This window comes from Mesorhizobium sp. M0938 (assembly GCF_040319125.1).
GTDB lineage: Bacteria > Pseudomonadota > Alphaproteobacteria > Rhizobiales > Rhizobiaceae > Mesorhizobium > Mesorhizobium robiniae.
In genome coordinates this window covers 57672-170689 of sequence record NZ_JAMYNS010000004.1, presented here as the reverse complement: position 1 = coordinate 170689, position 113018 = coordinate 57672, and the positions used below count along the sequence as shown (strand labels likewise).

Genomic DNA, 113018 nt, shown 5'->3' with positions numbered 1-113018 from the left:
CACTGGCGGAGGATCCCGACATGCTTTCTTTCGCCCGCCAGCGGGTTCCGCTGCAACGCTGGGGACGGCCGGAGGAAATCGCCGGCGCCGCGCTTTTCCTGGCCAGCGATGCGGCATCCTTCGTCAACGGGCATGTTCTGACCGTCGATGGCGGAATGTCTGTGCAGATGTGACGGCGAAAATTCGCCTCGGTGTCAAACCACGTTCATTTTGACACAGTCCTTACCTCTACGCTGCAGAGCAAGATCCTCAAGCAGATGGTCATTGAGGTAACTGAGTGGCGCGAGTTCAGGCGATGTGTCGGGATTTGACCTTGGCTGCCTCCCGAAACACGCCGCGAGCTTGCGGCAGAGGGAACTTGACCATCTTGACATAGCCGTTTCCAACGACCGAAGGGTGAGACTTCGGCCTCGCTTTGCGTTGATCGGAATAATGGGATTCAAAGCCGCGAACGAACGGCGCAGCCCTAACGGGTCTCAGCCCCAGTTTTTGTCGTGCTCCGCGTGCGTGCTAAGGTAGGCGCCCGGCGCGAAATGCGTGTCGTAGAACTCTGTGTCGAGCCGATGCGCCTGGAGATACATCAGGTTGAAGATCGCCGGCACTGTGGCCGGAAATCTGCCGAAGGTATCGTATATGTACCGGGCCATCACGGACACGCAGTCGACGAACTCCGCTCCCATCGGCGCGGCGCTGCTGCGGATTATCTCCGAGCGCTTGTAGGGGCCTTTCGTCTCGCCATGGAACGGCCCGCCCTTGCCGAACTTACGCTCGACCACCGCTTCCACAGCGGCGCGCATGTCCGGAAAATGTGGTGGGCAGTGCGCCTCGAAGACGCCCGGCAGTCCGGTCACATGGGGCAGTGGTTTCCCGGGGATCATGTCAAACCGGAATCCGAGACCGGGAACGGCGGGATCACCGCTGGCGCCCTGAACCGTGAATGGGTTGAGGCCATCGTACATCCAGCCACCGAGACCAAGTGCTTGCAGCATGAGGGCGCCGGCGTAGCAGGCCGTCGAGGTTTCAACAGTGACTTCGGTGAGGGCCAGCTGCTCTATGAACGTCAATGGATATGGATTTTGCAGATCCACCAGTCCGGCGAAGTTCTCCATCCCCGGGATCGGCCGGCCATTAACGTCGTCATAGACGCAAGCCCCGTTCTGAACGAGATAGCAAAGCGTGAGCACCATGTGCTGAGCGAGATCCGCCACAGGAATGATCAGCGTGCTACCGGGAACATTGCCACACCACTCGTTGTGCATCTCCATGTGCTCGGGAGAGCGCGGAACGTTTAGCCGCTGATCCGCCAGCTTGACGATGCGCGACCGGTGCGCCCCGAGATACGCATCCAAGTCGGTCTCTGCGCCGACCGAAATAATCGACGCCATGTCCCGCGTCGGCAGGAAATAGACTCCGGTGTCGTCGGTGAAGAATATCTCCGACGTGTGAAACCCTGCCGACGACGGAAATGTGCGGCCACCGGCGGCGCCCGCATAATTTGGTATTTTGGGAGCATAGTTCTTGTTGTGCGGGATGAGATTTGCCCACCCCGTATTGCCTGCCACCGTGGTCAGGAGCAGCATCTTTTCCATCTCGGTGATCGGCGCCGCAGGACTTTTTGAGGTATAGGCAAGAGGACCATCCGGAATGGATGCGCCCTTCGCAAAACGTCGCGAGCGGCGCCCGTGAATCGCTTGGATCAGCGGAAAGCTGGAGACCTGTGCAAGGCCGCGCTCCGGGGCTGCTGTGGTGACATCATTTTTCTGCGTCGCCGGAGTGGCGCCGGACGCGATGCCGCTCAGCAGGCCACTTGCACCGATTACGGATGCACCCAATACGTTTCTGCGGGTTTGGTCGAACATTGCTCTTGTCTCCTGCGGCGCATCGGCGGATTGAGTCCAGCCAGCGGATGCGCCGTCTAGTTCGTGTTTCGGATGCCCAGAACATCCACGGACCAGCGTTCCAAAACCAGTTGGCTTACGGTATACTGATCGCGAATTGAAAATTGCTTTTTAGAAACAACGCCTTGCAGAGCCACAGCCGGCATGCCTGCTCGCCGGTATCGCTAGATTTTGTACCGACGGTCCAGAAAGCGGGTATGCCTTGAGCACAAATGTACGCGGAAGTTCGACGCGACAGCGGATTATGGACGTCGCCCAGGACGCTGTCCTGCTGAAGGGTTTCGAAGCGACGTCGATCGAGGAAATCGTCGCGGCCGTAGAGATATCCAAGGGCGGATTTTTCTATCATTTTGCCGACAAGAACGCGTTGGCGCAGGCGTTGATCCGGCGTTACATCGAGGAAGAGGATCGCATTTTCGACGACTTGTTCGGCAGGGCGCGCGAACTCAATGACGATCCACTGCATGCCATGCTGGTCGGCCTGAAAATGCTTGCGGAGCTGTTCGAGAATTTGCCGCAGGCGCACCCTGGCTGCCTGGTCGCCACGACCGCCTATCAGGACAGAATGTTCGACGCCGAGGTTCGCGAGCTGAACCGTTCCGCAATCCTGGGCTGGCGTGCCAGGTTCCTCGCAATGCTCGAGGATATCCGGGCGTTATACCCCCCCAACGAGCCTGTAGACATCGGCGCGCTCGCCGACATGGTCATGGGCGTGGCCGAAGGAGGTATCATTCTGTCCAAGGCATTGAACGAGCCGAGTGCACTACCGGCTCAAATCATGCTGTTCCGGACTTATTTGAAACTGCTCTTCAGCCATCGTTTGAAGCCTGCACTGTGAGCATGCGTCGTGATGACCGGGGTCTCGTCCAGTTGATTTCTCCGCCCAAATATGATGCTCCTCGCGCCCATGAAGAAGCTCTGTCTTACGGTTCTGGCGTCGGTGACGCTGTCGTGGCCGGCTAGCGCGATGGATAGCGCGTTGCGCGCCGGCTTGTTGAAACTCGATCCGCAAACCCGGCTCGAACAGCGATGTGATGCCGAAGTGCTCGACCGGATCACCCATGACGACCGCAAATACAAAGCCGATCGCGTGGTCGCCTACGCTTTTGCGACGCCCGAGATGGGCACAGACGCAATCACAAGCCCAGGGGCAGCCTTCCGCAGCAAGGGGCAATGGTACCGGCTGAAATACAAGTGTCAGACGGCACCGGACCATATGCAGGTTCTGGATTTTCGCTATCGGATCGGCGAGGAGATTCCCGAAGCCGACTGGTCGAAATACAACCTCTACGACTAGCCCGTCCCGATCATGGCAGTTTTCGCCTGCTGGCGATTGCCGCCGCGATCAGGCAGTTTGCCGTCTTTGTCGCCGAGCAGTCTTGACGCGCGGGAACCATACACGTTACGGCGTCCGGACACTCCGCGCGAACGATTGGCGACCAAGCAAGGAAATTCCAGCTGATGGAAATTTTTACCGCCGCAGGCCTGTCGGCCCTGCTTCAGGTCATTGCCATCGACCTTGTGCTTGCCGGCGACAATGCCATCGTCATCGGCCTTGCCGCGGCAGGCCTGCCATCGGACCAGCGCAAGAAGGCGATTCTCGTCGGCATTGCGGCGGCCACCGTGCTTCGCATCTTCTTTGCCCTGATCACCCAGTGGCTGCTCACAATCGGCCCCATTCTTCTCATAGCCGGCGGCCTGCTGCTGCTTTGGGTGTGCTGGAAGATGTGGCGCGAACTCCGTGTCAGCCACGAGCAGGAACATGACGCGACGGAATCGTTGTCGAATGTCGATTACGACAAAAGCGGGACGATTGGCGGCAAGGGACCGCGCAAGACCTTCGCTCAGGCAGCCTGGCAGATCGTCATCGCCGACGTTTCGATGTCGCTCGACAACGTCCTCGCAGTCGCAGGCGCGGCGATGGATCATCCGACGGTCCTGATCATTGGTTTGGCGCTGTCGATTGCGCTGATGGGTTTCGCCGCTTCGTTTGTCGCACGCCTCCTGCATAAGTACCGCTGGATTGCTTATATCGGTCTCGTGATCATTCTCTACGTCGCCGTAAAGATGCTTCTGGATGGTGCCGTGCAGCAGTTCCCCGACCAGTTTGCATTCCTGGCGCCCTGGTTCGGGCCAGGCGGTCATTGAACCTGATCCTTGGCAGTGCAGGCCCGCCCGAGCGGCCCCAGCCACTCCTCGGTTTGCTTGACTGCCGAACTATGCTATTGCGCCGTGCAAATTGAGCTTTTGCGAAAGTTCAAAAGATCAACATGTATCGAGACTTCCGGGCCGGGCCTCAGGGTTTCCGGCCCGCGTCCATTGGAAACCGCATATGTCCGCCCCTCGCGTCAGCTTCGTCAGCCTTGGATGCCCGAAAGCGCTCGTTGATTCAGAGCGCATCATCACGCGCCTTCGCGCCGAAGGCTACGAAATCGCGCGCAAGCATGACGGCGCCGATCTGGTCGTCGTCAACACCTGCGGCTTTCTCGACTCGGCTCGCGACGAATCGCTCAATGCCATCGGCTCCGCCCTTTCGGAGAACGGCAGGGTCATCGTCACCGGTTGTCTCGGCGCCGAACCGGACGTCATCCGCGAAAGACACCCAAACGTTCTCGCCATCACCGGTCCGCAGGCCTACGAGAGCGTGATGGCTGCCGTGCATGAGGCCGCGCCCCCGAGCCACGATCCCTATGTCGACCTGTTGCCGCCGCAAGGCGTCAAACTTACGCCGCGCCACTATGCCTATCTCAAGATTTCGGAAGGCTGCAACAACCGCTGCACCTTCTGCATCATCCCGGCGCTGCGCGGCGATCTCGTCTCGCGGCCGGCCGCCGACGTGCTGCGCGAAGCCGAGAAACTGGCCAAGGCCGGGGTCAAGGAAATCCTGGTCATTTCGCAGGATACCAGCGCCTACGGCATCGACATCAAATATCAGACCAGCATGTTTGGCGACCGCGAAGTGCGGGCAAAATTCCTCGATCTGTCGGAGGAATTGGGTAAGCTCGGCGTCTGGGTGCGCATGCACTATGTCTATCCCTACCCGCATGTCGCCGATGTCATTCCGCTGATGGCCGAGGGAAAGATCCTTCCCTATCTGGACATCCCATTCCAGCACGCCTCACCGCAGGTGCTGAAGAATATGCGCCGGCCCGCCCATGGCGAAAAGACGCTCGAGCGCATTCGGGGCTGGCGCGAAATCTGTCCGGATCTGGCCATCCGCTCCACCTTCATCGTCGGCTTTCCCGGCGAGACGGACGACGATTTTGAAATGCTGCTCGACTGGCTGGACGAAGCCAGGATCGATCGCGCCGGCTGTTTCAAATACGAGCCGGTCAGGGGCGCCCGTTCCAACGACCTCGGTCTCGAACAGGTACCGCAGGAGATCAAGGAGGCGCGCTGGCACCGCTTCATGCAGCGCCAGCAGAAGATCTCGGCGACGCAGCTCGCCAGGAAGGTCGGCAAGCGCCTGGCTGTCCTGATCGACGAGGCGCATGGCACCTCGGCGAAGGGCCGCACCAAATACGACGCGCCCGAAATCGATGGTTCGGTTCATATCCAGTCGCGGCGCCCGTTGCGCGCCGGCGACATCGTCACCGTCAAGATCGACCGCGCCGACGCCTACGATCTCTACGGCTCAGCTGTCTGACGCAACTCGCTGTGAACGAAAGGGCGCCGCGCGGCGCCCTTCCCTGTCAAATTTTGGCGTGTCAGGATCTTGGGCTCCGCTTGCGCTTACTTCGGCAGCTTGTCGTCGACGCCCTTGATGTAGAAATTCATGCCGAGCAGCGTGGCGTCCGTGGCGACCTCGCCCTCTTTCAGCCATGGCGTTCCGTCCTGCTTGGCAATCGGCCCGGTGAAGGGGTTCCATCCCTCGACGATCTTCTTCTCGGTGGCTTGCGCCATCGCCTTCACGTCATCGGGCATGTTGGTGTAAGCGGCCATTTTAACAGCGCCGTCCTTGATGCCCAGCCAGACATTGCCCGGCTTCCAGGTGCCATCGAGCACGGCCTTCACCCGGCCGATGTAATACGGACCCCAATCGTCGACGATCGAGGTCAACTGCGCCTTGGGAGCGAACTTGATCATGTCCGAAGACTGACCGAACCCTTGCAGCCCACGCTCTTCGGCGACTTGCAGGGCGGCGGTCGAGTCGGTGTGCTGGACGATGATGTCGGCACCCTGGTCGAACAGAGCCTTGGCGGCGTCGGCTTCCTTGCCCGGATCGAACCATGAATTGACCCAGACGATCTTCGCTTTGAAGTTCGGGTTGACCGACTGGGCGCCGAGCATGAAGGAATTGATGCCCATCACCACTTCGGGGATCGGAAACGAAACGATGTAGCCGGCGACGCCCGACTTCGATTGCTTGGCTGCGATCTGGCCGAGGATGTAGCGGCCCTCGTAGAAGCGCGCATTGTAGATGCCGAGATTGTCCGACGTCTTGTAGCCGGTCGCGTGCTCGAATTTGACGTCGGGGAATTTCTTGGCGACCTTCACTTCGGGATCCATGAAGCCGAAGGAAGTGCCGAAGATAATCTTGCATCCTTCGCGTGCCAAGCGCTCGAAAGCACGAGCGGCATCGGGACCCTCGGAGACGTTCTCCAGGTATGCGGTTTCGACCTTGTCGCCGAGTGCCTTCTCTACGTCCAGGCGGCCTTGGTCATGCTGGTACGAATAGCCAAAATCGCCGATCGGGCCAGTATAGACCCAACAGGCTTTTAGCTTTTCCTGCGCTTCGGCGGTCGCCGCCAGCGACAATGCTGCCGCGGCGGCCATCAGCGCAATAAGCAGTTTTTTCATCGTGTTACCTCTCTGAGTTAAGCCTTGGAGCTTCCCGTCTGTTTTTATTGTCAACGATCCGGAACGAATGGCTGCCCCAAGGAAGCCGGTGTGTTCATCATCGTCAAACGCTTGTTGCGCGAGATTAGAACGAGAACCACGATGGTTGCCAGATAGGGCAACGAAGAAAGCAGTTGCGAGGGAACCGGAATGCCAAAAGCCTGTGCATGAAGCTGGCCGATCCATACCGCGCCGAAGATATAGGCGCCAGCCAGCACCCGCCATGGCCGCCATGACGCGAACACGACCAGCGCCAGCGCGATCCAGCCGCGTCCAGCGGTCATGTTCTCTACCCATTGCGGCGTATAGACGAGCGACAGGTGGCCCCCGGCAAGGCCTGCACAGGCGCCGCCGAAGATCACTGAGAGATAACGGTAGCGGATGACCTGGATGCCAAGCGCATGGGCCGATGTGTGGCTGTCACCGATCGAGCGCAGCGTGAGTCCGGTGCGGGTCTTGAACAGGAACCACATGACGGCGGCGGTCAACGCGATCGAGATGTAGAAGATCGGGTCCTGGCCGAACAACAACCTGCCGATGACGGGAATCTGCGTCAGGCCTGGAATGTCGAGATTTGGCAGCCTCGCGCCGGGCAGACCGACAAAGCCGGTTCCCATCATGCCGGAAAGGCCGAGGCCGAGCAATGTCAGCGATAGCCCCGTCGCCACCTGGTTGGTGGCCAGCGACAATGTCATGACGGCGAACAGCAGCGAAAACACTGCACCCAGGGCGATCGCCGCCAACAATCCGATCCACGGCGATCCGGTGAGATAGCCGGCGCCGAAACCGCCGACGGCTCCCATGATCATCATGCCTTCGACCCCGAGATTGAGCACGCCGGAACGTTCGACCACCAGTTCGCCGATCGCCGCGATCAGCAAGGGCGTCGCCGCCGTTGCGATGGTCAAAAGAATGTTGACGGTGATGTCCATCAGCGGGCCTCCTCTAGCTTCGGCGAGGTTTCAAGCTTCGGCGTGGCAAAGCCGATCAGGCGAATGCGGTAGTGAATGAGCGTATCGCAGCCGAGCACGAAGAACAGGAGCATGCCCTGGAATACACGCGCCACCTTGTCGGAGATGCCGAGCGCGCTTTGCACCGCCTCGCCGCCGAGATAGGTCAGCGCCAGCACAAGGCCCGCCGCGACGATGCCGAGTGGATTGAGACGGCCGAGGAACGCCACAATGATGGCGGTGAAGCCGTAGCCGGGCGAAATCACCGGCTGCAGCTGGCCGATCGCGCCGGAGACTTCGGAGATGCCGGCAAGTCCGGCCAGTGCACCCGACAGCATGAAGGCGAAGAACACCATCCGGTTGAGGCCGAAGCCTGCGAAGCGCCCTGCCCTGGGACTTGAGCCGAGCACGCGCACCTCAAAGCCTTTCAGCATGCGGCTCATCAGGATCCAGACCAGCACCGCCGCGACCAGCGCGAAGACGAAACCCCAATTGGCGCGGCCGGAGGCCGGCATCAGTTCTGGCAAGATAGCGGAGTCGTTGAACTGTATCGTCTGCGGGAAGTTGAAACCCTGCGGATCGCGCCAGGGACCGCGCACCAGCCAGTCGAGGAAGAGCTGCGCGACATAAACCAGCATCAGGCTGGTCAGGATCTCGTTGGTGTTGAAGCGCGCCTTGAGCAAGGCGGGAATGGCGGCGTAGGCGGCACCGCCAACCATGCCGAACAGCAGCATCAGCGGCAGCACCAGCGGGCCTTCAAACTGCGGAAGCAGCACCGGAATGATCGAGCCGGCGATGCCGCCCAGGATGAATTGGCCTTCCGCACCGATATTCCAGATGTTGGCCCTGTAGCAAACCGACAGGCCGACCCCGATCAGGATGAGCGGTGCCGCCTTGATCGCCAGCTCATGCAGCTGCCAGACCTGGCTGACCGGCTCGATGAAATAGATTTGAAACGCCTTCAAAGGATTGACGCCAAGCAGTGCGAACAGGACGGCGCCGGCAATGATCGTCAACACGAATGCAATGAAGGGCGACAGTGCCGAGAACAGCATCGAGCGCTGTGGGCGTTTGACGAGTTCGAGGCGCATCATGACGTCTCCAAAGCGTGTTCGGCGTGGCCGGGCTCGGCGCCGCCCATCAGCAGTCCGATCTTTTCGAACGAGGCCTCAGCAATCGGCAAAGGCTTCGACAATTCGCCATTGTGCATCACCGCGATCGCGTCGGATATTTCGAACAGTTCGTCGAGATCCTGGCTGATGACCAGCACCGCCGAGCCGCTGCGTGCCAATTCGATCAGCGCCTGGCGAATGTGGGCGGCGGCACCGGCGTCGACGCCCCATGTCGGCTGATTGACGACCATGACGCCAGGCCTCCGGTCGAGTTCGCGGCCGACGATGAATTTCTGCAGATTGCCGCCCGAAAGCGCCGCCGCCTCCGGGTCGGGAGCACTCTTGCGCACATCCATCGCCTTGATGATGCGCTGGGCAGCGACATAGATCGCATCGCTTCTGACTATTCCGCCGGCGCCGACAAACATCTTGCCGTCGGTGGCATGGCGCGACAGAAGCAGGTTTTCCGAAAGCTTCATGCGGGGTGCTGCACCGTGGCCGAGCCGCTCTTCCGGCACGAAGGCCGCGCCCATCAGCCGCCTGCCGGTGATGCTGAGGCCGCCGGCATCCTTACCGCGGATGCGCACCGAGGCGGCATCCTGCTGCCGCACCTCGCCGGAAACGGATTCGAAGAACTCGCCCTGGCCGTTGCCGGCGACGCCGGCAATGCCGATCACTTCGCCGGCGCGTACCGTCAGGTTGATGTTCCTGAGCGGGATCGAGAACGGCGTTGCCGGCTTGCGGCTGAGCGCGCGGATTTCAAGCAGCGGCTGCGCGGTCTCGATACCCTCGGCCGGCGCGCGCACCACGGCCTGCACGTCGTTGCCGACCATCATGCGCGCCAGCGATGCCGCGGTTTCCTTGCGCGGGTTGCAGTGGCCAACCACCTTGCCGTGGCGCAGCACCGTGGCGCGGTCGCAGATGCGCTTGACCTCTTCCAGCCGGTGCGAAATGTAGAGGATGGACTTTCCTTCTGAGCGCAGCCGCTCGAGTGTCTCGAACAGCTTGTCGGCTTCCTGCGGCGTCAGCACTGAGGTCGGCTCGTCGAGGATGATGAGCTGCGGCGTCTGCAGGAGACAGCGGATGATCTCGATACGCTGGCGCTCACCGACCGACAGGTCGCCGACCAGCGATTGCGGGTCGAGCGGCAGGCCGTAGCTGTAGGACAGCGCCCTCGCCTTCGCTGCAATCGTGCTGATCGGCGAACCGTCGTCCAACGATAGCGCGATGTTCTCGGCCGCCGTCAGCGCCTCGAACAGCGAGAAATGCTGGAACACCATGCCGATGCCGAGCTTTTTCGCAAAGCCGGGATTGGTAATCGTGACCGCTTGGCCGTTCCAGAAAATCTCGCCCGAATTGGGCTCCAGTGTTCCGAACAGCATTTTGACGAGTGTCGACTTGCCGGCGCCGTTCTCGCCGAGCAACGCGTGGATTTCGCCCTTTGCAACATTGAGGTCGACACGGTCGCACGCCGTCAGCGTGCCGAATGTCTTGGTGAGGCCACGAACCTCAAGCAGGTTTTCGCCGTCCTGATTTGCACTCACAGTGCCTCCCATCTGGTTTGCCAGACATGTTCTGTGTTCCCGCAGGCATGGTATGCGCGGCCTGCTGTCATCGCAAAGCGGCACCCGTCTTGAAAGAGCTTCAAGAATTTCAGCGGAAACTCAAGGGGTAAAGAGCGCGCGCCTGAAAAGTCGACGTCAAGGGACGAGAATGGTTGTCCCGGTCGTTCTGCGCCCTTCAAGATCGGCATGCGCCTTGCCCGCGTCCTTCAGCGCATAGCGCTGGTTGATCCTTATCTTGACCGCGCCACTGAGCACGACGTCAAACAGCGCGGCTGCGGACGCCTCTAGGTCCTCGCGCCTGGCATTGTAGACGAACAAAGTCGGCCGCGTCGCGAACAGCGAACCTTTCTGCGCCAGCAATGACATGCTGAACGGTGGGATCGGCCCTGACGATTGTCCGAAGCTGGCGAACATGCCGAGCGGCTTCAAGCAGTCGAGCGAGGCGGGAAAGGTGTCGTTGCCGACCGAATCATAGACGACGTCGCACTTCTTGCCGCCGGTGATTGCGATGACGCCGGCCACGAAATCCTGCTCTCGGTAGTTGATGACATGGTCGAAGCCATGCGCCTTGGCGAGCTCGATCTTGTCGGTAGAGCTGGCGGTGCCGATCACGGTCGCGCCAAGATGCTTGGCCCATTGGCCGAGGATTAGCCCGACACCGCCGGCCGCTGCGTGAAACAGGATAGTGTCGCCCGCTTTCACCTTGAAGGTGCGGCGCAGCAGATATTCCGCCGTCATCCCTTTAAGCATCATGGCAGCCGCCTGTTCGTCGCTGATGCCGTCGGGCACCTTTACGACGCGGTCGGCGGCGATCACGCGCTGCTCGGCATAGGCGCCAGTCGTCACGGCGTAGGCGACGCGATCGCCCGGCTTCAGCCAATCGATATCCGCACCGACTTCCACGACCACCCCGGCCGCCTCGCTGCCGGGTATCAGCGGGAAACCGCCCGGCGGCGGATAGAGGCCGGAGCGATGATAGACGTCGATGAAATTGAGGCCGATGGCTGTATGCCTGACCAGGACTTGTCCCGATCCGGGTTGGCCCGGTTCGGCGTCCTCATAGGTCAGAACCTCCGGACCTCCATTGGCGTGGATGCGGATCGCTTTGGACATTTTCTGGCTCTCTTGGAATTTAGGCGCTCTTTGGGATCAGACGCTCTTTGGGATCAGATGCTCTTGGGGATCAGGCTTTCCTGTCATCCGGCTTGGCGCCGAGATTTGGAAAGAGCTGCATGATACCGCCGATGCAAGCGAGGTAAAGCCCGGTGACCGTGATGCCGATCTTGGTGAAGACGCTCACCTGCTCGCCCAAGACGCCAATCTGATCGTAGAAGGCGGCGAGCGCTGCCTGCGCCAGGGCCAGCGCTCCGAAAGCGCACCATAGCAGCGTCATGCCAAGGTTGATCGGCCGCAGCCGCACCACCCGCACCGGATGGATGAAATTGATTGGCACAAACGTCAGGATGCCGGCCACCACGACCACGGCGAAGGAAACCCATTGTCCCGGCTCGATGACGAACAGCGTGAACACCACCATGTTCCAGACTACCGGAAACCCTTTAAAGAAATTCTCCTTCGTCTTCATGCCGGTGTCGGCATAGTAGATCGCGCTGGACACGACGATGATCGCCGCTGACAGGAACGACAGGCCCTCACCCATGAAGCCGCGCTGGTAAAGGGCGAAGGCCGGTATCAGCACGTAAGTCACGTAGTCGATGATGTTATCGAGGAGTTCGCCCGACCATGTCGGCAGGATTTCCTTGACATCGAGCTTCCTGGCGATCGGCCCGTCGATGCCGTCGACGAACAGCGCCAGCCCCAGCCACCAGAACATCGCCGTCCAGCGCTGCTCGCTCGCAGCCACCAGCGACAGGAACGCCAGGAACGAACCCGACGCGGTCAGCAGATGGACCGAAAACGCGCGCGCCTGCGGCCACGTGACTTTCTTCTTTGGCCTCGGAATCCTGTCCGTGATTTTCCTGGCCGTTGTTTTTTTGCTCACGGGCCCCGCCAGTCCAGCTTGCAGATTTCGGCCGAGCGGCCGGCAAAATTCCAGTTGCGGCCGAAAGCCCGCATCTTGCTCTTGTCGGATCTGGCCACGATGATTTCCGGTGCGATCCAGTACTCCGAATTGCTGATCACCGTATCCTTGTCGCGGTCCTTGCCTGAGATCGGCGTCACCGCTCCGTCGATGATCTTCGGGATCTGGAAGATACGCGTCCTGTCACGCGTCTCATAGGTGATCGGCGCTTGCTCGACGCCGAGGAATTTTCCGACCAGGATGGAAAGCAGCGAGGTGGTTCCGCCGGCCTTGCCGGTGAAAATCCTGGTCAGCGCCTTGACCGCGTAGACTGAGGCGCGCTTGTCGATGAACAGTCCGGCGGTCCAGTTGCCACGGCTCATATAGCCGGGGATTTCCATGACCAGCCCAAGATTGAGGCCGGACAGGTCGACCTCGCCGAAATGGCCGGCATCGATGCGGAATCCGGCCCACGTCTGGCAATATCCCTCGGTCGGCGGATGACTGCCGAGAGACAGCACGCAAGGGCAAAAAACTGTGCAATTGCAGGAGAGCACCAGCTCTCCTTTCATTGCCCAGCTTTGATCTGCCATTGAATTCTCTCCCCTCATGCCGAGACTACTAGCAGGGCGGTTGCCCAGACAAGCAGTATCGCACCGGCGATCCGGGTTGGCAGCCTGCTCGCCCCCTGTTTTTCAATCAGCGTGAACAGGCCGATCAGCGCCATCCAGAACACGTTCATCACACCGACGGCGAACATCACCAGCATCAGCGCCCAGCAGCAGCCGAGGCACCAGACACCCTGCTCCATGCCGAGCCGGAAAATGCGGCCTGGCTTCGCGCTCCAATTCGAAAACAGGACCGCGAACGGGTTTCTGCACTTTGTCAGGCAGGCTTCCTTCAGGCCGCTGAACTGGTAGAGGCCGGCAATCGAAAGCGCGGCGGCTCCGGTCGCTCCAACCACCGGATCGAGCATCTGCACAAGTGTGGCGAAGGCGTTAACGATGAGCGTCAGCACCGCGAAGGCTGCCGACGCAACAAGCCACACGCTAACGTATCGGGCGATCAGGATCAGCGGATGGACGACCGGTTCGCCTTTGATCCGCGCCGTATCGGCGATCTCGCAATAAGTGCGGATCATCGGCGCCGCTGAGGGCAGCATGGTGGCAATCGCCATCAGGAACCACATGATGACAAGCGCGCTGCCCTGTGCGCCGACGCCCCCGTCGAGCGGCGCGGGTGCAAGACAAAGAGTGAAGAAGCGTTCGAGAAAATCCGGCAGTGGCAGCCGCGGCAGATTTCTGAGCATCGTGTCGCCGGGTGCATCGATACCAGGAATCCGGCTTTCCGCGCCACGTATCGCCATGGCGCCAAGAAGCAGCCACGCCAGGAGGACGCCCGCGCCCAAAACGAGGGTCACCGCCAGTCGAGGATTGCGCGAGATGCTCGCCGTGACACGGCCGACACGGTCGAGATGGCTGAAATCATGGTTTTGGCCGGTCATGGCAAATCGAATGGGCCGAATCGCCGCGTTGATCAAGCCGCATGATCTGACCTATATGCTCGTCAGGTCGGAGCGACCGCCTCGCCTCGCAACCGGGAAGCCGAATTTGGACCATCGGGAGACAGCACGGATACTGGTTGCCGGCAGTGGCCCGGCAGGGCTGATTGCAGCGCTTGGCTTCGCAGATGCTGGCTTTCCCGTGACGCTCGTCGGACCTGAGGCAAATGGCCAAGACGGCCGCACGACGGCCTTGATGGACCCGGCCCTGAAGATGCTTGAAAGGTTGGGCGTCGTCGACCAGGTGAGATCCCGGGCCGCACCGCTGAAGGTGATGCGCATCGTCGACGCAACCAGCCGGCTGATTCGCAGCCCGGTGGTCACTTTTCGCGCCAGCGAAATCGGCGAGGAGCAGTTCGGGCTGAACCTACCCAACAGCGCACTCAACCCCGCGCTTGCCGGGGCCGTTGCCGCGCATTCGGGTATCGAATGGCGAAAATCGATGGTGGAGACCTGGCGCCTCGACGCCGAGCATGCCCATGCGATCCTGCCTGACGGCAGTGAGATCGCAGCATCGCTGGCGATCGCTGCCGACGGGCGCCTGTCGCCGGCCCGCGAGGCCGCCGGCATCTCGACATCCGCCCGGTCCTATCCGCAGGCGGCATTGGTTCTCAATTTCAGCCACCGCAGCGACCATGCTTTCACCTCGACCGAATTCCACACCGAGACCGGCCCGTTCACCCAGGTTCCCCTACCCGGCAACCGCTCCAGCCTTGTCTGGGTTGTAGAACCGGAGACGGCCAAAGAACTCGCCGCCCTGGACGACGCGACGCTTTCGACCCGGGTCGAACTGCGGATGCAATCGATGCTCGGCCGGGTGTCTGTCGAACCAGGCCGGCAGATCTACCCGCTTTCGAGCGTGACGCCGCGATGCTTCGCGCGCAACCGAGTGGCGCTTGTCGGCGAAGCCGCCCATGTGTTCCCGCCGATTGGCGCGCAAGGTCTCAACCTTGGCATCAGGGATATTGACGATCTGATTGAGATTTCTTGCGAAAACAGGGCTGACCCAGGCGCCGTCAAAGCACTCGCTGCTTATGATTTCAGGCGTCGACCCGACATTCTGGCACGCAGCAGTGCGGTCAATCTGCTCAACAAGTCGCTGCTCTCTGACATGCTGCCGGCCCAGATGGCGCGCAGTGCAGGCCTCGGCGTGCTCGGCGGCTTCGCGCCGCTTCGCGCCTTTTTCATGCGCGAGGGCTTGCGGCCCGGCAGTGGTTTTGCAGCGCTCACCGGCGGCTTAAGGAAACAAGTCCGGCGGTAGTACGCCATGGCGGATCATGTAGAGCAGCCCGGTCACCGTCACGACCGAGAGGCAAGTGGTGATCAGCACGCTGGCCGAGGCCCGCTGCACCCAGACGCCATATTGTTGGGCTATGACGAAGACATTGGTTGCGGTCGGTAATGCCGCCAGCAGTACCGCCGAAAAGATCCAGGTCTCGGAAAAATTGCCGATCCAGCTCAGAACGACATAGCAGAGCAACGGGTGAAGGATCAGCTTCAGCGCAGCGATCAACGCCAGTTCGTGCGGGATGCGATTGGGTGGTCTGAGCGCCAGGGTGACGCCCATCGCGAACAGCGCGCAAGGTGCCGCAGCCCTCGAAAGATATTCGAGGAAGCGCTCTGCCGGCACAGGCGGGCGAAAACCGATATAGGCGGCGCCTACGCCCAAGGCGGTCGCGATGATGAACGGATGCAGGACGATCTTTCGCAAAACGCCCAGGATGAGCCGCGATGGCGACGTCTTGTCGTCGCCGGCCAACGCCATCATCATCGGCGCGACGGCGAAATGCAGGATGTTCTCGAAACAGAAGATCAGGGCTACCGGCACCGCCACCTCCTCGCCGAAGGCCAGCAATGCAAGCCCCGGCCCCATATAGCCGATATTGCCGTAGGCGGCGGCCAACGCCTTGATGGTCGATTGCGCTATCTCGCCTCTCGATGTCAGCGCCGACCATGCGAACATCAGCGAAAAAACCGTGTAGGTGGAGAAGACCGAGCCGAAGATGAAGCTCCATTCGGTCAGCCGCTCGAACGGCGTCTTGGCAAGCAGTTGGAAGAACAGCGCCGGGAGCGCGACATAGACGATGAAGGTGTTCATCCAACCGAGCGCTTCCAGCGGCTGCCCGGTGATACGCGCCACCAGGAAACCTATGAAAATCAACCCGAAGAATGGAAGAACAAGACCGATGACGTCTGACATTTTGCGCTGACACTAACCCTCGGGCGGGGCTAGCCCGTAGCTTGACGGCGCGTCAAGCGCTTCGGCATTGAATTGATGCAGCGTTTGCGTCAAATAGAGGTAGGTATCGGCCCTAAAGTCGGGCTCGATTTTTTGTTGCGTAACGGGTAAATTTCAAGGTCCTAGAGAGTCATTGGCGCATTCCAAGGACGCGCGGCACTCTTAGGACTTAGTGGTGAGTACGATGAAAACAGCCAAATTCTCGATCGGACAGGTGGTTCGCCACCGGCTGTTTCCGTTCCGCGGCATCATTTTCGATGTCGATCCGCAATTCGCCAACACCGACGAATGGTACGAGGCGATCCCCGCGGATGCGCGGCCGTGTAAGGATCAGCCCTTCTACCACTTGCTCGCCGAGAATTCGGAAACGGAATACATTGCCTACGTGTCTGAGCAGAACCTGCTCGAGGATCAGTCTGGCGAACCTGTGCGGCATCCGCAGATCGGTGAGATGTTCGACAAGAGGCCCGATGGGCGCTACGAGCCGAGACGCCAGTCAAGACATTGACGTGACGGGATTACGGGCCTGGCTTGGGTCAAGAACGGTCGGCCAGAACAAAAAAGCGGGGCATGACCCCGCTTTTTCTGAGTTATTTGGCCCTGAGGCGATCAGTTGGCGGTTTTCGCCTTGTCCTGCTCTTCCTTGAGCTTCTTGGCGAAGTCCTGATTGTTCTTGGCCACGAAGTCCTGAAGTTTCTTTTGCCGATCCTCGATGTCTGACTGCTGCAGCGGCGGCCCGTCAAAGGCGCCGCTGAAGCCGGTCAGCGCGATCTTGATCGGGTTCGGCTGGTTCTGGAAATTGACCGAGGTCAACGTCAGGTTGGAACCCTTCTTGAAGGAGGCGACGAGCTGGTCGGTCAACGGTACTTCCGCCACGCAGCGGTCGGGGAAGCAGATCACGTAATCGAGCTTCTGCGCCTTCCCGGTATCGATCTGAAGGCCAATGCCGGGAGGAACCAGGCGGCCGGTCGGAACCGTTACCTGGAACACCTTGCGGTTCACCTTGCCCTTCAATTCGATCAGGCTAACGCCGGTGACGAGCTGGCCGTTACCGGCGGTGGTGATGTTTTGAACGTTGCAGATATCGACATCTTCCTGCTTGGTGCAGGCTTTGAACCAGCCCTGCGGAATCTGCTGTTGTTGCTGCGCAAACGCAGCGGGAAGTTGTGCGCCCAGAAAGCCGACCACGCCAGCGGCCAGGACCGACAGGCGGTACGCGTTGCTGTTCAGGCTCGTCATATCGTGCACTTCCTCTCAAATGATCCCGGGACCGGCTTCTTCGCGCCGTGTGGTCCAGCTACCTGTTGCCAAAATGAGGCAACAGAATGACTCGGACGGCGTGTTACACTGCAAGCGGTGCCGAATCCAGCCCGCTACCCGCAATTCTTGAACTGGCGATTGGCCGTAAGGCGACCGGCTCATGTTAGGGTGCGCTCCGAATCATCAAGCCGACCCAGTAAGGAGACGGTCATGGGCCGCGTTCTTGTTTGGCTGATCGCCGCGATCTCGTTTGCCAGCCTTTCGCCCCCGGCAGCGCTGTCGGAGCCGAAACACGCGATCGCCATGCAGGGCGAGCCGGCGCTGCCGGCCGACTATGCGCATTTCAACTACGTCAATCCCGATGCGCCCAAGCGCGGCAGCATCACCTATTGCGGCGTCGGCAGCTTCGACAATCTCAACCCGTTCATCCTGAAAAGCCTGCGCACGACCGCCCGCGGCGTGATCGATAGGATCTTCGGGAATCTCGTCTTCGAACCGTTAATGCAGCGCAATGACGACGAAGCCTTTAGTCTTTATGGCTTGCTTGCCGACACTGCCGACATGGACCCAGAGCGCAAGAGCATCGAATTCCACCTCGATCCGCGGGCCAAATGGTCGGATGGCCAACCGGTGACTGCGGAAGACGTTCTGTTCACTTACGACGTGTTTACCGAAAAAGGGCGGCCACCTTACAGCGCCCGTATGAGCATGGTCGCCAAACTCGAAAAGACCGGCGACCGCAGCGTGCGCTTTACATTCAATGACAAGGCCAACCGTGAGACTCCGTTGATTATCGCGATGACGCCAATCGTACCGAGGCATGCTTTCGACAAAGAGACCTTCGACAGGACCACGCTGAAACCTGTGATCGGCAGTGGCCCATACACCGTGGCGCAGGTGGCGCCCGGCCAACGCATCGTGTTCAAGCGCAACCCAAATTATTGGGGCAAAGACATCCCTGCCAAGCGCGGTTTCGACAATTACGACCAGATCACCATCGAGTATTTCCTCAACGCCAACGCCAAGCTGGAAGCTTTCAAGAAAGGCATCTGCGCCATCGATGATGACAGCGATCCCGTCAAGCGTGAGCGCGATCTCGACTTCCCGGCCTTCCACAAGGGCGATGTGATCGCCGAAACATTCGACACCGGCATCCCACCAGTGGTGACGGGATTCCTGTTCAACACACGGCTGCCGAAATTTTCCAATCCGGTCGTTCGACGCGCGCTCGGCATGCTCTACGACTTCGAATGGGCCAATAAGAGCTTGTTTGGCGGCAAGTACATGCGCACCATGAGCTATTGGCAGAACTCCGAGCTTTCCGCGCTCGGTCATCCGGCCGACGACAAGGAAAAGGCACTTCTGGCGCCCTACCCGGATCGTGTGCCGGCCGATGTCATGGACGGAACCTGGCGGCCACCCGTCACCGACGGCTCGGGCCAGGACCGCAAGGTGCTAAAGGCCGCGTACGACATATTGAAGGGCGCGGGCTATACTTTGCAAAATGGAGCGATGCTCGATCCAGAGGGCAAACCCTTCGGCTTCGAGATCCTGACTGCCTCGCAGAACGAGGAGCGCCTTGCCACCATCTACCAGCGCACGCTGGCGAAGATCGGTATCGATGTCGCCATCCGTAGCCTTGACGGCGACCAGATCCAGTCGCGCAAGCAACGTTTCGATTTCGAGGTGCTGATCGGCACCAGCGGCTTCGAGAACTCGTTATCGCCCGGCATCGAGCAGCTCGGGCGCTGGGGATCCGCTGCCGCCAACGCCGAAGGGTCATTCAACCTCGCCGGCGTCGCCGATCCGGCGGTGGATGCCGCACTTGAGGCGATGCTCGACGCCCGCAGCCGCGAAGACTACGTTGCCGCCGTCCGGGTCCTCGACAGGTTGCTGATCTCCGGCAACTACATGGTTCCGATGCAGCACAACACGCAGCAATGGCTTGCCTACTGGAACTACCTGGAACATCCTGAGAAGACGCCCATATCAGGCTATCGGCTGCCAACGTGGTGGCGCAAGGCGAACTGAACACGATCCGAACCGAAGGTCCGCGTCAGCAGAAACTGGAACCTCGGTTTGCATGCCGACCTCCAGATGAGGTCATGCTCAAAAGAAATGTCTCCCCTCCTGACAGGAGATCGCGATGAGCGAATTGAACTCCATTACTGTCGACGTCGTGTCCGACATTGTCTGCCCGTGGTGTTTCATCGGCCAGAAGCGGCTCGACAAGGCGATTGCCGCGGCAAGCGATATCGACGTGCACATACGCTGGCGGCCGTTCCAACTCGACCCGACCATCCCGCCCGAAGGCAAGGATCGCCGCGAATACATGGTGGCCAAGTTCGGCAGCGACGAACGCATCCGCGAGATCCATGCCCGGATCGAGCCGCTGGGCGAGGCCGAGGGGATCAATTTCGCCTTCGCCGCCATCAAGGTCGCGCCCAACACGCTGGACGCGCACCGTGTCATCCGCTGGGCTGGAGCTGCCGGCGAGGCCGTGCAGAACCGGCTGGTGCGACGTCTGTTCCAGTTGAATTTCGAGGAAGGCGCCAACCTGGGCGATCATGTCGTGCTGATCAAAGCCGCCCGCGAGGCGGGCATGGACGCATCCGTGGTCGAGACGCTTTTACCGACGGACGCCGATGTCGTGGCGGTCCGCACCGAAATCGCCACCGCTTCGCGCATGGGCATCACTGGCGTGCCGTGCTTCTTGCTGGAGGGCAAGTATGCGGTGATGGGTGCGCAGGATGCCGATACGCTCACGGACGCCATTCGCCAGGTTGCGGCGGCCAAGGCGCGGGGTGAGCTGGAGAAAGCGGACTGAATAGACGCTACCCCACCGCCACCTTGGCGCTGCTGCCAACGCACGTTTCCGGTCACTTTTCCGACCGTCGCCAAGTCAACGTGGCAACAGAGATGTGTCGAAGACGGCACGTTTTTGCGCGCTTGCGTCCTCCCCAACATAAAATCAGCTGATCGACTTTGCACAAAGTTGTGCAAAAAAGCTTCCCCTAGGGAAGGTAAAGGCGCTCGCCTATGCGAGCCGTACAAGCTACTGAAATTATTTAGATAATATGCCTTTTGGAACGTCACCGCATGACGTTGCGATGCTGAATTCTGTTGCCTGACGGCAACGGCAAGAGGTTCAATCCCCCGGCAGGCCAAGAAAAGATAATGGAAAATGATCAATTGGTGTTACTGTCTGTAACAAAACTAAAAGAGGTTTGGGCGGATAGTGATTCGGGTCGGCAGACCAGAGCGACATTCAATATCGGAAAAATGGCTCCGCGGCGCCGCAAGGTCTCCGCTCCTGACACCGGTTTCCTCGATGCGCAGCTTCTGGGGACTGATGCGGGCCTACTGGTTCTCGGACCGCTGGGTGGAGGCCTGGACACTGACGCTGGTCATCGCGCTGTTCACCGCGCTCTCCAGCAAGGCCGGGGTCTGGTTCGCCGAAGCGTCCGGTGAACTGGTCAACTCGATTGCCTTCTACCATGATGCCGCGAACACCACGCCGCTCGCGTCGCTGCTCACCAACGCCGGCATACTTATCCTTCTGGTCGTGCTCAAGGATGCGGGCTTTACCGGCATCCGCACCTTTGTGTCCGCGACGCTGCATCGCAAATGGCGCGGCTGGCTGGACAGCCGTTTCAACGAAGCGCTTCTCGACACCAACCATACGCATTTCCACGCCCAGCACGGGTCCTCCGGCACGGCTGCTCCCGACAATATCGACCAGCGCGTCCAGGAATCGATCAAGGACATGACCGGCGGAGCCATCGGCCTCGCCATGGGGGTCATGGCTGTCGCCACATCGCTCTATTTCGTCGGCCAGAAACTGCTTGAAACCTCGGTAGAGGTGAAAGGGTTGGAATTCCTCGGCAGCTATGGCAGTGCAGTCCTGGCTTTCCTGGCGGTCGCCATATACGTGCCGCTGAATACATGGATCGCGGTCAAGCTCGGCAGACTGCTGGAACGGCTCAATATCATGATGCAGCAGTCCGAAGGCAGTTATCGCGGCGAGCTGACGACGTTCCTGCGCCGCAGTTTCCACGTCGCCGCCTCACAGGGCGAGAACGTGCAAAAGACGATGCATAACCGGCTTTATGTAGACATCGATCGCACCTGGGCGCGGCTGAACATCGTCAACACCAGCTACCGTTCTTTCGAGCTGGTCTACAATTTCATCGGTGCCCGCATTGTCGCCTATGCGCCGGGCCTCGTGCCCTACATCCACAACCGTTTCGATCTCAAGGGCTACATAACCGGCTCCGAGATGGTCAACTCGCTGATCAGTCAATGCTCGTGGTTCATCCACGTCATGCCTTCTATCGCGGCGCTGCGGGCCAACAGCCAACGCGTGACCGAGCTCGCCAACGCGATCGAAAATGTCCAGCATCCGCAGGAATTCTACAGTCTCACCGGCTGCTCCGATTTCCGTTACGATCGCCAGAACCCGGTTTTCGGCCTGACTATCCAGAAGCTGGAGCTGACCCATCAGGGCGAGGACGCCACGCCGTTCCTGAGCGCTGCGAATTTGCGCTTCCGACGCGGCGAGTGGACGTTCCTGAAGGGCGAATCGGGCTGCGGCAAGACATCGCTGATCAAGGCTATCAACGGTTTGTGGCCCTATGGCCGCGGTACCATCGTCTTCCCGGAAGGGGTCGAAAGTTTCTATGCTGCCCAGGAGGTCAAGCTGCAGCAGGTCTCGCTGAAGCAACTGGTCTGCCTGCCCGGCTCAGAGCACGATCACACCGACACGCAGGTTGCGTCGGCTCTGCACAGAGCGGGCCTTGGCGATTTCATCGAACATATGGCCGATGAAACCCGTGAGGGTATGAACTGGGACCAGGTGCTTTCAGGCGGGCAGAAACAGAAGCTGGTTGTCGCCCGCATCGTGTTGCAGCAGCCAGGGCTGCTGTTCCTCGACGAAGCGACCGGCGCCCTCGATCCCGAAGGGAAGATCGCTTTCCATCAGGCGATCAAGGACCATTGTCCAGACGTCACGGTGATCTCGATCATGCACGAGGCCGTGCCGCCAAGATCGCTTTCAGGCGCCGAATTCTACCACAGCATCGTTACCATTGCGGACGGTGTCGCGACCAAGAAGCCGCTGGCGCCGAGCCTGCCGGTCGAGCTCACCACCATCCTCGCGCATCCAAGGCCGGTCGAGGAAAAATGGCTGCGCTTCCCTCGCCGCATGAGGCAGAAATAGCGGCGACAAGATCGCTGCTCGCCGTTGCGCTTCACCCGGGTCGGTGATCCAATTTTCAATGCCGCCGGTGATCCCGCCTTGCCGGCTGCAGAATGCCCGTTGGCGACGTTGCGGGTAAAACGTCAGACGCGCTCGCCGTTCTTCACCCGGTAGGTCGGCTTGTACATGGTGACGAGTTCTTCCGCCGCGGTCGGGTGCACGGCCATCGTGCGGTCGAAATCATCCTTGGTCAGGCCCGCCTTCAGCGGAATGCCGAGAAGCTGCGCCATCTCGCCGGCATCCGGCCCGAGGATATGAGCGCCGAGCACTCTCTTCGAGGCGCCGTCTACCACCAGCTTCATCAGCATCTTTTCGTCGCGGCCCGACAGCGTGTTCCGCATCGGCCGGAATGTCGCACGGTAGATATCGATGTCGGGAAAGCGCTTTATTGCCTCGTCTTCCGAAAGGCCGACCGTGCCGATTTCGGGCTGGGAGAAGACCGCGGTGGCGATCGTATCATGGTCGGGCGCGGTCGGATTGTTCTTGAACGCGGTCTCGACGAAACACATCGCCTCGTGGATCGCCACCGGCGTCAATTGCACGCGGTTGGTGACGTCGCCGATCGCCCAGATGTTATCGATATTGGTGCGGGAATATTTGTCGACATGGATCGCGCCGGTCTTCGACAACTCGATGCCGACACCTTCCAGGCCCATATTCTCGGTGTTGGGCAGACGCCCGATGGCGAGCATGACCTGATCGATCGTCATCACCTCGCCCCCAGTGATGACGGCGTCTAGCCGTCCGTCCGGGCGCTTCCTCACCCATTCGGATACGGCATGGCAGAGGATCCTTATCCCCTTCTTTTCCATTGTCTCATGCAGCATGCGCCGCAGATCCATGTCGAAGCGAGAGAGGATCTCCTTGCCGCGATAGACAAGCGTGGTGTCGACACCGAGGCCGTGGAAGATGTTGGCGAATTCGACGGCAATATAGCCGCCGCCTTCGATCATGATCGCCTTCGGCAATTCCTTGAGGTCGAAGGCTTCATTGGAAAAGATGCAGTGTTCATGGCCGGGCAGAGCGGGGTGCGGTGCCGGGCGACCGCCGGTGGCGATAAGAATCTGATCGGCGGTGACGGTGCGATCCTCGCCGAGAAGATGCACCGCATGAGCATCGACCAGCATGGCGCGCGACTGAAACGTCTCGCCGCCGGCGCCTTGCACATTCTTCCTGTAGATAGCCTCCAGCCGGCTGATCTCGCGATCCTTGTTGGCAACCAGTGTCGGCCAGTCGAAACTCGCCTGCGGCACCGTCCAGCCATAACCGGCGGCGTCGGCAAAGTGTTCGGGAAACTGCGAGGCATAGACATAGAGCTTCTTTGGCACGCAGCCGCGTATGACGCAGGTGCCGCCATAGCGGTATTCCTCGGCAATGCCGACGCGCCTGCCGAGTGCCGCCGCCACGCGCGCCGCCCTCACCCCGCCGGAGCCGCCGCCGATAACGAAAAGGTCGTAGTCGTAACCGGCCATGGTGCGGCTCCTTGCCCTTCAAATTTCTGAGACAGGTAGGCTGCAAACCATCAAAAGAAAAGCCCGGACCACTACGTCACGCATGCTGTCGGATGCGCAATAGAGACCGGGCTTCCGGTCCAGCAGCGATAACGCCGCCGGAAATATGCTCAGTTCTTCGGTGCTTCCGGCTGCGCACCATCGGCAGGAGCCGCGGCATTTGCCGGTGCTGCGGCCTTTGCTGCCGCGGCCAGCGTTTCGCCGACCTGCTGGGCGAGATCGCGAGCGACGCCGTTCTGCCAGATATCGGCGGCCTTGAGCAGTTCACGCGTCACGGCCGGGCCGCTGTCGAGCAGCTTCTTGCCGGTATCGGAATTGTAGAAAGCGGCGATTTCGGTAAGCTCTTTTTCGGAAAACACCTTGGCATAGGCCATGGCTGCTTCCTTCTCGAGATCGGCACGGCGCGAGGCCAGCGCCAGCGCCTTTTCGCTGATCGTCCTGCCGATCAGCTCCTGCATATCCGGGTTCTTCTGGATAAGCTGCTGCTGAAGCGCGGCGGCTGCCTGCGGCAGGATGTTGTCGAACGGGTCCGTCGCGTGGATCGCCGTGACCGCGGCGCGCGCCGCCTTCAGATGCCCGTCGGTGACGTCCTGCGAGAACGCCGGCGATGAAAGCGCAAAGACGGCTGAAGCTGCCAGAACGGCAGAAAAACGGCGAACCCGGTTATGCAACATCATGGTCGATAGAACTCCCTGGTTTTCGGGCGGCAAGGACGGTTTGGATGCCGTCGCCGGCGATGATGGCCGCGGATGCAAGCCCGATGAAAAGACCATGCTCGACCACGCCTGGAATGGCATGGAGAGCATTCGAAAGCGCTCTTGTATCCGGAATGCGGCCAAAAGATGCATCGAGGATAAAATGGCCGCCGTCTGTAACAAAAGGCTGGCTCCCCGTCATCCTCAATGTGACCGGACCGGAAAGGCCGAGCCTTCCGGCTGCCGCGGCGATCGCGATTTCCGTGGCGCGCAGGCCAAACGGGTTGACTTCGATGGGCAGTGGAAAACGGCCGAGCGTCTCGACCATCTTGGAACGGTCGGCAATGACGATCATACGGGCTGAAGCCGCCGCCACGATCTTCTCGCGCAGCAGCGCACCGCCGCCGCCCTTGATCAATGTCAGCGCCGGATCGATCTCGTCGGCGCCGTCGATGGTAAGGTCGAGTACGGGTGTTTCCTCCAGCGTCGACAGCGGCACGCCGAGCTCGCCGCAAAGGATGGCGGTGCGCTCCGAGGTTGGCACGCCGATAATGGTGAGGCCCGTGGCGACTTTTCCGGCGAGCAGCCGCACGAACTCTTCGGCCGTCGAGCCGGTGCCGATGCCAAGCCGCATCCCGTCGCTCACATGGGCAAGCGCTGCACGTGCGGCTTCGACCTTCAGTTGCCTCGCATCCATGCCGTGTGTCGCGCCCCAAGATTTGTTTGGGCGCTCCTACCATTTTTGCCAGTCCGATCAAAGACCTTGACTGTGGATTGACTGAGCCGGCTTGCCTGAATGGATCGCAGCGGCTATCGCCTGCCAACGACGCAATCGCCACAGGATAGGCCATGACCCGACCGATCATCGTGTTCGACCTCGACGGGACGCTGATCGATACAGCGCCGGATCTGCTCGACAGCCTCAACCACAGCCTTGCCGCCAGCGAACTCGCAGCCGTCGACGACGTCGGCTTCAGGCGCTTCGTCGGCCATGGCGGGCGAGTGATGATCGAGCGCGCGCATGCCGCGCAGCAGAGATCGCTGGAAAGCGCGGAGCAAGACCGGTTGCTGAAGCTGTTTCTCGATCATTACACCCATAACATCCCCGGCAAATCACGCCCCTATCCCGGCGTCGTCGAGACGATCGCGCGATTCGAGGCAGCCGGTTATCTCTTGGCCGTCTGCACGAACAAATACGAAGCCAACTCGGTGGCACTGATCGAGGCGCTCGGCCTGGCGAAGCATTTCGCTGCGATTTGCGGTCAGGACACGTTCGCGTTCCGCAAGCCCGACCCGCGCCATCTGACCGAAACAATCGCGCTGGCCGGCGGCGATCCGCACCGCGCGCTGATGGTGGGTGATTCGCAGACCGACATCGATACGGCGAAAGCCGCCGGCATTCCCGTGGTGGCGGTCGATTTCGGCTACACCGACCGCCATGTGCGCGAATTCGAACCTTCGGCGGTGATCTCGCATTTCGATGCGCTGACACTTGGTCTGGCTGAACGCCTGATTGCCGCTGCGGGGCACTGAGCGACGGCGACCAGGTCTTCGGCAGGACGGCAGGACATCGCCTTGACTTCCCTGGCCTGCCCCCCTTATATCGCGGCGCGCTTGGCCTTCGGGCAACGAGCGGGCGATTAGCTCAGCGGGAGAGCACACCCTTCACACGGGTGGGGTCGCAGGTTCAATCCCTGCATCGCCCACCATCTTTTCAAGCACTTAGCCATACCGCTTATCCTTCGCGTACAGAAACCGTACAGAAACGGGCGTCAGTTGAATCCTTCGATCCAGCGGCGCACAGCGTCGGGGTCGCGGGCGATATTCATCATGCCGAGGAAGAGCTCCGGCGGAACCTTCGTCTAGGGTGCTTCCCCATGTCAGAGCCATTGAGGCAACAGCAGTCTGCATATTGAACGCAGCCCGGGAGAAAGTTGACGGACGACGAAATCGTCCTAGGTGAGCTGCTATCTCAGTGATTGTACCGGGAATTGACGAGAGGAAATCGCCGTCGACCTCCTGCTCCGACCAAGGTGAAACAGCGCAATTGCAAATGCTCCCGGCTTCCGCAAACATTGCTGAACCCCATCAAGGGCCAGTAGCGGCCGACCCGAAACTAGGACGCTGGCTTCCGGCCCCGTGTCCTGGCGGCCCTTGAGGATGACCTTGAGTGCAGAAGCGTCCTTAAGTCAAAAGGGAGGAACGGCCAATGAATCTGACAAAACACCTCGCCGGCGTGGTGATCGCGTCTACCTGCCTGTGTATGCCCGCGCTGGCGCAGACGAAGTTGACCATGTGGTATCACGGCGCCGGCAACCAGGTGGAGTCGCGAATCCTCAACCAGATCGTCTTGGATTTCAACACCAGCCAGTCCGACTGGACGCTGGCCATCGAGAGCTTTCCAGAGAAGAGTTATAACGATTCAGTCGCGGCCGCTGCCCTAGCAGGCAACCTGCCCGACATCCTGGATGTGGATGGCCCCATCATGCCCAATTGGGCCTGGGCAGGCTATCTGCAACCGCTGCCGATCGACGAGAGCGAGTTCGCCGACTTCCTGCCCGGCACCAAAGGTGTTTGGAACGGCAAGCTCTATTCGGTCGGTCTGTGGGACGCGGCGGTGGCGCTTTTTGCTCGCCGATCGACGCTGGACGAGCTGGGCCTGCGCACCCCGACCCTCGACAAGCCTTGGTCGAACCAGGAATTCATGGCCGCGCTCGATGCCGCCAAGGCCTCCGGCAAGTATGAATTTGCCCTTGATCTCGGCATGAACGATCAAGCCGAATGGTACTCCTATGCCTTCTCGCCATTCCTGCAGAGCTTCGGCGGCGACATTGTCGACCGCTCGACCTACCGGACCGCGGAAGGCGCGCTGAACGGCGAGGCTGCACAGGCGTTTGGCAAGTGGTGGCAATCGCTGTTCACCGGAGGCTATGCGCCTGGCACCAGCGAGGATCCCGCCGATCAGCAGACCGGCTTCATCGAGGGGAAGTTCGCCTTCCAGTGGAATGGCAACTGGCGCGCGGTGGAGACGATGGAAGCCGTGGATGACGTTGTCTTCCTTCCAGCACCCGACTTCGGCCAAGGCAACAAGATCGGCGCGGGCTCATGGCAGTTCGGCATCTCGGCCAAGTCAAAGTATCCCGAAGGTGCTGCCGAGTTCATCAAGTTCGCCGCGCAGGACAAATATCTAGCCGCCTTCTCCGACGGCATCGGCCTGATCCCGCCCACGCCCTCGGCGGCACAGATGACAAAGAACTACAGGGATGGCGGCCCGCTCGCCATGTTCTTCGATCTCTCCAAGGCACAGGCGCTGGTGCGCCCGGTCACGCCGGGCTACGTGGTCCAGGCCAAGGTCTTCACCAAGGCGCTGGCCGACATCGCCAATGGTGCCGATGTGGCCGACACGCTTGATGCGGCGGTCGACGAGATCGACGCCGACATCGAAAGCAACCGCGGCTACGGCCATCGGTAGTTCTGTCGCGCCGGGGTCCTCGCCAGCCGCGGACTCCACGCTTTCTGGCTTGCTGGGCGGATATCGCAAATGGCGTCGAAACTAACCCTGTCGAACCGGACGGGCTGGACATTCGCCCTGCCGGGCTTCGCACTTATCCTCACATTCATCGTCCTGCCGTTTTTCTTCGCGATCGGTCTCTCATTGACAAATCAGCGACTGCTGTCGCCGAACCCCACCCAGTTCGTCGGGGTGGAAAACTATCGTCAGCTCCTGGGCTTTGCAGTGGTGACCCTCGAGCCAGAGCGCGACGATGCTGGCGAAGTGGTCCGAGACGAGGCCGGCGAAGTCCAGTATCCCCGCCTGCGTGCGATCACCCGTAGCGACGACTATCCCCAGTATCGTGGCATGCGTGAATGGTTTCGCTGGCAGTCCGGCGAGAACGCCATGGTCGTCATCGCCCGCGACGTTGTGTTCATGAAGGCGCTGGTAAACACCTTCCTTTTCGTCCTGGTCGTGGCGCCGATGCAGGGCGGCCTCGCGCTGACGCTTGCTTTGCTCGTCAACCAGAAGCTCAGGGGCATCAGCGTATTCCGGACCATCTACTTCATGCCGGTGGTGGTCTCCATCGTCGTGGTCTCGCTCCTCTGGCGGTTCATCTATGACGGCCAGAACGGGCTGTTGAATAGCATTCTCCACGGCCTCAGCTTCGGCCTTTTCCAACCCGTCGACTGGCTGGGTAAAGCCTCGACTGCGCTGCCTGCGATCATGGCCATGTCGATCTGGCAGGCGGTCGGCTTCCATATGGTCATCTGGCTGGCTGGGTTGCAGACGATCAGCCCCACGCTTTACGAAGCCGCTGCGATCGAGGGCGCTTCGAAATGGCAGACCTTCCGCTATGTCACCTGGCCGGGCCTGCGCTACACCGCCGTGCTTGTCCTTGTCGTGATCACCATGCAGGGCTTCGCGCTCTTCGCCCAGATCGACGTGATGACCAATGGCGGTCCGCGAGACAGCACCCAGACCCTCGTCTTCCAGGCGGTCGAGCGCGGTTATGGCAAGCAGGACATTTCGGGCGGCTCGACCATCTCGGTCATCCTGTTCGCGATCGTGCTAGCGATCTCACTCATCCAGCGCTGGCTGACTCGGGAGCGTTAAGATGGCTTTTAATCCCGACAATTACGGCCTGAGGCTCTTCGTCCGCTATCTGGTGCTGTGCCTGATCGCGCTGATCTTCCTCTTTCCGCTCGTGTTCATGATCAACTCGAGCTTCAAGCCCGACAATCAGCTCCTCGCGGACACCTCCAGCCTGCGCGCCTTCCTGCCCGTGGGGGACATTAGCCTCGACAACTATTTCGGAGCGTTCCGGCGGGCCCCGGTCGGCCTGTTCGTCTTGAACTCGGTTCTGGTCACCGGAGCGACCGTGCTTCTGTCCTTGCTGATCTGTTCGCTGGCCGCATTCTCCTTCGCTTTCCTGCGGTGGAAGGGACGCGATGTGGTGCTCTCGATCGTCATCGCCACGCTGATCATCCCTTTCGAGACCATCGCTATCCCGCTCCTGCTCCTGGTCTCGAAACTGCCCTGGATCGGGCTCGAGGGGCTGCAATGGGGCTGGCTGAACACCTACCGGGTGCAGATCATCCCGTGGATCGCGGACGGGCTGACGATCTTCCTGTTCGTGCAATATTTCAAAGGGCTGCCGGGCGAGCTGGTCGAGGCGGGCCGGGTGGAGGGCGCGAGCTGGTGGCAGATTTATTATCGTATTGTCATGCCGCTTTCAGGGCCGGTTCTGGCGACCGCCGCCATCCTGAAGTTCCTCGTCATGTACAACCAATATCTATGGCCGCTCATCGTGGTGCAGCAGGAAAACCGCCGCCCGGTCATGGTCGGTCTCGGCTACTTCTTTCAACTCAACGTGGCCTGGGGCGAAGTCATGGCGTATCTCACCCTTATCACTGTCCCGGTGCTGATCTTCTACCTCCTCCTGCAGCGCGCCTTCATCGCATCGATCGCCTCGACCGGTGTGAAGGGGTGAATATGGCCCTCGTGCTCAAGGACCAGCGGATCTGGGTCAGTGGCCCATGACGGCATGTGCTGGCAGCCCCGAAGAATCAGGAACAGGAGCCATCGCTCATGGCTGAGGTCTCGCTCAAGGGCATCAAGAAATCCTATGGCCGCGTCGACGTCATCAAAGGCGTCGATATCCACATCAACGAGGGCGAATTCGTCGTCTTTGTCGGACCGTCAGGCTGCGGGAAGTCCACCTTGCTGCGCGTGATCGCCGGACTCGAGGACGTAACCGAAGGTACCCTCGAGATCGGAGGCCGGGTGGTCAACGAGCTTCAACCTAGGGAACGCGGTGTTGCGATGGTGTTCCAGAGCTACGCCATCTTTCCGCACATGACCGTGCGCGAGAACATCGCGTTCGGTCTTACGATCGCGGGTGCTTCCAAGCAGGAAAAGCAGCAGAAGGTCGCCGAGGCCGCACGCATCCTGCAAATGGAACATTTGCTCGACCGCCGCCCAAGTCAGCTTTCGGGCGGCCAGCGCCAGCGAGTGGCTATCGGGCGCGCAATCACCCGGAAACCGGCCGTATTCCTGTTCGACGAGCCGCTCTCCAATCTCGACGCCGCGCTGCGCATGGATATGCGGATGGAAATCGGCCGGCTGCGCAGGCAACTGGGCACAACGATGATCTATGTCACCCACGACCAGGTCGAGGCGATGACGCTGGCCGACAGGATCGTCGTCCTGAAGGACGGTCAAGTGATGCAGATCGGAGCGCCGATGGAGCTCTATCACGAGCCGGCCAACAGGTTTGTAGCCGGCTTTCTGGGAGCCCCGTCGATGAATTTCCTGAATGTCGACGTCCTCGACCTCGATGGAGAAGCGGCAACGGTTGGCAACCAATCCCTGGAGCCGATCACGGTAGCGACCAAAAGACGCCCTTTCCGGAAGGGCGGTAAGGCCATACTGGGCATCCGTCCGCAGTATCTCCGGGCGGTGCAATCTGGAAAAGGCATGCTGCATGGTGTCGTGGCACATGCCGAGCGGTTGGGCAACGAGACGGTTGTGGACCTGACACTTCGCGACGATCGCGAGCTCATTGCAGCCTTCAATGAAGACAAGATCTTTCAACCTGGTGACGTTCTGGAGCTCGCGTTCGACCCGGCCCTGGCCCATCTCTTCCCCGAGGAGGAGTGATCTGCGATAGTTGCTCCGTAAACGTGGGCAGCGACAATGCGATGCATCGGGCGTGATTCGCGCGGTTGGATGAGTGTGCATTCCGGAAATCCGGAACAAACCTGCAAGGCCGCGAGTTTCTGCTCCTCCAACAGTGAGGGAAGCCATGTCCAGATTTGTTTTGGCGACAGGTGTCGTAGTTCTCTTTTTGGGTGAACCGGCACTTGCCGCGGACGAAAGCCCGTTGCCGCCGCCGAATGCCAGGAAACTGTCTGAAATCATCGCCAAGGTCGAGCAGCGCAACGACTTTCGCTACGTCGACGAGGTCGACTGGGACAGCGGCGCCTACACCGTCACCTACTACACAACCGACAAGGCGAAAGTCGAAATCACCTATGATCCCGTGACTGCCGAGCCGAAATAGATCGGGGCCTCCGGGCGATACATGCGGCCGACTTCCCTTGAAGCGTCCGGAACAAACCAAGCTGGAGCGCAGCTTGGTTTGGCGAAAGTTCTATCTGTTTCGGGCCTCCCTCGCAGCCGTTTTCCGCAGGTTGGGTTCCTCAGCTTGCCGGCGAGCGCACCGCTTCGGTGCTGTCCAGCGCCTGCTGCAGCCGCGTGTCGCGGTCATAGACGTCATGGAAGTATTCGACATTGCCGGACATATCAGGCCAGGCGGTGAAGTAGGCGACATAGACCGGGATCGTGCGCGCAACCTTCTCGGTGGAATGTCCATGCTTCAGCTTCTCCGCGATATAGTCGACCGAGGTGCCGAGCACGGCCGCCGCCATGCCGCGCGGATCCTGCAGGCGAACGCAGCCATGGCTGAGTGCGCGCATGTCACGCTGGAAAAACGACTTTTGCGGCGTGTCGTGCATGTAGATTGCGTGCTTGTTGGGGAACAGGATCTTCAGCTCGCCCAGCGCATTGGCCTCGCTCGGCAGCTGGCGCACACCATAAGGTATCTTCGCCCCATAGGCGCCCCAGTTGACCGAGGAGGAGGGAATGCGCTTGCCACGCGCGTTGACCACTTCGTAGCCGGCACGGTCGAGATAGCCGGGATCCCGGCGCAGCCGGGGCAGCATCTCGTTGACGAGGATCGACTGCGGCACGCCCCAATAGGGATGGAAGTCGACCTGCTCGAGTTGATCGTAGAAGAATGACGTCTGGTTGGCGGCCTTGCCGATGACGGCGCGGGTCTTCAGCTTCTCTTCGCCATTTTCGATGTAGCTTGCCGTGAACGCCGGCTGGTTGATGAAGACGCGCGGACTGCCTAGATCGGATGGCAGCCAGCGCAACTCTTCCAGCGCGACCTTTACTTTCTGGATCTTGTCGACCTTGGACGTTCCGGCCAGCGCCGCCACGGTTCGCGGACCGATGACGCCGTCGCCCTTCATGCCGGCCTTCTTCTGCACCGCCTTGATAACCGGCACCAGTTCCAAGTCATAGACTTCGCTCGTGGCGAGCCGGGCTAATATCTCGCCATAGGCGCCACCCATCTCGTCGTCGAGGTTGCGCGCGATCTTCGCCAAAAGCTTCGGCAGTTCGGGGCTGGTCTCGCTTGGCTTCAGCAACAGCTTGGGATCGACGACTATCTCGTCTTCGGCGCTGGCCTGAAGCGATTCCAGTTCGACGCGCAGCGCCTGATATTCCACGTTCTGCGGATGCCGTGATTCGAGATAGGTGCGCGCTTGTTGGGTGCGTGCCAGCGTTTTCAGCACGCCTTCCATGTCGATCGGCTTAGCCGGAAAATCATAATATCCGGTCATGCGATTGGGGTCGACGCGGCCGCTTTGCGCATCATGCACATAGCGCAGGACGCGCGCCGACAGTGCCATCTCGAAGCGGACGAGCCCCTTCAGCCGCGCATCGGCGTCGCTGGTCGATGCGCTGGCGGCGGGCACTTCCACCGTGTAGTCGGCAGGTGTGAGGCCATAGCTCGCCGCCTCGCCAAGCACCCGCACCGCATCTTGCGCGCGGCTGTTGGCACTGGTTCCCGCTACCCAGATAAAATCAGGATTGGCCGAGTAATAGGCAACAAGCGCCTTGGCGATGTCTTTTTCGGCATAGAGTTCGAAGTCACCAAGGCCGGCGATCGCTTCGCGGAAGGCGGCGCCAGTGACTGAAGGTGGAGTGGCGGAAGACGGCTGAAAGGCGGCATCTTGTGGCACTGCCGGCTCCGGCGTTACCGCCAGCGTCGAGAAGTCGACACGCACCAGTGGATCGCTCTTGTAGGTGTAATAGGACGGGCTGCTGATTTGGACGGCACCGCCCCCTCCTCCGCTGCGCTTGTTGCCTGCGCCTCGGGAAACGGCCGGCGCCTTTGCGTTTGGCTTAAATCGTGACTTCTGCCTTGACGGCGGCGGGGGAAAATCACCTTGCGGCGTGTGCCGGATGCCGCCGCCGAAAAGCCTCTCGAAAAGCCCTTGCGCGTCTGCCTGCGGCATGCCGAAGGCCAGCATAGCCGCGATCACCGCAAGCGGCATCACGGTTGCTTTGTTTCCGAGGAATTTCATCGATCACCCGCTCCGGCTGCAACCGGTTCCCGTTCCGCACCGCCCATTTTCGAGCCGCTTGACGGTCTCGCCCACCGTATGACGGGTGTAAGACGCGACTATACTGATTCATACCGATTTCGTTAAGCTTCCATAAATTTTGGAAAGTCTGTTGCAGAACAGTTTCACAACACCGTGACGTCAGTAGCGACTTGATTCCGCTCCGGTTCCGGGAATTAGTGCACGGTTCAGGCGTTGGCGCCACCGTCGATAGTCAGTGCGGCGCCTGTCACGAAGCGCCCTTCGGGACCTGCCAGCCAGGCGACCATGCCGGCGATCTCTTCAGCTTTGCCGAAACGAGGCGTTGCCATCTTCTGCCGCTGGTGCTCAGCGTGCGGGCCACTGGCCGGGTTCATATCGGTATCGGTCGAGCCCGGATGAACGACGTTGGCGGTGATGCCGCGCGAACCGAGGTCACGCGCCAGTGCCTTGGTCAAGCCGACCAATGCCGCTTTGCTGGCCGAGTAGGCGCTAAGGCTGGTGTCGGTGACGCGCTCGGCCAGATTGCTGCCGATAGAGATGATCCTACCGCCCTCGCCCATATGCACTGCTGCTGCCTTCGACGCCACGAAAGGGGCTCTCACATTGACCTCCATGGTTTCGTCGAAGTCGGCGAGCGGCAATTCATCGATCGGCGCGGCGCGCCAGATGCCGGCGCTGTTGACGAGGATGTCGAGCCGCCCGAAGGCCTTCACCGTCTCGCTCACCGACGCTTGGATTGCGGTGGCGTCGCGATTGTCGGCTTTGATGGCAATGGCGCGACCGCCGGTCGCCTGGATATCCTCGACGACAGCGCGGGCCTGCTCCCCGCCATTCACGTAAGTGAGCGCGACGCTGGCGCCGTCGGCCGCGAGCCTTCGCGCAATCGCTGCGCCGATGCCGCGGCTGCCGCCGGTGACGAGCGCGACCTTGCCGTTCAAGCCTTGCGATGACATTTATTTCTCCATTTTTGTAATGATCGGTACATAAATTTCTGGCAGCCTTGCCGGAGTGTGTCAACTGATTTATGTATCAATCGATACAGAAAGGGTGCCATGCCAGTACGAGGTCGCCCCCGCACCTTCGACCGAACCGCTGCCCTGCGGCGCGCGATGGAGGTGTTTTGGGCCAAGGGCTATGAGGGCGCGTCGATCAGCGACCTGACCTCGGCGATGGGCATCAACTCGCCCAGCCTCTACGCCGCCTTCGGCAGCAAGGAAGCGCTCTTTCTCGAAGCGGTCGAGCTCTACACGCAGGTCGAAGGCACCGATATCTGGTGCGCACTGGAAAAGGCACCGACGGCGCGCCAGGCGGTCGAGCGTTTCCTGCGCCAGACGGCCAAGGCATATTCGCAGACCGATCGTCCGCAAGGCTGCCTGATCGCGCTCGGCGCGCTGCACCAGGACTCAAGCCGCGGCGCCATCTGCGATGACCTGCGCCGCCGCCGCGCCGAAAGCCGCGCCGCCTTGCTCAGGCGGCTGAAACGTGGCGTGGCGGAAGGCGAATTGCCCAAAGATTTCGACAGCAGCACTGCCGCCACCTTCTACGCGACCGTGCAGCACGGCATGTCTATCCAGGCGCGAGACGGCGCATCGCGCGCCGCCCTTCTGGCGACGGTGGCCGGAGCTATGGCGGCGTGGAAGGTGATGGCGGCACGGACGCGGCGTGACAAATGCCGACCGTGATGAGGACCGAATTCCCTATCCGGTACGGAGAAACGAGATATTCCTGATCAATGCAGCAGCGACGGTGCTCGGCGTTCGGCAATGAAGCCGATCGCACGCTCGACCACGCCCTTATCGGCGAGAATGCGGCGATGGCCGAGTCCGTCGGCCCAGTAAAGGCTGACATGGTCTCCGGCGCCGGCATAGAGCCTTGCGTGGTCGGGGGACACTTCGCGGTCGTCCGGCGCATGGATGACCAGCGTTGGCACTGGCGTATGGGCAAGCTGGCGGTCGCCGACGAATTCGTGCAGAGGCCGGCCTGCGATGCGTTCGACCCGGTCGGCCATGGCGGCCTGCGAGCGTGGGCCGACACTGAGCATGCGGCTGAAATCGTTGAAGATTGCCGGCAGGGAACTTGGCGCCGCGATCAGCACCAGCCGCTCGGCCGCCAGGGGCGGAATGTTCTTGACCGAACCGACGACGGCATTGGCGGCGACGGCGCCGCCGAAGGAATGTCCCACGACCGCCACGAACGGGCCGAACCATTCGCCGGTCAGCCGTGCGGCTTCGACGGCGCTGACCAATGTAAGCCGACGGCCCCGCGATTGGCCGTGGCCCGGCAGGTCGAGCGAGACAACCTTGTAACCGGCGTCACGATAGCCTTCGATCAGCGTGCGCATATATTCGGTGCGCGAACGCCAACCATGGATGACGAGCACCGTGCCAGCAGCCCGCCTGCCCGGCTCGGGCCGGAATTCATGCACCATGACGCAGCCGGTGCCGGTCCTCAGCCAATGATGGCGCGCTTCGGCCATGAAGCCGGCGGCGCGGTCGACGGCGCGTCGCTCGCCGTCGCTGAGGATCTTGGCGTTCGGCGTGCGGCAGAACAGTTCGAACGCCGCGCGCCCGGTAAGCCGCGGAGCTACGTGCTCGGCGGCAGCAAACACGCCCCGGATGACCTTCATTCCAAATGATGCCATAGTGGCGATCCATCCATTCGTTCAAGCATGAACATAATAGTTCAAACATGAACATTAAACAAGAGCTACCTTGGGACAACCCGCGTTTTCGCAACTGGGTCGCGGTGGCGCGTGCTTGCCATGTGCTGGAGCGCACGCTGGCGGTGAAACTCGCGCCACTGGACCTGAAGCCGGCGCAGCTCGACGTGCTGATGAACCTTTATCGCCATCCCGGCATGTCGCAGCACGATCTCGCCCGTCGGCTGCTGGTCGGCCGCTCCAACATCACCATGCTTTTGCCGCAACTCGAGACACGCGGCCTGCTGCGCCGCGAAGGCGACCAGAAGGACAAGCGGGTCCTGCGGCTGACCTTGACCGAAGCCGGCACGGAACTGCTGATGCAGGCGCTGAAGGTCCATATGGCGCTGATCGAGAAAGCGATGAGCCAGTCGACGCCGGAGCAATGCGACATGATCGGCGAACAGATGCGTAAGATTGCCGACGTTCTCAAAGAAGCGTGACCGGAGCATCGGACCCAAAAACCTGCCTTGGGCCTGACCCGAGGGTGGAAATCGGTTTGGAGCTCGCGGAGCGATCCGCTCACCACATCGACTTTTTCGCGCGCTCCGGCCATTCCTTGTCGTAGGCCTCGCCGTCGATGCCTTTCCGGCTGGTAATTTCCAGGATCTTTCCGGGTGTCGGCAGCGACTTCGGATCGACATGCCTTGCCAGGTTCCAGAGTTCCGACCGGACGATGGCGCGGGCGCACTGGAAATAGACCGAATCGACGTCGATGATCGTGACCGAGCGCGCCGGCTTGCCGTCGACGCTGAACGAGGCGCAGAGCTCGGCGTCGGTGGTGATATGGGCGCGGCCGTTGACGCGCAGCGTCGTGCCGGAGCCTGGCACCAGGAACAACAGGCCGACGCGCGGATCGCGAATGATGTTCTTCAGCGAATCGGCGCGGTTGTTGCCGCGTCGGTCCGGCATCATCAGAGTTTTCGGATCGGGAATGCGAACGAAGCCGGCGAGATCCCCGCGCGGCGAGCAATCCAGCCCTCCCGGCCCGCTGGTCGCGAGCGCGACAAAGGGCGAGGCTTCGATAAAGGCGGCATATTCGGGGATGACGTGGTCGAGTTCCTTGACCAGCGATGTCTCGCCGGGCAGGCCATAGAGCGCTTCGAGCTGTTCGACCGTGGTGATGACGGACATTTTTCTTCTCCGGACCTTTGCCGGCGCTACTCTATGTCGGTGACGTTTTGACGACAGGGCCCGGCGGAAGCTAACGGTCGCGGCTTAGCCCCTTCTCCTCCAGTTCGGCGAGATAGGCGGCCCAGCGTGCGTCCTTCTCATGGCCGAGCGTATGCAGGTAGTTCCAGGTGAAGATGCCGGTATCGTGGAAATCGTCGAAGGTGATGCGGACGGCATAGTTGCCAACCGGTTCGATCTTCAGGATCGCAACGTTGCGCTTGTCGGGAACGGTCACGCGCTGTTCGGGCGAATGGCCTTGCACTTCGGCCGATGGCGAGACAACACGCAGGAACTCCGCCGGCAGTTCGAACGGCTGATGACCTGGGAACGTCACGGTAAGCAGCTTGCGGTCCTTCGAGACCCTGAGTTCCTTCGGCGCCGTCATGGTGGTAGATTCCGCATTATCTGTCCTTTCCCTACGCCGCTTCGCGCAGCGGGAAAAGGCCGCTTCGAGACTTCCGACACAATCTGTCGGCGGCGCGATGTTACCAAAGATCGAGATCTCTTATCTTGAATGGCAGGTTGGATCGTATCACATAGCCATATATAACGATGCCGTTCGCAGCCACGGGAAACGTACCAGCATGGACATGATCGATCCTTTTGGTCGCACGATCAGCTATCTCAGGGTGTCGGTCACCGACCGCTGCGATTTCCGCTGCACCTATTGCATGGCCGAGGACATGGCGTTTCTTCCCAAGAAGGATCTGCTGTCGCTGGAGGAGCTCGACCGGCTCTGCACGGTCTTCATCGAAAAGGGTGTCAGGAAACTGCGCCTTACCGGCGGCGAGCCGCTGGTGCGCAAGAACATCATGCATCTGGTGCGCCAGATTGCGCGTCATCTCGAAAGCGGCGCGCTGGAAGAACTGACGCTGACCACCAATGGCTCGCAGCTTTCGCGCTTTGCCGCTGAGCTCGCCGATTGCGGGGTCAAGCGGATCAACGTTTCGCTGGACACGCTGGACCCGGAAAAATTCCGCCAGATCACGCGCTGGGGCAATCTCGACAAGGTGATGGACGGCATCGACGCGGCGCAGGCGGCGGGGCTGAAGGTAAAGCTCAATGCGGTGGCGCTGAAGGATTTCAACGACGCCGAGCTGCCGGAAATGCTGCGCTGGGCGCACGGCCGCGGCATGGAGTTGACGGTCATCGAAACCATGCCGATGGGCGAGATCGATGCCGACCGCACCGACCAATACCTACCGCTGTCGCTACTGCGCGCAGCACTGGAGCGGCAATTCACGCTGAGCGACATCCCCTACAAGACCGGTGGCCCGGCCCGCTACGTCCAAGTCGACGAGACAGGTGGCCGGCTCGGTTTCATCACGCCGATGACGCATAATTTTTGCGAAAGCTGCAACCGCGTCCGGCTGACCTGCACCGGCACGCTCTATATGTGCCTCGGCCAGGAGGATGCCGCCGACCTGCGCGCGCCGTTGCGTGCATCCGAAGGCAACGAACTGGTCGCCGACGCCATCGATGAAGCCATTGGCCGTAAACCTAAGGGTCATGATTTCATCATCGACCGCCGTACCAACCGTCCGTCGGTGTCGCGGCACATGAGCGTCACCGGCGGCTGATATTTCGCCGATTGATGGAAGGATTGCCGTCAGGCCCCTGCTTTGCACGGCCTGTAGACGATCGCGGGCCGCAGATAAGGCTGTGGCCTAGCCCTTTTGACATTTCTGTCTTGCGACCGGCTGCTAGACGCTTGATGCAGAACCACAACCGGTAATCGCCTTGCCTCTTTCGCCAAACCTGCGCGGCGCGTTGTTCATGATGGTGGCCATGAGTGGCTTCACCCTCAACGACGCGATCGCCAAAGTCCTGTCGGAATCCATGAACATGGCGCAGGTCATGCTGGTCCGAGGTGCGTTCGCTTCGCTCCTGATAGGTCTGCTCGCCTGGCAACGCGGGGCGCTTGCCCTGCCCGCCTCGATGCTGCAGCCGATGGTTGCGGTGCGCATCGCCAGCGAAGCCGGTGCTACGGTGTCGTTCCTGGTTGCTTTGGCGCATCTGCCGATCGCCAACGTCTCGGCCGTGCTGCAGGCGCTGCCGCTGGCGGTGACGATGGGCGCGGCACTTGTGTTCAATGAAGGCGTCGGCTGGCGGCGTTGGCTGGCCATCGCCATCGGTTTTGCCGGCGTGCTGATCATTGTTCGGCCCGGCTTCGAGGGGTTCAGCATCTATTCGCTGCTGGCGCTGGCTTGCGTTGCCTGTTGCGCGGTGCGCGACCTCGCCACCACTCGGATACCGCAGGTCATTCCGACATTACTGGTGTCGACTGCTACAGCGCTTGCCATGACGCTGCTCGGCGCGGCACTGCTTTCACCAATGGGCGGGTGGACGCCGATGGCCGGAGAAAGCACGGCATTGCTGGCACTGGCGGCAGTGCTTGTTGTTATCGGCTACCAGTTCATCATCATGGCGATGCGGGTTGGCGACATCTCCTTCATCGCGCCGTTCCGCTACACAGCCCTGCTCTGGTCGATCCTGCTTGGCCTGGTCATCTTCGGCGATATCCCCGACCTGCCGATGACACTCGGCGCTACCGTCATCGTCGGCTCCGGCCTCTATGCACTTTACCGCGAGCGGCTCGTCGGCCGGCGAAAGACCGCCGCCGAAAGCGCTGGACCTGATATGGCGCCGGACGGCATATAGGCTGGCCGTTCACGACGAGCGGGACCGCATGGACGACAGACGATGACCAGAGAGATTGCCGGCGTCATTCTGGCCGGTGGCCAGTCGCGGCGAATGGGTGGCGGCGACAAGGGCCTGCTTGCGCTGGGTTGCGGCAGGCTTCTGGACCATGTCGTTGCCCGCTTTGCGCCGCAGGTCGGTCCGTTGGTGCTCAGCGCCAATGGGGACCCGGTACGATTTGCCGGGGTTGGGCTTCCGGTGCTTGCCGACACCGTGAAGGGTTTTGCGGGGCCGCTTGCCGGGATCTTGACCGGCCTCGAATGGGCTGCTGCCAGCACGGCTTGCAAGGCGGTTGTCACGGCTGCGGGCGACACGCCGTTTTTGCCGACGGACCTGGTTGAGCGGTTGGCGGCGGCGGTCGAAGAACGTCCCGACGCGATCGCTGTCGCCTGTTCTGGCGGCAAACGGCATCCGACATTCGCGCTCTGGCCGCTGAAGGTCCGCGATGCCTTGCGGCGCTGCCTGGTCGACGAGGACATCAGGCGGGTTACCGCTTTCATCGACGGGCGTGACCATGTCGATGTGGAATTCCCGATCCTGACGTCGGGGGACCACGCGCACGACGCCTTCTTCAACATCAATAAGCCTGACGACCTTGCCCAAGCCGAACGTCTGTTGCAGAGCATGAAGCCATGATGAGACGCGTCTTCGGTATCACCGGCTGGAAGAATTCCGGCAAGACGACACTGACCGAAAAGCTGGTCGCCGAACTCGTCCAGCGCGGCTGGAGGGTGTCGACGGTGAAACATGCTCATCATGATTTCGACATCGACAGACCGGGAGCGGACAGCTTTCGCCATAGGCAGGCCGGGGCCACGGAAGTCGCCATCGTGTCGGACAGGCGCTGGGCCTTGATGCACGAATTGCGTGGTGAGGACGAGCCGACGCTGGACGCGATCCTGTCGCGGCTAGGCACCTCCGATATCGTGCTGGTCGAAGGCTACAAGCGTGAGGCGCACAGCAAGATCGAAACGCGGCGGCTGGAGGCCAAGGACAAAGCACCGCTTTCGGCAAATGATCCGCATATCATCGCCATCGCCGCCGACTTCGCCATAGCGGGCGAGAGCCTGCCTGTGTTCGATCTCGACGACACGACATCGATAGCCGACTTCATTGAGCGCACGACAGGTTTGAGGCGCTGAGTCACTGCCGAAGCCGCATTCGGACGCCCCTATTTCCTCTTTAGCATCCCTGCCCCAGCGTCATCATTATCCGGGAACGCAAAACCCGTGGGCGGCAGTTTTGCAGTTGCTTTTTCTTGAGAAAGAGTGGGAGTATCGAGCCAGCGGGCGGTCAAAAGCACCGCCCACAGAGCCGTTTGGAACGACGGCCGGGATCATAAAGAGAGGACCATCATGCGAATTGCATTGCGTATAGCGCTCGCCGCGTCGGCTGCGCTGCTGACGCTTGGCGTTGCCCAGGCTCAGGAGAAAACCCTGAGGATCGGCACGGAAGGCGCCTACCCCCCATTCAACAACCTGACTGCCGATGGCCAGCTCGAAGGCTTCGACATCGACATTGCCAAGGCGCTTTGCGAGGAGATGAAGGTGAAGTGCACTTTCGTCGCGCAGGATTGGGACGGCATCATCCCGGCGCTCCAGGCCGGCAAGTTCGACGCCATCGTCGCATCGATGTCGATCACGCCGGAGCGTGCCGAGAAGGTCGACTTCACCCACAAATACTATAACACACCGCCGGCGATCGTCGTGCCCAAGGATAGCGACATCAAGGGCGTAACCAAGGAAGATCTCGCCGGTAAGACCATTGGTGTGCAGGGTTCGACCACGCATTTCAACTATTCGACCGCAACCTACACCGACAGCACGATCAAGCCTTACCCGACCGCGCAGGAATACCAGCTCGATCTCGCCAATGGCCGCGTTGATGCGGTCAACGACGATATCACTGTCCTCGAAGGCTGGCTTGCCACGCCGGACGGTGCCTGCTGCAAGGTGATCGGTGCGATCACGCCCGACATCAAGATCCATGGCCCGGGCGCCGGCATCGCGGTGCGCAAGGGCGAGACCGAGCTGACCAACCAGTTCAATGCGGCGATCGACGCCATCCGCGCCAACGGAAAGTACAAGGAAATCAACGACAAGTACTTCAAGTTCGACGTCTACGGCGGCGAATCCTGATCCTTCTGGATCTGACAGCGAACGGCGGGACGTTCCCCGCTGTTCGCGCAAGGAGCGGCGCACGAGGGGCGACGCGGCGCTGCTCTCAAAGAGCCCATGAAGGAGAACAGGCAGGCGGATGCAAAGCGTTTGGACGCTGCTCAGTTGGGGCCCTGAAGGCTGGCTCGACGACATAGCCTATGGCGTTTTCATCACCGTCTCGCTTGCAGCCGCGACCTTGCCTGTCGGTCTGGTGATCGGCTTTCTGGTCGCACTGGCCAAGCAATCCAGTGAGCCTTCGTTGCGGCTGGCCGGCAATATCTATACCACGATCTTTCGTGGGTTGCCCGAGCTGCTGACCCTGTTCATCATCTTTTACGGCGCGCAAATCGGTATCCAGCAAGTGATGCGCCTGTTTGACCCGACTGCCTCGGTCGAAGTGAACGCTTTTGTTTCCGGCATGATCGCGCTCGGCGTCGTCTTCTCATCCTACGCCAGCGAGGTCTTCCTCTCCGCGTTCAGCGCCATTCCGAAGGGACAGTACGAGGGAGGCTACTCGGTTGGCCTGTCGGGCTGGCAGACGATGCGGCTTGTGGTGCTGCCGCAGCTTATCCGTATCGCGCTGCCAGGTCTCGCCAACCTGTGGCTCATCCTGCTCAAGGACACTGCCCTGGTCTCCGCTATCGGGCTAACCGATATCTTGCGGCAAGCGGGCGTCGCCGCCCGCGTCACCAAGCACGCCTTCCTGTTTTTCGGTGTCGCCGCTCTTATCTATCTGCTCCTCGCCATCATATCATCCTTCGGCATCAACGCGATCGAACGTGCGGTCAGCCGCCAGCAGGTGCAGCGATGAGCGTAGTCGCCACCGACCGACCGCCGGCTCTGCCACGCGGCTGGCCCCGGCAACGTATTCTCGGCTATGGGCTGGTCTGTCTGTGGATCGCTTTTCTCGCTGGGGTCACCGCCTATCTCGTCCTCGCCTGGAACGGCGAGCTTTTCGAGAAATACGCGCCGTCCTACGTGACGGGCCTTGGCGTGACGCTTTTGCTGGTCGCCATCTCGATCGTGCTCGGCGCGATCCTGTCGGTGCCGATCGCTTACGCCCGCATGTCGAAGAACCGATTTCTTTCAGGTCTTGCCTATGCCTACGTCTATTTCTTCCGCGGCACGCCGCTGCTGGCGCAGACCTTCCTTATCTATTACGGCGTAGGCTCCTTCCGGCCGCAACTTGAGATGGTAGGCCTCTGGGGTTTTTTCCGCGAGGCGTTCAACTGCGCAATCTTCGCCTTCTCGCTCAACACCGCCGCCTATCAGGCAGAAATCCTGCGCGGCGCGATACAGAGCGTGCCCAGGGGCCAGTGGGAGGGCGCCGCCTCGCTCGGCCTGCATAAATTGCAGACGATGTGGAAGATCATCCTGCCGCAAGCACTGATCGTGGCGCTGCGACCCTATGGCAACGAGATCATCCTGATGATCAAGGGCTCGGCGATCGTCGCCATCATAACAGTTTACGATCTGATGGGCGTCACGCGGCTCACCTATTCGCGCACTTTCGACTTCCAGTCGTATGTCTGGGCGGCGATCATCTATCTGGTCATTGTCGAGATATTGCGCCACGGGGTCGAATGGATCGAACGGCGCATCACGATCCATCTGCACCGCTGACTCCCATAGCTTTGCCTGATCCGCTAAGAAGGCCGGAAAACAGGCTCGAAGGGATTCGAAAACATGGCATCGGTGGCATTTCTCGGTCTTGGCGTCATGGGCTATCCAATGGCCGGACATCTCAGGAACAAGGGCGGCCACGATGTCACCGTCTACAACCGCACCAAGGCAAAGGCCGAACAATGGGTTGGTCAGCACGGCGGCGGCCTTGCTACGACGCCGGCCGAGGCGGCCGATGGCAAGGATTTCGTCTTTTCCTGCGTCGGTAACGATGATGATCTGCGTTCGGTGACGATTGGAGCCGGCGGTGCGTTCCAGACGATGAAGAACGGAGCGATCTTCATCGACAACACCACGGCGTCGGCTGAAGTCGCGCGCGAGCTGGCGGAGAAGGCGCAAATGGGCGGTTTTTCGTTCCTCGACGCACCGGTCTCCGGCGGTCAGGCCGGCGCCGAAAACGGCGTTCTGACCGTCATGGTCGGCGGCGAACAAAAGGCCTTTGACAAAGCAAAGCCGGTCATCGATGCCTATGCCCGCATGGTCGGGCTGATGGGGCCGGCCGGCTCGGGCCAGCTCACCAAGATGATCAACCAGATCTGCATTGCCGGTCTTGTCCAAGGTCTGGCCGAAGGCATCCATTTCGGCAAGAAGGCCGGACTCGACATCGAAAAGGTCATCGAGGTGATCTCCAAGGGCGCTGCCGGCTCGTGGCAGATGGAGAACCGCCACAAGACAATGAATGCCGGCAAATACGACTTCGGTTTCGCCGTCGACTGGATGCGCAAGGATCTCGGCATCTGCCTGGCGGAGGCCGATCGCAACGGCGCCAAGCTGCCTGTGACGGCGCTTGTCGATCAGTTCTACAAGGATGTGCAGGGGATGGGCGGCAAGCGCTGGGATACGTCATCTTTGCTGGCGCGATTGGAAAAATAGGCTTTCGTCGTGCCCGAGCTTTCGCCGCAATCCAGCGCCGAAGAGATTGTCGTCCATTTGCGCTCGATCGGCTCGGACGAAAATCGCCGCGGAATGCTGCGATATGGCATCAAGATCGAACGTGCGCTCGGCATCCCGCATGGTGTGCAGCGGCAGATTGCCAAGAAGATCAAGCGCAATCATGAGCGCGCCTTCGAGCTATGGCAGACCGGCATCATGGAGGCGCAGTTCATCGCTTCCGTCACCGCCGACCCGGAGCGGTTTTCTGCTGCAGACGCAAGACGATGGGCGGCGACTTTCGACTCATGGGATATTGTCGACGGCGTCTCCGATCTCTTTGTCGATACGGATTGCTGGAAGGAACTGATAGTGGAGTTCGCGGCCGACGAACGGGAATTCGTTCGACGCACGGCTTTTGCCATGATGGCCTGGTCGGTGGTCCACCGGAAGAACGAACCAGAGGCGACCTTCCTCGACTTCCTGTCGATCATCGAAGCGCATGCCACCGACGGTCGCAATTTTGTGAAGAAGGCGGTGAACTGGGCGCTTCGTTCGATCGGCAAGCGATCGATGGGTCTGCACGGCCCTGCCCTTGCCCTGGCACAAAAGCTGGCTGCCTCAACCGACAAGACGGCACGCGGGATCGGCAAGGATGCCGCAAGGGAACTTTCCGATGCCAAAACGCTCGAGCGGCTCGCCAGGAAAGGCTGACCGGGCGAAATCCGCGCCGATTTGTAATGCGGCTCGAACGTTGACGCCATGGCGGGCGACGGCTTTATTGGGCGAAAAGGTGAGCGGATGACGAAGTGGTTGGGATTGCCTGCGGCCGCCGCGGCGTTGTTGCTTTGTTTCGACGCAGCGAGCGCTTCCGCCGAAACCGCGCGCATATTCTGGAAGGATCTGCGCCCGTCGACCCAGCCCGCCGCCGAAAGTGTCGGATTGCCGATGATAGCGGCAAGAATGCCTGATCATGGCGAGACGCTGTCCCTCAATCTGCGGGACAAGACCATCCAACTGGCAGGATACGCGCTACCGGTGGATCGCGAGGGCGATCTCGTCTACCAGTTCCTGCTGGTGCCATGGACGGGTGCTTGCAGTCACATGCCAACGCCGCCGCCCAATCAGATCGTGCTCGTCACGCCCGCCAGCCCCTACCGGATGTCGCAGGCCTACCAGGCGGTTTCCGTGACCGGCGCCCTTAAGCCGGGCATGGAGAAAAGCCAGCTCTTCATCCTCGACGGAGCCAGTGTCATACAGTCGGGCTACGCGGTGCGCAAAGCGGAGGTGGTGAACGTCGATGTGGTGCCGGACACAATCACGCAGCCGGCAAACTCACCGTGGCGTTTCCTCAACAAAAAGAATAACTAAGTAAGGACACCTCAGGCGGCGTTCGCGCCCGATTCCTTGTCCAGCATCATGTAGTCCAGCGGCATCTCGGTCGTGTATTTGATCTGCTCCATGGCAAAGGACGACGAGACGTCGCGGATCTCGATCTTGGCGATCAGCCGTTTGTAGAAAGCATCATAGGCAGCGATGTCGGGCACCACCACGCGCAAGAGGTAGTCGACGTCGCCGCTCATGCGGTAAAACTCGACCACCTCAGGAAATTCCTGGATGACCTCCGAAAAGCGCCGCAGCCATTCATGGCTGTGCGAATTGGTGCGGATCGACACGAATACGGTGACGCGCACATTGACCTTTTCATGATCGAGGATGGCGACGCGCCGCTTGATGACGCCTTCCTCCTCGAGCTTCTGGATCCGACGCCAGCACGGCGTCGTCGACAGCCCGACTTTCTTGGCGACGTCGGCGACCGCGAGCGTCGCGTCCTCCTGCAAGAGGCGGAGGATTTTTCTGTCAAGCCGGTCCATTGGGTGCTCCCACGGGGATAGAATAGGAATAGATTGGCTATAATCCCTCTTATTTAGGCCATTCACAAGAAAGAAATTCTGCCAAGTGACGCAAAAGCGAGTGATTTCTTGCTCACGCTTCAGCCGAGGCGATATCGGATTTCCGATCTCAGAAACGGCAGCAAATCCATTTCAAACCACGGATTGCGCTTCAGCCATCCGGTGTTGCGCCACGACGGATGCGGCAGCGGCAGCACTTTCGGGTTTGTGGGCGCATCCCAGATGGTGCGCCAATCCATCACCGTCTCCGTCAGCGAGGCCCGGCGCGCGGCGCCCATGTGCCAGGATTGCGCATAGAGGCCGATCGTCAGCACTAAGTCGACCTGCGGCATCAGCGCCATCAGCGGCGCACGCCAGGCCGGCGCACATTCGCGGCGCGGCGGCAGGTCGCCACCCTTGGCATCCTGACCGGGAAAGCAAAAGCCCATCGGCACGATGGCGAATTTTGTCGTGTCGTAGAATTCTTCCGCGCTAACGCCCAGCCAGCTTCGCAACCGATCGCCGGAGGCGTCGGTGAACGGCATGCCCGACACATGCACCTTAGTGCCCGGTGCCTGGCTGGCAATCAGGATGCGGGCGCTCGACGAGGGTCTCAGCACCGGGCGCGGCTCGTGCGGCAACGGCCGGCCGACTGGGTTTTCGACGCAGATACGGCAGGAGCGTACCCTCGCGGCGAAGTTTTCCAGCTCTTCGCTCATTCTCGGGGACTTATTCTCAAGCCGCGGCGCTCGGCCGGCTGGAGATCGCCTGATGCCAGCGCAATACGTTGGCGCAATCCTCCGGCACCTTGATACGCGCCGGCTTCATGAAGTCGATGGCGATCAGCCCGGTGATGTCGGCGATCGAATAGTCGTCACCGGCGACGAATTCCTGGTTCGCCAACTCGTCGTCGAGGAGTTTCAGGAATTCGATGGCTTTCGGCTTGTTGGCCTCGCCCCATTCGGGAATTTGCGGAACCTCCCATTCCTTCATTGCCGGATGGATGTGCCGGAACGCGGCGGCGACGCAGCTGAGCAGGTTGAACTCCATGCGCCTTTGCCACATCTCGACCAACGCCTTGCCGAGCGCGCCGCGTCCGAACAAAGCCGGCTCCGGATGCAGCTCCTCGAAATAGCGGCAGATGGCGACGGATTCGGTGATGACTGTGCCGTCGTCGAGCTCGAGCACCGGCAGGCGCTGCAGCGGGTTGCGCGAACTGACTGTCTGCTGCCTGTGCTCCAGCGCGCCCATATCGACAGGCACCAGCGGAACCTGAATGCCCTTTTCGGCAAGGAAGACGCGTACCCGTCGTGGATTGGGAGCGCGGCCGCCATCGAAGAGTTTCATTCCATCCTCCTGTTTGATCCGACAAATTATAGGTTGCTGCTCACCACAAGCGAAAAATTTCTCGTAAGGCGTCGCCGATCGAAGCCAAAGTGCCGTGCTTTCTTTCGACCACGTCGTGATCGTGGCTCTCGCGCCAATCGTGCGGCTCGTCGAAAGTGCCGGCCCAGATGCCGGCTTTGCCGGAGCGGGCAGCGGCTTGCTCGGTTTCGAAATCGCTATAGGCCACCGCCCAACCAGCCTCGACCTGGGCGCGGTTGAGATCCTTGTCGCCGGCTTTGCAGTCGCCGAGCAGCCGGCCGTAGCGATCGCGCTGCCAGCCGGTGCAGGAGACGGGTTTGCCTGATATCAGACGCACCAGCGACTGCCGCGCCAGCTTGCCGCAGGCATAGTCGGCACCGTCCTTGCGGCAGATTTGCGAATATTCGGGCGCGTCGATGCCACGCATTCGAATGCGCTCAGTGCCGAGTGTGATCGTGTCGCCGTCATTGACGACGGCGGCGCCCTCCGTCTTACGCGTCTCGATCCGGTCAAGACGTGCGGCCAGCAGGATCAGCAGACCGAGGACGATGAGGGTCAGCGCGTAGTCCACCAGCCGGCGCGACAGGCTTCGCGGCCGCGGCGGCATGTATCGCTGTCGCGGTCGCCACGACCACGAACGGTTCATATGGCAAACCGTTGGTTAATCATTCGAACGTAGCTTAACAATTTGAACCCGCTGCCCGTATAAATTGAAGTCTCCATGCCCTTGCAACGCTCGACCACAGCGGACAAGTTTATTGTGGACCGCAGGAAACCCCATCGCAACAGCGATGTGGCGCGCGCGGTGCGCAAGACGCGCGACCGTCTTTCGCAGCAGGCCGGAAGTCTTGATTTCGACCGCGAGCTTTTGAAACTCCACGCCCGTGCGATGATAGGTAGCGCGACCGTCATTCCGCTTCTCGTCCTGGCGACCGCCGCAATGGGTCTGTTTGCTGGAGCGAGTAACGAAAGCGGCGTCTGGGCGCTTTTCACACTCATCTGCTACACCATCGTCGTGTTCATGGCGAGGCGCGTCGACCGGACGGAAGCTGCCGAACTCAACCCGCTGCAAACGCACAGTGATTTCCTGATCGGTCATTTTCTTTGCGGCCTGGGCTGGGCCTGGTTCGCTTGGCTCCGTTGCGACGCTTGCCAGGTTTATGAGTTCCAACTGCTCAAGGCGGCGGTGCTGCTGCTTGCCATGGCAGCGACTGCGATCACGGCGTCATCGCTACGCGGAGCGCTGCTGTCGACCTTTGCCGTTCCGGTGGCGGTCTATGCCTATGCCGGCGCGAGACATTGGATTCCGGCCGAGCTTGTCATGGCCGGGTTGCTGATCGTGTCGCTGCCCTTCTTCGCCTATGTGGCGCGCCAGCTCAATCGCTCGTCCTTGATGTTGCTCTCGTTCCGCTCCGAAAAGGACGCGCTTATCGCTGAGTTGGACACGGCGAAATCGATGTCGGACGAAGCGCGGCGACGGGCGGAAGACGCCAATCTGGCAAAGTCGCGCTTCTTGGCCTCGATGAGCCATGAGCTGCGGACGCCGCTCAACGCCATTCTCGGTTTCTCCGAAGTGATGGCGAACGAGGTGCTCGGACCGATGAGCAACCCGACCTATCGCGACTATGCTCGTGACGTCCACGACTCTGGCCAGCATCTGCTCGATCTGATCAACGAAATCCTCGATCTCTCGCGCATCGAAGCGGGCCGCTACCAGCTGAACGAGGAGCCGATGATGCTGCTCTCGGTGGTCGAGGATTGCTGTCATATGATGGAGCTGAAAGCGCGCAACAAGGACATCCGTATCGTCCAGGATTTCGAAAACGCCTTGCCGCGCCTGTTCGCCGACGAACGCGCGGTTCGTCAGATCGCGCTCAACCTTTTGTCTAACGCCATCAAGTTCACCGGGACCGGCGGCGAAATCCGCGTGCGCGTCGGCTGGACGGCGGGCGGCGGACAATATCTCTCCATCAAGGACAATGGGCCTGGCATACCGGAAGACGAGATTCCGATCGTGCTGTCCGCCTTCGGCCAGGGCTCGATCGCCATTAAGAGCGCAGAACAAGGCACCGGCCTCGGCCTGCCGATCGTCCAGGGCCTGCTCGCCATGCATGGCGGCGAGTTCGAACTTCGCTCCAAACTGCGCGAAGGCACCGAGGCGATCGCCATCTTCCCGTTGAGCCGGGTGATGGAGGAATTGCCGGCCCTGCCGACAAAGACGGTTGCCGCGCGCCGGCGCTAGTCGCCTAACGAACCGCCGCCGCCATGCCCGAGCTGGTGAGCGCGGCCGCCTTGACAAGGCCGGCGGCAAGCGCCGCCCCTGCCCCCTCGCCGTGGCTCACGCCGAGGTCAAGCAGCGGGCGCAAGCCGAGACGCTCGACGGTCCGACCATGCGCAGGCTCCGGCGACAGACTGGCAAGAAGGCAATGGTCGAGTGCAGCGGGATTGGCTGCATGCAGCGTCGCGGCGGCGGCTGTGGCCACCAATCCATCGAGCAGCACCGGGATCTTCTGTATCCGGGCGGCGAGGATGGCGCCGGCGATCGCTGCGAATTCACGGCCGCCAACCCGGCGCAGTGCTTCGAGCGGGTCCCTGAGACTTGTTCCGTGGAAGGCTAGCGCGGCATCCACCACTTCTGCCTTCCGTGCCTGCATCGCCGCATTGGCGCCTGATCCGGATCCTATCCAATCGGCGCCCTTGCCGCCGAACAGTGCCGCAAACAAAGTCGCTGCTACAGTGGAATTGCCGACACCGAGGTCGCCAAGGCAAAGCAGATCGGTGCCGCCGGCAATCGCCTCCATGCCGAAGGCCATGGTGGCGGCGCAGCCGCGCTCGTCAAGCGCTGCGCCCTCGGTGAGGTCGGCGGTCGGAATATCCAGCGCAAGATCGAACACTTTCAGCCCGAGATCGTTGGCGATGCAGATCTGGTTGACCGCCGCGCCGCCCGCCGCGCAAAGCTCGACCGCGTTCGCCGTGGCAGCAACAGGCCGCGGCGAAATGCCGTGCCGGGCGACGCCATGATTTCCGGCGAAGATCGCCACCAGGGGCCGGTTCACCGCCGGTGGCGCCCGGCCACTCCAGGCAGCGAGCCACGCGGCGACGTCCTCGATGCGGCCAAGCGAACCTTTGGGTTTGTCGGCTTTGGCAAACAGCGCATGGACGCGGGCTTCGGCCGCCGTGTCGGCCGACGGCAGGGTCGCCAGAAGATTGCGAAAATCGTCGAAGGGCAGCACGCTGGTCATGTCGTTGGTGATCATTCCCTAGGGTTGGTGAGCGGCATAGCCGCCTTGCTCGGCCGGCACAACTGCTTGCATTGACGCAAAAGCGGTTGCCAGCGGCGCATTCCGGAGGGCTTGCATTGGCTTTGCCGTTACACCATGTGGAGGCGAGACAAGGGATTCCTTGGGAATCCTGAGAGAACATTATGACGGCCATCGAATCCCCATGCATCCTGGTCTGTTCGATCGATATGAAAACCGGCTTCTGCTTCGGTTGCGGCCGTACGCGCGAGGAAATCGGCGCCTGGATTGAGATGACCCCTGAAATCCGCCGCAACGTCATGGCCGAGCTGCCGGCCCGGCTGGAGATGGTTGAACGCAGACCGCGTCGGGAAACGCGCCGAACCCGCCTCGCGCGCGAACGCGACGCCCTCTCGTGAGCTCTATATGAACCGGTTTTTCTGGGTTGTGATGATCGCGATCGGGGCAGGCGTGGCTCTGCTCATGCTCAACGATTCCGCCGGCAGCACATTCGGCGTCGAGAATTACGATTTCAGCCGGTTGATCTGGCTTGGCGCATTGGTCGCCCTCATCGGCGCCGGCCTGCTCAGATCCGGCAGGCCCTTGGGCATGATGGCCCACAATCTCGGCACCTGGGCCGTCATCGTGCTCGCACTGATCGCCGGCTATCAGTACCGTTATGAATTGCAGGATTTCGCCAGCCGGGTAACGGCCGGCCTCGTTCCCGGCAGCCCGCTGGCATTGGGCCTGGACGACGGCCACGCCACGGTGACCCTGGACAAGGCCGGCAATGGCCATTTCGAAGCGCGCATCATGATCAACGGCACGCCGGTCCGGGCCGTGGTCGATACCGGCGCGACCAGCACGGTGCTGACGGCGCAGGATGCGCAAGCGGCAGGGTTCAATCCAGCCGTTCTCAATTTCAACATACCGGTTTCTACCGCCAACGGCATGGCACGCGCTGCAGCCGTGAGAACCGACGAATTGGCGATCGGCGGGATCGTGCGCAAGGACATGCCGGTCATGATTGCTGCGCCCGGCATGCTCGGCCAGAGCCTGCTCGGCATGAATTTCATCAGCTCGCTGTCCGGTTTCGACGTGCGCGGCGACCGCATGATCTTGCGCGATTGAACAGTTAGGCGGCTTCGGCGTCCGTCCTGCTGAAATCGATTGCAGCGAAAGCCGCCTTCAGCACATCCGGCCCGGCGCCGGTCCTTGTCGCGTCCGTGGAAAGGATCTGCCGGTAGCGGCGCGCGCCCGGCAGGCCGTGGAACAACCCGACCATATGACGGGTGACGTGGCCAAGCCGCCCGCCCAGCTCGATATGGCGCGCCGCGTAATCCGCCATGGCATCGATCAGCGCGGCAAAATCGAGCGCGTCGGGTTTGTCGCCGTAAAACGCGGCGTCGACACCCGTCAGAATGCCCGGCGTGTGGTAGGCGGCGCGGCCGAGCATGGCGCCGTCGACGTGATCAATGTGGTCGAGCGCTTCTTCAAGAGATTGAATGCCACCATTGATGCCAATGAATTTGTTTGGATTTTTGGCCTTCAGTCGATAGACGCGGTCATAGTCAAGCGGCGGGATGTCGCGGTTTTCTTTCGGACTCAACCCTTCCAGCCACGCCTTGCGGGCATGCACCCACAGCGCGTCGGCGCCGGCCGCGAAAACGCCGTCCGCCAGCGCGTCGAGCGCCGGCTCAGGATTCTGCTCGTCGACGCCGATCCGGCATTTGACGGTGACGGGGATGCTGACAGAAGCCTTCATCGCCATGACGCAATCGGCGACAAGGACCGGGGTTTTCATCAGGCAGGCGCCGAACGTACCCGACTGGACGCGATCGGACGGGCAGCCGACATTGAGATTGATCTCGTCATAGCCGAAGGCCTCGCCGATGCGCGCCGCTTCGGCAAGTTTCTGCGGATCGGAGCCGCCGAGCTGCAACGCGACCGGATGTTCCGTATCGTCGAAGCCGAGCAAACGCTCGCGCGCGCCCTGGATGACCGCGTCAGCCACCACCATCTCGGTGTAGAGCAACGCCCGACGCGTCAATTGGCGATGGAGGAACCGGCAATGCCGGTCAGTCCAATCCATCATAGGTGCGATAGCTACCCTATGTATTTGATATGTCATCGTTTTGTTTAACTTTAAATCGTTAGCCCATGTCAAGTACACACGAGCGTGCGCCACGACACTGCGCGTTTCGCCACGTTTCGACGACTGAGTGCAAGCGCCTCAAAACCCTTCGGTGAAACTCGTTAAGCACATATCGATGACATGTGCGAGGTTGGCAAGGCCTGCCAGGCCCGCGCGCGCCGCATTGCGATCAACTGTCCGTTGGCGACAGGTGAAGACCGGCCCGCAGGCCGGCATCACGGCCGGACGGCCGGCGTCTCGACAAGCAGGCCGCGGGCTCGCTCCGTCAGATGGAGCTCCAGGTCAACGAGTTCCGGCGCGCCGAAGGCGAAGGGCTCGGCCCTCACCCCGATCATGCAGTTGCGCAAGCGCCGCTGCAACGAACCGACCGCCTGCCACTCCAATCGGTAGAGCGGATAGCCGGTCGGATGCGCCTGCGGAATGACACTCCCGCCAAGCCGTTTGCCCCAATTATCGTCGTGGCAGGAGGCGCAGGAGAGGTCGAGCTGGCCGATACGGCTCTGGAACAGACGCCGGCCGTTGTCGCGAAACGGCGCCAGCCGGGCGTCGGTCGCCGGTGTGATTGGTATGCCGCGCGACTGATGCGTCACATAGGCTGTCAGGGCGAGCAACGCGTCAGATTCCGGCACTAGCGGCTCGGCCTGCTGGCGCTCCTCGCGGCAGGAATTGATGCGCCCGGCAAGGTCGATCGGCCGTCCTGTCGCCTCGTCAAAAGCGGGGTAGCGCGTGGCAACGCCGCGCATCGTCTGACTGGCATCGCCATGGCAGCCGGCGCAGGCGACATCCGCCCTACCCTCCGGCTGCTGCCAGAGCTGCTCGCCCTGCAGCACCCACAGCATACCGGGGTTGCTCATGTCGTCGGCTTGCAGCGCCTGCGTCTCCGGCGTCATGAAGTCGAATCCGGAGCGCTTCGCGCTGTCTTCGATGCTGGCAGCGATGGCCATGCTGCAGACGACCGCCGCGATGATCCCCACCAGGCCCCAGAGGGCACGCATCAGCCCACCGTGATTTCGGCCGATGCCGTTTGAGTCTTTCCGGCATCGTCCGTCCAGGTGAAGTCGATCGTGCCGCTCGTCGTGGCAACAAGGGTGAAGGCAATGAACGGATTGGCCGACACCGCTGGAAAGAGATCGGCCGAAAACACCTCCTCCCCATTGTAGGTGCAAGCGAAGCGGCGGATGATGTGGCGGGGGATGTTGGAGCCGTTCGGGCCGATACGGTAGCCGGTTTCCATCGGGTGGGCGATCATCGCTCGGACCTCGACGACCTCGCCCTGCCTGGCCGCTTTCGGCACGTTGACCAGCGCACGCGCCATTATGAAAGATCCTCGATACAGGCGGCCAGCGTGACGATCGCGCTTGCACGGCTCGACCAGAAGCTGCCGTCACTCATCTCAGCGACCGCGACCACCACCTGGGAGGTCGCGAGCCGGATCCGCGTCGAGACGGTGGCGCGGCCCGAGCGCGGCCCGAGACGGAAAACCGCGACATTTGCCTCCGGGTTCTTCTCGTTGAAGACCGCGATGCGCCGGACATGATCGTCCGCGGTCATCGGGCTCTCGGCGGCGACCGTGATCCCGACCGCGTTGCCGTTTTCGACCAGAGACGGCAGGTCGAGCCGGACGCGGCCGTCGAGAACGTCGGCTCCCCCGGTGAAGGTACGGATCGCTTCATCGAGGCTCGGACGGGCAACGGCCCAGCGCGGCAGGCTGATCACCAGTAGGCCGGTCATGCCGGCCCGAAGAAACTGCCGCCGTCCGACCAAGCCTCCATGAATTCGAAGCGGGTCTTCGCGCATAATCATCCCTTTAGCGTCGTGAGATAGGCGACGATATCCTCGATGTCCTCGCCGGTCAGGATCGGCTTGCTACGCCAGGCGGTGGCGACGCGCCGGCCTTCCTCTTCCGCGACCCGGTAGTAGGAAGGCATGATCGTATTCGGCGCGAGCCGCTTCATGTCGACCACGCGCAACCGGATCTGGCCTTCCGAAAGCCTTGCCCCGACGCCGGTCAGGTCGGGCGCCAGCGTGCCATGCAGATGCGCATCGGGGAACGGCCCGCTGTGGCAGAGCGTGCAGAGGCTGCGCTGCCGGTCCGAGATCAGCGCGGCGCCGCGCGCCGGATCACCCCTGCCGCCGACCAGAGGCTGCATGATCGCATCGCCGGTCACGACGTAAGATCCCGCCTCCTCGCCGGCACCGGGCGAGGCCGCAAGCAGCAATCCCGCAACAGCGACGCAAGCCGTCCTCATCATCCGAACACTTCGCTGGTGATCGTCCGGAACCAGTCCTCCGCATAGGCCGCTTCCAGTTCGCGGACAGAGGACGGTGCTTCGAGCGGGCTGGTGCCGCCCGCACCCTCCACCTCGGCAAGCAGGCCGTCGCGCGGCTGGTAGACGCCTGCGATCGAAATACCGTAGCCGGGCGCGACCAGGCTGTAGCAGGTGTTGATGAGCTTCGGCTGCACCGGCTGCCGCTCCCTGACCAGCGCGGCGACCGCCGCAGCGCAGGCTTTTGCCTGGGCGTTGGCGCTGAAGGCGGATTTCGGCATCGCCCCGCCGATCGCCGCGTCGCCGACGACGTGGATCGCCGGCTGCAGACGGGACTCGAAGGTGACCGGGTCGATCGGGCACCAGCCCGTCTGATCGGCGACACCGGCCGACTGAGCGATCCTGCCCGCGCGCTGCGGCGGGATCACGTTGGCGACATTGGCCTTATGGCTGCCGAACTCGGTGACCAGCGTCCTTGTCGTCTGGTCGACTTCCGTCACCCTGCCGCCCGAGGACAGCGGCACCCATTCGATCAGGCCGGGATAGAGCTCTCGCCACGCCGCTTCGAACAGGCGCTGCTTCGAAAAGGCGTCCTTGGCGTCGAGGATGATCAGCTTGGAGCGTGGCTTACTGGTCTTGAGGTAATGCGCGATCAGGCTTGCCCGCTCGTAGGGGCCGGGCGGGCAGCGGAATGGATTGGCAGGCGCGGAGAGGATGACCACCCCACCGTCCGGCATCGCCGCGAGCTGGTCGCGCAGCAGCAGCGTCTGCGGACCCGCCTTCCAGGCATGCGGCATGATCTCTGCTGCCGTCTCGTCGTAGCCCGGCAATGCGTCGAAGCGCAGGTCGACGCCAGGTGCCAGCACCAGCCTGACGTAGCCGATGTCAGTACCGTCCTCCAGCCGAACACGCCGGCGCTCGGCATCGACGGAGACAGCGCGCTTGCGGATGAGGCCGATGTCGTCGAACCGGTCATAACCGAAGGTCTGCGCCTCGATGCCGCGCAGCCCTGCAAGCACGGCATTGCTGAACGGGCAGGCCAGATAGGCTGTCTCCGGCTCGATCAGCGTCACCGCAAGGTCGCGATCCAGCTGCTTCAGTGCGCGGGCGCAGCTTGCCCCGGCAAAGCCGCCGCCGACCACGACCACTTGGGGCTGCGCCTGTGCGCGTACCTGCGGCGCGGCAAGGACGGCCGCGGCGACGCTGGCTGCCGCGCCGCCGATCAAGGCTCTACGGCTGGGCATGGCGAGCCGCCTCCGGTCTGGCGAGCCATTGGGCGATGGCACGCGTCTCTTCCTCGGTAAACCCCCTGGCTATTCGGTCCATGACTGTCGCCTTGCGCTCACCGGAACGGAAGGCTTGCATCTGGGCGACGATGTCTTCCGCCGCGTGGCCGTCGAGCGAGGGGATGGCTGAGCCGAGCGCCGCCGGCCCGTGACAGCCGGTGCACGCGGTCGCACCGGGCGCCGCGTCGGCCCATGCCGGCGCGCTGGCCGCAAGCGCCGCAAGCAGGATGGGCACCGCAAACAGAACGGGCGCAAACAATCGTCCGCCGCGCCTGTTCTTCGCGCGCCTCATGTCATGCGAGGTCATGGTTCTTCAGCGGCAGCGTGCGGATGCGCTTTCCGGTGGCGGCGAAGATCGCATTGAGGACGGCCGGCGCGGCGACCGCGATGGTCGGCTCGCCGACGCCGCCCCAGAAGCCGCCGGACGGCAGGATGATCGTCTCCACATCAGGCATTTCGGCCATGCGCATGACCTCGTAGCTGTCGAAGTTCTCCTGCTCCATGCGGCCGCCATTGACGGTGCATTCGCCGTAGATGCAGGCGGAAAGGCCATAGACGAAGGAGCCCTCGACCTGCCGCTCAACTTGTGCGGGGTTGACGACATGGCCCGGATCGGTGGCCGCCACGATACGATGGATCCTGAGCTGCCCATCGGCGACCGAAACCTCCGCTGCCGCCGCCACATAACTGCCGAAGCCCATGATCTGCGCCAGTCCGCGGTGAATGCCGGCCGCGGGCGGGGTGTGCCAGCCGATCCGTTCGGCAACCGCCTCCAGCACTGCGAGGTGTTTCGGATGCTTGGCCATAAGCTTGCGGCGGAAGGCGAGCGGGTCGACGCCGGCCGCATGGGCGAGTTCGTCCATGAAACACTCGACGTAGAGCGCATTCTGGTTGAGGTTCACGCCACGCCAGAAGCCTGGCGGGATCGGCGGGTTGCGCATGGCATGGTCGATCCGCAGATTGTCGACCGTGTAGCCCAATGTGCCTTCCGTGCCACTGAGGACGAGGCCCTGGAAGACGACCGGGTCCATGCCGTTCTGCATGCCTTCCGGCCGCACCGCCGCAAGGATCGACTGGCCGGATATACGCATGTGCAGAGCGGTCAGGTTGCCGTCCGCGTCGAGCGCGCCCGTCAGTCGGCACCGCGTGGTCGGGTGATAGGCACCGTGCAGCATGTCCTCTTCACGCGACCAGATGAGCTTTACGGGTGCTCCCGGCACCTGCTTGGCGATGCTGACCGCTTGGCGCACATAGTCCTGGAAGTTGCCGCGCCGGCCGAAGCCGCCGCCGAGATGGATCTTGTGTACCTCGCATTGCTGCACCGGCAGGCCGGCGGCTTCGGCCGCTGCGGCAAGGCTCGCTTCGCCATTCTGGGTCGGCACCCAAACCTCGCAGCGCTCCGGCGTATAGAGCGCCGTGGCGTTCATCGGCTCCATGGTTGCGTGGTTCTGATAGGGATAGGCATAAGTCGCCGTGACCGTCCGGTTGGCCGCGGACAGGGTGGCACCCGCGTCACCTTGCTCGGCACCGATGAAGGCGTCATTTGCGCCGAGACCTTCGTCGAGCATCGCCGCGATCGAGGCGCTGGTGACCTGCCTGTTGGGACCTTCGTCCCAGACGACCGGCAAGGCATCGAGAGCGGTCTTCGCCCGCCACCACGTGTCGGCGACAACCGCAACAGCGGTTTCGTCGACCTGAACGACGGTGCGCACGCCGGGCATTTCAGCCACCGCCGCCGCGTCGAAGCTCTGCACCTTGCCACCGAAATACGGGCAGGCCCGGATCGCCGCGTTGAGCATGTTCGGCAGCTTGAGATCGGCGCCGTAAATCTGGCTGCCGTTGAGCTTGTCGGCCGTATCGAGCCGCGGCAGCGGCTTGCCGGCTATGGTCCAATCCTTCGGGTCCTTCAGCGTGACGTTGGCGGGCGGCGTCATCCGCGCGGCGGCGGCGGCCAACTGTCCATAAAAGGTGGCGCGATCCGATGCTGCATGCGTGACAATGCCCATCCTTGCGGTGCATTCGCTGGCCGGCACTCCCCATTCGGCGGCCGCAGCGGCAATCAGCATCTCACGCGCAATGGCGCCACCAATACGCACATATTCGTGCGATTCGCGGATGCCGCGGCTGCCACCAGTCGAGAAATTGCCCCACACGCGGTCGCGCGCGAGGTTTTGGGCCGGCGACGGATATTCGGTCGTGACCTTCGACCAGTCGCAATTCAGCTCCTCGGCGACGAGTTGCGCCAGACCTGTCAGCGTCCCCTGCCCCATCTCGGAGCGGGCGATGCGGATGACCACCGTGTCGTCGGGCCTGATCACCACCCAGGCATTGATCTCCGGCGCGGTCTCGGCGCCCTCGGCAAGTGCAGGCTTGATGAACGGCACGTTGAACCCGAGGGACATGCCGCCAGCCGTGGAGGCCACGCCGATGATGAAGCTGCGGCGGGAGATGGAAATTATGGCGTTCATGACTGTTCTCCTCAACCGCGTTGCGTGGCTTCGCCGCCATTGGCGGCCAGCTTGATGGCGGCACGGACCCGGTTGTAGGTGCCGCAGCGGCAGATGTTGGTGATCTCGGTATTGATGTCCTCGTCCGTGGGGTTCGGGTTCTGCATGAGCAGACCAGCCACAGCCATGATCATGCCGGCCTGGCAATAACCGCACTGCGGCACATCGAGCGCCAGCCACGCCTGCTGGACTGGATGCGAACTGTCCGGCGAAAGCCCCTCGATAGTGGTGATCTGCTGATCCGGCCCGACCGCGCTCACCGGAAGCACGCAGGAGCGCGTGGCGGCGCCGTCAATATGGACGGTGCAGGCTCCGCAGGCGGCAACCCCGCAACCGTACTTCGTCCCGGTAAGTCCGACTTGTTCGCGGATCACCCATAGCAGCGGCGTGTCTGGGTCGACCTCGACGTCACGTGGCGTGCCGTTGACGATCAATGTGGCCATTGTGCAATCCTTTCGATCAAAGGCTGGCGAGGACCACCGTCCGGATGCCGCCTGGCGTGGCCCGGCGGCAGAGACCGGAAATCCCGGCTAGCGACGAGGCCAAGTTAGCCAGGACCTGTCGCAGAACCTTGTCCCGGTGACCGGCAGTTCATCGCAAGCTGTCGCAGGCGAAGCGTTCTGATACACTTCGTTACACTTCTCACGGTTTGTTGATGCCGTGCGAGATTGCCGCCATAGTGCGGAAGGTGATCATCCGTGTAGACGCAAACTAGATATCGTCGATACTGGCCGACTATTTGGCGGCGGCTTTGGAGCATTGCATGGAAGTGGCGCAGCACATCGCGGTCGTCGACGACCACAGGGACATCCGCGACCTCGTCGGGAAATACCTCACCCAGCAGGGTTATCGCGTCAGCGTCGCCGACAGCACCGCCGCGCTCAAGCGGCTGCTCGACCGCAGCCTGCCCGATCTCATCGTTCTCGACGTCATGATGCCCGGAGAGGACGGCATCGCCGCCTGCCGGCACGTGCGCGGGACGGTCGACGTTCCGATCATCTTCCTCACCGCCATGGCCGAGGAGATCGACCGGATCGTGGGCCTCGAGATCGGGGCCGACGACTACCTGACCAAGCCGTTCAATCCGCGGGAACTGCTGGCGCGGATCAAGGCTGTGCTCAGGCGCGTCCACAGTCTGCCGCCGCAGCGCGGCCGTCTCAAGTCGAACGCACTTCGGTTCGACCGCTGGACGCTGAATGTCGGCCGCCGCGAGCTGGTCGGTCTCGACGGCGTGGCCGTCGCGCTCAGCACGGCTGAATTCCGCCTTCTCACCGCCTTCATCGAGCATGTCGGGATCGTGCTTAGCCGGGATCAGCTGCTCGACCTCACGGTCGGGCGCACCGCCGACGGTTTCGACCGAGCCGTCGATAACCAGGTGAGCCGGCTGCGTAAGAAGATCGAGGCGGATCCGAAGAGTCCGATGCTGATCAAGACGCACTGGGGCGGCGGCTACTGCTTCACAGCCGAGGTGGCCCAGGCATGATGCTGTTGTGGAGACGCAGCCTGGCGGCCCGCTTCCTCATGCTGGTGCTTCTGGCGCTCGCCCTGTCGCAGGCGATCACGTTCCTGATTTCGTGGGACGAGCGCGGCCAGGCCCTGCACGCGGCGGCCAAGGGCGAGTTCGTCAGCCGCACGTCCTCGCTGGCACTTCTGCTGGACACGACACCGCCCTCGCTTCGGCCCGACATCCTCAACGTCAGCGGCACGGCCTATACGCGTTTCTGGACCTCGGATGACGGACCGAGCAATCCCCTCGCCTGGCAACAGGAGGCATTTACCCAGCTCGCCAAGCCGCTGCCCGGGATTGCCGGCAAATATGCCGCCTACATGAACGGACAGGCTTCGAACGCAGTCGATGCCGCCGATCCTTCCGTGCCGCCGCGCATGTTGGATTTGTCCGGCAGTGGCAGGCCCTTCTCGCGGCCGGCCAAGTTTCTTTATATGGACGCCGCCCCAAACGGCATGGGCCTTTCGGTTCGCCTCGACGACAGCACCTGGCTGAATGCCGCCTATGCCAAGGCAATGCCGAACGCCTTCTGGACAACGCAATCGGCGATATCGCTGGCGCTCACCGCGCTCATCCTGTCCGCCATCGCGATTTTCGGGGCGCAGGCAATCGCGCGTCCGCTGCGACGGCTCGCCAATGCCGCCGAACTGTTCGGCCGTGGCGAGGCCGTGCCGCGGCTGCCGGAATCAGGACCCGACGACATCCGCCAGACCGCCGAGGCTTTCAACCGCATGCAGGAGCGCCTGCAGCGCTTCGTCGAGGACCGCACGCGGATGCTTGCGGCGATCAGCCATGATTTGCGCACGCCGCTGACCTCGCTTCGGCTGCGCGCGGAGTTTGTCCAGGATCACGAACTCCAGGAAAAGATGCTGAAGACCATCGAGGAAATCCAGACGATGACGGAAGCGGCGTTGGCCTTCGCGCGCGAGGACGCCGCGGTAGAGGCGACGCGCACCGTCGACCTTTCAGCACTGGTCGGCAGCCTCTGCGACGATCTCGCGGAGCTGGGCCAAAACGTCACCGTCAATGACGGGCCCAAGGTGCTGTATCGCTGCCGGCCGGACTCGCTGCGCCGGGCAATCCGCAACCTCGTCGAAAATGCCGTCCGCTACGGTGAGCAGGCCAAGGTGAGCCTGGTCAGGAGTGCCGATAGCCTGGACATCGTAGTCGAGGATGCCGGACCCGGCATTCCGCAAGGCGATATGGAACAGGTGTTCGCCCCTTTCTTCCGCCTGGAGCAGTCGCGCAACCGGGAGACCGGCGGCGTCGGGCTCGGTCTGTCAATCGCCCGCGCCATCGCCCGCCACCACGGCGGCGACATCGTGCTGGAGAACCGGAGCGAGGGCCTTCGCGCGATTATCAGGCTGCCGCTGATCGACATGGCCAAGCAGCTTGCCCCGGCGCCCACGCCTGAGGCGAAACCTCCGACTGGACTGCGATCCCGAAACCGTCCCGCGATCGGAACTCCCGCGCTGCCGCGCCACAATTAGATCATCGCCGTCGCAGCGAAGGACAAGTCACGACCTACATCCACCCCGCACCTTCTCGACCCAGCCGCCGCTCTCGCAGGTGAGCGGTTGGTCTCCTGCCGGAAGCCTCCGGCCACCAGCGAAGCCTCCCGAACGCAAAGGTCATCCGATGAACCATTCACAAGCCACGACACGCACCCACGTTTCCGCCGGAGTTGCGGCCGCGTCCCTGCGGACGTCTGTCACCCGAGCGCGTAGGTCGCTGGCTGCGCTCTTGGCTGCCGCCGGCTTGCTGTTGCCGGGCGCCGCTTCCGCGCAGCAGGCCGACGGCGAGCGGCTGTTCCGGCAGCGCTGCGGGACCTGCCACAGCTTGGAGCCCGGCCAGAACAGAACCGGTCCGCATCTGTCGGGCGTCATCGGCCGCAAGGCCGGCAGCGTCGATGGCGCCCGCTATTCGGCCGCGCTGCGGGAGTCTGATATCGTCTGGGAAGGCGGTACCCTTGATACCTTCCTCGCAGCGCCACGCCGGAGGGTTCCGGGCACGTCGATGACAGTGGGCGTTCCCAACGCCGCCCAGCGCGCCGCGATCATCGGCTATCTGGAAGGTGCGGTCGCGCAATAGTGTCCGCTGATGAAGCCAAAGTTGCGTGCCTAGCTCTGTTCAATCGACCCCGCCCGGAGGCGTTTTGTCGGGAGCTTGCCCGTCGACGATGAAGTCACCGCGAGCACGGTGCGTCTCCACATGTCGCCAAGAAAATATCCTAGGCGCTCACATTTTCGTCAGGTGATGTCGTCTGAACGATCGCCCTCGGCGGCGACCCGCTTCTCGACCATCGCTCGTAAAGCATCATTAATACGGTCCTGCCAGCCCGGTCCGTCCCCCTGGAAATAATCCAGGACGGCTCGATCAATCCTGATCGAAACAAGCTCTCTGACACTTGGAGCAGCTGCGGCTTCGCGAACCGGTCGGGCCGGCTTCTTGACTGGCTTGAAGGCGGCTTCGGCGGCAGCCATTGGATTTGTCGGTCGGCGCGGAGGATTTGCCATTGATGGTCCTGACTGGAGATAACGGCTGGGAGGAGACATGCAACGCAATGCGCATCGGAATGCCTCCGCCCACTGCCCGGAACAGTAATTAGAATATCGACGCGAGAGGTGATAGTCTCACCCTGGATCCTCGGGAGGAGGAAATGCGCGCCATTGCATTGTTTGCCGGCGTGTTGGTGGCTACGCCCTCGATGGCGGCGGAGCAACTGATCTTTTACACCGCCAGTTTTCCAGATGCCACCTCGGTTCAGCTCAGCGTCATGGACAACAGTGTCTCGCCATATGGGGATTATGACTTTGATGTCGCTATTGGCCTGGTCGAGACGGACGCGAACGGCGTCATCAGGTATGAAGATACCGGCAGGCATCATGCACGCGTTCGCTGTAATTATCCCGCCTATGTGGGTGTGGGCGCGCGGAAGTATCCCATGGCTCTTCCTCTCAACCGCTCCGCACACGATGACTGGAAAGAAAGCCTCTGGATGACATTTTGTGCGGTCCCCTCGTCTTGATACCCGCGATGTGAGGTCACCGGATCGTCCGATCTCCAACCAACGACAGCGGCTTATCCCCTTGATGTGGCCGACCAGGTCTTGGCCTGATCGCCGTTGTGACGGGTCGCTGCGCCTGGGTTTGGCCGTAAAGCGTTCCGATCCGGATCCCGTTGTAGATAACTTTGTATCCCTAACCCCTGCATCGGCAGGAGATGGACGTCGACGGTTTCAGATCGGCCCGGAACGGTTGCAGCCCTCAGCGTTTGCCACTCAGGCGTCCTCCAATGCCGCGGCAGTTTGCAGGCGAGTTCGTCCGAAATGACGATGCGGGCGTCCGTAAGCTTGCACATCGCCTGAAGCCTGGCGGCGAGGTTCACCGAATCGCCGATAACGGTGTATTCGCTATGATGTTCTCTAGGTATGACGCCTCCGATCACGTGGCCGTAGTGAACGCCGATCGCGAAACTGAGGGGTTCCTCGCCGTGGCGCATCCTGATCTCGCTCCACACATCGAGAAAGTTGGACAGCTCGACCGCGCATTCAAAAGCTCGGAGAGCGGCGGTCGAGAGCGGCAAGGGAAAGCCGAATACAGCCATGACGCCATCGCCGATGAATTTGTCCACGACCCCATCACATCCCGATACGGCCTGCGTCACCCGCCGCCTGTATTCGGTGAGCAGGGATGCTATCTCCTCCAGCGGCATCGTCTCGGACAGGCTCGTGAAGCCTCGGATATCGACGAACAGTATCGCCGCCTCCTGGCGGCGAAGACCGAGATTCGCACCCTCGGTTGCCAAGCGCTCAGCCGTCTCGGGAGCAAAGAAGCGGGCCAAGTTCGCCCGCTCGCTCGAACTTGCGACCGCTTCCTGCACCAGCCGCCGGATGTCCAATACCAGAACGAGCTGGATCGCCGCGACGACGGTGAAAGCCGCAAGCCGAACGCCCGATGCCTGAATTTCTTCCGAAGAGAGGCGAAAGACCGCCCCAAAGCCGTCCTCCCAAACCGGCATCAGGACAACTGCCGAGGAGCCGAGAATGACGATCAGCGCAAAGGCGGCAACCGGCCCCGCACGCATGCGCATGCTCGCGTGCGAAAGAAACACGAACGCGATCACGAGGCTTGGTGTTGCCAGCGCATCGACCAAGGAAGAAGCGGGGTCAAGGAGGTGTTCGGCGGTCAAGTAAATGACGAGCGACGCGTCTACTGCAACATAAACCCAATTCAGCCATGGGCGGAACAATTGGGATATCACCAGGCCTACAGCTACAAAGGTGATCGCGGCATAGGCGCTCAGCAGAATAAGGTGGATCTCGTGATTAACGATATCCGGTTCAAGCGCAACAGAGAGCGCGAACACGAACAACGCCACGAACCGCCAAAGCGCGGTGCGCAGCTCATTGCGCTGCTCGACCTCCGAAATGAGAATATCGATCTCGGTAAGAGCCCTATTGCTGAATGTCATCAGTGCTCAACTCGGTTCGCTAGGCGAAGCAATCGGCGGGACCGCGTCATTGGTTTCGAGGACAACAAGGGTCATCGATCGTCCCTACGGAACGATCGTGTCGCAGTCGACAGTGCGGCATCGGATATTAGCGGCCACTCGCGAGGGCGGGCCGACGTTTTCCGACGGCCCGCTATCCACGCAACTGGCCTATTTGATTTCCGTGACCGTGATGCGCCCGTTCACGCGATCAGCCGTGAACTCGATCGCTTGACCCGCCTTGACCTTCTCTAGCATGCCTTGATCCGCGACGACGAACACCATCGTCATCGCGGGCATGTCGAGATTGGTCAGCGGCTCATGCTTGATCGTCAGCTTCTTCTGTTTGGCGTCGACCTTGATGACTTCGCCCTTCACGTATTCCTGCGCAAGCGCGCTCCCGCCGATGGCGAGCACGAGCGCGAGTGCCGAGAATGTCTTTATCAATAGTGTCATGATCAGCTTCCTTTGCGGTTAGCAGTCAGTTGGCGACGGTGATGTCGCCCTTCATGCCGGAATCGTAGTGGCCAGGGACCAGGCAGGCGAAGCCGAATTCGCCGGCATTGGCGAACGTCCAGATGATCTCGCCTCTAGCGCCGGGCGCCAGCCGGATCGCGTTGGGATCGGCGTGCTCCATCTCGGGGAATTTCTCCATCAGCGCCTTGTGCTCCATGATCCCGTCGTGGACATCCATGACGAACTCGTGATCGATTTGGCCCTTGTTGATGAATTTCAGGCGAACGGTCTCGCCCTTCTTCACCTTGAGGACGGCCGGCTGGAACAACATTTTTCCGTCGTCTTTCTCCGACATCGAAATGTTGATGGTCCGCTTTGCCTTGCCAGCCTCGCCAGGGCTGCCGATCGGCATTTTGGCGGCTTTGTCGCCATGGCCTCCGGAATGGGTTCCACCGGCAAGAGCTGCTCCCGAACTGACCGCCATCAAAACGGCCGCTGCGATTATACGTTTCATGCTGCACTTTCTCTCATTGTTGTGGTTGAGGGGTTTCCGTTTCTCATCCCTGTTTGCCGTGACCGCCGTGCGCTGCCGGGGCCATCGTTTTTGCGTCGCCTGATTTCGTCGGAGCGGGGACATCCCCCTTCCATTCGTAAGCCACGGTTCCCTCCGGATGCTGGTACCATCCCGGATCGGCGTAATCGTTCGAGGCCAGGCCCTCGCGAACCTTCACGACCGAGAACATCCCGCCCATCTCGATGGCGCCGAACTGGCCCCAGCCGCTCATCATTGGTATCGTGTTGTCGGGAAGCGGCATCTCCATCTCGCCCATGTCGGCCATGCCGCGGTCACCCATGGCCATGTATTCGGGCTGGACACGGCGGATTTTGTCGGTGACTTTCGAGTTGTCGACGCCGATGAACGTGGGCACGTCGTGGCCCATAGCGTTCATTGTGTGGTGCGACTTATGGCAATGGATTGCCCAGTCGCCCTCGTATTTTGCTTCGAACTCATAGGCCCGCATGGCGCCGACGGGAATGTCGATCGACACTTCCGGCCACCGCGCCTCCGGCCGGACCCAGCCGCCATCGGTGCAGGTCACCTCGAAGTCGTAGCCATGCATGTGGATCGGATGATTGGTCATGGTCAGGTTGCCCACGCGAACCCTGACGCGGTCGTTTTTCGCCACTGGAAGATGACTGATCCCCGGAAAGACGCGGCTATTCCAACCCCAGAGATTGAAATCCGTCATCTCCATGATGCGCGGGACGTATGACCCCGGTTCGATATCGAAGGCGTTCAGCAGGAACACGAAATCGCGGTCCACGCGCATGAATTTCGGGTCTTTGGGATGAATGACGAAAAAGCCCATCATGCCCATCGCCATCTGGACCATTTCGTCGGCGTGCGGGTGGTACATGAATGTACCGCTCTTCACGAGGTCGAACTCGTAGACGAAAGTCTTGCCGGGCGGGATTCCGGGCTGGGTAAGACCGGTCACGCCGTCCATGCCGTTGGGCAGGATCATGCCGTGCCAATGGATCGTCGTGTGCTCCGGCAGCTTGTTTGTTACAAAGATGCGGACTCGATCGCCCTCAACCGCCTCTATGGTCGGGCCGGGAGATTGACCGTTGTAGCCCCAGAGATAGGCAGTCATGCCGGGCGACATCTCGCGCTCGACCGGCTCGGCCACGAGGTGGAATTCCTTCACGCCGTTGTTCATGCGATGCGGAAGTGTCCAGCCGTTGAGCGTCACGACCGGCTGGTAGTCCGGTCCGCTCGTCGGGAAGATCGGAGGCTGCATATCAGGGGACTCCATGATTGGAGCGTCGGGCAGCCCCATCGCGGACGTTTTGGTCCATGCAGTGGCGCCGGCGAGCAGGGCTCCCGCGCCTAACAACTGACGTCTTGAAAGCATTTTCTTCTCCTTGAGATCAGTGGCCTTCGGCGCCTGCTTCGGCGGCGGCCGGTGCGTCGCCGCCCCCGGACGAACTCGCGCCACCGCCGTGGATGGCGGTTCCGAGATTGACGTCGGCCAGCCAGAAATTGCGCTTGGCGTTGAGGGAAAGCATGATCGAGCTGATTTTCGCGCGTGTGTCCGCCAGCAACTCGAACGTGTTGGTGATCATGCCGTTGTAGGTGAGGACCGACTCCGCCTCGATCTTTGTTCGCAGCGGCACAACATTGTTCCGATAGTGCCGGGCAATGTCGTAGGTCGAACGGTAGGCGTCATAGGCGGATCTGGCCTCCGACCGGATGTTGACCGCCTTTTCCGCGAGCCGGTTTGCGGCTTGCATGTAGGCAAGTTCGGCCTTGCGCATGCGTGCCTTGCCGGTATCGAAGATCGGAATGACGAACTCGAGCTCCAGGGTGGGCGAGACACTCGTCTCCGTTCCGCCCTCCTCCGACTCCTCGCGTTCCACCTCCACGCCGGAAAGTAGCTCCAGGTCGCTGACGTAGCGCGTCGCCTCTGTCAGACCATAGGACTTCGCCAGCGCTTCCAGCTCAAGTTTCGCGATCTCGAGGTCGACGCGATTTTTTAGCGCCTCGGCCTCGATCGCGCGTTTGGTCTTGGCCCCCTTGGGCAGGGCTGGAAGCACGTTGGGGACCGAGTAATCGACGTCCGGTCCCCATAGACCCATCAGCCGGGTGAGCTCTTCCTTGGCAGCCCGCGCAGCGAGCCGCGCTTCCGCCGCCTGACCGGTGATCTCGGCATAAAAGACGTGTTCGCGGGCTTGGCCGGTCTTTGTGAAAGCGCCCGTATCGCCAAGTTTTTGAGCGAGTTCGGAGGCAGCGTCGGCTGCGGCCTGCGCCTTGTTCAGATAGGAAACGCTCTCCCAAGCCGAGACAACGTTGATCCAGGCCCGCCGCGTGTCCGCGGCCAGCCGTAGCGTTTCTTCGGCGGCGCGGAGCTGGGCCTGACGGAAACGTGCATCCGCGACTGCGACGCGCCGCTTGTGGGTCGCCATCGCAAGGATGTTGCTGACCACCGCTCCTTCGATCGTCCGCACGGGATCGACGCCGATCATGCCGACGGAGATCGTTGGATTGACGAGCATCGTCTCCTGCCACATGTCGGCCGCCGACAGGCCGATCTCGGCATAGGCGGCCTGTAGGCCCTTGTTGTTGAGCAAGGCGACCTGCACCGCGATGTCCGGGCCGATTGTCCTCTTCTGGACAAGGCGCTTCACGCGCTCTGAGACCGTTCGTGCTTCCTCGCTGGATTGCACCCACACCGTTTGATTGCCGGTCACGGATTCGGCACGCGCCGCGACTGTCGTGAAGCCGGCCATCGGGGCTGACATGCCATCAAGATCGCCGCTGGTCGTGCATCCGGCTGCGATCAGCGGGATGGTCACCATCGCAGCTATGGTCATGAACCGGCGCGTCATGATCCGGCTCCCGGGTTCGCGGGAGAACGTTCTTGATTGAGACGCCGCCAATCCTGCGGATCGACTGGCTCCCGGTGGCGATAGTCGGCGACGACCGGGTGGTAGTGCACATCACGGACGCCCATTGCGGGATCGGCCGGGTTGAAGGCAGGTAGGATGTCCGGTGGCGTGGTTGCCGTACATCCGGCAACTAACAGCGATGCGAGCAGCATCGCGGAGCTTGCGATTTTCATTGTAGACCTGAAGCTTGACGTATGCGTTTGGCCGCGCGGGAACGGATTCCCGACGCAGCGCGCGAATGCCCGACGAGGGCGCGTCAGTTCAGATGTGTTTGGGAGGCCTTATGAGCGCTGTGTATTCGCCAAGCGGTAAAGCGACGTCAACGACGGGCGCAAAGCAGCGAGAGACGACATGCTCCAAGTCAGGGCAGTCGACCGGCACCGCATTTGCCGGTGCGCAATGGACTTCACAGCTCTTGTCAGCGGATTGCTTGGTGCCGTGATGATGCTCAGACGTGTCCGTGTCATCCGTCGCCGTGGCGTCGTGATGGCCCATGTCGTGTGCGGATGTCTCGGCTTGGAGATCTATTCCGGCCTGGAGATCCGCCCCGGCATGAAAACCCGTCGCATTGGCTGTGGCGAACAGGCCAGGCTGAAGAGCCGACATGACCAGGAACACGACCGCCAGCATTGCTCGGAGCGGTATGTTTCCTAGGATCGTGAATCGACCATGAGTCCTCATCACACCCTTCCGACAATTGTTCGTCTGATTTGTCAAGGTCGTGGCGGCCACTTTGCTGCGGTGCAACCAAAAGTGAACACAACTGCCTGCCAATTCGGTTTTACATCAGGCCCAGCACCGCTGCGGCGACGACCAGATAACGCGCGATCTTCGCGACGGCGACAATTGCGACAAAGCTCCATAGCGGCTCACGCAAAACCCCAGCGACCACGGTCAGCGGATCGCCGATGATCGGCATCCAGCTTAACAGGAGCGACCATTTTCCATAACGGCGATACCAGCTCATGGCGCGGTTGAGCGTCGTGGGACGCAGCGGAAACCAGGACTTGTCCCGGAAGCGTTCGATCCCTCGACCAAGGGTCCAGTTCACCACCGAGCCCAGGACATTGCCTATGCTGGCGACAAGGACCAGCATTGCGGGCGAGAAGGAATTTGTGGCGAGGAGCCCTGCAAGGGCGGCCTCCGACTGCGCCGGAAGGATGGTGGCCGCGGCGAAGGCAGCAAGAAACAGGCCGCCGTATACGGCAAACACATCCATCTATGTTTTCGCCTTGCGGAAAGATTTCAGGGCTGCACATCGATCACGACCATCAGTCCGCCACCGCCCTTCTCTTCGACATTGTTGTTGGTCGTATGATGCCCGATATGGCAGTGGATCAGCCATTTTCCAGGACGACGTGCCTGCCAGACGACATCGTAGCGTTGCCCTGGCCCGACGTTGACCGTGTCGGCAAGGAAACGGGCCGACACCGGAATCGTCTCGCCGTCGCGGGCGACAACTTCGAATGGACCGCCATGGATGTGCATCGGGTGGATAAACCCATTGTTGGTGCCGATGAAGCGCACTTTCAGAGTTTCGCCGACCTTCATCCTGATTGTGTCCGTTGACGGATAGGCGCGGCCGTTGATGGTAAAATAGTTCGGCTGCCCGCCATCCATCGGCATCGAGGGAAAAGTCAGGCCCTCTCGCATCAGCCATTCCTGAAGCTGGATAACATACTCGTGGTCGGCCGCAATCTCGTCCTGAGGATTGGCGGGATCGATGATAAGCGCGCCGTAGAGCCCGAGCGCCTGTTGGCGATCGACATGGTCATGAGAGTGATAGAAATAGGTTCCCGATTGGCCCGCCGTGAATTCGTATCGGTAGCTGCCGCCGGGCGGGATCGGCTCCTGCGTGATCTCGGCCGGGCCATCCATTTCGTTCGGGAGGATCAACCCGTGCCAGTGCAGGGTCGTGCTCTCCGGCAGGCGGTTCGTGACGTTGATGCGCACCCGGTCGCCTTGCCGGATATGCAGCCGCGGGCCCGGAACCTGACCGTTGATCGCATAGGCATCGACTTTCACGTCCGGCAGGATCGCCCAGCGGATGACCGACGTTTCCAGATCGAACAACTTCACCCCGTTTTCCATCCTGGCTTCCAGTTCCCGGTCGCCGCGAACCTCCAGACCATGACTGGCCGTAACCAGGCGAGGATGCACAGCGGCCATGTCAAGCATTGCTGCAGCCGGCGTGTCGCGGTCCATGATCATGCCGGGCGGCATGATGGCGCCGCCGACATCTCGCGCACTGAGGGTGAGGTTCACCCAATTGGCCGGAGCGATCATGCCGAGCGCCAGCGCCAGCACGGACACGCCCCCGAAGGCCGCGAGTTGCGGGACGGTTGCATCCGGCTCCATCCCGTGACCGCCATGCCGACCACCCGACCCGCCTCCCCCATTGCCATGGGAGGAGTCGTGGCCGGATCGAGGGACCCTGTGCCCAGCTCCATGCTGATGCGGCTGCATGCCGATGCCGTGGCCAAAGACCATCTCGCCTCCATGCCATCCCGTGAATGCCAACAGCGCAACGACTGCAGCGGACATTGAGAGGCCCCAGGGCAGCACGGCATCGGCCTCACCCACCGAACCTCGCAACCACAGGCTGGCCGCTCCTATCGCCAGAACCGCGATGCTTCCGGCGAGATGATAGCGTGCGTGGTAGAGCGCGCGAATCTCGGCGTTTGCCAAAAAGTCGGCCAGACCCGCGGCAGCGGCGACGGCGCCGGTCACGACGCCCCCGGCAATCAACCATGTGGCTGCGCTCGCCGTTGTCGGCGAAGCCGTAAGCCAATAGGCGAGGTCGGCAAGCAGTGCCGCCACGAAAAACCCGATCGGAAGCGGCACGAGCATAGGATGAAGCGGATGACGGCCGATCCTCGCAAAGGCCGCGATGCCCGCTTCCCCATGCGTCGATCCGTGGCCGGAACCATGATGGCTCACCCCGGGATTGCCGCTCGCGCCGCCATGTCCAGGGTTGGCGTGTTCATCGACGCGCGCGTGAGCGCTGTGGCTTGAGCGATCTCCCGTCGGTTCAGGCTTGTGCTTTTCCTCGTCGTGACTGTGCCCCGCTATCCCGGCTTCCGCGCCGCCATGTGCGTGCTCGCGCCCGCCTTCCCTAGCCTTCTCGAATTCCGGTTCGCGTTCGGTCATCAGCCCATGCTTCAGACCACGGGCCACCATCCATACGTTGGCAGGATATGCAGTGATGAACCCGACGATGACGCCAAGCGACATCACGCCCCAGAACAGGAGCTCGGTCGGTTCCATGGCCCGCATGTCGCTGCCCATCATCAGGAAACTCATGACCGGCGCCATGCCCGCCATCATGAAATTCATGCTGATGAATTCCGGCATGAAGCTCTTGCGGACATTCTCCCAATAGGTGCCGCCCATCATCGATTTCATGAACAGCGACTGGAAGATGAACAGGCCGAAGGCGAATCCGGCAACATACTCAACGATGAGATCGATCCACATCGGCAATCCAAGCGCGGCGGTGATTGCCGCCGCGAGGATGATGCCTGTGGCGTCCCCGGCGACGCAGTGGATCGTCGAGCCGACGCCTTGCTTCCAGAGCGGCTTGGTGAACGCCTCGTGTTCGCCCGGCCGCGGCTCCTTGTCGGCCAGCACGTAAATCAACAGCCCCAGCGGCCCCATATAGAGCGTGACTAGGATGAAGCCCCATTTCATCACCACAGGTTCGGGATTGTTGCGGAACTGATCCCACGCCACATAAGCCGTACTGAGGCCCGCTAGAACGAACCAGACTGCAAGAAAGTAGTCGACGGGTTGTACGAACACTGCAGAACTCCTGTCGGTTTTCTCTCCACTGACCTAGAGCGACGGACTGTTTCGGCCGCCTCCCTGAAACGCGCCGCGTCATTGGCTGCTCCCCTTGGAAACTCCCGGAGATTCTGGCGGCGAAACCACGCGATAAGTCTTCCAGTTGCTGGAAGGTCAAGAGGCGCCGTCCAGCCTTGGTCGATCCGTCGTTTCCAAGAAGGTCACGCAGAATGAGTTCCATGAGTGTCCCCGCGCCTTGACTCTCCGTTTTATTCGCGGCACTTTTCGATCGAATAGGTCAGACCAATTTACCGATCCGAGTTCAGTTCGATGATGCTGTTGAAGTAGAGCTAGGTAAGAATGCCGATCCAGGCCGTTGAACCGCGCCGACTTTACCGACAGATCGCCGATCAGCTTAGGCAGTTGATCGACGCGGGCGAGTTCGCAGTCGGCGATCGCCTGCCGACGGAGCGCGAACTGGCCGACCAGCTGGGCATCTCCCGGCCGACCGTCCGTGAAGCGCTGATTGCGCTCGAGGTCGAGGGGCGCATACGCATTCGCGTCGGCTCCGGCATCTATGTCACCGACCGGCCGCGTGCTGACGTCTTGACGGCAGAGATGGATGAAGGCCCGTTCGAGCTGTTGCGCGCACGCGAGTTCATTGAAGGGGCGATCGCCGCCGAAGCCGCCCTCCACGTTCGGCCGATCGACATCGAACATATGGACGACGTGCTGCGCCGGATGGAGGACATACCTCACCCGACCAAAACGACGATCGCGCTCGATCGCGAGTTCCATACGATGGTGGCGGGTATCCTCGGAAACGCCGTCCTGGTGCGCTGCATCGGCGAGCTTTTCGACCAGCGCATGAACCCTTATTTCGAACTCCTGTCGAGCTATTTCGAGAACAGGGAATCCTGGCGGGCCGCCGCGGAGGAGCATCGCGCGGTGCGCGACGCGATCGCGGCGCGCCAGCCCGAACGGGCGAAGGCCGCCATGCAGGAACATCTGCGGCAGTCGCAGCTGAGATTCTCACGCAATTTCGGTGAGAAATCCGTGGCCAGGGAGGTCGCGGAATAGGAAGCGGCCGACCGGGAGGATCCTGTCGGCAATGGTCCAAATTCAATCACGGGCAAATCCAATCACAGGGAGGAATATGATGTTGAGAAAATACGCCGTTCTGCTTGGCACGATCGCCGCAATCGCTCTGCCCATGGCTTCGGCCTCTGCACAAACCGCGCTGAAATGGGCCCACGTATACGAAACGTCCGAACCCTTCCACACGGAGTCCGTCTGGGCGGCGGAAGAGATCAAGAAGCGCACCGACGGCCGCTATACGATCGACGTCTTTCCGGCCTCGCAACTCGGCAAGGAAGCCGACATCAACCAGGGGCTGACCCTCGGCACGGTCGACATCATCATCTCCGGATCGAGCTTCGCCGCCCGCGAATATCCGCCGATCGGCGTGACCTACTTCCCGTTCATCTTCCGCGATGCGGATCATCTGCTCGCTTACACCAAGAGCGACAAATACAAGGAATTGACCGGCGGCTACGAAGAGGCGTCCGGCCATCACATCACAGCGACCACCTACTACGGCACGCGTCACACGACCTCCAACCGGCCGATCGAGAAATGCGCCGACATGCAGGGTCTGAAGATCCGCGTGCCTGATGTGCCGGCCTATCTCGCCATGCCGCGCGCCTGCGGCGCGAACACCGCGCCGATCGCCTTCGCCGAGGTCTATCTCGCCTTGCAGCAAGGCACGGTGGAAGCGCAGGAAAACCCGCTGACGACCATCGACGCCAAGAAATTCTACGAAGTGCAAAAGCACATAATCCTGACCGGGCACATCGTCGATCATCTCAACACGATCGTGTCGCAATCGCGCTGGTCGCAATTGTCGGACGAGGACAAGGCGATCTTCACCGAAGTAATGCAGGAAGCGGCCGCGCGAGCGACGAAGGTCATCGTCGATCGCGAGAAGGCCCTGGTTGAAACCTTCAAGGAGCGCGGCCTCACCGTCACCGAAGTCGATCGCGCCGATTTCGAAAAGAACGTGATGGAGAAGGTGACGTTCGAGGAGTTCGGCTACCGCAAGGAAGACTGGGAGGCGATCCGCGCCGTCAAGTAACCTGCATCAATCCAGGCCCGGCGCGACAAGCGCGTCGGGTCTGTTGAGCCCGCTGTCCCAACAGTGTCCGGAGCTTGCCGATGACCCAAGAAGTCCACACCCAGGTCACCCCCGAAGAACTGGCGCATGCATTCGAGGAAGAAACCCAGCCCGTCGATCTATCGCGATACGCGGTGGAGGACTGGGTCACGCTCGCCGTGTTCTGGGGCATGTCGTTCTGCGTCTTCCTGCAGTTCTTCACGCGCTACGTCATGAACAACAGTTTTGCCTGGACCGAGGAGATCGCCATCAACTGCCTCGTCGTCGTGGTCTTCCTGGGCTCGGTCATGTGCACGCGCACCACGCGCCATATCCATGTCGACGTGCTCTATCATTATCTCCCCGCAGGCGTGGGGCGCTACCTGGCGCTTGCGGTCAATCTGATCACCATTTGCTTCTTCGCCTATATGTCCTGGCTTCTCTGGCGCTATGTCGGCATCGTCCACCGGGAACGGATGGTCACCATCAACCTGCCGCGCAACGTCGTCTTCTACGCCGTATTCGCCGGTTTCGTGCTGATGATGCTGCGCGCTATCCAGGTATTCATCGGCAACATCCGCCGTGGCTACTCGGCGCTGGAGCGCCCCGCCGCGTTCGACGGACTGGGGGAATAGGCCATGCTGCTTCTGATCGGAGCCTTTCTCGTCCTGATGCTGGTCGGCGTGCCTGTCGCAGTGTCGATGGCGGTGTCGTCGCTGCTCTACCTCGTCTTCTATGGCGTGGCGCCCGACATCATTGCCGCGCAGCGTATGATCGCCGGGGTCGAGAGCTTTCCGCTGCTTGCCGTGCCGTTCTTCATCTTCGCCGGCAACCTCATGAACATCGCCGGCGTGACGGGGCGGATCTATTCCTTCGCGCTGGCGCTTGTCGGCTGGATGAAGGGCGGTCTCGCGCAGGTGAACATCATCGGATCGGTGGTCTTCGCCGGCATGTCGGGCGCTGCCCTTGCCGACGCCGCCGGCATCGGCACCATCGAGATCAAGGCGATGCGCGACCATGGCTATCCCGTGGAGGCGGCAGTCGGCGTCACCGCGGCCTCCTCGACGCTCGGCCCGATCTTCCCGCCGTCGCTGCCCTTCGTCATCTACGGAATGATGGCCAACGTCTCGATCGGCGCGCTGTTCATGGCCGGCATCCTGCCGGGCGTTGTCATGACGGCGCTGATGATGGTGACAGTCGCGATCTTCGCCTACCGCCGGGGCTGGGGCTCGGACACGCCGTTCAAATTGAGCCGGCTCGCCGCCGCCTCGATCGAGGTGGCCGTCGTGTGCTGCTTTCCGTTGGCCGTTTATGTCCTTGTCCAGATGGGACTGTCGCTCAATGTTGCCGTCGGCATCGCGCTCGTCGTCCTGATCGCCTGCGACTGGTATTTCGACTTCTCGGCCGTTATGGCGCTGATGACACCGATCATCCTGATCGGCGGCATGACCATGGGCTGGTTCACGCCGACCGAAGCGGCCATGGCCGCTGTTATCTGGTCGTTGTTTCTGGGGCTCGTGCGCTATCGCACGATGACATTCGCAGCCTTGGCGAAGGCCAGTTTCGACACGATCGAGACGACCGCGTCGGTGCTCTTCATCGTCACCGCAGCATCGATCTTCGCCTGGTTGCTCACGGTCAGTCAGGCGGCGCAGCTGTTCTCGGTCTTCATCACATCGCTGACCGAAAACAAATGGGTGTTCCTGATCCTGGTGAACATCCTGATGCTGGTAGTCGGCTGCTTCCTCGACACGATCGCCGCGATCACGATCCTTGTTCCGATCCTCCTGCCGATCGTGGTTCTCTACGGGATCGATCCGGTGCATTTCGGCCTGATCATGACGCTCAATCTGATGATTGGTCTCCTCCATCCGCCGCTCGGCATGGTGCTGTTCGTCCTCTCGCGGGTCGCCAAGCTGTCGGTCGAGCGCACGACCATGGCAATTCTGCCGTGGCTCGTCCCGTTGATCGTCGCGCTGATCCTGATCACCTTCATCCCCGCCATCACGCTGTGGCTGCCGACGCAAATGGGGCTGATCCGTTGATCGACAACGCAATCGCCGTGACGCTGTTCGGCCCTGAGGATCTGCGCGTCGTCGAGCGCCTGCTCGGCTCCCTCGCGCCGGGAATGGTGCGCGTGCGCTTCGGCGCAGGCGGCATCTGCGGTTCCGATCTGCACTATTTCCGCCATGCGCGGACCGGCGATTTTGTCGTTACATCGCCGCTGGTGCTCGGCCACGAGGTCGCCGGAGAGATCGTCGAAATCAACGCGGTCGCGCCTGGACTTGCCGTTGGCGATCGCGTGGCGGTCAATCCGTCGCGCTGGTGCGGACGATGCGCGCGATGCGCGGAGGGCCGCGCCAACCTCTGCGAGAACATCTATTTCATGGGCTCGGCGTCGAAAACGCCGCACATGCAAGGTGGTTTTGCCAGCGTGTTCGACGCCACGCCCGCGCAATGCGTCAAGGTTCCGCCGGATATCGCCTACCAGGCGGCGGCACTCGCCGAACCGCTCGCCGTCAGCCTGCACGCTGTGGCACGGGCCGGCGATATCGCCGGCCGCAACGTCATCCTGTTCGGCGCCGGTCCCATCGGGCTTTTGACCATGCTCGCGGCCAGGCTCAAGGGATGTGGCGAGCTCACCGTCGTCGACATAGCAGCGGCGCCGCTCGCCTTCGCCAGCAAACTTGGAGCAAACAGGACGATCGACCTGTTTGGCGGCGACGAGGAGCTCAAGGCGTTCGCGTCCGACAAGGCGATCGATATCGCGTTCGAGATTTCAGGCACCGCGGCGGGTCTCGCGGCGGCGATCGCCAGCGTCCGGCGCGGCGGCACGGTCGTTCAGGTCGGCAATCTTCCGGGCGGTCAGATCCCCGTGGCGGCCAATGCGGTGATGGCCAAGGAAATCAACCTGAACGGCACGTTCCGTTTCGGCGCGGAATTCAACCAGGCGGTCGATCTCATTGTCGGCGGGGACATAGACGTCCTGAAGCTGGTTACCGCCGAGCGACCCCTTTCCTCGGCCCGCGATGCGTTTGCCCTGGCCGCCGACCGCTCGCAGAGCGTCAAGGTAGTGCTGACCGCCGACTGAGGTTTTCCCGGCGCCTGCTGTTATCAACCTTTCCAGACTCAGCGCGCCGGCCCGCCTTCCTCCGCCTGCTTGCGCGCCCGCGCAAACTGCAGAGCCGCAACGCCGGCGGTCGCAGCAAGCGCCAGGCCGATCGGAATGAGGCTCGAAGGCTGATCGGCCTTTCTGAGCACGGCCACAACGTCATATCCGACATCCAGCCCGATGCGCTTGGCGTAGGAGCCGAAGTCGACATTGCTGATCATCAGCGCGTCGCCCGCTTGCGTGATGGTGAGACCGATGTCGCGCAGCCGCTTCAGCGGATCGCCCGGCTCGCCGAGCGGTATGTTGACCGTCTTGCGCACATCTTCGCCCATGAGGTCGACGCCCTCGACGACGAAATTGATGCGGCCGTCGGCCGGCGCCTGCCCGACCGCCGACAGGAACTCGCTCGCCGGCAATTCCTCGTAAGGCGGCGAGACCTGGTTGAGCCACCAGTCCGGCCGAAACAGCGTGAAGCAGATGAGCAGCAGGGCGGCACTTTCCCAGAGGCGGCTTTTCGTCACGAACCAGTTCATGGTCGCTGCCGAAAACAGCAGGATGGCGATCAACGAGACCGTCGCCACCCAGATCGTCTGAGGCCAGGTGTCGACCCCGATCAGCAGGATCGCCGGATTGAAGATGAAGACGAACGGCAGGATCGCGGTACGCAGCGAATAGAGCGCGCCCTGGAAACCGGTGGCGATCGGATCCTCCTTGGAAATCGCTGCCGCCGCGAAGGCCGCCAGCCCGACGGGCGGGGTGATGTCGGCCATGATGCCAAAGTAAAAGACGAAGAGGTGGACCGCGATCAGCGGGATCGGCAATCCTGCCTGCGCACCGAGATCGACCACAACCGGCGCCATCAGCGTCGCCACCAGGATGTAATTTGCGGTGGTCGGAATACCCATGCCGAGCACAAGACTGATCGCGGCGATCAGGATCAGCATCAGGATGACGTTGCCGCCGGAGATGAACTCGACGAGTTCCGTCATCATCAGACCGAGGCCGGTCAGCGTGATCGTGCCGACGACGATGCCGGCGGTGGCCGTGGCGATACCGATGCCGATCATGTTGCGGGCGCCGAGTGCCAGCCCGTCGATCACGTCGTCCCAGGCGGCACGGACTGAGGCGGCGAGGTTTTCGTTACGGAATACCGCCATCAGCGGCTTGCGGGTGGCGACGATGCCGAGGATTGAAACGGTCGCCCAGAACGCCGAGAGGCCGGGCGACATCTGCTCGACCATCAGGCACCACAGAAGTACGGCGATCGGGATGAGGAAGTCGAGCCCGGTCCGCGTGACGTCCCAGGCGCGCGGCAGTTCCAGGATCGGCGCGTTCGGATCGTCGAGTGCGAGGTCCGGATAGCGGGAGGAATACCAGACGGAGGCGACGTAGAGAGCCACGCCTGCGATTGCGAGCACCGGCGGTGCCGCCCCACCGAAGACAGCCTGGATGGCAACGATACCATAATAGACGATACAGACGGCGAGAATGCTGCCTGACAGTCCCAGACCCATCCGCAACATCCGTTCTCTTGCTGGCGTCGGACGCTGCGGGATCGTCTTTAGGCCCATCTTTATCGCTTCGAGGTGAACCATGTAGAGCAGTGCTATGTAGGAAAAAACCGCCGGCAACAGCGCGTGCTTGACGATTTCCGAATAGGGAATGCCAACATATTCGACCATCAGGAAGGCGGCCGCGCCCATGACGGGCGGCATGATCTGACCGTTGATCGAGGCCGAAGCCTCGATGGCGCCCGCCTTGACCCCGGAAAGGCCGGTGCGCTTCATCAACGGGATGGTGAAGATGCCGCCTGAAACCACGTTGGAGACGGACGAGCCGGATACGACGCCATTAAGAGCCGACGAGACCACCGCGACTTTTGCCGGGCCGCCGCGCAGATGGCCGAGCAGCGCGATGGAGATCTGCATCATCCAGTTGCCGGCGCCTGCCTTTTCCAGAAGCGTGCCGAACAAGACGAAAAGAAAGACGAAGCTCGTCGATACGCCAAGTGCAATCCCGAAGACGCCTTCGGTGGTCAGCCATTGATGGTTGAGAAACTTGGTGAGTGATGCACCGCGATGCTGGATCACGTCCGGCATGTACTGGCCGGCAAAGGTGTAGAAGATGAAGACACATGCCACGACCACCATCGGAAGGCCGAGCGCGCGGCGCGTCGCCTCGAGGAGCAACAAAATACCAACAGTGCCGGTAACGAGATCGAGCGTGGTCGGCTGACCCGGCCGTCCGGAAAGCTGGACGTAAAAGAGAAAGAGATAAGCGCCGGCAAATCCGCCGACTACGGCCAGCACCCAGTCGAGCAGCGGCACACGATCGCGGGGCGAGGATCTCAGCGCCGGATAGGCGAGGAAGGTCAAGAACAGCGCGAAGCCGAGATGGATAGCGCGCGCTTCGGTGTCATTGAGGATGCCGAAGCCGAACACGAACGGCAAAGGCGAAGCGTACCAGAGCTGAAAAAGCGACCAGGCAACTGCAACCCAGAGCAGAATTCGAGCGACTGTTCCGCTGGGATGCCTGCCACCGGTATCGGCCTCCGCGACAAGCTGTTCGAGCTCACCGAGATCGACGCCGGCCGGTTGTTCCTTGACTTCGCTCATGACGCCTCCTGTTGCGGATGGCCCGGCGGGTTCGTTGAACCCGCCGAGCTGTCGTCAGGTCACGAAGCCTACTTCAGCCAGCCCTTCTCCTTGAAATATTTTTCAGCACCCGGATGCAGCGGCGCGGAATTTCCCTCCGACACCATCTTGGCCGGCTCGAGATTGGCGAAAGCCGGGTGCAGCGACTTGAACTCGTCGAAGTTCTCGAACACCGCCCTGGTCAATTGATAGACGCTCTCATCGGGAACCTTGGCCGAAGTGACCAGCGTGGCGAGCACACCGAAAGTCCCGGTATCATCGGGATTGTTTGCGTAGAGACCGCCCGGAATGATCGCCTTGGCGTAGTAGGGATTCTCGGCCACAAGTTTGTCGACCACCTCTCCAGTCAACGGCACCAGCTTGGCACCGCAGGTGGTCGTCGGATCCTGGATGTTCGCTGAGGGATGACCGACGCCGTAGAAGAACCCGTCGATCTTGCCGTCGCAGAGCGCCGGGCCGTGCTCGTCAGCCTTCAACTCCGATGCGAGCGAAAAGTCGGCTAATGTCCAGCCCATCGCACCGAGCAGGCGTTCCATGGAAGAGCGCGTTCCGGAACCGGGATTGCCGACGTTGAAGCGTTTGCCCTTGAAGTCCTCGAATTTCGTCACGCCGGCATTCGGATGCGCCAGGACCGTGAACGGCTCCGGGTGAATCGAGAAGACCGCGCGCAGGTCGGAATGGGCGCCGCCGTCCTTGAACGATTCCAGCCCCTTATAGGCGTTGAACTGGACGTCGGACTGCGCCATGCCGAAGTCGAGTTCGCCTTCCTTGATCGTGTTCACGTTGAATGCCGATCCGCCGGTCGATTCGACCGAGCAGCGGATGCCGTGTGTCTTGCGATCCTTGTTGAGCAGGCGGCAGATAGCACCGCCGGCGGCATAGTAGACGCCGGTGACGCCACCGGTCCCGATGGTAACGAAATTCTGCTGCGCCATTGCGCTGGCCGAAAACAGCAGTGCGGCCGACAAGGCGGCGATCTGCGCTCCATGGCGTGCAATCCGGGCATGTATCATCTGGTTCTCCCTTGGTACTTTGCGTGCCGTCGCGGCCGTCCGGTGTGTTAGTGTCAAGGCACGTCGATGCATGCTACGATTGTTGCGCTTTATCAATCAAGGGAAATGCTTGTTACAATGACTGCGCGGGAGATGGGTTTCGACGCGCTTCTGGCGCGCATACTATCCGAACTCCCCGAACTAAGCTCGGAACTGCGCAAGGCGGCGCGGTTCCTGGTCGATCACCCGGACGAGGTGGCGCTGGTTTCAATGCGGGTGCTGGCCTCGCGATCAGAGGTGACGCCGACGACTTTCGTGCGGCTGGCGCGGCGGCTGGACTTCGGCGACTGGGCGGCGCTTCGCAAGCCGTTCGAAGACCGGCTGCGCTCCGGCAAGGCGCCTTTCGCGGCAAGGGCCGATGCACTTGTCATGCGCGGGTCGGAGGCAATCTTCGCGGAATCGCTGAGAACGACGATGGCCAATTTGGCAGTGGCCGAAACGGTCAACGACAACGACGAAATCGCAAAGGCTTGCGCGATCCTGGAGAAGGCGCAGCACATACGCGTCGCCGGGTTCCGAAGCTGCCGCGCGCCCGCCCACGCGCTCGTCTATCTCTGCCGGATGTTTCGGCGCGAGATCACGCTGCTCGGCGGCGACGGCGGTGCGATCGAGGCGGAACTCGCAGCGCTCGGAAAGAGGGACGCGGTCGTCGCGATCGGCTTTTTGCCTTATTCGCGTGAACTCGGGCCGGTGGTGGAGGCTGCACAACGACACAGCGTCCCGATTGTCGCGATCGCCGACAGCATGGCTGCTCCGATCGCGCGGCATGCCGACGTTACCTTGCGTTTCTCTACCGACAGCCCTTCCTTCTTCCCGTCGGTAACCGCAGCTATGGCTATCGTGGAAGCGCTGGCTGCAACGATGCTGGCGCGCAGCGGAGCGGCGGCCGCGACTCGTGTCAGGGAGACGGAACTGGAGTTACAGGCGTTCGGGGCTTATCTGCCGGAATGAGGAGCGCCGGGCTATGCCACCGCAGCGTCTATCGCGTCGCCGAGCCGTTCGACAACCGCGTCGATTGCCGCGGCGTCTATGATGAACGGGGGCGCAAGCAGCACATGATCGCCGCGCATGCCGTCGATCGTGCCTCCCGCGGGATAGACGAGCAGGCCGCGCGCCATCGCCTCGCGCTTGATCTTCGCATTGAGCTTCAGCTTCGGGTCAAAGGGCGCTTTGGTCGAGCGGTCCTCGACCAGCTCCACCCCCATGAAAAGACCGCGCCCGCGAATGTCGCCGACATGAGCATGATTGCCGAACCGTTCGCCCAGTCGCCGCGAAAGATGTGCGCCCATCGCCCGAACATTGGCGAGCAGGTCGTCGCGAGCGATCACCTCCTGGACGGCCAGCGCCGCTGCGCACGCCATGGGGTGGCATATGTAGGTGTGGCCGTGCTGAAAGAAGCCGGAGCCCTCGGCAAAGGCGTCGAAGATGCGGCGCGAAAGCAGCACTGCGCCAATGGGCTGGTAGCCTCCGCCGAGGCCTTTGGCGATCGTCATCAGGTCGGGCGCGACGCCGTCCTGCTCGCAGGCGTGCAGCGTGCCGGTACGGCCCATGCCGCACATCACCTCGTCGAGGATGAGGAGCACACCGTAGCGGTCGCAGATTTCGCGGATGCGCCTGAAATAGCCGGGAACGGCAGGCACCGCCCCTGCTGTCGCGCCGACGACAGGTTCCGCGACGAAAGCCATCACAGTGTCCGCACCGAGTTCGACAATCTTGTCCTCGAGCGCCTGGGCTGCGCGCAGGCCGTAGGCCTCCTCACTCTCACCGGCTATCTGGTAGCGGTAGGCATAACAAGGGTCGATGTGATGCGTATCGATCAGCAACGGGCGAAATTGGGCGCGGCGCCATTCATTACCCCCGGCGGCGAGAGCGCCAAGCGTGTTGCCGTGATAGCTCTGTCGGCGGGCGATGACGTTTCGCCGCTCGGGTCTGTCAGTCTCCACGAAAAACTGCCGTGCCATTTTGAGCGCCGCCTCCACCGCCTCGGAGCCGCCGGACACGAAATAGGCGTGGCTTATGCCTTGCGGCGCGCCGGCGACGAGCTTGTCGGCCAATGTCTCGGCCGGCTCATTGGTGAAGAAGCTGGTGTGGGCATAGGCGAGCCTGTCGGCCTGTGCGTGGAGCGCGGCCGTCACGTCGGGATGGCCGTGGCCGAGGCAGGAAACCGCCGCGCCGCCTGACGCGTCGATATAGGCGCGACCATCGCGGTCGAAGAGTTCTACACCCTTGCCGCCAGCCACGACGGGCAGGGTCGCATGGATCTGGCGATGCAGGATATGTGTCATGCTTTTCTCGATTGACGATGGCGCAATTTGAAGCGAACCTATCATGCAACATATGTTACATGATACGCAATACTGAAACAGTTGGACTACATCTATGACCGTCGACAGCGAGGTGCCCGGCCCCGGACTCATCGCACCAACGGCGATCGCCGTTGCGCCGAATGGTGGACGGCGTGGCAAGGAAGACCACCCTGCCCTGCCGATCGGGCCCAAGGAATTGGCTCGGACCGCCGCCGCCTGCCTCGAAGCGGGCGCCGCCATGATCCATGCCCATGTCCGCGATCGCGACGGCGGCCATTTGCTCGACGCACATGCCTATCGCGAGACGACGAAAGCGATACGTGATGCGGTGGGCGAGCGGTTGGTCATCCAGATCACCAGCGAAGCGATCGGTCGATACCAACCGGCCGAGCAGATGGCGGTGGTGCGCGCTACCCGCCCCGAGGCGGTTTCGCTGGCGCTGCGAGAACTGGTGCCGGACGTTGCCCATGAGACCGCCTTCGCGGAGTTCCTATGGTGGCTGAAGAGCGCGCGGATCGCTCCTCAGATAATCCTTTACGCGCCTGAAGAGGCGTCGGCCCTAGCCGCCATGCAGCAGCGCGGGCTGGTGCCTTTCGACGACATTCCGGTGCTCTACGTGCTCGGCCGCTACACGCCGGGACAGGTTTCGCAGCCGACGGACCTGCTTCCCTTCCTTGCGCAGGATCGACCGCGCTTCGCCCACTGGATGGTCTGCGCCTTCGGTCGGGAAGAAACCGCCTGCGTGACAGCCGGTGCGCTGCTGGGCGGCCATGTCCGCGTCGGCTTCGAGAACAATTTTACTCTCGCCGACGGCACAACCGCCAGGGACAATGCCGCGCTCGTAACCACAACCAAATGCGCCCTGACCGCTTGCGGCGTCTGGGCCGCCCAGGCCGACGACCTGCGTGCCGCCTGGTCGATCCAGCGGTAGCTCTCGCCCGAACACGTCACCAACCCGGCAAGACCCCGATACGTAAGCGATCCGTAAGCTGCTTTAAGTCATACTTCCCCGACAGATGGTTTGTCACACTTGTCAAAAATGTCTTTGCTACCTGCAACCGAACCGTTTGACCGACGTTAGAATTCCGGTGGCGTTGGGAGGCATTTATGCAGACGTATCTCGTCGAGCGAATGGAGGGCGATGACGTGGTCACGGTGCGTATTGTCAACGCGCCGAGCCCGTTCAAAGCCGCGGCGTTGTCCACAGGTCGAAATGTTACCGTCCGAACGTGGGAAAAAGACTGGATCCGAGTAACCGACGAGAATCGGGGACATATTTTCGCGTACTGCTTTGTTTCTGACGAAGACTCCGACAGCAGCCGGCATGGCGCGCCAAAAGCGTCGGAAAAACCAAGAAAGCCCAAAAAGCTGATCAGAGAGCCGGGTAGCGCAAACTTACCGATCTTTTGCTCCTCGCTGTGTCGCGCAAGTTACGAGAGCTCGTGACTGCGACGGACAGTGGGTGCCGATTGCCATACCTTGCGTCATATCGACAGAACCGCGAGCACCACGACCTATGCCTATAGGGATGGTTGCGCCCGCTGGACGACAGCCCAGAACCGACCCCGGCCTTTTGGCGAACATCGCGGCTTCATCAGAATGATCGATGAAAACATTTCGGCCGGGGGCGATAAGTGACTTTAATCTTAGCGTGAGCCACTCATGTCTCCAGCGAATTTGGGATCAGAAAAGGTGCGTCTGGATCTAGGGGCGGACTGTCAACCGACGGCCTCCCATAGATGGTCAAACGTCCCGGATTACGCGCTTGACCAAGGCGGTCCGGTGCTGCGCCCCTATCAACGGATGGGCGCCGATTTTTCGAATGTCGCCGTCTTCGACCATCTGAGAAACGTCACCAGCCGATATCCCGACAAGCTTGCAATCAGCGACGGCACCAACCGCCTGACCTATTCCGAGCTTTTCCGGGCTGTCGAAATGCTGTCGCACCGGATCGCAGCCACCGTTCCCGACGGGCAGGCGGTCGGAATTCTTCAGGCCAACTCGATCTGGTACCCTGTGGCGATGCTGGCGAGCATGGCTGTCGGGCGGCCTTCGGTGCCGCTCAACACGAGAGATCCCGGTTCGCGCACCAATGAGATCGTTGCTGCCGCGCGGCTCTCGGCCATCATAGGCGACGGAAGTGTCCGCCCAGCCGATCTGGCGCAGGAGGTCCACTGGATCGATGTGACCACCAGCGTCGAGCCACAAGCTCTACCGATACACCAGTCCTGTTCCGTCTCCGTCGATGCGCCAGCAATCGTGCTCTATACTTCAGGCAGCACCGGCCGACCCAAAGGAATCGTCAATAGCCAGCGCAGTCTGCTGTGGCGGGTTCAGCAATATGTCGACGCATGCCACATCAACTCGGATGATGTTTTCCTGCCCTTGACCGGGCCGGCCACAATCGCCGGTTGCCGGGAGGTTCTCGCCGCCCTTCTCACTGGCGCCACTTTGCATCTTCTCGAGGTCGAAGCAGTCGGCTTGCGCGCCGTTCGCGGCCGAGTGAAATCCGAAGGCGTGACGATTACCTATCTGGTGCCGGCGCTGCTTCGCGCGCTCATGGCGGACAAGCCTGCTGACGCTTTCCGCTCACTCAGAGTGGCCCGGATTGGGGGCGAGAAGGTGTCTTGGGCCGATATCGCCCTGCTGCGCAAAGCCGTTTCGAAGACTTGCCTGATCCAGATCGGTTACTCGTCTACAGAGACAACCGGCTCGCAATGGTTCTTGCCACGAGACTGGCCGGAGCAAGGCGCCTCGGTCCCTGTCGGGTGGCTGCTTCCTGGAATAACCTTCGCGATCGTCACCGAAAGCGGGCACCCCGTTCAGCCCGGCAAGAGCGGAGAACTCTTGATAAGAAGCCCGTTTGTCCTGCTTGGGCAGTGGGAGAACGGAGCCGTCGTGCCCTTGGCATCGGATCCGGAGGATCCGGATCTTCGGATTTTCGCAACGGGTGATCTCGTCCAACTCGACAGTCATGGCCTGCTGCGGATCGTCGGTCGCAAAGGGCGCCAGATAAAAATCAATGGTCGGCGCGTCGAACCCGCCGAGCTCGAACGGGTATTGCGCTATGCGCCTTCGGTGGAGGATGCGGTGGCAATCGTGACGGCGGCAAATGAGCTTGTCGCTTTCGCCGTCCCCCGGCATTGGGCCGGGGCAGCCTTTTCGGACGAGCTTCGACAGCTTGTCAGAACGAAGCTGCCGCCACCGCTGCGTCCCCTGCGCTTGCATACGGTCGCCGAGATTCCTCGCTTGGCGAGCGGTAAGGTCGACTTGGCAGCGCTTGCGGAGATGGATCTCTCAGCCAGAAGGACAGTGCCGGCCGCGCAACCACCCAATTCAGGAAGCGAGCTGAAGACGCATCAAATAGTGCGGGATGCCTGGACCAAGATCCTCAACACGCGCGTGGCCGCAGGACGCTGGGACGATGCAGGAGGAGATTCGCTGAAACTGCTGCATTGCGTCATGGAGATCGAAAGCGCCATCGGGCAGGAACTTGGTCTTGGGGACTTCACCGTCGGGATGAGCGTGGACGAAATGGTCAAGGCCGTCGTGTCGGCACAAGCAGGCGACCAGCGCGCCCAGGAACACGACCCGCCAATCCTTTTTCTGTTCCCGGGATCGGTCGGCTATGGCCCGAGCCTCGCCGCCTTTGCAGCCGCGATGGGCAAGGTCGCCAGAGTAGCCCCTATCAGGTACCCCGCCCTGGCGATGATATTGCGCGGCCAAAACACCCTCGCCACCATCGCTGATGCCGCGGTCGAGCAGATCCGCCGCGCTCAGCCAGCGGGTCACATACGACTTCTCGGCCATTCGCTCGGTGGCGCGGTCGCATTCGAAGCCGCAGCACGACTGCTGGCTGCCGGGCGATCCGTGAAATTCGTGGGAATCCTGGACACAAGCCTCATCGGCGAACGCAGCGACCACTGGGAGACGTTTACCCGGACATTCGATCGCATCCGGACCAACCGCATATCCGCCTACCGGATGGCTTGCCGCGCCCTTGCAAAAATCACAGTCAAAATGGGGTTGGAGGCGCAGCTCACCCGAATCCTCGATCGCTATGCCCAGGGACAGTTCAACGCGACGAGTTTCAGGACCAAACTGGAACTGCAGGAGGTTTTGCGGGCGCGAGCGTTCTTTCAGTGGTTGGCGGGACCGAAGCCGGCGCTGCCGATTACCGGCACTTTGTTCCGCTGCGCTCGGCCAGGAATGCCTCCAGCCATCGGATGGGATCGTGCTTTCGCACATCTGGACGTGATTCCGATCGTGGGGAGCCACATCGACCTGGTCATAGAACCTCACCTCGCCACCAACCGCCCCCTGATCGAGAAGGCCGTGGCGCAGACCTATTCTTCAACCGAGTCTCGCAAACGGGAGTACGGGTCATCGACGTGATCTCTGGATTCAGCAAGGACGCCCTTGTGCTCGATGCCCGCGCGGAGATCGATCGCATCGTGGAAGGTTTGCGCGAGCAAGTTTTCGGCACGTTGCGGCGGCGTGGGGCGGTTGTCGGCCTCTCCGGAGGCATCGACAGCTCCGTTGTCGCGGCGTTGTGCGCACGCGCGTTCGGGAAAGACAAGGTCCTCGGGATATTCATGCCGGAGCGTCATTCCTCCGACGACTCGCTCAGGCTCGGCCGCCGTGTCGCCGCGCAGCTTGGCATCGATACGGCGCTGGAGGACATAACACCTGCCCTCGATGCCGTCGGCGCCTACAGTCGACAGGTCGAGGCGATCCAGACCGTCGTTCCCCGGTACGGGGACGGCTGGAAATGCAAACTGGTGCTCGCGTCGGTTCTCGAGGGCAACGGGCTCAACATCACACGTCTCACGGTTCAGGACCCAGCGGGCAGGACCGACACGGTGCGTCTGTCGCCGGCAGCCTATCTGCAGATCGTCGCTGCAACCAACTACAAGCAGCGCCTGCGCAAGATGACCGAGTACTACCATGCGGACCGCCTCAACTACGCTGTGGCAGGGACGCCAAACCGGCTGGAGCATGACCAAGGATTTTTCGTCAAGCAGGGCGACGGAATTGCCGACCTGATGCCGATCGTCCACCTCTACAAGACCCAGGTCTACCAGTTGGCTGAATACCTTGGGGTCGACGAAGAGGTTCGGCGGCGGCCGCCGACCACGGACACTTTCTCCATGGCTCAAAGCCAAGAGGAATTCTATTTCGCGCTGCCTTACAATCTGATGGATCTGTGCCTCTTTGGCTTGAACCACGGAATTTCTGCTGACGAGGTCGCGGCAGCTGCCGGCCTCACCACGGCCCAGGTTCAGAAAGTCTTCAAGGACATCGACAGCAAACGCCGTGCCGCACGCTATCTTCACGCACGGCCTTTGCTGTCTGCCGCAATGAGCGAGACCTAAGCAATGTGCGGCATCGCCGGAATCGTGTCGCTGAGCGGCGCCGTGGCGCCACCTTCGCGCGAAGCGCTGATGCGCATGGCTGGCGCGCTCGCACATCGCGGCCCGGACGAGCGCGGTCTTTACCGCGACAAACGCGCCGGATTGGCGCACGCACGCCTGTCTGTCGTCGATCTCTCCAACGGCCAGCAGCCACTCGCGGACGCAGGCGGCACGATTTGGATCGTCTTCAACGGCGAAATCTTCAACTACCTCGAGCTGCGTGAGAAGTTGATCGCCCTCGGCCACCGCTTCCGCACCCACAGCGATACGGAGGTCATCGTCCACGCCTATCGCGAATGGGGCGAGGCCGCCTTCGAGCGGATGAACGGACAATGGGCGGTCGCGATCTGGGACTCCGCGGCGGGCCGTCTCGTATTGTCACGCGATCGGTTCGGCATCTGCCCCTTGCACTTCTGCGAGCATGGGGGGCGGCTTTACTTTGCCAGCGAAGTGAAAGCGATTTTCGCGGCCGACATGGCCATTCCCCGCGCCCTCGATCCGGCCGGCATCGATCAGACTTTCACGCTCTGGACCGTCGTGCCGCCGCAAGGCGTATTTCAAGGAATCAGCGAACTCACCCCGGGGCATGTTCGCATTTACGACCGGGACACCGTTCGCGAGCGCGCCTTCTGGAAGCCTTGCTACCCTGAAATTTCCGGTCCGCGCCATAACGAATTCACCGGCTCGCTCGACGACGCGGTGGACCAGGTGCGCGGCGCCCTGGAGGCTGCGACGGCGCTCAGAATCGTGCAGGCCGACGTGCCTGTCGGCTGCTATCTGTCGGGCGGGCTCGACAGCTCTCTAGTCGCCACACTGGGAAGGCGCTACGCCGGCGAGCGGTTCCAGACCTTCTCCCTGCGCTTTGCCGACACTGAGTATGACGAGACCCGTTTCCAGCGTCTGGTCACCGGCGCAATCGGGAGCGAGCACCATGAGGTGGTGGTCTCGCGCAGCGACATCGCCGAAGTCTTTCCCGAGGTCATCTATCACACCGAGCGTCCGATCCTGAGGACCGCGCCTGCGCCGCTGTTCCTGCTTTCGAGGCTGGTGCGAGAACACGGCATCAAGGTGGTGCTGACCGGCGAAGGAGCCGACGAAATGTTCGCTGGCTACGACCTGTTCCGCGAAGGCAAGGTCCGCCGTTTCTGGGGCCGCCAGCCCGCCTCGACACGACGCTCGCGGCTGCTGGAGCGTCTCTACCCCTATCTCAGCCGCTCGCCGGTGCATCAGCAAGCAATGGCGCGCCAGTTCTTCGGGCGCGATATCCAGGCCTATGACGCGCCCGGCTTCGCGCATGACACGCGCTGGCGCACCACTGGCGCTATCAAGCGATTGTTCACCGCCGACATGCGCGCCGAGTCCGAGCGCCGTAATGCCGTATCCGAGCTGATCGCCCGCCTGCCGGCGGAATTTCCGCGATGGGACTCTCTGGCGCAGGACCAGTATCTCGAGATCCAGACGCTAATGTCGGGATATCTGCTTTCCTCACAGGGGGACAGGATGCTCATGGCCCACTCCATCGAGGGGCGCTTCCCGTTCCTGGATGATGAACTTGTGAGGCTCGCGAATTCGCTTCCGGCGGCCTACAAGCTGCGCGTCCTCGACGAAAAGCACGTGTTGAAGCGCGCCGCGAAAGCGATCGTGCCGGAGGAAATCGTAGCCCGCAAGAAGCAGCCGTACCGCGCGCCCAACGCACTTTGCTTCATCGCCGATGATGCCCCGGCCTATGTCCGCGAAGCACTTTCGGAGACGGCGCTGCGCGCCGCGAACGTCTTCGATGCGAAGTCGGTGACGCGCCTGCTGGACAAGTGTCGAGCCAGGACAGGGGACGGCGATCTCTCCAACTCCGACAACATGGCGCTGGTCGGCGTGCTCTCGACCCAGATCCTTCACCAGCAGTTTGTCGCAAGCCGCCCCGGTGGAGCTCGCAAGGTCGACCTCACCGTCGACATCGACCACGAGCATCGCGAAGAGGTGCTGGTATGATGCATGACGCAGTACCGCTGCTGCATGACTATCTCGCCTACTCCGCCAGCCGGGTCGGCGGGAAAGTGGCGCTGGTGTGCGGCGGCCAACGTGTCACCTATAGCGAGATCGAAGCGCGCTCCAACGCCATCGCGCAACACCTGGCGACGGCTGGGATCGCACGCGGCGATCGCGTGATGATCTTCGCCGACAACACCATCGAGACGGTCGTCGCCTTCTGGGCGGTGCTCAAGGCGAATGCCGTGGTGTGCATCGTCAATCCGCTCACCAAGAGCGACAAGCTCGACTACCTGCTCAACGACTGCCGGCCGACGGCACTGATCACGGACAGGCACCTGCACTCGGTTTTCAGCGAACCGGCGCGCAACTGCCCGTCATTGCGCCGGATAATCGTCTCCGGACCGATCGACGACGCCCAACTGACGGGATTGCCGCACGCAGTGCGATGGGACATCGCGGTCGCCACCGGCGGCAGCGCACCGCCGGCACGCCGCTGCATCGATATCGATCTCGCTGCCATCATCTACACTTCCGGGTCGACAGGCGAACCCAAGGGCGTGATGCTGACGCACAGGAACATGATCACCGCATGTACATCGATCGCTTCATACCTGGAGCTACGCGAAGACGAGGTGATCCTCAACGTCCTGCCCCTCGCCTTCGATTACGGCCTGTACCAGATGATCATGGCGTTTCGCACCGGCGCTCGGCTGGTGCTTGAACGCTCGTTCGCTTTCCCGGCGCAGATCCTCGGGCTGATTAAGGAAGAGAGGGTGACAGGCTTTCCCGGCGTGCCGACCATCTTCGCCGCACTCTCGGATCTCAAATCTCTGAAAGATCAAGATTTTTCAAGCATTCGCTATGTCACGAACACTGCAGCCGCCCTGCCGCTCAAGCATATTCTCATGCTCCAGGAGCTGTTTCCGGATGCACGCATCTATTCAATGTACGGCCTCACCGAATGCAAGCGCTGCACCTACCTGCCGCCGGAAGATCTGGAGCGAAAGCCGTTGAGCGTTGGGATCGCCATCCCGAACACGGAGATGTGGATTGTCGACGAGCATGACAGGCGGGTCGCCCCCGATGTCGTCGGCCAGCTCGTCATCCGCGGAGCGACGGTGATGAAAGGCTATTGGGGCAAGCCGGAGGCTACGGCCAGGAAACTCAAACCCGGTCCGCTGCCGGGTGAGCAGGTTCTGTACACCGGCGACTACTGCCGGATGGATGCTGAGGGTTACCTTTACTTCGTCGGTCGCGGCGACGAGATCATAAAATCACGAGGGGAGAAGGTCGCGCCCAGGGAAGTGGAAAACGTACTGCTGGATATTCCCGGCGTGCGGGAAGCTGCGGTCATTGGCGTTCCGGACGAGCTACTCGGGCAAGCGATCAAGGCGTTTGTCGTGATGGAGCAAGGAAGGGTCATTGGCGAAAGGCAATTGCAGAAAGAATGCCAGAAGCGATTGGAGAACTTCATGGTTCCGAAGTCTATCGTGATCGTACCCAGCCTACCGATGACAGACACGGGCAAACTTAAGAAAACAGCCCTGTCATGAGGCGGTTTCTGGATGAACTTGACCAGCATTCATCTTTTGTATCGGAGGAGAATACAATGTTGTCTACCAAGGATAGAGCCGAAACCTGCAAGGACCAGATCCGCGCGTTCCTGGCGTCGAATTTCTACATAGCCGATGCGGATGCTCTGGAGAGCGACACGTCCCTTCTCGACCAAGGCATCGTGGACTCGACCGGGGTACTTGAGGTTATCGGCTTTATCGAGGAGACCTTCGGCATCATAGTCGAAGACAGCGAGCTCCTGCCGGAGAACCTCGATTCGATCCAAGGGATTGCGCAATACGTTCTCCGCAAGAAAAACTGATCGCCGAAATCTTGCGTAGCGCTGCGCTTTGCCCGCTGCAGCTCGACCGGGCCTGCCGCAGTCGCGGCGTGGCTCACGCTTGCGACATGGTATGCGCCACAACCACCCTGCCCTCGCCGGCCTCGTTCGTGACCGCGCGTATGGTTTCGTAGGCCCTGGAACGCTCCAGCAGGCTCATGACCTGCCGGTCCTGGCCGAGTCCGACCTCGAAGAGCAGGATGCCTCCGCGCCGCAAGTAACGCGGCGCATCCTTGATCACCCGCATATGGATGCTCAGGCCATAGGGGCCAGCCGCAAACGCCTCACGCGGCTCGAGCTCGGTCAAATGCGCACGGTCGCCCTCAAGCCGCTTGTCCGAAATATAAGGCGGATTGCAGACGATCACGTCGATCGTGCCCTCAAGTTCCAAGCCTGAGAAAGCGCTGAACAAATCGCCCTGAAGCACCGACACGCGATCCGCCATGCCGTGATGAGCGACGTTGCGACGCGCGATTTCGACGGAACCATCGGTGAGATCGCTCGCCCAGACACGCGCGGTGGGAGCGTAGTGCGCGATGGCGCACGCCAGATTGCCGGCCCCACAGCACATGTCGACGATGCGCGGCGCCGGCATGTTCATTTGACTGAGAACATCGAGAGCGGTCGCACCGAGCAACTCCGTCTCAGGCCGAGGAACGAGCGCACCGGGCGCGATAAGCAGCTCCAGCCCCATAAAGACGGTACGGCCTTTGCTGTAGGCGTCGGCGACATTGATCTCTTCGCTCACGACAGACCTGCCTTCCTGAATTTACCGATACCCGACAACCGCGTATCAATTAAGTGTATCTCAAATTCATTAAATTCTCGATGGGCAGATCGAAAAACACTCGCTGCCATAGGCTTTGAAGACATCATGCAACAAAGAGTGATCACAAGCCTCTCATCTGTCGTATGGTTGGGAATATTGTCTCATCATTGAGAGTATTCCCTTTTCCCTGCCGGTTATCCCCAGCCTCGCGCGACCAATTCCCGAATTCTCTGACCTGCGCCACGATTTTGCTACATTTTGATCAAATGGCACATACGTGAGCAACTCGTAATGTTTCAGTAGCTAACGGAACGCAACCGCTTTCCGCAAGGCAAGAGGATTTACCCATCATCGTTACCAATAAGATTGCGCGGCTTCTCCGCGCGAAAGACCGCAGATCATGAAGTCTACGCAAGGGCGCTCGCCCGATCTACGTTCTGCTATGTTCGGTTCAATGCACGGACTGGTTGGCGTCGGCGTTTTCTCGGCAGTGATAAACGTTCTCGCCTTGACCGGCTCCGTCTACATGCTCCAGATCTACGATCGCGTACTGCCTTCGCAGAGCGTGCCGACCCTTGTCGGGTTTACGATCGGGATGCTGGGCCTCTACGCGGTCTACGGGCTTCTCGATTTCGTCCGGCTTCGCCTGTTGGTCCGCATCGGCAGCCGCCTGCATAGAAATCTTCAGCAGAAGGCGTTCGCTGCCTCGCTTTCCTTGCCGCTCACTGCAGGGCAGGATGCGAACCGGGTGCAGCCGCTTCGCGATCTGGATCAGCTGCGCGGCTTTCTTTCCGGACTGGGGCCAACAGTCGTCTTCGACGCTCCCTGGATCCCGTTTTACATGGTGGTCATCTATCTGCTGCACCCTTCGCTTGGTGTGCTGGCAACGCTTGGCGCGGCGGCTGTCGTATTTTTGACGATCGTCGCGGAAGTCGTTGCCCGCAAGCCCGCCGCGCGTGCGTCTGAAACGCTCGTGGCACAGCGGCTTCTTGCCGATTCCGGCCGCCGCAACGCTGAGGTTGTCCAGGCGATGGGCCTTTCCGCCCAGCTCGGTCGGCGCTGGAACGAGATCAGCCATCTCTATCTCAAGAACCAGGAACAGCTCTCCGATGTCGTCGGCGCAGCAAGTTCATTGTCGAAAACCCTCCGAATGGCGCTGCAATCGTCCGTACTGGGGCTGGGCGCCTATCTCGTGATCGGCGGCGAGGCTTCGCCCGGCGTGATCATCGCATCGTCCATATTGTTGGGCCGCTCATTGGCGCCGGTCGACGTGGCGATCGCAAACTGGAGAGGGTTTCTGGCCACCCGGCGAAGCTATTCCGATCTGGCGGCAGCGCTGGACGCTTTCGGCAGCCAGAACGACCCTATGGAACTGCCGCGCCCGCAGACACAGCTTGTCGTCGAGGAACTGACGGTCGCGCCACCAAGCCTGCAGAGACCAACGCTCGTCAATGTAAGCTTTCGCTTGTCGAGTGGCGCGGGGTTGGCGATCGTCGGCCCGAGCGGCTCCGGCAAAACGACGCTCGTGCGTGCTTTGGTCGGGGCCTGGAAGCCGCTTCGCGGAACGGTAAGGTTGGACGGCGCCTCGCTCGATCAATGGAATTCGGAGCTGCTCGGCGCTCATATCGGCTATCTGCCCCAGGACGTTGAGCTCTTCGACGGAACGATCGCAGACAACATTTCAAGGTTCGGCGGCAAGAGCGATGCCAAAGGCGTGCTGGCAGCCGCCAGGGCTGCGGGCGTGGACAAGATGATCATGCGGCTGCCGGAAGGTTTTCAAACGCGCGTCGGCGAAGGCGGAGCGGCCCTGTCGGCTGGCCAGAGGCAGCTGGTCGGGCTCGCCAGAGCACTTTATGGCGATCCATTCCTTGTCGTTCTCGACGAACCAAATTCCAATCTGGATGCCGACGGCGACGTTGCCCTGGCCGGGGCGATCCTGGCGGTGCGCCAACGTGGCGGCATCGCAATCGTCGTGGCGCATCGTCCGTCAGCTCTCGTCAACATCGATCAGGTACTCGTCTTGTCGAATGGCATGCTCCATTCCTTTGGCTCGCGCGAAGACGTTCTGGCAAATGTGATCCGGCCTTTCCCGCGGCCAAATACTGTCGTCCCGCTGCAGCAAGGGGCAAGCGGGCATGCGTGAGGGATCGCCAGTGTCTAACATGACCATGTCGTCATATGCTGCGGTCGGTGGCGAAAGCCAATCGGCTGGGGCAAAGCCAGAGCCGAATGGCATCCGGACCAATCTGCTCTTGGGTCTGGCCGCACATTGTCGTTCCGCCGTGGAAAGGTGCAGGCAGGCATATGTGAGGTATTGCTCTACTGGGACCGTGTCATCATATGCCGCGGCCGGTAGCGAAAGCGAACTGATCCCGACGAATCCAACCGAAGAGCCGGATGGTATCAGGGCCAATCTGCTCCTGGGCCTGGTGACTACCTTCCTGTTGATCTTCGGCGGAGGGCTCTGGCTGGGGTTGACCAAGATTGCAGGCGCGGTGATTGCGCCCGCCACCGTGGTGGTCGAAAGCAACATAAAGAAAGTCCAGCATCAAACCGGCGGCACCGTCGGCGGCATCTTCGCCCAGGACGGGGATCATGTGCGTGCCGGCGACGTCTTGGTCAGGCTGAACGACACGCTGACGCGAGCAAACCTGCAGATAGTCAGCGAGGAGCTCAATCGCGCCACCATTCGTCTGGCGCGGCTTGAGGCAGAGCGGCAGGGTCTGCCGGAAATGCAACTTCCGCCCGGCGTTCGCGCCCAGATGGGCGATCCGCAACTGGCGGCACTTGTCCGTGGCGAACGCGCCGTGTTCGAAAGCCGGGCGGCCGCATTGGCTGGCCAGAAGGCACAATTGCAAAGCCGCTCGAAGCAATTGGAGCGTCAGATCGATGGCCTCAAAGCACAGCAGGCGGCAATGGACGAGTCGCTGGATCTGCTGACGCAGAACCTTGCTGACGTCGAATCTCTCTACGCAAAGAAGTTGGTCTCCAAGGAGAGGCTGAGCACTGTCAGCTTGGAGAAGAGCCGGACTCGCGGCGAGTCAGGACGCCTCGTCGCGGCAATCGCGGAGGTCCAAGCTCGCATCAGTGAGACTGACCTGCAGGTGCTTCAGCTCGATGAGCAAATGCGGAGCGAGGTAACCAGCGAACTTCGCGAAACGGAAGCCAAGCAGACCGAGCTCAATGAGCGCAAGGTAGTGGCGGAAGACGAACTCGCCAGGACAGATATCCGCGCGCCACAGTCAGGAACGGTACAAGAATCTTCCATCCACACCATCGGAGGCGTGATTGCCCCCGGAGAAGTGCTCATGATGATTGTGCCTGATGCCGACAACCTGGTCGTGGACGCGCTCGTTTCTCCAGAGCGTATCGATGACGTACGGCCTGGGCAGCGGGTTTCAATCCGCTTTCCGGCCTTCGATGTAGGAACGACACCTGTTTGCCAGGGTTCGGTCAAACGCATCTCTGCAGATCTGATTAAAGATCAGCAACGTCAGCTTTCGTACTTTTCGACGCGCATCAACGTCGAAAATGCGGCGACCTGCCTGACAGGAGCGAAAATACTCAAACCCGGCATGCCCGCCGAAGTTCACATAAGCACCGACGAGCGCAATGTCTGGTCCTATTTGCTGAAACCCTTCACCGACCAGGTTTCCAGAGCCTTCAAACAGTAACGCAGGTGCAGGCGGTCTATTGGACCGCTGCACTTTCAAGCGCACTGCTGAACCTTACCTCGATCGTATCTCCCGGTGCCACCTCGGTGTCCTCTCCGGCAGACTGTTTGCGCCATTCCTCACCGACCTTGCGGACGATTGTGATCTGAGCCTGGATGGTCTCGCCGGCAACCGGCAGCGGCTGGGCGGACGCTCCCGTGGGCTGCAACTTCTGGCTGGCGGCGCGAAGTCTTGCGGTGGTATCGGCAAGGCGCACGTTGGTATCCTTCAGCTCGGTCAAGAGACCGATCCTTCTCAGGTTGTTATTGCGCTCATGCTGCCTGACGAAATCGTCCTGCTGGCGTCGTGTTGTCATGAGTTCGACCGACGTTTCGAGCGCGCGGCTGGACGACAGAAGCACACCGCGCCGGACATCGGCGAGCCTGTCGTTGGTCAGATTGCCTGCTTTATGTGCTTTTGTTACCCGTGCCAGATCGTCCTCGTCCGCTTTCACGGCTTCCACTTCGGCCTGTTCGCGCTTGAGCAGGACTTCGATTTGCGCTGCAGCATCCTTGGCGCTTTTTTCGAGGTAGTTTTGCTCCTGCTGGAAGTTGTCCAGGGAAAGCTTGAGCCCTTCTGCTTCAGCCTGGGCGATCGCCGACACAAAAGCGGTCGACAGGGGTGACCCTTTTGGTGCCTGCATGTCGAATTTCGCCTCGTTCTGGAGTTCGGAGCGAAGGCGGGCGCTATGAAAGTGATCTCTGGTGTATTCTCCCCAAAGCGATTCATAGTCGCGCCGCAGATCCACCGGATCGGGGCCGACCTGGTTCGCCCGTGACCGCAACAGGCTGAAACCGCCAGACACCGCAATCGCCTGCCGCACCGTCATGAGCGGCCGGTAGGCCTGCTGCCCGGGAGTGAGCACGTCGCCGGTCACGTAGATCGGGCGATAGTCTGCTATCACTGCGGTCACGTCGCTCGGCTTGATGACGATCATTTGCTCTCGCCCATCAGGCAGGCGCTGGTGGAAGATCTTGGTTGGCAAGATTGTCTCCATCCGCGTCTGCAATTCGGCTGGCGTCAGACCGCCGACCGAAACCATCCCGACTTCGGGAAGCGCGATCGTACCGTCCATCTGGACCGTGGCACGTTGCGTTCGTTCGGGGATGGAGGCAATTCCTATCTCGACGGTGTCGCCGGCGGAAAGTCGATAAGCGACCCGCGTCTCCGCTGCGGCCGCCATACCCACGGCAGACAACATACCAAGCGCGGCAAGAAGGATTCGATTAATGAGGGTCATTGGCGACAATCTCCTTCTGCTTCGATCCTGATTCTTCAACCCAATCGAGACGGGCGACGAATTCGTGCACCGGCCCGCCAGGCACGCCCCAGTTACTCGACCAGATCACCTGTGAGCCGTCTGGCGAAGGCGAAGCATGGGTCTCGCTCCAATAGTCGAACGGAGCGTTCCGCGTTTGCACGATACGCCGAACCTCTCCACCGTCGATGCGCAGCGCGATCACTTCTCGCGCATACGGCGCCCAGTCCGGATTGGCTGATATCTCGTCAGGATTGCCACCATAACTGAGGAACACCCAACTGGACCTGCCCAGTGCACGCAGCGATGCATGCTCGGCCTCGCCGAACTTCATAATCGAGGTGACCTTCCCGTCAGAGAGCCTCCGCTTGATCACCTGATATTTGTCGGGATCGGCTTTGCTGATGCCTACATAGACTTCGCTGCCATCCTCATCGATTGTCAGATCGCCGTGACCGGGTCGATGGTGCTCCGTCCACCTTTGGCGCAACGTGCCATCAACGGCGAAAATGCCTCTTTGTTCAGTGCCGTCCGACAGGTTTTGAAAGCAAAGGATATTCGTTCCGAGGGGGGAGATCGAGCAGGCGCTGTTGCTTCCGGCAAGCTGAGCCAGGTCGATGTCCGGGAATTTCCGCCGCTGGTTGAGATCGTATGCAAAAACGACCATCGCGCCATCCGAACGGATTGCGCGCACCGCTATGCGATCACCGTCACGGCTTGGATTGCCTTTGGACGGCCCGAACCTCAGCTCGTTATAATTTGTCCCGACAAACAGCACATCTTCGCGATTGGTCCGAGGCGCCCAGGTCGAGATCTTCCGATCCTGAACGCAGATCATCAAGTCGGCATTTCGCGGGTGCCATTCACATTCGCCCGATCTATTGCGGCGAAACAGCGGGACATACGTTTGCCCGTCGAAGAAGCACATACCATTGCAGCCGTTGGTGATGACGAGCAGGCTTTGGTCTGCATTCCAGGCTTGAGCGCTCGAGTAACGGTGGCTGCAATATTTTTTTCCGCATGCAATCCCATTGCCAAGAACTCCTGGCTTGGTAATGCGGGTGAAGACTGTCCCAAACGCGGGGTCTGTCGCTGGGCGCAAATAATCGGGCAAATCCATCGCTACCGGCGCGGTAAACTGGGCCGACGCGCTGCTTTGCTGACCTCCGGCCGTAGGCAGACCCAACGACATGGCAGCGGCAATCAACAGCGGAGCCAATGCACGTTGGTGAAAGGTCATGTCATATAGCTCATTTCGTGTCGGACACGGCCTTCACTGAGGCGCGCCTCCCACCATCCGATGGTTCGCTCCAACCCTTCACGCAGACTGGTCTGTGCCCGCCACCCGGTCTTGCCCTCGAGGCGCGAAGAATCGGCCAATAGGGCACGGACCTCGGAATTCTGCGGCCGCAGGCGGCGTTCGTCGCGATGGACCGGCTTTTTGGTGCCGCTCAGCTCGAGCACCAGATCCAAAATGTCCGAGATCGTCACAGCGCGTTGGCTCCCGGCATTGTAGGGGCGACCAAATTCAAGCTCGGCCGAACCTGCGGTCAGGAACGCCGCGGCAGTGTCTTCCACAAAGGTGAGGTCGCGGATCGGGCTTGTGTCCCCGACCATGATCGCCGGGCAATTCTTGTCGAGGACTTGCCTTATGATGGTCGGTACGATGGCCCGTTCACTCTGACGTGGGCCGTACGTATTGAACGGCCTCATGATGACCACGGGGGTGTCGAACGACCTGGCGAAGGACTCCGCCATCATGTCTGCGCCGATCTTGGATGCCGAATATGGTGACTGGCCCTGCAGTGGATGGGATTCATCGATTGGCATCGTCAGGGCGGTGCCATAAACCTCGCTGGTCGAAGTGTGCACCACACGCTCGGTCTCCCATTGGCGCGCCGCTTCGAGAACATTCACCGTGCCCAGTATGTTGGTCTCCACATAGGACTGGGCGGCCGCATATGAATAGGGAATCGCAATGAGTGCGGCGAGATGAAACACGACGGCCTGGCCACGCACGATCCGGTTCAGGAACGCACTGTCGCGAACGTCGCCGCGGACAAGATTCAGCTGGCTTCGAATGGTGTCCGGCAAATCATCGAGCCAGCCATGACTGTCGAAGGAATTGTAGAGGGCCAGCGCCGTCACATCCGCCCCGTTACGGACGAGCGCTTCGGTGAGATGCGACCCGATGAACCCATCGGCGCCCGTGACCAGAACTTTCCTGCCCCTGTAATTCATAACTGTGCGTTCCCCCTATGACGTGAAGCGCTGACCTTGCAAACCCAACGGAGCGCGGCCATGCCCAAGCTGCTCTCACATGCCGATCGGCGGCGTGACCGGGCCGATCGGCGGCGGTGAAACCAAGCCGATGACCGCCAGAAAACCGCGCACCATCCAAACGATATCGGAGGCGACGGTTCGCTGCGGATAATAGGCAAGGTCAAGCCTGGCCTTGGCAGGGAACAGAACCTCACGGTAGAAAAGTAGCGGATCTTCGGATCGCGGATAAAAGTGGGCTTCATGCCGGAAGAGAACCTGGGCCGGACCCAGCAAGCCCGGCTTGTATTGCAGGACGGCCTCAAAACCGCCGCGGAAACAATCGGCGAAGACAAGGCTCTCCGGTCGCGGTCCGACAATTGCCATGTCGCCTCTTAAGACATTCCACAGTTGCGGAAGCTCGTCGAACTTGGTGAGTGCCAGGAACCGCCCTATCGTCGTCATACGACTGTCGCCGGCCATGGTCAGCGCCAGGCCGCCGGCGTCGCATCGCACGGCGAATTTGCGGAACTTGTACATGCGGAATGGCCGCCCACCAGCACCCACGCGGGTCTGCGCAAAGAAGACAGGCCGGCCGCCTTCCAGTAAGAGCGCCAGGGCGATCACCAGCATCAGCGGAGCGAAGACGATGGCGGCTGCCGTAGCGATGATGAGATCAATTGCCCGTCTCGCGAAGCCATGGGCGGCGCTCGAGACAATGGGTCGATGAATGGATAAATCCAAGGCATTCATGCTGCTGTTCCTGCTTGGGCGCAGCTGTTGATCGCAGTGGCAAGCGCTACCGCCACTGATTCGACCACAGGCGCGGTGATTTGGGGATGCAGCGGCACCGTGAGCTCACGCTGGGCAAAGTCTTCTGTCCGCGGCAAATGGGTGCCGGGGAAGAGCTCGCGATAGAGCGTCATTTGGTGCACCGGCGGATAGTGGATGGTGGTTTGTATTCCTTGCCTGCGCAATTCGTCGATGACGTCTTGCCTGTCGGCGTAACGCGGCAAAAGGACTGGCATGATATGATAAGCCGACGTCCGCGGCTCGTGGAACGGGACTGTTACGGCCGGACAATGTTTTGCGATGAGACGTCGATACAGTATAACCAGTATGCGCCTGATCTCGTTCCACTCCTGCAAGTTCTGCAGCTGGACCAATCCGATGGCAGCCCGCATTTCATCCATGCGATAGTTGAACCCGAGCATGGTAACATCATACTGCGGCGTGCGACTGTTCAGCCTCTGATGCGTCCCCGTTGTCATGCCGTGACCACGGGCCTGACGGATTGTCTCAAGTAGCTTGCGATCTCGGGCGATCACGGCTCCACCTTCCGCCGTGGTCATATTCTTGTTGCCATAAAAGCTGAAGGCGGCCGCGGCACCATATGTACCCACTTCCTTCAAGCCGGGCGCATGCGCGGCATCCTCGATGATCTGCAGCCCCCGGGAGCGGGCGAATTTCTGCCATTCTTCCCGATTGGGAAGGTAGCCGGCAAAATGTACGAGAATGACCGCTTTGGTGCGCGCCGTGCATCGCGCTTCGGCTTCCACGATCGACATCAGCGGCACGTCGGCGGACTCGATGTCGACAAAGACCGGAGTGGCACCGACGTAGAGGACCGCGTTTGCGGTCGCGACGAAAGTCATCGACGGGACCAGCACTTCGTCGCCTGGTCCGATACCGAGTGCATGCAAAATGAGATGAAGCGCTGCGGTACAAGAACTGACCGCGACGCAATCATCCGCGCCATGCATGGCGGCAAAAGCCTCTTCAAAGGCCTTCACCTGCTCTCCCATCGTCAGCCATCCGCTATCGACGACCTTGGACAAAGCTGCCTTCTCCGGCACACCCAAAATTGGGGCACTGACCAAGAGCATCATAACCTCCTAGACTGTTAGACTACGGGATTGGCTTCGTGATCTCGTCATGCGGCCGTGGCAGTGACCTCGATCGAGGCCGACTGGTCTTCCCAGGAAATGGCTTGTGCGTTCTGGAAGTCGTCGACGCGCCCGATATCGAGCCAGAGACCATCATGCTTGTATACATGGACGGCTGTTCCGTTCTGCATCATCTGCAGCATCAGGTCGTCGAACCCGAAGGGAATGCCGGATGGAATAAACGGCAGAACGTCTGGATTCATGCAGTAGATTCCCATGCTGACAAGGTGCGAAAGCGTCGGCTTTTCGCGGAAGACCTGAACGGTGTTATCGACTTCGTCGATGACGCCGAAGTCCATCTTGATCAGGCGGCAGGCTGTGGCGATCGTTACCGGGTCGGTATGCTTGCGATGGGCAGCCACAAATCGACTGAGGCTCAAATCGGTGAGGACGTCGCCATTGAGAACTATGAACGGTTCCGTCAGCTCATCTCTGATCAACGAGAGCGGGCCGATGGTGCCGAGCGGCTCCATCTCTTGCGTATATCGAATTTTCAGGTTCCACTGCGAGCCATCTCCGCACACTGTGCGGATCAAGTGGCCGAGATACCCGGTTGTGATGTAGACCTCCTGGATACCATTGCGGCGCAGCCACTTCAGAAGCATCTCGAGAACCGGCCGGGCACCAATCGGCATGAGCGGCTTCGGCAAGACCGATGTGAAGGGGCGAAGGCGTGTGCCCATTCCGCCACATTGAATCACTGCTTTCATCTGAATTCTCCCCATGTTCACTCGGCCTGAGCGCTGTCGTCACGGCCGCAGCATCCGAAAGTCACTTTCTTGTTCTCTTACAAAGACCGATGGGATTCCCGTCGGCCCTTATCCGGACATTGCATCTGGATGGTATGTGGCCGCCGGGGTTGATGTCGTCGTGCATTCGAATGGTAGCGATCTAGACATTATGGTGTTCAATGGCCGTGCTGATCGACGAAGGCTGACGCCTGTCGCAAAGGCAGGTTCGGAGCGGGGTTCCGCGAACAGTTCTTGGCCGATCAGCTGTGGCCATGAGACCGACAAAAGCCCGAATGAGTGCTTGCAGTGAGCCAAGTGTCCATCAATTGCCGGAACGACCTACAACAACCCGGCGATTGCGAGATATCGGCATCGAAGCGCGCTGTTGGACACGGATCTTGGCGGTTGAGAACGGATATTCGGCAAGTCAGCGGATTCCGATCGCAGGGCTCAAAATAAGAGGAGCGTTTCCGGTTATTTAGGGTTATATTAGCAATCTGACGCTTGTCGTGTTGGGGCACAGCAGGTGTTGACTGGATAAATCGACGAGTGGTCGGCCATGACCTTAAGGCCATCACCGTTCAATGGTTCCAGGTTTCGTTGGGGTAGTTCAATGTATCGAATCGTCATCGCCGACGATCACGGCTTGTATCGTCGTGGCCTGCGGTTGGCACTGACCGCAGGCATTCCAGGTGTAGAGATATTTGAGGCATCGTGTTTCGATGCCGTACTTAGTCTGTTGGCGGAACAGGCGTCCGTTGATCTTGCGATCCTGGACCTGAACATGCCGGGATTGTTCAATCAGGAAGTGCTCGGTGGCATTCTGTCGGCTTATCCCGATACCCGATTTGCGATCGTTTCCGGAAACGATTCACGCTCCGAGATCCTCACGGCTCTGTCGATCGGACTTCACGGCTATATCGTAAAGTCGCAAAGGGACGAGGAGGTCGTCATGGCCGTCAACGAAATCCTCTCGGGCCGCATCTATGTCCCTGCCCTTCTGTCACGCCCGGGTGCGGCGCTAGCGACCCACGCACCTGCTCCCGCCGAGCAAATCCCACAGCGACGTACCAATACCGGCAACCTTGGCAGGCTGACCTCGAGGCAAAAGGAGGTCCTGAAGCTGATGGCGGAAGGGTATTCCAACAAGGAAATCGCGCGCGATCTGGAAATTGCCGAAGCGACAACGAAAATCCATGCCGCTGCGGTTCTGCGCGAGCTTGGGGTGCGGAATCGGACAGAGGCTGCCGTTATGCTGAAGACCTGGCTAACGGGCAATATCAACAATATCAATTAGAGCGTCGCGCGCGTCCTTCTGGATACGCAAACGGCGCTCTAAACAAACTCTGGAATTACGCTTCGTGCTTCCAAAATCGGTTCCGATTTCTGGAAGCACGAAGCGTTAGGCGCCGATTTCCTTGCGTGACAGTCGTAGCGAATATCGCAGCCCGTGATCCGATATTTCCAGCTTGGGGGAGTGACCGACAAGCGGCGCCCCATCCACCCCGATTATCATGGACCCGAAACCATGACGGACGACTCTTGCGGTCTGCCGCCGCCCCGATTCCACCCAATCGAACACGACGTCACTGCCCGGATCTTCCGATGCGAATGTCCAGCTTACGTCGATCCGGCCTTTGGGATCGCCAAGCGCTCCATGTTTCAAGGAATTGGTCGTCAGCTCGTGAACAACCATCGCAAAGCTTTCAGCGGCGCCGCCTGATATCACGACGGAGGGACCGCTGACCGATATGTCGCGGGTTCCCATATAAGGCTGCAGCTCCAGAACAACGAGATCATGGAGCATCCCCGTTGCGTTGCCGTTGCGTGAAAGCAGCAAATGCGTTGCCTCGAGCGCACGGATCCGGTCGATGAGCGTCTCCTTGTACTTGGCGACATTGTTCTCTGGAGCATCGACCATGTTCACGAGCGCCGTGATCACTGGGAACAGATTGCTGAACCTGTGTCGTTGTTCCAGCATGATGCGCTCCCGCTTCTTTGCCGCGGCGCGCAGCAGGGTGGTTTGTCGTCGCTCGGTCAGGTCGGCGGCCACTCCGATCCGCTGTAGACGATCATCGTACTTCTCTTCCCTTCCGCGTAAGGCAACCCAGCGGATATGTCCGTCCGGTCGTCGGACGCGAATCTCGACGTCGTAGTTCGTGACCGATGCGAGCTTCCTCGATGCCAACAGCTTTGGCCAGTCCACCGGATGAATGACGGCTGTCAGCTCATCGAGGCGCCGGCTGGCGGCCGGGGGCAGGCCGAGAATGTCCCAGAACGTGCCCGAGCCGGTGACGATCCCGTCTTTGAGGTCGATCCGCCACGTGGCCAGGCGTCCAGCAGACAAGGCGAGATCCAGCCACTCCTTCTGAGCCCGAAGCGCTTCGTGTACAGCCCGTCGTTCCGAAATATCGTCGACCACCACGAAGATGCTTTCTGAGAGAACCCCGTCGGGCACTGACGAAGACAAGGTTAGCCGAGCCCAGAATGCCGTACCGTCCTTTCGTGTCAGACGGACCTCCGAAGCGAACGGAGCACTGTCGTTCCCCAGGCCCGCCAATAACCGTGCCAAGGCATCGCGGTCGGCCGGATGGACGAGTGCCCTGAGCCGCAAATGGGCAAGCTCCTCCTCCTTGTAACCTGTCATCTCACAAAGACGTCTGTTGGATTGCAGCAACTCACCTTGCTCGTTGGTGTTTGCAAATCCCATAGCGGCGCGTTCGAAGGCCCAACGGTAGCGGCTTTCGGTTGCTTCGACGGCAGCAAGTCTCGCTTCCGCTACTTCCAGTACATCACGCAAATCCTGCCGCAGCCGATTGAAGGTCATGGCAATCACTGCACCCGAAACCAGAAGCAGGATGGCGCGCGCCCAATCTTCGCTGGAGATCTGACCGTGCAGGGCGCCCCGTACCCATAGGCCGGCTGCCACCATCAGAATCGTCGCGGCAAGTGCAGGCCCGCGATCTTCGAGATAAGAAATAATAATAATAGCTGGAATAAACTCTAAAAAACTTGAACCTCCTCCGACATATACCGAGGCTTTTGTTTCGAATATTAGGGTAGCAATTAATACCGACGCGGAGGCTATATGAGTTAGCAATCTGCCTGGCGGGTACGAAATCGTCCTGCGCGAATGCGAGTTCATAGACATAGGCTACAACCTTTTAACTAGGCCGTCGAGACTAGAACAGAAAACGTACAACCTAGTACGACTGCCGGATTGCCATACCGCTGTCACAGCGCGCATTTTATGTGGCGGGGGGAGAATGACTTGGTCAGAACTCCTCATAATATATAGAGTTTCAAGGTGATAGGGTCATTTTTTTAGCCCTATACACAAAAGACTGCGTGTAAATCCCGAATAACTTATTTCGGGCTGGTTAAACTTTGGGGAGATTAACAAGATGACTCTGATCGACAGACACAGTGATGCTGTAGCGCGCAACCGATACATCGTAGTGGGCGCCAAGTATGCCCCTGAGGCGTATAGCCCCGAGATGCTGCGGCCCTCATATCCTTATCCTTCAACTCGTGCATCTGATCGGCCGGATGCTGGCGGCGACGAACCAAGGAGACGCAGCCTTGAATCCATCACCGGCATGCTCGATCGCATCGGCTGCGGCTATCTCGTGCTGAACCGCGAACGAAAAGTGATCGAGTGGAACGCAGCCGCTCAAACCACGCTGGAGCGCCAGGGCGAAGCGGCTGAAACAGCCAGTGAGCTTTCGATCGCCCTGAGGCGGCTGGTCGCCAACGTTCCTGCCCATTTCCTGCCGGGTTCACTGTCTTGGGTGGTGATCCGCAGCGCAGGCGACAGGCCGGTGATACTGAAAGAGAACGGAGTTGTCGCGCCTGACGGAACCAGCATCGTGGCATTGCTGGACCGCGAGAACAGGTCGGGGCCAAATCCGCAGACGCTGCAAAGGATGTTTGGCTTGACGAGCGCAGAAACCCACCTGGCGCTGCGCCTGGCTCAGGGCGATGCGCCGTTGGAGATCGCCCGCAGCTGGCGCCTCAGCCGCACCACGATCCGCTCCCAGCTTGCCTCGCTCTTCGCCAAGACCGAAACGAGACGCCAAGCGGAATTGGTGGCTCTTCTGGGGCGTATTTCGGTCTTGCCATAAGGATCGCCGTTTGGATCCAGGCGCCGGACGTCGTCATCCAGACGACCGGAATTGGGGGCCTTTCAACATGGCTAGCTAGTCGCGCGTTGCGTCGCGGACAGAATGTCCTTGCGTCCTGGAGTTGAATGAACGAGTTAACTATTCATGCCATCCGAAGATGACCGATTGCCGCGCGCCGGCGCGGGGAACCGCGGCGGATCGGATTTGCCTATAGCTAGGTTGAAGCCTGACCTCTTCAGCCTACTGTTCAAGGGGTGCAAGGCCGAGCGCTACAGTGCCGGACAGCATCTCTTCATGCAGGAAGATAGTTCCGATCGCGTCTACGGCGTCATAAGCGGCACGATAGAGATATCGCTCTATTCGCCCGGCGGTCGCAAGCTTGTCGCCAACATCGAACTGTTACAGAGCCTCGTGGGAGAAATCGGCGCTCTCGACGGAGGGCCCCGCACGGCGACCGCCATATGCCTTACCGATTGTGAGCTGGTTTCGGTCAGTCGCGCGAAGCTTTTCGAGCGGATTGACGAGCATCCGCCGCTGGCGCGCGCGCTGATCGAATTGCTTTGCGCGCGCCTGCGCTGGGTCAGTGGCGAAATGGGCGACCATGCCTTGCTCAAGATCGAGACGCGGTTGGCCAAGCGGCTGATCTTCCTGTCCGGCCTGTTAGCCGACGCGGAGGGCTGGATACCGATCTCGCAAGCCGATGTCGCGGAGTTCCTCGGCGCAACGCGCGAATCGATCAACAAGACGCTGAACTACTGGCGAAGCCGGTCCTTTATCGCGATAAAGAGGGGTGGCATTCGCATCACAGACAAGCAGGCCTTGCGCGATATTGCCGATTTAGAGGACGAGTGATCCGTCGTCCACTGTTCACAACCGGGAGATGAGATAGCGCATTGCCGAACGGCTCGGCATGAAGAAATAGCCGCCGCCGCGCGTGGTCACGAAATCAGGAAGCTTTTCGATCACGACGCCTCCGCCCGGTAACGGGATCGTGAATCGGCCGCCTCCGTTCTGCGCGCCGATCGTTGGGTCCTTTTCTTCCTGCAAGCCGTGGAAGGAGACGGCCGAAACCCAGCTCTGCTGGATGAACTCGTATTGACGTTCGATATCGGCGTTCAGGCACATGAAAAGCAAACCCTTCTCCTCATCCCGTTCATAGGTGCGGCCGACGCGCAGGATACGGTGACGCTTGTTGATTCTGATCTGGCTGTCGTGATCCTCGCTCAGGGAGTCGCGCGGATTGGAGCGCCTCACATGCGAGCCCAGTGGGCAATGCAGCCCCTGCGGATCTTCCTTCCCGAACGAGAAATCATTGTCCGGCTCACGCTTGCCGCGCCCGTTCGGATTGCGTACGAGCGATGTCCCGTCCTGCCAACGTCCGACCATCTTGGCAGCGATCCAGCGTGGATCTATGGATCTATGCCCTTTGAGCTGTTGCTTTTCCGCCTCTGCCCGACAGTACGCGCGGAATGTCTCGACGTGTTGCTGAATCTGGCGCACGACGACGAAGGAGCCATTCCTGCCGAAATCCCTCGGGACGGCCGCCGCGCCGAACAGGGCGGTTTCACGCTCAAGCGCGGGCAATACACCGCCGCGATCGAGCGATGGGGGCACTGTCGGCGTTGGCGGATAAAAGCCGAGTTCGTCCTTGTATCCGAAAAGGAACTCCCCCGGCGCCACGACATGCATTGGGGCGACCGGCGCATTCGCGCGCGGCGTGCCGCTGACCACCGGCTGCGAAATGCCGTCCGCGAAGCCGAAATGCTCGAACGCCTGCTTTCCCTTGCGATGTATGACGAGCGGCAATTGCACAACGATCGCGATCCCCGCCGTCTTGCTGTGTTTTTCGAATTCCGCGACATCCTGCTTCAGCGTGTCCAGATCGGCCGCGTAGCAGACGACTGCCGCGTCCACCGGCTTCTCCAGCGAACCCCATTCCCAATGCTTCGGTGCGCTCGACCCGACATCGTCAAGCGCCCGGCTTCTGGCCGGGCTGGCTATGCCCTGACGAAAGGCAGACGGAAACGTCGCCAATGCTCCCTCCGGGGTCGTGTCCTCCAGCCCGAGCCGCGCCAGGCCATCGGGACCAAACATGGTCATCATCGCACGCCCTTTGGGAAGCTGGTTTGCGAAGCTCGTCCGTTTGGCGACGAACTCCAGCCATGCCTTGCGCTTTGTCCTTGAAAGCCCCTCCGGAATACGCACTGCGATCATCCGCGCGTGTGGCAGCGGGCCGAGGGGTCCAAAGAAGATGGTCTGGATCTCGCCGGTTTCCAGCGCACCCGCTGGCCGCGGCAACGAACCGAACAGGCCGAGCCAGTCGCGCGCCTCACTCTCGGTGGCCGCCTTGGCAATGCCGCGGCGTATCAGCGAGTTGATCCGGATGCGGCCGGTGTTCAGCTTGGGGTAGGCCGAATACCAGAACAGCGTCGGTATCTGTTGCCGCCTTGCCCAGCGCTTGAAGCGGTCGCCGTCGGTCGCGCCGTCGAGAAAAAGCGCGCGAGTGCGCGGAAAGCCAATTGTGTTGCTCCACACGCCCGTCAGGCCGCTATGCGCCTTGTTTATGAAGTCTTCGAGATAGCTTTCCCAACTGCCGCCGAAATTGCTGAAGAACATCAGCTTGTCGGTCCCTGGCAGTTTCACCCAGCGTGCGAAATGGATCGTATTGATATCGGCAAGATGACCCGGCCGGAAGACACTCTTTGCCGAGATCGAAATGAGATAAAACGACAAGCGCAGCGCCCATCGCCGCAGGATTCCGGACTTCATGACCGAAATCGCCGTCAAATTGTTCTGCAGAGTATGATTCTCGCGCGAGATGACCGCTTCCAGGCGAGCAGGATCGATCGAGGCGTCTTGCGGCACGTCGCGTTTTTCGAGACGTCGCAGCCCGAGATAGAGAAGCAGGGCGATGAACAGGATAAGCAGTGTCACCCCCACGAGAGTCAACACCAGGGACGTACCCGCGACCAGCAAAATTCGGGAAAAACCGGACGGGGAGTCGAAAACGAGACTGTAGGTGATCCACCAGCAGGCGAGCAGGCCGACAAACACAGAAGCGAGTACCGCCGGTGCTCTCAGCGTGCTGGTGACGGCCCTCCAGAAGCTTCCCGCGGGTTGCTCAAAAAGACTTTCAGCTGGCTCGAACGCCCAGCCATAGGATCCCTGCGCCGCAAGGCGGTTTCGAACCTCGGCCAGCGTTGCGCCGGCATTCTCGTCCGCCGGATTGGCTTCCGCGAGGATCTTGCGCACGGCGTTCTCCAGATCGGCTTCGGCTCGTATCCGGGCAACCGAATGTCCGGGCGTGCCGGAAAACACCAGCCCGGCATTGCTGCCGAACAATTGCGAAATCTTCACCGCACGCTTGCGCATGAACTCTTTAAGCGATTCGTCGCGACCGAGGCCGCACCCCTCCTCAAAGATACTGCGGAGAAAGTGACCGGTTTCCGCCGCAAAATTATCGATGACTTCCTCGTCGGAGCCGTCGCCGGAAAATTCCAGCACGAGATGCGCCTCGTCACCATCCCGCTCGTCGGCGGGATCGGCTTTGCAGGCGACAGCGAGGCTGGCGAAATGAATGGTCCCGTTCGCGTCGAGCGCGTCGGCGATTTCGCCACCGGCAGGGTTGCCGAGCACCGCAACATTTTCACGCAGGGCGGCCAGGGAGACCCCACGATCGACCTTGCAGACCACGGTGACCATCGCGTGTCGAACCGTCTCGGAAAGAGGCGAGATATCGAAATCGACCTTCAGGCTTTCGGGGTATGCGCCCAGTGACCTAAGGCGACCGGCCTTGCCAGCGGCGCGCCGGACCCCAGGCTTTGCGAAAAGTGCACGAAAAGCTTCGGCAATCTGGATCCGCGCCAGCGCAGCGCCGATGCACTGATGA

Annotated in this window: 107 protein-coding genes, 1 tRNA gene and 1 pseudogene (2 of these 109 cut by a window edge); 55 read left to right on the top strand and 54 right to left on the bottom strand. The window is 61.3% G+C overall.

The window, feature by feature from the left end; translation table 11 throughout:
• Positions 1-173, top strand: partial view of an SDR family oxidoreductase gene (locus tag NKH73_RS08405; protein ID WP_352930256.1) — the final stretch only. It extends 598 nt beyond the left edge of the window; only the last 173 of its 771 coding nucleotides appear in the window; its start codon lies beyond the left edge, outside the window; the stop codon is at positions 171-173.
• A 303-nt stretch (positions 174-476) separates the two neighbouring features.
• On the opposite strand, the gene NKH73_RS08400 is transcribed toward NKH73_RS08405, so the two are convergent.
• Positions 477-1859: a hypothetical protein gene (locus tag NKH73_RS08400; protein ID WP_352930254.1), complete on the bottom strand. Its 1383-nt coding sequence runs from the start codon at positions 1857-1859 to the stop codon at positions 477-479.
• Positions 1860-2142: 283 nt separating this feature from the next.
• On the opposite strand from NKH73_RS08400, the pseudogene NKH73_RS08395 reads away from it, so the two are divergent.
• From NKH73_RS08395 to rimO, 5 genes and pseudogenes are all read left to right on the top strand, one after another.
• Positions 2143-2220: pseudogene (locus tag NKH73_RS08395) on the top strand (hypothetical protein); the annotation flags it as partial.
• A gap of 147 nt (positions 2221-2367) precedes the next feature.
• A complete protein-coding gene (locus tag NKH73_RS08390; protein WP_352930774.1) occupies positions 2368-2736 on the top strand; it encodes a hypothetical protein in 369 nt (122 codons plus the stop codon).
• Between the two features lie 51 nt (positions 2737-2787).
• Positions 2788-3195 (top strand): DUF930 domain-containing protein, encoded by a 408-nt coding sequence (locus NKH73_RS08385; RefSeq protein ID WP_292502865.1) that lies wholly within the window; start codon positions 2788-2790, stop codon positions 3193-3195.
• A gap of 164 nt (positions 3196-3359) precedes the next feature.
• Positions 3360-4046: a TerC family protein gene (locus NKH73_RS08380; protein ID WP_292502866.1), complete on the top strand. Its 687-nt coding sequence runs from the start codon at positions 3360-3362 to the stop codon at positions 4044-4046.
• A 184-nt stretch (positions 4047-4230) separates the two neighbouring features.
• Complete coding sequence (gene rimO, locus NKH73_RS08375; protein WP_352930249.1) at positions 4231-5544, top strand: 30S ribosomal protein S12 methylthiotransferase RimO; 1314 nt, start codon at positions 4231-4233, stop codon at positions 5542-5544.
• A gap of 86 nt (positions 5545-5630) precedes the next feature.
• Here the strand turns inward: rimO and NKH73_RS08370 are convergent, their stop codons facing one another.
• The 8 genes from NKH73_RS08370 to NKH73_RS08335 all read right to left on the bottom strand — a co-directional run bounded on the left by NKH73_RS08370 (position 5631) and on the right by NKH73_RS08335 (position 13888).
• Positions 5631-6698, bottom strand: a complete 1068-nt coding sequence (locus tag NKH73_RS08370; protein WP_352930246.1) for a BMP family ABC transporter substrate-binding protein — start codon at positions 6696-6698, stop codon at positions 5631-5633.
• A 50-nt stretch (positions 6699-6748) separates the two neighbouring features.
• Positions 6749-7669 (bottom strand): ABC transporter permease, encoded by a 921-nt coding sequence (locus NKH73_RS08365; protein ID WP_352930243.1) that lies wholly within the window; start codon positions 7667-7669, stop codon positions 6749-6751.
• Positions 7669-8781, bottom strand: a complete 1113-nt coding sequence (locus NKH73_RS08360) for an ABC transporter permease (protein WP_352930240.1) — start codon at positions 8779-8781, stop codon at positions 7669-7671. The genes NKH73_RS08365 and NKH73_RS08360 overlap by 1 nt, the downstream gene beginning before the upstream one ends.
• A complete protein-coding gene (locus tag NKH73_RS08355; protein ID WP_352930237.1) occupies positions 8778-10355 on the bottom strand; it encodes an ABC transporter ATP-binding protein in 1578 nt (525 codons plus the stop codon). The genes NKH73_RS08360 and NKH73_RS08355 overlap by 4 nt, the downstream gene beginning before the upstream one ends.
• A 144-nt stretch (positions 10356-10499) precedes the next feature.
• Entirely contained in the window at positions 10500-11477 is a 978-nt protein-coding gene (locus tag NKH73_RS08350; protein WP_352930234.1) for a quinone oxidoreductase family protein, read from the bottom strand.
• A 70-nt stretch (positions 11478-11547) separates the two neighbouring features.
• Positions 11548-12366, bottom strand: a complete 819-nt coding sequence (gene pcsA / locus NKH73_RS08345) for a phosphatidylcholine synthase (protein WP_352930231.1) — start codon at positions 12364-12366, stop codon at positions 11548-11550.
• Positions 12363-12977: a DUF1326 domain-containing protein gene (locus tag NKH73_RS08340; RefSeq protein ID WP_352930228.1), complete on the bottom strand. Its 615-nt coding sequence runs from the start codon at positions 12975-12977 to the stop codon at positions 12363-12365. The genes pcsA and NKH73_RS08340 overlap by 4 nt, the downstream gene beginning before the upstream one ends.
• 14 nt (positions 12978-12991) lie before the next feature.
• A complete protein-coding gene (locus tag NKH73_RS08335) occupies positions 12992-13888 on the bottom strand; it encodes a DUF2182 domain-containing protein (protein ID WP_352930226.1) in 897 nt (298 codons plus the stop codon).
• Between the two features lie 106 nt (positions 13889-13994).
• Between NKH73_RS08335 and NKH73_RS08330 the strand changes: the two genes are divergently transcribed.
• The gene (locus NKH73_RS08330) at positions 13995-15206 is read left to right on the top strand and encodes a UbiH/UbiF family hydroxylase (RefSeq protein ID WP_352930748.1); all 1212 of its coding nucleotides are present in this window, start codon (positions 13995-13997) and stop codon (positions 15204-15206) included.
• Here NKH73_RS08330 and NKH73_RS08325 read toward each other — a convergent pair.
• Positions 15183-16145: an AEC family transporter gene (locus tag NKH73_RS08325; protein WP_352930223.1), complete on the bottom strand. Its 963-nt coding sequence runs from the start codon at positions 16143-16145 to the stop codon at positions 15183-15185. The genes NKH73_RS08330 and NKH73_RS08325 overlap by 24 nt on opposite strands.
• Positions 16146-16368: 223 nt before the next feature.
• Here NKH73_RS08325 and hspQ point away from each other — a divergent pair, with 223 nt between their 5' ends.
• On the top strand, positions 16369-16692 hold the full coding sequence (hspQ, locus tag NKH73_RS08320) for a heat shock protein HspQ (protein WP_352930220.1): 324 nt from the start codon (positions 16369-16371) through the stop codon (positions 16690-16692).
• 101 nt (positions 16693-16793) lie between these two features.
• Here the strand turns inward: hspQ and NKH73_RS08315 are convergent, their stop codons facing one another.
• A complete protein-coding gene (locus NKH73_RS08315; protein ID WP_095486806.1) occupies positions 16794-17423 on the bottom strand; it encodes an invasion associated locus B family protein in 630 nt (209 codons plus the stop codon).
• 231 nt (positions 17424-17654) lie between these two features.
• On the opposite strand from NKH73_RS08315, the gene NKH73_RS08310 reads away from it, so the two are divergent.
• The 3 genes from NKH73_RS08310 to NKH73_RS08300 all read left to right on the top strand — a co-directional run bounded on the left by NKH73_RS08310 (position 17655) and on the right by NKH73_RS08300 (position 22662).
• Positions 17655-19475 carry an extracellular solute-binding protein gene (locus tag NKH73_RS08310; RefSeq protein WP_352930216.1) on the top strand — a complete coding sequence of 607 codons (1821 nt, stop codon included), beginning with the start codon at positions 17655-17657 and terminating at the stop codon, positions 19473-19475.
• 115 nt (positions 19476-19590) lie between these two features.
• Positions 19591-20271 (top strand): DsbA family oxidoreductase, encoded by a 681-nt coding sequence (locus NKH73_RS08305; protein ID WP_352930213.1) that lies wholly within the window; start codon positions 19591-19593, stop codon positions 20269-20271.
• A 504-nt stretch (positions 20272-20775) separates the two neighbouring features.
• The gene (locus NKH73_RS08300; protein ID WP_352930210.1) at positions 20776-22662 is read left to right on the top strand and encodes an ABC transporter ATP-binding protein/permease; all 1887 of its coding nucleotides are present in this window, start codon (positions 20776-20778) and stop codon (positions 22660-22662) included.
• A 122-nt stretch (positions 22663-22784) separates the two neighbouring features.
• On the opposite strand, the gene gor is transcribed toward NKH73_RS08300, so the two are convergent.
• The 3 genes from gor to rpiA all read right to left on the bottom strand — a co-directional run bounded on the left by gor (position 22785) and on the right by rpiA (position 25604).
• The gene (gene gor / locus NKH73_RS08295; protein WP_352930207.1) at positions 22785-24173 is read right to left on the bottom strand and encodes a glutathione-disulfide reductase; all 1389 of its coding nucleotides are present in this window, start codon (positions 24171-24173) and stop codon (positions 22785-22787) included.
• Between the two features lie 149 nt (positions 24174-24322).
• Entirely contained in the window at positions 24323-24889 is a 567-nt protein-coding gene (locus NKH73_RS08290; RefSeq protein ID WP_352930204.1) for a DUF2059 domain-containing protein, read from the bottom strand.
• Positions 24876-25604, bottom strand: coding sequence for a ribose-5-phosphate isomerase RpiA (gene rpiA, locus NKH73_RS08285; RefSeq protein WP_352930201.1), 729 nt, complete (start codon positions 25602-25604; stop codon positions 24876-24878). The genes NKH73_RS08290 and rpiA overlap by 14 nt, the downstream gene beginning before the upstream one ends.
• Positions 25605-25756: 152 nt before the next feature.
• On the opposite strand from rpiA, the gene NKH73_RS08280 reads away from it, so the two are divergent.
• From NKH73_RS08280 to NKH73_RS08250, 7 genes are all read left to right on the top strand, one after another.
• Positions 25757-26440, top strand: coding sequence for a phosphoglycolate phosphatase (locus NKH73_RS08280; protein ID WP_352930198.1), 684 nt, complete (start codon positions 25757-25759; stop codon positions 26438-26440).
• A 101-nt stretch (positions 26441-26541) separates the two neighbouring features.
• A tRNA-Val gene (locus NKH73_RS08275) sits at positions 26542-26616 on the top strand.
• A 500-nt stretch (positions 26617-27116) separates the two neighbouring features.
• Entirely contained in the window at positions 27117-28379 is a 1263-nt protein-coding gene (locus tag NKH73_RS08270) for an ABC transporter substrate-binding protein (RefSeq protein ID WP_352930195.1), read from the top strand.
• Between the two features lie 69 nt (positions 28380-28448).
• Positions 28449-29516 (top strand): carbohydrate ABC transporter permease, encoded by a 1068-nt coding sequence (locus NKH73_RS08265; protein WP_352930192.1) that lies wholly within the window; start codon positions 28449-28451, stop codon positions 29514-29516.
• Position 29517: 1 nt separating this feature from the next.
• On the top strand, positions 29518-30393 hold the full coding sequence (locus tag NKH73_RS08260) for a carbohydrate ABC transporter permease (protein WP_352930189.1): 876 nt from the start codon (positions 29518-29520) through the stop codon (positions 30391-30393).
• Positions 30394-30491: 98 nt separating this feature from the next.
• Positions 30492-31562: an ABC transporter ATP-binding protein gene (locus tag NKH73_RS08255; protein WP_352930186.1), complete on the top strand. Its 1071-nt coding sequence runs from the start codon at positions 30492-30494 to the stop codon at positions 31560-31562.
• A 145-nt stretch (positions 31563-31707) separates the two neighbouring features.
• Complete coding sequence (locus tag NKH73_RS08250; RefSeq protein WP_352930183.1) at positions 31708-31965, top strand: PepSY domain-containing protein; 258 nt, start codon at positions 31708-31710, stop codon at positions 31963-31965.
• 139 nt (positions 31966-32104) lie between these two features.
• Here NKH73_RS08250 and NKH73_RS08245 read toward each other — a convergent pair whose 3' ends face one another.
• Together NKH73_RS08245 and NKH73_RS08240 are read right to left on the bottom strand one after the other, a co-directional pair.
• A complete protein-coding gene (locus NKH73_RS08245) occupies positions 32105-34057 on the bottom strand; it encodes a L,D-transpeptidase family protein (RefSeq protein WP_352930180.1) in 1953 nt (650 codons plus the stop codon).
• A gap of 227 nt (positions 34058-34284) precedes the next feature.
• On the bottom strand, positions 34285-35031 hold the full coding sequence (locus tag NKH73_RS08240; protein ID WP_352930177.1) for a 3-oxoacyl-ACP reductase family protein: 747 nt from the start codon (positions 35029-35031) through the stop codon (positions 34285-34287).
• A gap of 99 nt (positions 35032-35130) precedes the next feature.
• Between NKH73_RS08240 and NKH73_RS08235 the strand changes: the two genes are divergently transcribed.
• On the top strand, positions 35131-35760 hold the full coding sequence (locus NKH73_RS08235; RefSeq protein ID WP_352930174.1) for a TetR/AcrR family transcriptional regulator: 630 nt from the start codon (positions 35131-35133) through the stop codon (positions 35758-35760).
• A gap of 47 nt (positions 35761-35807) precedes the next feature.
• Here the strand turns inward: NKH73_RS08235 and NKH73_RS08230 are convergent, their stop codons facing one another.
• Positions 35808-36719 (bottom strand): alpha/beta hydrolase, encoded by a 912-nt coding sequence (locus NKH73_RS08230; protein ID WP_352930171.1) that lies wholly within the window; start codon positions 36717-36719, stop codon positions 35808-35810.
• A 47-nt stretch (positions 36720-36766) separates the two neighbouring features.
• Between NKH73_RS08230 and NKH73_RS08225 the strand changes: the two genes are divergently transcribed.
• Positions 36767-37219 carry a MarR family winged helix-turn-helix transcriptional regulator gene (locus NKH73_RS08225; protein WP_091590958.1) on the top strand — a complete coding sequence of 151 codons (453 nt, stop codon included), beginning with the start codon at positions 36767-36769 and terminating at the stop codon, positions 37217-37219.
• 79 nt (positions 37220-37298) lie between these two features.
• Here the strand turns inward: NKH73_RS08225 and NKH73_RS08220 are convergent, their stop codons facing one another.
• Positions 37299-37910 (bottom strand): pyridoxamine 5'-phosphate oxidase family protein, encoded by a 612-nt coding sequence (locus tag NKH73_RS08220; protein ID WP_352930167.1) that lies wholly within the window; start codon positions 37908-37910, stop codon positions 37299-37301.
• A 70-nt stretch (positions 37911-37980) separates the two neighbouring features.
• On the bottom strand, positions 37981-38334 hold the full coding sequence (locus NKH73_RS08215; RefSeq protein WP_352930164.1) for a gamma-butyrobetaine hydroxylase family protein: 354 nt from the start codon (positions 38332-38334) through the stop codon (positions 37981-37983).
• Positions 38335-38533: 199 nt separating this feature from the next.
• Between NKH73_RS08215 and moaA the strand changes: the two genes are divergently transcribed.
• From moaA to NKH73_RS08165, 10 genes are all read left to right on the top strand, one after another.
• Positions 38534-39529 (top strand): GTP 3',8-cyclase MoaA, encoded by a 996-nt coding sequence (moaA, locus tag NKH73_RS08210; RefSeq protein ID WP_352930161.1) that lies wholly within the window; start codon positions 38534-38536, stop codon positions 39527-39529.
• A gap of 160 nt (positions 39530-39689) precedes the next feature.
• Complete coding sequence (locus tag NKH73_RS08205; protein WP_352930158.1) at positions 39690-40610, top strand: DMT family transporter; 921 nt, start codon at positions 39690-39692, stop codon at positions 40608-40610.
• Positions 40611-40652: 42 nt separating this feature from the next.
• A complete protein-coding gene (mobA, locus tag NKH73_RS08200) occupies positions 40653-41285 on the top strand; it encodes a molybdenum cofactor guanylyltransferase MobA (protein WP_352930155.1) in 633 nt (210 codons plus the stop codon).
• Positions 41282-41791 carry a molybdopterin-guanine dinucleotide biosynthesis protein B gene (mobB, locus tag NKH73_RS08195; protein WP_352930152.1) on the top strand — a complete coding sequence of 170 codons (510 nt, stop codon included), beginning with the start codon at positions 41282-41284 and terminating at the stop codon, positions 41789-41791. Before mobA ends, mobB begins: the two co-directional genes overlap by 4 nt.
• Before the next feature lie 213 nt (positions 41792-42004).
• Entirely contained in the window at positions 42005-42787 is a 783-nt protein-coding gene (locus NKH73_RS08190) for an ABC transporter substrate-binding protein (protein WP_352930149.1), read from the top strand.
• Between the two features lie 118 nt (positions 42788-42905).
• Positions 42906-43619 carry an ABC transporter permease gene (locus tag NKH73_RS08185; RefSeq protein ID WP_352930146.1) on the top strand — a complete coding sequence of 238 codons (714 nt, stop codon included), beginning with the start codon at positions 42906-42908 and terminating at the stop codon, positions 43617-43619.
• A complete protein-coding gene (locus tag NKH73_RS08180) occupies positions 43616-44431 on the top strand; it encodes an ABC transporter permease (RefSeq protein ID WP_352930144.1) in 816 nt (271 codons plus the stop codon). Before NKH73_RS08185 ends, NKH73_RS08180 begins: the two co-directional genes overlap by 4 nt.
• A 63-nt stretch (positions 44432-44494) precedes the next feature.
• The gene (locus NKH73_RS08175; protein WP_352930142.1) at positions 44495-45364 is read left to right on the top strand and encodes an NAD(P)-dependent oxidoreductase; all 870 of its coding nucleotides are present in this window, start codon (positions 44495-44497) and stop codon (positions 45362-45364) included.
• A 9-nt stretch (positions 45365-45373) separates the two neighbouring features.
• A complete protein-coding gene (locus tag NKH73_RS08170; RefSeq protein ID WP_352930139.1) occupies positions 45374-46075 on the top strand; it encodes a DNA alkylation repair protein in 702 nt (233 codons plus the stop codon).
• A gap of 87 nt (positions 46076-46162) precedes the next feature.
• Complete coding sequence (locus NKH73_RS08165; protein ID WP_502893879.1) at positions 46163-46732, top strand: DUF3299 domain-containing protein; 570 nt, start codon at positions 46163-46165, stop codon at positions 46730-46732.
• An 11-nt stretch (positions 46733-46743) separates the two neighbouring features.
• On the opposite strand, the gene NKH73_RS08160 is transcribed toward NKH73_RS08165, so the two are convergent.
• The 4 genes from NKH73_RS08160 to NKH73_RS08145 form a co-directional block, all read right to left on the bottom strand.
• On the bottom strand, positions 46744-47235 hold the full coding sequence (locus NKH73_RS08160) for an Lrp/AsnC family transcriptional regulator (RefSeq protein ID WP_023675006.1): 492 nt from the start codon (positions 47233-47235) through the stop codon (positions 46744-46746).
• Between the two features lie 119 nt (positions 47236-47354).
• Entirely contained in the window at positions 47355-47972 is a 618-nt protein-coding gene (locus NKH73_RS08155; RefSeq protein ID WP_352930133.1) for a uracil-DNA glycosylase family protein, read from the bottom strand.
• Between the two features lie 16 nt (positions 47973-47988).
• Positions 47989-48600, bottom strand: a complete 612-nt coding sequence (locus NKH73_RS08150) for a glutathione S-transferase (RefSeq protein ID WP_352930130.1) — start codon at positions 48598-48600, stop codon at positions 47989-47991.
• A 40-nt stretch (positions 48601-48640) separates the two neighbouring features.
• Positions 48641-49264 (bottom strand): thermonuclease family protein, encoded by a 624-nt coding sequence (locus NKH73_RS08145; RefSeq protein ID WP_352930127.1) that lies wholly within the window; start codon positions 49262-49264, stop codon positions 48641-48643.
• 75 nt (positions 49265-49339) lie between these two features.
• Between NKH73_RS08145 and NKH73_RS08140 the strand changes: the two genes are divergently transcribed.
• On the top strand, positions 49340-50860 hold the full coding sequence (locus NKH73_RS08140; RefSeq protein ID WP_352930124.1) for a sensor histidine kinase: 1521 nt from the start codon (positions 49340-49342) through the stop codon (positions 50858-50860).
• Positions 50861-50864: 4 nt separating this feature from the next.
• Here the strand turns inward: NKH73_RS08140 and NKH73_RS08135 are convergent, their stop codons facing one another.
• Entirely contained in the window at positions 50865-51860 is a 996-nt protein-coding gene (locus NKH73_RS08135; RefSeq protein WP_352930747.1) for a nicotinate-nucleotide--dimethylbenzimidazole phosphoribosyltransferase, read from the bottom strand.
• A gap of 182 nt (positions 51861-52042) precedes the next feature.
• Here NKH73_RS08135 and NKH73_RS08130 point away from each other — a divergent pair, with 182 nt between their 5' ends.
• Positions 52043-52276, top strand: coding sequence for a DUF1289 domain-containing protein (locus NKH73_RS08130; protein WP_352930121.1), 234 nt, complete (start codon positions 52043-52045; stop codon positions 52274-52276).
• Between the two features lie 7 nt (positions 52277-52283).
• A complete protein-coding gene (locus NKH73_RS08125; RefSeq protein WP_352930118.1) occupies positions 52284-52988 on the top strand; it encodes a TIGR02281 family clan AA aspartic protease in 705 nt (234 codons plus the stop codon).
• Between the two features lie 4 nt (positions 52989-52992).
• On the opposite strand, the gene dusA is transcribed toward NKH73_RS08125, so the two are convergent.
• From dusA to NKH73_RS08080, 9 genes are all read right to left on the bottom strand, one after another.
• Positions 52993-53988, bottom strand: a complete 996-nt coding sequence (gene dusA / locus NKH73_RS08120; protein ID WP_352930115.1) for a tRNA dihydrouridine(20/20a) synthase DusA — start codon at positions 53986-53988, stop codon at positions 52993-52995.
• Positions 53989-54227: 239 nt separating this feature from the next.
• Positions 54228-55007, bottom strand: coding sequence for a sulfur oxidation c-type cytochrome SoxA (gene soxA, locus NKH73_RS08115; protein ID WP_352930113.1), 780 nt, complete (start codon positions 55005-55007; stop codon positions 54228-54230).
• Complete coding sequence (gene soxZ, locus NKH73_RS08110; protein WP_352930110.1) at positions 55007-55327, bottom strand: thiosulfate oxidation carrier complex protein SoxZ; 321 nt, start codon at positions 55325-55327, stop codon at positions 55007-55009. Before soxZ ends, soxA begins: the two co-directional genes overlap by 1 nt.
• Positions 55327-55815 carry a SoxY-related AACIE arm protein gene (locus NKH73_RS08105; protein WP_502893877.1) on the bottom strand — a complete coding sequence of 163 codons (489 nt, stop codon included), beginning with the start codon at positions 55813-55815 and terminating at the stop codon, positions 55327-55329. The genes soxZ and NKH73_RS08105 overlap by 1 nt, the downstream gene beginning before the upstream one ends.
• Complete coding sequence (gene soxX, locus NKH73_RS08100) at positions 55812-56264, bottom strand: sulfur oxidation c-type cytochrome SoxX (protein ID WP_352930104.1); 453 nt, start codon at positions 56262-56264, stop codon at positions 55812-55814. Before soxX ends, NKH73_RS08105 begins: the two co-directional genes overlap by 4 nt.
• Positions 56261-57523: an FCSD flavin-binding domain-containing protein gene (locus NKH73_RS08095; RefSeq protein WP_352930102.1), complete on the bottom strand. Its 1263-nt coding sequence runs from the start codon at positions 57521-57523 to the stop codon at positions 56261-56263. The genes soxX and NKH73_RS08095 overlap by 4 nt, the downstream gene beginning before the upstream one ends.
• A complete protein-coding gene (locus NKH73_RS08090; RefSeq protein WP_352930099.1) occupies positions 57510-57872 on the bottom strand; it encodes a c-type cytochrome in 363 nt (120 codons plus the stop codon). Before NKH73_RS08090 ends, NKH73_RS08095 begins: the two co-directional genes overlap by 14 nt.
• Entirely contained in the window at positions 57859-60033 is a 2175-nt protein-coding gene (locus tag NKH73_RS08085; RefSeq protein ID WP_352930096.1) for a xanthine dehydrogenase family protein molybdopterin-binding subunit, read from the bottom strand. Before NKH73_RS08085 ends, NKH73_RS08090 begins: the two co-directional genes overlap by 14 nt.
• Positions 60034-60044: 11 nt before the next feature.
• Positions 60045-60515 (bottom strand): (2Fe-2S)-binding protein, encoded by a 471-nt coding sequence (locus NKH73_RS08080; RefSeq protein ID WP_128242258.1) that lies wholly within the window; start codon positions 60513-60515, stop codon positions 60045-60047.
• 320 nt (positions 60516-60835) lie between these two features.
• On the opposite strand from NKH73_RS08080, the gene NKH73_RS08075 reads away from it, so the two are divergent.
• The 3 genes from NKH73_RS08075 (at position 60836) to NKH73_RS08065 (ending at position 63670) form a co-directional block, all read left to right on the top strand.
• The gene (locus NKH73_RS08075; RefSeq protein ID WP_095485165.1) at positions 60836-61555 is read left to right on the top strand and encodes a response regulator; all 720 of its coding nucleotides are present in this window, start codon (positions 60836-60838) and stop codon (positions 61553-61555) included.
• Complete coding sequence (locus tag NKH73_RS08070) at positions 61552-63069, top strand: ATP-binding protein (protein ID WP_352930091.1); 1518 nt, start codon at positions 61552-61554, stop codon at positions 63067-63069. Before NKH73_RS08075 ends, NKH73_RS08070 begins: the two co-directional genes overlap by 4 nt.
• A 148-nt stretch (positions 63070-63217) precedes the next feature.
• A complete protein-coding gene (locus NKH73_RS08065) occupies positions 63218-63670 on the top strand; it encodes a c-type cytochrome (RefSeq protein ID WP_352930088.1) in 453 nt (150 codons plus the stop codon).
• Positions 63671-63828: 158 nt separating this feature from the next.
• Here the strand turns inward: NKH73_RS08065 and NKH73_RS08060 are convergent, their stop codons facing one another.
• Positions 63829-64095 (bottom strand): BrnA antitoxin family protein, encoded by a 267-nt coding sequence (locus NKH73_RS08060; RefSeq protein ID WP_352930085.1) that lies wholly within the window; start codon positions 64093-64095, stop codon positions 63829-63831.
• 143 nt (positions 64096-64238) lie between these two features.
• Here NKH73_RS08060 and NKH73_RS08055 point away from each other — a divergent pair, with 143 nt between their 5' ends.
• Positions 64239-64607, top strand: coding sequence for a hypothetical protein (locus NKH73_RS08055; RefSeq protein ID WP_352930082.1), 369 nt, complete (start codon positions 64239-64241; stop codon positions 64605-64607).
• Between the two features lie 53 nt (positions 64608-64660).
• Here the strand turns inward: NKH73_RS08055 and NKH73_RS08050 are convergent, their stop codons facing one another.
• The 8 genes from NKH73_RS08050 to NKH73_RS08015 form a co-directional block, all read right to left on the bottom strand.
• Positions 64661-66052, bottom strand: coding sequence for an adenylate/guanylate cyclase domain-containing protein (locus NKH73_RS08050; protein ID WP_352930079.1), 1392 nt, complete (start codon positions 66050-66052; stop codon positions 64661-64663).
• 189 nt (positions 66053-66241) lie between these two features.
• Positions 66242-66526, bottom strand: coding sequence for a copper-binding protein (locus tag NKH73_RS08045; RefSeq protein WP_352930076.1), 285 nt, complete (start codon positions 66524-66526; stop codon positions 66242-66244).
• Between the two features lie 25 nt (positions 66527-66551).
• Positions 66552-67040: a cupredoxin domain-containing protein gene (locus NKH73_RS08040; RefSeq protein WP_352930073.1), complete on the bottom strand. Its 489-nt coding sequence runs from the start codon at positions 67038-67040 to the stop codon at positions 66552-66554.
• A 43-nt stretch (positions 67041-67083) separates the two neighbouring features.
• A complete protein-coding gene (locus tag NKH73_RS08035) occupies positions 67084-68442 on the bottom strand; it encodes a multicopper oxidase family protein (RefSeq protein WP_352930070.1) in 1359 nt (452 codons plus the stop codon).
• 16 nt (positions 68443-68458) lie between these two features.
• A complete protein-coding gene (locus tag NKH73_RS08030) occupies positions 68459-69916 on the bottom strand; it encodes a TolC family protein (RefSeq protein WP_352930067.1) in 1458 nt (485 codons plus the stop codon).
• 321 nt (positions 69917-70237) lie between these two features.
• Complete coding sequence (locus NKH73_RS08025) at positions 70238-70606, bottom strand: hypothetical protein (protein WP_352930065.1); 369 nt, start codon at positions 70604-70606, stop codon at positions 70238-70240.
• A 151-nt stretch (positions 70607-70757) separates the two neighbouring features.
• Positions 70758-71195 carry a YqaA family protein gene (locus tag NKH73_RS08020; RefSeq protein ID WP_352930062.1) on the bottom strand — a complete coding sequence of 146 codons (438 nt, stop codon included), beginning with the start codon at positions 71193-71195 and terminating at the stop codon, positions 70758-70760.
• 26 nt (positions 71196-71221) lie between these two features.
• Positions 71222-73777, bottom strand: a complete 2556-nt coding sequence (locus NKH73_RS08015; RefSeq protein WP_352930059.1) for a multicopper oxidase domain-containing protein — start codon at positions 73775-73777, stop codon at positions 71222-71224.
• A gap of 342 nt (positions 73778-74119) precedes the next feature.
• Between NKH73_RS08015 and NKH73_RS08010 the strand changes: the two genes are divergently transcribed.
• From NKH73_RS08010 to NKH73_RS07990, 5 genes are all read left to right on the top strand, one after another.
• Entirely contained in the window at positions 74120-74839 is a 720-nt protein-coding gene (locus NKH73_RS08010) for a FadR/GntR family transcriptional regulator (RefSeq protein ID WP_352930057.1), read from the top strand.
• Positions 74840-74918: 79 nt separating this feature from the next.
• Positions 74919-75893 carry a sialic acid TRAP transporter substrate-binding protein SiaP gene (locus NKH73_RS08005; RefSeq protein WP_352930054.1) on the top strand — a complete coding sequence of 325 codons (975 nt, stop codon included), beginning with the start codon at positions 74919-74921 and terminating at the stop codon, positions 75891-75893.
• 80 nt (positions 75894-75973) lie between these two features.
• Positions 75974-76546, top strand: a complete 573-nt coding sequence (locus NKH73_RS08000) for a TRAP transporter small permease (RefSeq protein WP_352930053.1) — start codon at positions 75974-75976, stop codon at positions 76544-76546.
• Between the two features lie 3 nt (positions 76547-76549).
• Positions 76550-77956, top strand: a complete 1407-nt coding sequence (locus NKH73_RS07995) for a TRAP transporter large permease (protein ID WP_352930050.1) — start codon at positions 76550-76552, stop codon at positions 77954-77956.
• On the top strand, positions 77953-79002 hold the full coding sequence (locus NKH73_RS07990) for an L-idonate 5-dehydrogenase (RefSeq protein ID WP_352930047.1): 1050 nt from the start codon (positions 77953-77955) through the stop codon (positions 79000-79002). The genes NKH73_RS07995 and NKH73_RS07990 overlap by 4 nt, the downstream gene beginning before the upstream one ends.
• Before the next feature lie 38 nt (positions 79003-79040).
• Here NKH73_RS07990 and NKH73_RS07985 read toward each other — a convergent pair whose 3' ends face one another.
• Both NKH73_RS07985 and NKH73_RS07980 read right to left on the bottom strand, forming a co-directional pair.
• A complete protein-coding gene (locus NKH73_RS07985; protein ID WP_352930045.1) occupies positions 79041-81638 on the bottom strand; it encodes a TRAP transporter permease in 2598 nt (865 codons plus the stop codon).
• A gap of 68 nt (positions 81639-81706) precedes the next feature.
• Entirely contained in the window at positions 81707-82690 is a 984-nt protein-coding gene (locus tag NKH73_RS07980) for a TAXI family TRAP transporter solute-binding subunit (RefSeq protein WP_352930044.1), read from the bottom strand.
• A 117-nt stretch (positions 82691-82807) separates the two neighbouring features.
• Between NKH73_RS07980 and NKH73_RS07975 the strand changes: the two genes are divergently transcribed.
• On the top strand, positions 82808-83680 hold the full coding sequence (locus NKH73_RS07975; protein WP_352930041.1) for a MurR/RpiR family transcriptional regulator: 873 nt from the start codon (positions 82808-82810) through the stop codon (positions 83678-83680).
• An 11-nt stretch (positions 83681-83691) separates the two neighbouring features.
• Here the strand turns inward: NKH73_RS07975 and NKH73_RS07970 are convergent, their stop codons facing one another.
• Complete coding sequence (locus tag NKH73_RS07970; protein WP_352930038.1) at positions 83692-85014, bottom strand: aspartate aminotransferase family protein; 1323 nt, start codon at positions 85012-85014, stop codon at positions 83692-83694.
• Between the two features lie 94 nt (positions 85015-85108).
• Here NKH73_RS07970 and NKH73_RS07965 point away from each other — a divergent pair, with 94 nt between their 5' ends.
• From NKH73_RS07965 to NKH73_RS07935, 7 genes are all read left to right on the top strand, one after another.
• Positions 85109-85966, top strand: coding sequence for a beta-keto acid cleavage family enzyme (locus tag NKH73_RS07965; RefSeq protein ID WP_352930035.1), 858 nt, complete (start codon positions 85109-85111; stop codon positions 85964-85966).
• Between the two features lie 176 nt (positions 85967-86142).
• A complete protein-coding gene (locus tag NKH73_RS07960) occupies positions 86143-86481 on the top strand; it encodes a hypothetical protein (RefSeq protein WP_352930032.1) in 339 nt (112 codons plus the stop codon).
• 216 nt (positions 86482-86697) lie between these two features.
• Entirely contained in the window at positions 86698-89430 is a 2733-nt protein-coding gene (locus NKH73_RS07955; RefSeq protein WP_352930029.1) for an AMP-binding protein, read from the top strand.
• Complete coding sequence (nadE, locus tag NKH73_RS07950) at positions 89427-90410, top strand: NAD(+) synthase (protein ID WP_352930026.1); 984 nt, start codon at positions 89427-89429, stop codon at positions 90408-90410. The genes NKH73_RS07955 and nadE overlap by 4 nt, the downstream gene beginning before the upstream one ends.
• A gap of 3 nt (positions 90411-90413) precedes the next feature.
• Entirely contained in the window at positions 90414-92435 is a 2022-nt protein-coding gene (gene asnB, locus NKH73_RS07945) for an asparagine synthase (glutamine-hydrolyzing) (RefSeq protein ID WP_352930023.1), read from the top strand.
• Positions 92432-93988 carry a class I adenylate-forming enzyme family protein gene (locus NKH73_RS07940; RefSeq protein WP_352930020.1) on the top strand — a complete coding sequence of 519 codons (1557 nt, stop codon included), beginning with the start codon at positions 92432-92434 and terminating at the stop codon, positions 93986-93988. The genes asnB and NKH73_RS07940 overlap by 4 nt, the downstream gene beginning before the upstream one ends.
• A gap of 56 nt (positions 93989-94044) precedes the next feature.
• Positions 94045-94311, top strand: coding sequence for an acyl carrier protein (locus tag NKH73_RS07935; RefSeq protein WP_352930017.1), 267 nt, complete (start codon positions 94045-94047; stop codon positions 94309-94311).
• 73 nt (positions 94312-94384) lie between these two features.
• Here the strand turns inward: NKH73_RS07935 and NKH73_RS07930 are convergent, their stop codons facing one another.
• Positions 94385-95077: a N5-glutamine methyltransferase family protein gene (locus tag NKH73_RS07930; protein WP_352930014.1), complete on the bottom strand. Its 693-nt coding sequence runs from the start codon at positions 95075-95077 to the stop codon at positions 94385-94387.
• A 421-nt stretch (positions 95078-95498) separates the two neighbouring features.
• On the opposite strand from NKH73_RS07930, the gene NKH73_RS07925 reads away from it, so the two are divergent.
• Both NKH73_RS07925 and NKH73_RS07920 read left to right on the top strand, forming a co-directional pair.
• Complete coding sequence (locus NKH73_RS07925) at positions 95499-97241, top strand: type I secretion system permease/ATPase (RefSeq protein ID WP_352930012.1); 1743 nt, start codon at positions 95499-95501, stop codon at positions 97239-97241.
• Positions 97242-97428: 187 nt separating this feature from the next.
• Positions 97429-98772 (top strand): HlyD family type I secretion periplasmic adaptor subunit, encoded by a 1344-nt coding sequence (locus tag NKH73_RS07920; RefSeq protein ID WP_352930009.1) that lies wholly within the window; start codon positions 97429-97431, stop codon positions 98770-98772.
• 16 nt (positions 98773-98788) lie between these two features.
• On the opposite strand, the gene NKH73_RS07915 is transcribed toward NKH73_RS07920, so the two are convergent.
• The 6 genes from NKH73_RS07915 to NKH73_RS07890 form a co-directional block, all read right to left on the bottom strand.
• Entirely contained in the window at positions 98789-100051 is a 1263-nt protein-coding gene (locus tag NKH73_RS07915) for a polysaccharide biosynthesis/export family protein (protein WP_352930006.1), read from the bottom strand.
• Positions 100038-101309, bottom strand: coding sequence for a hypothetical protein (locus NKH73_RS07910; protein WP_352930003.1), 1272 nt, complete (start codon positions 101307-101309; stop codon positions 100038-100040). Before NKH73_RS07910 ends, NKH73_RS07915 begins: the two co-directional genes overlap by 14 nt.
• Entirely contained in the window at positions 101306-102310 is a 1005-nt protein-coding gene (locus tag NKH73_RS07905; protein ID WP_352930000.1) for an SDR family NAD(P)-dependent oxidoreductase, read from the bottom strand. Before NKH73_RS07905 ends, NKH73_RS07910 begins: the two co-directional genes overlap by 4 nt.
• A gap of 75 nt (positions 102311-102385) precedes the next feature.
• Positions 102386-103081 carry a sugar transferase gene (locus NKH73_RS07900; protein ID WP_352929997.1) on the bottom strand — a complete coding sequence of 232 codons (696 nt, stop codon included), beginning with the start codon at positions 103079-103081 and terminating at the stop codon, positions 102386-102388.
• On the bottom strand, positions 103078-104214 hold the full coding sequence (locus NKH73_RS07895) for a DegT/DnrJ/EryC1/StrS family aminotransferase (protein ID WP_352930745.1): 1137 nt from the start codon (positions 104212-104214) through the stop codon (positions 103078-103080). Before NKH73_RS07895 ends, NKH73_RS07900 begins: the two co-directional genes overlap by 4 nt.
• Positions 104215-104261: 47 nt before the next feature.
• On the bottom strand, positions 104262-104984 hold the full coding sequence (locus NKH73_RS07890) for a nucleotidyltransferase family protein (RefSeq protein WP_352930743.1): 723 nt from the start codon (positions 104982-104984) through the stop codon (positions 104262-104264).
• A 634-nt stretch (positions 104985-105618) separates the two neighbouring features.
• Here NKH73_RS07890 and NKH73_RS07885 point away from each other — a divergent pair.
• Positions 105619-106302, top strand: a complete 684-nt coding sequence (locus tag NKH73_RS07885; RefSeq protein ID WP_352929994.1) for a LuxR C-terminal-related transcriptional regulator — start codon at positions 105619-105621, stop codon at positions 106300-106302.
• Positions 106303-106407: 105 nt separating this feature from the next.
• Here NKH73_RS07885 and NKH73_RS07880 read toward each other — a convergent pair whose 3' ends face one another.
• A complete protein-coding gene (locus NKH73_RS07880) occupies positions 106408-108150 on the bottom strand; it encodes a PAS domain S-box protein (RefSeq protein WP_352929991.1) in 1743 nt (580 codons plus the stop codon).
• A 259-nt stretch (positions 108151-108409) separates the two neighbouring features.
• Here NKH73_RS07880 and NKH73_RS07875 point away from each other — a divergent pair, with 259 nt between their 5' ends.
• Together NKH73_RS07875 and NKH73_RS07870 are read left to right on the top strand one after the other, a co-directional pair.
• Positions 108410-109129: a helix-turn-helix transcriptional regulator gene (locus tag NKH73_RS07875; protein ID WP_352929988.1), complete on the top strand. Its 720-nt coding sequence runs from the start codon at positions 108410-108412 to the stop codon at positions 109127-109129.
• Between the two features lie 144 nt (positions 109130-109273).
• Positions 109274-109981: a Crp/Fnr family transcriptional regulator gene (locus NKH73_RS07870; protein WP_352929985.1), complete on the top strand. Its 708-nt coding sequence runs from the start codon at positions 109274-109276 to the stop codon at positions 109979-109981.
• Positions 109982-109996: 15 nt separating this feature from the next.
• Here NKH73_RS07870 and NKH73_RS07865 read toward each other — a convergent pair whose 3' ends face one another.
• Positions 109997-113018 carry the 3' portion of a cytochrome P450 gene (locus tag NKH73_RS07865; RefSeq protein WP_352929982.1) on the bottom strand. It continues 1142 nt past the right edge of the window, so only the last 3022 of its 4164 coding nucleotides appear in the window; the start codon falls outside the window, past its right edge; the stop codon is at positions 109997-109999.

Bases quoted from the DNA above. Each gene is read 5' to 3' on its own strand.
- NKH73_RS08400 (WP_352930254.1), bottom strand. From the start codon at position 1,859: ATGTTCGACCAAACCCGCAGAAACGTATTGGGTGCATCCGTAATCGGT.
- NKH73_RS08390 (WP_352930774.1), top strand. From the start codon at position 2,368: ATGCTGGTCGGCCTGAAAATGCTTGCGGAGCTGTTCGAGAATTTGCCG.
- NKH73_RS08385 (WP_292502865.1), top strand. From the start codon at position 2,788: ATGATGCTCCTCGCGCCCATGAAGAAGCTCTGTCTTACGGTTCTGGCG.
- NKH73_RS08380 (WP_292502866.1), top strand. From the start codon at position 3,360: ATGGAAATTTTTACCGCCGCAGGCCTGTCGGCCCTGCTTCAGGTCATT.
- rimO (WP_352930249.1), top strand. From the start codon at position 4,231: ATGTCCGCCCCTCGCGTCAGCTTCGTCAGCCTTGGATGCCCGAAAGCG.
- NKH73_RS08370 (WP_352930246.1), bottom strand. From the start codon at position 6,698: ATGAAAAAACTGCTTATTGCGCTGATGGCCGCCGCGGCAGCATTGTCG.
- NKH73_RS08365 (WP_352930243.1), bottom strand. From the start codon at position 7,669: ATGGACATCACCGTCAACATTCTTTTGACCATCGCAACGGCGGCGACG.
- NKH73_RS08360 (WP_352930240.1), bottom strand. From the start codon at position 8,781: ATGATGCGCCTCGAACTCGTCAAACGCCCACAGCGCTCGATGCTGTTC.
- NKH73_RS08355 (WP_352930237.1), bottom strand. From the start codon at position 10,355: ATGGGAGGCACTGTGAGTGCAAATCAGGACGGCGAAAACCTGCTTGAG.
- NKH73_RS08350 (WP_352930234.1), bottom strand. From the start codon at position 11,477: ATGTCCAAAGCGATCCGCATCCACGCCAATGGAGGTCCGGAGGTTCTG.
- NKH73_RS08340 (WP_352930228.1), bottom strand. From the start codon at position 12,977: ATGGCAGATCAAAGCTGGGCAATGAAAGGAGAGCTGGTGCTCTCCTGC.
- NKH73_RS08335 (WP_352930226.1), bottom strand. From the start codon at position 13,888: ATGACCGGCCAAAACCATGATTTCAGCCATCTCGACCGTGTCGGCCGT.
- NKH73_RS08325 (WP_352930223.1), bottom strand. From the start codon at position 16,145: ATGTCAGACGTCATCGGTCTTGTTCTTCCATTCTTCGGGTTGATTTTC.
- hspQ (WP_352930220.1), top strand. From the start codon at position 16,369: ATGAAAACAGCCAAATTCTCGATCGGACAGGTGGTTCGCCACCGGCTG.
- NKH73_RS08315 (WP_095486806.1), bottom strand. From the start codon at position 17,423: ATGACGAGCCTGAACAGCAACGCGTACCGCCTGTCGGTCCTGGCCGCT.
- NKH73_RS08310 (WP_352930216.1), top strand. From the start codon at position 17,655: ATGGGCCGCGTTCTTGTTTGGCTGATCGCCGCGATCTCGTTTGCCAGC.
- NKH73_RS08305 (WP_352930213.1), top strand. From the start codon at position 19,591: ATGAGCGAATTGAACTCCATTACTGTCGACGTCGTGTCCGACATTGTC.
- NKH73_RS08300 (WP_352930210.1), top strand. From the start codon at position 20,776: ATGCGCAGCTTCTGGGGACTGATGCGGGCCTACTGGTTCTCGGACCGC.
- gor (WP_352930207.1), bottom strand. From the start codon at position 24,173: ATGGCCGGTTACGACTACGACCTTTTCGTTATCGGCGGCGGCTCCGGC.
- NKH73_RS08290 (WP_352930204.1), bottom strand. From the start codon at position 24,889: ATGATGTTGCATAACCGGGTTCGCCGTTTTTCTGCCGTTCTGGCAGCT.
- rpiA (WP_352930201.1), bottom strand. From the start codon at position 25,604: ATGGATGCGAGGCAACTGAAGGTCGAAGCCGCACGTGCAGCGCTTGCC.
- NKH73_RS08280 (WP_352930198.1), top strand. From the start codon at position 25,757: ATGACCCGACCGATCATCGTGTTCGACCTCGACGGGACGCTGATCGAT.
- NKH73_RS08270 (WP_352930195.1), top strand. From the start codon at position 27,117: ATGAATCTGACAAAACACCTCGCCGGCGTGGTGATCGCGTCTACCTGC.
- NKH73_RS08265 (WP_352930192.1), top strand. From the start codon at position 28,449: ATGGCGTCGAAACTAACCCTGTCGAACCGGACGGGCTGGACATTCGCC.
- NKH73_RS08260 (WP_352930189.1), top strand. From the start codon at position 29,518: ATGGCTTTTAATCCCGACAATTACGGCCTGAGGCTCTTCGTCCGCTAT.
- NKH73_RS08255 (WP_352930186.1), top strand. From the start codon at position 30,492: ATGGCTGAGGTCTCGCTCAAGGGCATCAAGAAATCCTATGGCCGCGTC.
- NKH73_RS08250 (WP_352930183.1), top strand. From the start codon at position 31,708: ATGTCCAGATTTGTTTTGGCGACAGGTGTCGTAGTTCTCTTTTTGGGT.
- NKH73_RS08245 (WP_352930180.1), bottom strand. From the start codon at position 34,057: ATGAAATTCCTCGGAAACAAAGCAACCGTGATGCCGCTTGCGGTGATC.
- NKH73_RS08240 (WP_352930177.1), bottom strand. From the start codon at position 35,031: ATGTCATCGCAAGGCTTGAACGGCAAGGTCGCGCTCGTCACCGGCGGC.
- NKH73_RS08235 (WP_352930174.1), top strand. From the start codon at position 35,131: ATGCCAGTACGAGGTCGCCCCCGCACCTTCGACCGAACCGCTGCCCTG.
- NKH73_RS08230 (WP_352930171.1), bottom strand. From the start codon at position 36,719: ATGGCATCATTTGGAATGAAGGTCATCCGGGGCGTGTTTGCTGCCGCC.
- NKH73_RS08225 (WP_091590958.1), top strand. From the start codon at position 36,767: ATGAACATTAAACAAGAGCTACCTTGGGACAACCCGCGTTTTCGCAAC.
- NKH73_RS08220 (WP_352930167.1), bottom strand. From the start codon at position 37,910: ATGTCCGTCATCACCACGGTCGAACAGCTCGAAGCGCTCTATGGCCTG.
- NKH73_RS08215 (WP_352930164.1), bottom strand. From the start codon at position 38,334: ATGACGGCGCCGAAGGAACTCAGGGTCTCGAAGGACCGCAAGCTGCTT.
- moaA (WP_352930161.1), top strand. From the start codon at position 38,534: ATGGACATGATCGATCCTTTTGGTCGCACGATCAGCTATCTCAGGGTG.
- mobA (WP_352930155.1), top strand. From the start codon at position 40,653: ATGACCAGAGAGATTGCCGGCGTCATTCTGGCCGGTGGCCAGTCGCGG.
- mobB (WP_352930152.1), top strand. From the start codon at position 41,282: ATGATGAGACGCGTCTTCGGTATCACCGGCTGGAAGAATTCCGGCAAG.
- NKH73_RS08190 (WP_352930149.1), top strand. From the start codon at position 42,005: ATGCGAATTGCATTGCGTATAGCGCTCGCCGCGTCGGCTGCGCTGCTG.
- NKH73_RS08185 (WP_352930146.1), top strand. From the start codon at position 42,906: ATGCAAAGCGTTTGGACGCTGCTCAGTTGGGGCCCTGAAGGCTGGCTC.
- NKH73_RS08180 (WP_352930144.1), top strand. From the start codon at position 43,616: ATGAGCGTAGTCGCCACCGACCGACCGCCGGCTCTGCCACGCGGCTGG.
- NKH73_RS08175 (WP_352930142.1), top strand. From the start codon at position 44,495: ATGGCATCGGTGGCATTTCTCGGTCTTGGCGTCATGGGCTATCCAATG.
- NKH73_RS08165 (WP_502893879.1), top strand. From the start codon at position 46,163: ATGACGAAGTGGTTGGGATTGCCTGCGGCCGCCGCGGCGTTGTTGCTT.
- NKH73_RS08160 (WP_023675006.1), bottom strand. From the start codon at position 47,235: ATGGACCGGCTTGACAGAAAAATCCTCCGCCTCTTGCAGGAGGACGCG.
- NKH73_RS08155 (WP_352930133.1), bottom strand. From the start codon at position 47,972: ATGAGCGAAGAGCTGGAAAACTTCGCCGCGAGGGTACGCTCCTGCCGT.
- NKH73_RS08150 (WP_352930130.1), bottom strand. From the start codon at position 48,600: ATGAAACTCTTCGATGGCGGCCGCGCTCCCAATCCACGACGGGTACGC.
- NKH73_RS08145 (WP_352930127.1), bottom strand. From the start codon at position 49,264: ATGAACCGTTCGTGGTCGTGGCGACCGCGACAGCGATACATGCCGCCG.
- NKH73_RS08140 (WP_352930124.1), top strand. From the start codon at position 49,340: ATGCCCTTGCAACGCTCGACCACAGCGGACAAGTTTATTGTGGACCGC.
- NKH73_RS08135 (WP_352930747.1), bottom strand. From the start codon at position 51,860: ATGACCAGCGTGCTGCCCTTCGACGATTTTCGCAATCTTCTGGCGACC.
- NKH73_RS08130 (WP_352930121.1), top strand. From the start codon at position 52,043: ATGACGGCCATCGAATCCCCATGCATCCTGGTCTGTTCGATCGATATG.
- NKH73_RS08125 (WP_352930118.1), top strand. From the start codon at position 52,284: ATGAACCGGTTTTTCTGGGTTGTGATGATCGCGATCGGGGCAGGCGTG.
- dusA (WP_352930115.1), bottom strand. From the start codon at position 53,988: ATGACATATCAAATACATAGGGTAGCTATCGCACCTATGATGGATTGG.
- soxA (WP_352930113.1), bottom strand. From the start codon at position 55,007: ATGCGTGCCCTCTGGGGCCTGGTGGGGATCATCGCGGCGGTCGTCTGC.
- soxZ (WP_352930110.1), bottom strand. From the start codon at position 55,327: ATGGCGCGTGCGCTGGTCAACGTGCCGAAAGCGGCCAGGCAGGGCGAG.
- NKH73_RS08105 (WP_502893877.1), bottom strand. From the start codon at position 55,815: ATGATTATGCGCGAAGACCCGCTTCGAATTCATGGAGGCTTGGTCGGA.
- soxX (WP_352930104.1), bottom strand. From the start codon at position 56,264: ATGATGAGGACGGCTTGCGTCGCTGTTGCGGGATTGCTGCTTGCGGCC.
- NKH73_RS08095 (WP_352930102.1), bottom strand. From the start codon at position 57,523: ATGCCCAGCCGTAGAGCCTTGATCGGCGGCGCGGCAGCCAGCGTCGCC.
- NKH73_RS08090 (WP_352930099.1), bottom strand. From the start codon at position 57,872: ATGACCTCGCATGACATGAGGCGCGCGAAGAACAGGCGCGGCGGACGA.
- NKH73_RS08085 (WP_352930096.1), bottom strand. From the start codon at position 60,033: ATGAACGCCATAATTTCCATCTCCCGCCGCAGCTTCATCATCGGCGTG.
- NKH73_RS08080 (WP_128242258.1), bottom strand. From the start codon at position 60,515: ATGGCCACATTGATCGTCAACGGCACGCCACGTGACGTCGAGGTCGAC.
- NKH73_RS08075 (WP_095485165.1), top strand. From the start codon at position 60,836: ATGGAAGTGGCGCAGCACATCGCGGTCGTCGACGACCACAGGGACATC.
- NKH73_RS08070 (WP_352930091.1), top strand. From the start codon at position 61,552: ATGATGCTGTTGTGGAGACGCAGCCTGGCGGCCCGCTTCCTCATGCTG.
- NKH73_RS08065 (WP_352930088.1), top strand. From the start codon at position 63,218: ATGAACCATTCACAAGCCACGACACGCACCCACGTTTCCGCCGGAGTT.
- NKH73_RS08060 (WP_352930085.1), bottom strand. From the start codon at position 64,095: ATGGCAAATCCTCCGCGCCGACCGACAAATCCAATGGCTGCCGCCGAA.
- NKH73_RS08055 (WP_352930082.1), top strand. From the start codon at position 64,239: ATGCGCGCCATTGCATTGTTTGCCGGCGTGTTGGTGGCTACGCCCTCG.
- NKH73_RS08050 (WP_352930079.1), bottom strand. From the start codon at position 66,052: ATGACATTCAGCAATAGGGCTCTTACCGAGATCGATATTCTCATTTCG.
- NKH73_RS08045 (WP_352930076.1), bottom strand. From the start codon at position 66,526: ATGACACTATTGATAAAGACATTCTCGGCACTCGCGCTCGTGCTCGCC.
- NKH73_RS08040 (WP_352930073.1), bottom strand. From the start codon at position 67,040: ATGAAACGTATAATCGCAGCGGCCGTTTTGATGGCGGTCAGTTCGGGA.
- NKH73_RS08035 (WP_352930070.1), bottom strand. From the start codon at position 68,442: ATGCTTTCAAGACGTCAGTTGTTAGGCGCGGGAGCCCTGCTCGCCGGC.
- NKH73_RS08030 (WP_352930067.1), bottom strand. From the start codon at position 69,916: ATGACGCGCCGGTTCATGACCATAGCTGCGATGGTGACCATCCCGCTG.
- NKH73_RS08025 (WP_352930065.1), bottom strand. From the start codon at position 70,606: ATGCTGGCGGTCGTGTTCCTGGTCATGTCGGCTCTTCAGCCTGGCCTG.
- NKH73_RS08020 (WP_352930062.1), bottom strand. From the start codon at position 71,195: ATGGATGTGTTTGCCGTATACGGCGGCCTGTTTCTTGCTGCCTTCGCC.
- NKH73_RS08010 (WP_352930057.1), top strand. From the start codon at position 74,120: ATGCCGATCCAGGCCGTTGAACCGCGCCGACTTTACCGACAGATCGCC.
- NKH73_RS08005 (WP_352930054.1), top strand. From the start codon at position 74,919: ATGTTGAGAAAATACGCCGTTCTGCTTGGCACGATCGCCGCAATCGCT.
- NKH73_RS08000 (WP_352930053.1), top strand. From the start codon at position 75,974: ATGACCCAAGAAGTCCACACCCAGGTCACCCCCGAAGAACTGGCGCAT.
- NKH73_RS07995 (WP_352930050.1), top strand. From the start codon at position 76,550: ATGCTGCTTCTGATCGGAGCCTTTCTCGTCCTGATGCTGGTCGGCGTG.
- NKH73_RS07985 (WP_352930045.1), bottom strand. From the start codon at position 81,638: ATGAGCGAAGTCAAGGAACAACCGGCCGGCGTCGATCTCGGTGAGCTC.
- NKH73_RS07980 (WP_352930044.1), bottom strand. From the start codon at position 82,690: ATGATACATGCCCGGATTGCACGCCATGGAGCGCAGATCGCCGCCTTG.
- NKH73_RS07975 (WP_352930041.1), top strand. From the start codon at position 82,808: ATGACTGCGCGGGAGATGGGTTTCGACGCGCTTCTGGCGCGCATACTA.
- NKH73_RS07970 (WP_352930038.1), bottom strand. From the start codon at position 85,014: ATGACACATATCCTGCATCGCCAGATCCATGCGACCCTGCCCGTCGTG.
- NKH73_RS07965 (WP_352930035.1), top strand. From the start codon at position 85,109: ATGACCGTCGACAGCGAGGTGCCCGGCCCCGGACTCATCGCACCAACG.
- NKH73_RS07960 (WP_352930032.1), top strand. From the start codon at position 86,143: ATGCAGACGTATCTCGTCGAGCGAATGGAGGGCGATGACGTGGTCACG.
- NKH73_RS07955 (WP_352930029.1), top strand. From the start codon at position 86,698: ATGTCTCCAGCGAATTTGGGATCAGAAAAGGTGCGTCTGGATCTAGGG.
- asnB (WP_352930023.1), top strand. From the start codon at position 90,414: ATGTGCGGCATCGCCGGAATCGTGTCGCTGAGCGGCGCCGTGGCGCCA.
- NKH73_RS07940 (WP_352930020.1), top strand. From the start codon at position 92,432: ATGATGCATGACGCAGTACCGCTGCTGCATGACTATCTCGCCTACTCC.
- NKH73_RS07935 (WP_352930017.1), top strand. From the start codon at position 94,045: ATGTTGTCTACCAAGGATAGAGCCGAAACCTGCAAGGACCAGATCCGC.
- NKH73_RS07925 (WP_352930012.1), top strand. From the start codon at position 95,499: ATGAAGTCTACGCAAGGGCGCTCGCCCGATCTACGTTCTGCTATGTTC.
- NKH73_RS07915 (WP_352930006.1), bottom strand. From the start codon at position 100,051: ATGACCCTCATTAATCGAATCCTTCTTGCCGCGCTTGGTATGTTGTCT.
- NKH73_RS07910 (WP_352930003.1), bottom strand. From the start codon at position 101,309: ATGACCTTTCACCAACGTGCATTGGCTCCGCTGTTGATTGCCGCTGCC.
- NKH73_RS07905 (WP_352930000.1), bottom strand. From the start codon at position 102,310: ATGAATTACAGGGGCAGGAAAGTTCTGGTCACGGGCGCCGATGGGTTC.
- NKH73_RS07900 (WP_352929997.1), bottom strand. From the start codon at position 103,081: ATGAATGCCTTGGATTTATCCATTCATCGACCCATTGTCTCGAGCGCC.
- NKH73_RS07895 (WP_352930745.1), bottom strand. From the start codon at position 104,214: ATGCTCTTGGTCAGTGCCCCAATTTTGGGTGTGCCGGAGAAGGCAGCT.
- NKH73_RS07890 (WP_352930743.1), bottom strand. From the start codon at position 104,984: ATGAAAGCAGTGATTCAATGTGGCGGAATGGGCACACGCCTTCGCCCC.
- NKH73_RS07885 (WP_352929994.1), top strand. From the start codon at position 105,619: ATGTATCGAATCGTCATCGCCGACGATCACGGCTTGTATCGTCGTGGC.
- NKH73_RS07880 (WP_352929991.1), bottom strand. From the start codon at position 108,150: ATGAACTCGCATTCGCGCAGGACGATTTCGTACCCGCCAGGCAGATTG.
- NKH73_RS07875 (WP_352929988.1), top strand. From the start codon at position 108,410: ATGACTCTGATCGACAGACACAGTGATGCTGTAGCGCGCAACCGATAC.
- NKH73_RS07870 (WP_352929985.1), top strand. From the start codon at position 109,274: ATGCCATCCGAAGATGACCGATTGCCGCGCGCCGGCGCGGGGAACCGC.